We start from the raw sequence: 115343 nt of genomic DNA, 5'->3' as shown, positions 1-115343 counted from the left end.
AAAGGGAGAAAGTAGCATTGGTAAATCAGAAACAGCTTTAGAATTAGTTCAAAGAGGTCATAGATTAGTTGCCGATGATGCAGTAGAAATAAGAAGATTAGATGAAAGTGTACTTTTAGGGCAATCCCCAGAGTTACTTAGACATTTTTTAGAAATAAGAGGGATTGGTATAATAGATGTGAGAAGCTTGTATGGTGCTGGCGCTGTAAAAAATAGTAAGACTATTGATTTAGTAGTGCACTTAGAGGCTTGGAATGAAGATAAATATTATGATAGATTAGGATTAGACAAAGAATTTGAAGAAATTTTAGAAGTAAGTGTCGAGAAGTTAGTTGTACCAGTTAAACCTGGTAGAAATACAGCTATGATAATAGAAGTTGCAGCCATGAACTTTAGGCAAAAGGGAATGGGATATGATGCAGCACAAGAATTTACTAAAAAATTATCTCAACTTATAGATACTAAGAAGTGCTAAGTAAAAATATTTAAAAAGATGGTGTAGGTAGGAATAAATAATAAGCTTATCTACACTTTTTATTTGTAAAATATTATAGTATGTAAATAAAAAGTGAATTGACCAATATTATTTAATTAGCTCAATTCACTTATATTAAAATTTTACTAATTTAGGTTAAACTGTTGCATCAGACTCTTTTATACAAGTACATTCTCCATTATTTACATTGTAAACTAAGCTCTTATCAAAATAGTGAGTATGAAGGAATTTATGAGCAACTTTTCCATGAGGTTCTCCTAAGAATTCATCATATAATGCTACTATAGCAGGATTTTCATGAGATTTACGAAGTTTTTTATTTCTATCTATATTATATAACCCTAAAGCCCTTTTCTTAACAACATCATAATCACCATGATGATATGGTTGACCAGCACCAGCAATACATCCACCAGGACAAGCCATTACCTCTATTATATGGTACTTAGAGTTTCCGTTTTTAACTTCATCCATGACTTTTCTAGCATTTCCAAGGCTACTAGCTATACATACATTTACAATAGTACCATCTATATCTATACTAGCTTCCTTTATACCTTCCATCCCTCTAACTTGAGTGAAGTTTACATCAGCAAGTTCTTTATCAGTTACCCATTCATAAGCAGTACGAAGAGCAGCCTCTAAAACACCGCCAGTAGTACCGAATATATCAGCAGCCCCAGAAGATTTACCTAGTGGGTTATCAAAATCTTTTTCATCTAATGTTAAGAAATCTATACCTGCTTCTTTTATCATTTTAGCAAGTTCTCTTGTAGTTATAGAAACATCAACATCGAGAACCTCTTCTTGACCTAATTCAGTTCTAGAACATTCATATTTCTTAGCTACACAAGGCATCACTGAAACAATATACATATCTTTTGGTTTTATATTTATAACTTTAGGAGCAAAATAATTCTTAGCTATAGCTCCAAACATTTCTTGTGGTGATTTACAACTTGAAGGAAGATTTAGAAATTCTGGATAGTTTTTTTCAACAAAGTTTATCCAAGCAGGGCAACAACTTGTTAAGATAGGAAGATTTTTACCTTTTTTAAGTCTGTGTAAGAACTCAGAAGCTTCCTCTAATATAGTAAGGTCAGCAGAGAAGTTAGTATCAAATACATATTTAAAGCCAAGAGCTTTTAACGCAGATACCATTTTTCCTGTAGTTATAGTACCTGGCTCTAATCCAAATTCTTCTCCTAAAGCAACTCTTACAGCAGGAGCAACTTGAACGGCTACAGTCTTTTCTTTTTGATTTAAGGCATTCCATACAGTAGGTATATTATTTACCTCTGTTAAAGCTCCTGTTGGACATACTGCTATACATTGACCACAGAAAGTACATTCAGTTTCACATAAATCAGAATTGAAGAATGTGCTAACTTCTGTGCCAAATCCACGATTTATGCCAGATAAAACTCCTACACTTTGTATATCATTACACATTGTTTCACATCTTCTACATAAGATGCATTTGTCATGGTCTTTTACTATTGATTCTGTTGAAGTGTCTTTTGGAGAAGTTGATTGTTCGCCTTTATATCTGATTTTTCTTATACCTAAATCAGCGGCTATACTTTGTAATTCGCAGTTTCCATTTTTCTCACAAACTAAACAATCTTGAGGATGGTCTGATAATAATAATTCAACAACATTTTTACGAGCCTTTAAAGCTTCTTTAGTATTGGTTTGAACATCCATACCTTCTTTAACTAAAGTACCGCAAGCAGGAACTAAACCTCTTCCAGCACTAACCATACATACACGGCAAGATGCGCATTGGTTAATCATATTTATTTCTTTCATTTTTAGGTGACAAAGATTAGGTATTTGAACATTTACTTCTTTTGCAGCTTCTAAAATAGTACTGCCTTTAGGAACTGAAACAGACTTGCCATTTATAGTTAAGTTAACTAAACTCATTTTTATCCCCCCAATAAAGCTAAATTTATTGTTTTATGATAGCATTAAATTTACAATTATCCATACAAGCACCACACTTTAAGCACTTAGAAACATCTATTACGTGTTTTTCTTTAGGTTTACCAGATATACATCCAGCAGGGCATATTCTGCTACACTTAGTACATCCCTTACAGTCATCAGTTATGATGTAATCAAGAAGTGCTTGACACTTTCCAGATGGACATTTTTTATCTACAACGTGAGCAACATACTCATCATAGAAGTTATCAAGTGTACTTAAAACTGGGTTAGGAGCACATTTACCAAGGCCACATAAAGAAGTAGTCTTTATAGTTGTTGCCAACTCTTTTAAATCAGCTAAATCTTGTAAAGTACCTTTACCTTCTGTTATTTTTGTAAGCATTTCAAGTAATCTCTTATTACCTATACGGCAAGGAGTACATTTACCACAAGATTCTTCTACAGTAAATTCTAAGAAGAATTTACATATATCTACCATACAATCGGAATCATCAAGAACGAGCATACCACCTGAACCCATCATAGAACCTATAGAGCTTAATGATTTAAAATCTATAGGAGTATCAAGGTTGTTAGATGCAATACATCCACCAGATGGTCCTCCAGTTTGAACAGCTTTAAACTCTCTTTCATTAGGTATACCGCCACCTATTTCATATACTATTTCTCTTAAAGTAGTGCCCATAGGAACTTCAACAAGACCTACGTTATTTATTTTTCCACCAAGTGCGAAAACTTTAGTTCCTGGAGAATTTTCAGTACCGTACTTAGTAAACCATTCGGCCCCTTCATTTATTATTGCAGGGATATTAGCGAAAGTTTCAACGTTGTTTAAGCAAGTTGGTTTATCCCATAAACCACGCTTAGAAGAACTATAAGTCTTCATTCGAGGCTCTCCACGTTTACCTTCTATTGAATTAATGAGAGCAGTACCTTCACCGCAAACGAATGCTCCAGCACCATACTTTAAGTCTATATTAAAGTTAAAATCTGTACCTAATATATTGTCTCCAAGAAGACCAATTTCTTGGGCTTGAGATATAGCAACTTTTAACCTTTCTATTGCAAGAGGGTACTCAGCCCTTATGTATATGTGACCTGTATCAGCACCTACAGCATAGCCACATATAGCCATAGCTTCTAATACGCTGTGAGGGTCACCTTCAAGTATAGATCTATCCATGAATGCACCTGGATCACCTTCATCGGCATTACATACAACATATTTTTGACCTGGAGGAGTTTGAGCAGTAGATTCCCATTTAACTCCTGTAGGGAAACCGGCACCACCCCTACCTCTAAGGCCAGAAGCTTTTATTTCTTCAATAACTTGTTCTGGTGTTAATTCATTTATACATTTACCAAGTGCAATGTATCCTTGACATCCTAGATATTCGTTTATATTTTCAGGATTTATATGACCACAATTTCTAAGGGCAACACGAGATTGCTTTTTATAGAAGGACATATCGTCATGTTTTTCAACTTTTCTATGACCAAGGGCAGGTTCTTCAAATAATAATCTTTCAACAACTTCATGCTTAACTAGATGTGTATCAACTATCTCCTTAGCATCGTCTGGAGTTACTTGAACATAGAAAACATTATCAGGGAAGACCTTAACTATTGGACCCTTAGCACAGAATCCAAAACATCCTGTAAGATGAACTTCAGCTTGACTTTCAAGACCTGCATTTTTTATTTCATTTCTCAAATTTTCTATTATAAGATTACTATCTGCAGAAGTACATCCAGTACCTCCACAGACTAATAATTCTCTTTTTGTTAAGTTCCCTTTAGAATGATTTTCTCTCATATCAAGGGCTGGTTTATACTTTGCAACCAGGCTTTTTAATTCTTCAAAAGATTTTATCTTACTCATTTATTTCCCCCCTTAGCAATTTATTTCTGTTTCTCTATAATTGTCTAAGATACTAGTAACATCTTCAGGCTTAACTTGTCCATAAACTTTACCATTTACCACAACAACCGGAGCAAGGCCACATGCACCAACACATCTTAATCCCTCAAGAGAGAATTTAAGATCCTTTGTAGTTTCTCCAGATTTTATACCAAGTTCTTTTTCAAATTGTGCTAATATTTTATCTGCACCTTTAACGAAGCAAACAGTACCTAAACATACACTTATTTTATATTCACCTCTTGGCTCAGTGGTAAAGTAAGAATAGAAACTAACAACACCGTACACTTTAGATGGAGCAACATCTAAAGCTTTAGCTATATAAAGTTGTACTTCTTTAGGCAAGAAGCCAAATATACCTTGAGCATGGTGTAGTACTTGGATTAAAGCGCCCTTTCTAGTTTCAAGAGAACCAATGAAGTTGTCTAATTGGTCAAATAAATGCTTGTTACGTGAATAAAAGTCACACATACAAATCCCCCTTATCGTATAAAAAATTTAAACTAATAAAACTTTAAAGTATAATAAGAGTTTTATTAAAAATTAACTTTATAAAATAATACTTATCTTATAATAGTAGATTTTATATTATTTTATGCTAAAAAGTTAACTAAAATTAAGATATACCCATTGGAAATATGTTAAATCAGTAAATCTAAGATGAAAAATTAGATGAGTATTACGATGTTAGTAAAGATGTGATAGTTTAAATGATAATTATATTATAATATATAAAATAGTTAAAAAGTTAAAATTTAAAGAATTAGTGAAAGAATATTTTGAATTGTCTAAAAATATACGATAAATAAAAGTATGCATCAAGTTAAAACTCAATACATACTTTTATTTATTACAATACAGGAGATAAAAGTCTAGAAATAGACTGTTTTATTCTCACTATATTTGATCTTGAATTATATATATCTAAGGTAATTTCTTTAGATTTTAGAATGTCATTTTCAAATATTTTCTTTTGTTTCTTAGCAACTTCAGGAGAGTACATAAATGCATTAACCTCAAAGTTTAACTCGAAACTTCTTATATCCATATTAGCTGTACCAATAGAACAGATAGTATCATCAATAACTATGGTCTTAGCATGTAAAAATGCATTCTCGTCATAAGTATACAGTTTTGCACCGAATTTTAATAGCTCACCTGCATAAGAGTAAGATGCCCAATATACAAATGGGTGGTCAGGTTTAGATGGTATCATTATTCTAACATCAACACCAGATAGACATGCTACCCTTAGTATATCTACTAAAGTTTTATCTAAGATAAAATAAGGGCTTTGTATATAAAGATACTTCTTAGCTCCCTGAATCATTTTCATATACCCATATTTTATTTCATCTAATTCTGTTATATCAGGACCACTAGATACAATTTGAACACCAACATTGTCACAAGAAGTTTCAGTTGGAACCATAGTATTTTTTTGAATGAAATACTTATCCATATCTAAATTTTCCTGAGTTGTAAATCTCCAATCAAGCATAAATCTAATATTTAAATCTCTTACACATTCTCCTGTAAGTTTAAGGTGAGTATCTCTCCAGTAACCAAATTTAGGGTCTTTACCTAAATATTCATCACCAACATTATTCCCACCAACGAAACCAACATTACCATCTATAACAACGATTTTACGATGATTTCTATAGTTTAGGTTGAAGTTTACTATTTTCATAAAAGAAGGGAAGAAGCAACCAACTTTAACTCCTGCTTTTTTTAACTTAGCTATAGATTTATCTGAGAAGAGTCTACTTCCTACAGCATCATATAGAAGCCTTACTTCTACACCCTCATCTAATTTTTCTAATAGAATATCTATTACTTTATTTCCGATGTCATCATCTTTAAATATATAAAACTGTATATTTATATATTCCTTAGCCTTTTTTAATTCATCTAATAGAGAATCAAAAAATTCCTTAGGTTTTTCATATATATCAACAGAGTTATTAGTTGAATAATGTGCATAGTTAGAATTAGCTAGAGCATAAATAATATCCTTATTAGCTAATAAGCTAGGATCTAGACTGTTATCACATTCTAACTTAGCGTGAGTGTTAACTATATTATCTTTTAAAATTCTATCTTCTTCTTCTTTAATCTTAAACATATTATCTTTAGAGATTCCATGTCCAAAAGTAATATACAATACAAAGCCTACAGCAGGAATGGTTAAAAGTATAAGAATCCATGCCATTGTAGTTTGAGTATCTCTTTTTTCTCTAAATATAAGATGTATAACTGCAGAAAAGTTTAATATATAGATTAGTGTCACAAACATTTCATAGGCCGAATCTTTAATAAAAGATAAGTTCATCACAAAACCCCCTTCTAGAATAAGTACGAATAAATATATATTTTAATACTATTTATAGCACATAGTCAATAAATAAGGTATAAATTTAACGAAAACACAAAAGTATGTCGAGAAAATAAGGATTAGCTAACAGAATGTCTTAATAATAAAAAAAGAGATTATACTGTGATTATAGTATAATCTCTTGAATATTTATATTAATTAAGCTGCTTTCTTAGCTTCTGAAGATTCTTCTTTATTAGCATATAAGAAGAAGTATATACCAGCAACGAATATTGCCCCTCCTAATATGTTACCTATTGTAACTGGTATTAAGTTATTCATGAATATGCTTGGTACGTTTATAGCAGCTGCATCAGCGGCAGTTTTGTGAGCTGCTTCTAAGAATGCAGTATTTCCTTTAGCGAATAAACCTGCGAATAAGTATCCCATGTTAGCAACACTATGCTCAAATCCAGCACAAACAAATAAGAATATACCGATGAATCCAGTTAAAACTTTACCAGATATATCCTTAGCTCCGTAGCTCATCCATACAGTAACACAAACTATCCAGTTACATAATATACCTGATATCATAGCAGATATCCAAGGGAAACCTAATTTACCGATAGCATTTTTAACAACAACACCACCATATAGTCCGTTACTCCAATCGAATACACCAGACATACTAACCATCCATGCAACTAATACTGCACCTAATAAGTTACCTATCCAAACTAAAGCCCAGTTCTTGAAAGCTTGTCCCCAAGTAACTTTTTTCTTGAAAGCTGCTAAAGCTACAAGTATATTTCCTGTGAATAAGTCCGCACCAGCTATTAAAACAAATATAAGTCCAGCAGGGAACATAAGTCCAGCTACCATTTTACCTAATCCGTAAGTAGCAGGGTTTGCTAATAAGTTGTAAGCAGCTGCAACTGATCCTAAAGCACCGAATGCTATGTAAGCACCAGCTAAGAATGCAGAAGCTAAAACTTTTTTAGTTGGCGTAGTAGCCTTTTTTATACCAGTGTTGATAGTGTACTCTGCTATTTCAGCTGGCATAAGCATTTTCTTATCTGACATATAAAGTCCTCCTCTAAAATATATAAATATTATTAAATAATAAATTTCAAACTTGTTATGAAATTTTAATTTTTCTGTCGAAAAACACAACAGTAGTAATTATACAATAAAAATTTAACTTTGTATACATAAAACATTCAACTTAATAAAATGTGAAATTAATCTACAAAAACGTCTTTTATAATGTGAGTAACTATATTCAAAAATATATATTTAGTATACATGGTTTGTATTTGTAGATAAATTAACTACGATGGTGCTATAATCTTTTTAAGTGCTTATATAAAAATAGGGGGTGGATTTATGGACAAAAGATTCTTAACACCCAGGGAAGTAGCAAATGCTACTGTAAATGTAGGTATAAATAAAGCTAACTTATCTACTAGCTCATGTATTAGGTTAGGTATACTTGCAGGTATTTTTATAGGCTTTGGAGGATTAGGAAACATACTATTCGGTCAAACTATATCTAATATAGACCCAGGGCTAGGTAGATTTGTTGGAGCGATGGTGTTCCCTGTTGGACTTATGTTAGTTGTAATATGCGGAGCAGAACTTTTTACAGGAAACAATTTAATGACCTTAGCAGTTTTAGAAAAGAAAATAACTATAGGTCAAATGTTTAGGAATTGGAGCTTTGTATATTTGGCAAACTTTGTAGGATCTGTAGTTCTAGCTTTAATTGTATTTTATTCAGGTACATTATCTGGTGATGCAGCTACTAAAGCAATAGCTATAGCAGAATCTAAAGCAAATCTTGATATTTTGCAGATGTTCTTAAGAGCTATAATGTGTAATATTTTAGTTGTTTTAGCAGTATGGATGGCTACAGCTTCTCAAGATATAGCATCAAAAATATTTTCATGTTGGTTCCCAATAATGCTATTTGTATTATGTGGATTTGAACATAGTATTGCGAATATGTTCTTCATACCTATGGGAATGTTATTAGGTGCACAAGTTAGTATAGTAGGATTACTAATAAATCTAGTTTTTGTAACATTAGGAAATATTGTAGGAGGGGCTATAATTATTCCCTTTGCATATCATAGATGTTACCTTAAAAAAACAACATCAAAAAATACTAATTAGGAACATTGCGTTGATATAGCTATATCAACGCTTTTTTAATTTACTTTAGACCTTTATATATTGTTATTTTTTTTTTAATACATTATTATATATAAGATAGATGAAATTAATAAAATACAAGTAAATGAATATAAATAAGTATATAAATATGTATAATTAGTATAAACTAGGAGGAAATATAGATATATGAATAAGGCATTTATATATAACAGTTTATTAGATATATTAGGCGAAGAAAATAAAGGAAATATAATGGTAGATGAGCCGATGAAAAAACACATATCATTTAGAGTTGGTGGACCTGCCGATATATTAGTAAAGCCAAATACAGAAGAACAGATAAGAGATATTATAAAACTATTAAAGGAAGAAAACGTTCCATATATTGTAATAGGAAATGGTTCAAACTTATTAGTTAAAGATGGTGGAATAAGAGGAGTTGTTATTGAAATATCAAATAATTTCAATGACTTCGAAATAGAAGGAACTACTGTAAAAATTAAATCAGGAGCAATGCTTTCTGTAGTTGGGAAAGCTGTAATGAGGGAAGAGTTAAAAGGCTTTGAATTTGCGGCTGGAATACCAGGTACATTAGGTGGGGCATTAGCTATGAATGCAGGTGCTTATGGCGGAGAAATGAAGGATATAGTTAAATCTGTAAGACTTATGGATACAGATGGTAATATATTTGAGTTTACAAATGAACAAATGGAATTTGAATATAGAAAAAGTATTTTAACTAGAACAAACTATATAGTATTATCAGCAGCAATAGAATTAGAAAAAGGAAACTATGAAGAAATAAAAGAAACAATGAAAGACTTTACTCAAAGAAGAGTTACAAAGCAACCTTTAAGTTTACCAAGTGCGGGAAGTACTTTTAAAAGACCAGAAGGACACTTTGCAGGTAAATTAATAGAGGACTGTGGATTAAAAGGTCTTACATTAGGTGGAGCACAAGTTTCTGAAAAGCACAGTGGATTTGTTGTTAATATAGGCAATGCTAAAGCTAAAGATTTATTGGATTTAATGTATGTAGTAAAAAGTACTGTTAATGCTAAGTTCAATGTTTTACTTGAAGAAGAGGTTAAGATACTTGGAGAGGACTAAAATATGCAAATATTAGCAGATTATCATACACACACTATATATAGTCATGGAAAAGGTACAATAGAAGAGAATGTTAAAGTGGCTATGTCTAAGGGTATAAAAAAAATCGGAATATCAGACCATGGATATAGACATATGACATATGGTGTTAAACTAAAAGATATACAAAAAATGAGAGAAGAAATTGATAAATTGAACCAAAAATACCCTAATATAGATATCCTTTTAGGAATGGAATGTAATATACTAGATAAAAATGGTAACATAGACATAAATGAAAATATTATACATTTTTTCGATTACGTAATGGCAGGGTATCACTTTGGATCAGCTCCAACATCATTAAAAAGTATGATGAATCATTTTAATAATTACATTATAAAAAATGAAAAGGCAAAAGAGTATAATACTCAAGGCATAATAAATGCTATGAGAAACAATGATATTTTTATTATAACGCATCCTGGAGATAAAGGAGATGTGTATATAGAGGAAATAGCTAAGGTGGCAAAAGAGACTAATACAAGACTTGAAATTAATAGTAGTCATGGATATTTAAATGTAGAACAGCTAAAAAAAATAAAACATTTAGGAAATACATTTATAATAGGATCTGATGCACACATACCTAATAACGTAGGAAATTTTGACAAAGCTATGAAGACTATTAAAGAAGCTAAATTAGATTTATCATTTGTTGAAAATATAAGAGTATAAAAATTTAAGGGGGTAAGTTAGATGAAATTTGTAATAGTTACTGGACTTTCTGGGTCAGGAAAAAGTGAAACTATGAGAGCTTTAGAAGATATGGGATTTTATTGTGTAGATAACTTACCACCTGCTTTAATAACAAAATTTGCAGAGTTATGTTATCAACCAAATTCAAGTATTGATAAAGTTGCTTTAGGTATAGATATTAGAGGAAGAAGATTTTTCAAGGAACTTCATGAGAGTTTAGAGTATTTAAAAAAAGAAAACTATAAATATGAAATGTTATATTTAGATTGTTCAGATAGAGTATTATTAAATAGATATAAAATGACAAGAAGAAATCATCCTCTTTCTATGAACGTATCTTTAACAGAAGGTATAAAAATGGAAAGAGAGATAATGGAACCCTTAAAAGAAGTATCTGATTCTATTATAGATACGACTAATATGAAGCCTAAGGATTTAAAGGAAGAGATAAGCAAGATATACTCTCAAGGAGAAGAAAATAATAAATTAACTATATCTGTATTATCATTTGGATTTAAACATGGTATACCAGCAGATTGTGATTTAGTATTTGATGTAAGATTCTTGCCAAATCCATACTATCTAGAAGAATTAAGACCTAAAACAGGTGACGAACAAGATGTAAGAGATTATGTTATGAATTCTAAGATAAGTCAAGAATTTTTTTACAAATTAAATGATATGATACAATTTTTAGTACCACAGTATATAGAAGAAGGAAAGCAACATTTAGTTATTGGTATAGGTTGTACTGGAGGTAGACATAGATCTGTAACTATAGCGAATCTTATATATGATGAGCTGATGAAAAAAGGATATAGGGTCGTAAAGAAACACAGAGACTCTATGATTAGATAATCTGGAGGAAAAAATGAGTACTATATTTTTTATAGTAGGGGTAACAGGGTGGGTTTCTTTATTAATATCATTTTATTTATATAGAAGAATTGTAAATGAAAGAATCAAGCCAAGATATCTTAGAAGTAAGGAAAGTGTAGAACCAAAAGTTGTTGTTATAGGAGGAGGTACAGGTCAATCAATTTTCTTGAGGGGTCTAAAATACCATACTAAAAATATAACTGCAATAGTTACTGTTGCAGATGATGGTGGAGGATCTGGAGTATTAAGAGAAGACTTAGGGATGTTGCCTCCAGGGGATATAAGAAATTGTCTGTTAGCTCTTGCCAATATAGAGCCTACTATGGATGAAGTTATGAAGTATAGATTCACAGAAGGTGGCTTAAAAGGTCAAAGTTTTGGCAATCTGTTTTTGGCAGCAATGAATGGTTTATATGGAAATTTTGAAGTTGCTGTATATAAAATGAGTCAAATATTTGCAATAACTGGAAAGGTATTGCCAGTAACATTAGAAGATATAAATCTTGTAGCAAAGCTAAAAGATAAAAGCATAGTAAAAGGGGAATCGAATATTCCAAAGGAAGTAAAATCTAAAAATACATCTATAGAAAAAGTATTTTTAGAACCATCTAATGCAAAACCGTTGGACGAAGTTATTAACTCTATAGAAAATGCTGATATAATAGTTATAGGTCCAGGAAGTTTATATACAAGTATAATTCCAAATCTTTTAGTTGATGGAGTAGTCGATGCAATTAAAGCGTCAAAAGCCCCAAAGGTATATATATCTAACATAATGACCCAACCAGGGGAAACAGACGAATACAATGTTTTGCAACATGTAAATGCAATAATAAAACATTCAAGTGAAAATATTATTGATTATGTGATATCAAATAATGAAATATTACCAGAATATATATATGAAAGATACCAAAAAGATGGTGCTAGTCAAGTTTTACTAGACAAAGGGCAAAAAAATACCCTTAAAGGTATGGGGGTAAAATCGATAGAAGAAAACCTAATTGAGATAAAAAATAATTATATTAGACATGATGCAGATTGCATTTCTAGTATAATAGTTGATTTGGCACTAAGTCATAAAAATGACACTATGAAGTAAAAAAGGATTTTAAGTATTTATGTAGAAATCCTTATTATTATGTTAGTTTTAAGGAGTGAACATCTATGAGAGAAGAGGTTAGTGCCGGAGGTGTAGTACTATTTGGCAATGCCATACTTTTACTTAGAAAATTCAATGGAGATTGGGTTTTACCGAAAGGAAAGGTAGAAGAAGGCGAAAATAGGCAAGAGGCAGCGTTACGAGAAGTTTTAGAAGAAACTGGGGTAAAAGCTGAAATACTGAAATATTTAGGTGAAATTCATTATACATTCAAAGAAAACTGGGATGAAAACAAAGCGGTTCATAAAACTGTATTTTGGTATTTAATGCATGCAAGAAATATGGATACAATACCTCAAAAAGAAGAAGGGTTTATAGATGCTAAGTTTATACATTTAGATAGGGTAGTAGACTTGGCTAGATATGATGATGAAAAGGAAATCATCAAAGTTGCTTTACAAGAAATAAAAAAACGATTAAAAAAGAACAGTTAATAGGTGATAATTATGTCTTTTTCAGCTGAAACGAAAAATGAGTTAGCAAGAATTACGTCAGATAATGATAATTGCAACATAGCTGAATTAGCTGCTCTAGTAAGATTATCAGGAAGTATACAAATTGTAGGATATAAAAAATTAAATTTAAAGATAACTACGGAGCTAAACTCTATAGCTCGTAAGGTATTTAGACTACTAAAACAAAATTTTGGTATAAACACAACTATATCGGTAAATAAGAATCAAATGCTAAAGAGAAATAATAGCTATGTTCTTATGGTTACTAGTGAAATGGGAGCACAAAAACTTATAAAGGATTTAGGGATATTAGAGCCAGGAGATGGATTTTATCCTTTAAATAAAGTACCAAGTCATCTTTTAAAAGATGATGAATGTATAAGAGCTTTTATAAGAGGTGCATTTCTTGGAGGAGGATCTATAAGTGATCCGGGGAAAAATTATCATATGGAGTTTGTAACTAACAATGAGGAATTTGCAGAATCCCTACAGAACCTTATAAATTCATTAGGATTTAATTGTAAAATAGTTCTTAGAAAGAATAACTATGTAGTGTACTTAAAGGAAAGTGAACAAATATCGGATTTATTAAGTATAATAGGAGCTCACAATGCACTTTTAAGTCTTCAGAACACAAAAATTGTAAAAGCAATGAGAAATAATGTAAATCGTATAGTTAACTGCGAAACTGCGAATCTTTCAAAAACTGTTAATGCAGCAGTTAGACAGGTGGAAAATATTAAGTTTATACAAGAAACTATCGGAATAAATAGTTTACCTGAAAACTTGCAAGAAATAGCTAAAGTTAGGCTAGAATGTGAAGACTTAACATTAAAGGAATTAGGAGAAATACTAAATCCTCCAATAGGTAAGTCTGGTGTAAATCATAGATTAAGAAAAATAGAAGAGATAGCTAACAATCTTAGGAATAAGTAATATAGGGGTTATATTTATATAACCTCTTTTTGTATATAAAAATACGGTATATATTAACTAATAGTTCGTTATTTTAAGGATATATACTGATTAAAGGTATAAATATGATAGCTCAATAGATAAGTGTTAAAATTAAAGTTTTATCACCTTATTTTATGGTAATATAAGAAGATAAGACAGGAGGTGGTTTAGTGAGCAAAGATTTCGCACATCTTCATGTTCACACGGAGTATAGTTTACTTGATGGTTTTTCAAGAGTAAAGAAGCTTGTGAGTAAAGCAAAAGAATTGAATATGAGTTCTATTGCCATAACAGACCATGGTTGTATGTTTGGAGTAATAGATTTTTATAAAACAGCTAAAAAAGAAGGAATAAAACCTATAATAGGTTGTGAGGTATATACAGCACCTCGTAGATTAAGAGATAAAGACCCTAATTATGATAAAAATCAAGGACATTTAGTTTTATTAGCAAAGGATATGGAAGGATATCAAAATCTTATAAAACTAGTATCTACTTCTTATGTAGAAGGATTTTATTATAAACCAAGAATAGATATGGATGAACTTAGAAAATATAGTAAGGGAATTATAGCTTTATCAGCATGTTTAGCAGGAGATATAGCACAATCTCTTATGGATAGAAATTATGAAAAAGCAAAAAAATACGCTTTAGAATATGAAAGTATATTTGGAAAGGGTAATTATTATTTAGAAATACAAGACCAAAACATAGAAGAGCAAAGGTCTGTAAATGAAGAAATAATAAAACTTTCAAGAGAAACAGGTATACCATTAGTTGCTACAAATGATGTACATTATGTTAATAAAGAAGATGCAAAGATTCATGATGCACTTATGTGTATTCAGATGGGTAAAACTTTAAACGATCCAAATAGAATGAGGTTTGGTAGTGATGAATTTTATCTAAAATCAAGAGAAGAAATGGAAAGGGTATTTCCAGACGTCATAGAGGCATTAGATAATACTGTAAAGATAGCAGAACAATGTAATGTAGAATTTGACTTCAATACAATACATTTACCACAATATGAAGTTCCTAAAGGTTATACACCAGATAGCTATCTTAGAGAACTTTGCTTTAAGGGATTAGAAGAAAGATATGGTGCCCCAAGTCAAGAAGTTATAGATAGACTTAATTATGAATTAAGTGTCATTGAAAAAATGGGATACGTAGAGTATTTCTTAATCACATGGGATTTTATAAACTTCTCTAAAGAAAATAATATAATGGTAGGTCCAGGTAGAGGTAGTGCGGCAGGTTCTATTGTTGCATATACCCTTAAAATAACAGATATAGACCCTATAAAATACTCACTGTTATTTGAAAGATTTTTAAATCCAGAGCGTGTATCCATGCCCGATATAGATATTGACTTCTGTTATGAAAGAAGAGAAGAAGTTATAGATTATGTAAAAAGAAAATATGGTGAAGATCACGTTGCACAGATAATAACTTTTGGAACAATGGGAGCTAAAGCTGCTATAAGAGATGTTGGTAGAGTTTTAGATGTACCATATAACAAAGTAGACAAAATAGCAAAAGAAATTCCATTTGCTTTAGGGATGACAATAGATAAAGCTCTAGAAACCAATCCAAATCTAAGAGCATTATATGAACAAGATAAAGAAACAAAAGAAATCATAGATATATCAAAGCAAATAGAGGGAATGCTTAGACATGCATCTACCCATGCAGCAGGTGTAGTTATATCTAAAAATCCAGTAGATGAATATGTACCACTATATAAACACCAAGATGCTATAACAACTCAATTTACTATGACTACATTAGAAGAGCTTGGTCTTTTAAAGATGGATTTCTTAGGACTGAGAACTTTAACTGTAATAAGAGATGCACTTGAATTGATAGAAAAAAATCATGGTGTAAAAATAGACTTTTCTAAAATGGATTATGATGATAAAAAAGTATATGAACTTTTATCATCAGGTAATACGCTAGGTGTATTCCAATTAGAAAGTGCTGGGATGAGAAGTTTCATGAAACAATTAAGACCTGATAATTTCGAGGATATAGTGGCAGGAATATCTTTATACAGACCGGGTCCAATGGATTCTATACCTACTTATATAGAAAACAAGAATAATCCAGATAAAGTTAAATACCTACATGAGTCTTTAAGACCTATAATGGATGTTACCTATGGATGTTTAGTATATCAAGAGCAGGTTATGCAGGTTGTTAGAGATTTAGGTGGATATACTTATGGCCGTAGTGACTTAGTTAGAAGAGCTATGGGTAAAAAGAAGATGGATGTAATGGAAGAAGAAAGAAGATACTTTGTCCATGGTAAAGAAGATGAAGACGGAAATATAGAAATAGCTGGGTGTGTAAGGAATGGTGTTCCAGAAGAAATAGCTGAAAAAATATTTGATGATATGATAGACTTTGCAAAATATGCTTTTAATAAATCGCATGCTGCTGCATATGGTGTATTATCATATGAAACAGCCTACTTAAAAGCACACTATCCAGTAGAATTTATGGCAGCTTTAATAACAAGTGTAATGGGTAATACTGATAAAGTTGTTGAATATATAAGAGAATGTAACGCATTAGGAATTGAAATATTAAGGCCAGATATAAATAGTAGTTTTTCTAAATTCTCAGTTGAGGGAACTAACATAAGATTTGGACTAGCAGCTGTCAAAAATGTCAGTGTGAATATTATAAATAATATAATAAGAGAAAGAGAAGCTAATGGCAGATTTACAGATATATCAGATCTTCTAAAAAGATTAGATTCAAAAGATATAAACAAAAGGGTCATAGAGAGTTTAATAAAGTGTGGGGCTTTTGATGAAATATCTGAAAATAGAGCAAGTCTAATGGCAGGGTATGAAGGCTTAATCGATAGTGTCTCTATGGACAGAAAGAAAAATCTTCAAGGTCAAATATCTTTATTTGATGCATTTGGATCTCAAGGCGAGTCTACTCAATTACAAGAAGTTAGTAAGTTACCAAGTTTAAAAGAATATGAGGAAAGAGAAAAGCTAAACTTAGAAAAAGAAGTCCTAGGAATGTATGTAAGTGGACACCCTCTTTCACAATTTGAAGAAGAAATAAGTAGAAGAACTTCTATTGATAATGGAAAACTAAATGCTTTAAAAGACGATGTTGAAAATTATTTAGCACTAGATGAAAAAGAAGTTATAATGGGTGGTATGGTAGTTAATAAAATAATAAAAACTACAAAAAGAAATGATATTATGGCATTTATAGAACTTGAGGATTTGTATGGAACAATAGAAATAATAGTATTTCCTCAATTACTGCAAAAATACAATCATATACTAAATGAAGATAATATTATATATGTAAAAGGTACTCTAAGTATAAAAGAGGATGAAAATGCAAAACTTATAGCTAGAGAGATAAAAGATATAAGTGACACTTCTAAGTTTGAAGAGTCTAGATATAAAAATAGAGTAGATAATAATCAAACACAAAGATCACAGGTAGGCAACAATTCTAAACTTGGTTTATACCTAAAGGTAGATAGTCATAAAAATCAAGATATTATAAACCGTATAGGTGAGGTATTTAAAAATCACTTAGGAAAAGAAAATGTATTTTTATATGCAGAAGATACAAAACAATTATACAAGTGGAATGGTCTAAGTGTAGATATATGCGAAGAGTTGATGCATAGCTTAGAAAAAATACTACCTAAGAGTTGTATTAAGATAAAGAAATAAAGATAATAATGAAGTTTTATAATAAAACGTTAGATAAAATATTTTAAAAAAGTACATTTTAGGAGATTATATTTACTATAAAGTTAAAATAGGAATATAATTTCCTATGTACTATAAAGAATAAAAATAAAATAGAAGAATATTAATAATATTATTAAAAAAGTAATGTATATTATGGTATAATATCAGAAAAGAATATATTAGCATGTTTAATTTTTTTAACTTTGATGGGATAAAAAAAAGATGCAGGGACGATTAATGTCCCTGTATGTAATATATACTAGGAGGTATCATTATGAAAACTATAGGTATATTAACAAGTGGAGGAGATGCTCCAGGAATGAACGCAGCTATAAGAGCTGTTGTCAGATCTGCTATTTATTACGGATGCAAAGTATATGGAATTAACAGAGGATATAAAGGGTTAATAGAAGAAGACCTAGAAGAAATGAACTTATCTTCTGTAGGTGACATTATACATAGAGGTGGAACAATATTAAAGTCTTCTAGATGTGAAGAGTTTAAAACTGAAGAAGGAAGAAAAGTAGCAGTTAAAGTTTTAAAAAAATATGGTATAGATTGTTTAGTTGTTATAGGTGGAGATGGATCATTTAATGGTGCATTAAAATTAACAGAGTTAGGTTTCCCTGCAATAGGATTACCAGGAACTATAGACAATGACTTAGCGTATACAGACTATACTATAGGATTTGATACAACAATTAATACTATAATAGATGCCATAGGTAAAATAAGAGATACTTCTTCATCTCATGAAAGGGTTAACATAATTGAAGTTATGGGAAGACACTGTGGAGACTTAGCTTTATATGCTGGTCTTGCAGGAGGAGCGGAAACTATAATAGTTCCAGAAATTAACTATAATGTAGATGATGTATGTAATAAGTTAGATACAACAAAGAAAAGGGGTAAAAGACACAGTATAATAATTTTAGCAGAGGGTGTTGGAAATGCCCAAGACCTTGGAAAAGAAATAGTGGCTAGAACAAATGCAGATTTAAGAGTTACAATACTAGGACATGTCCAAAGAGGAGGAAGTCCAACGGCATTTGATAGAATATTAGCTAGTAAGATGGGTGTTAGAGCGGTAGAATTGCTTCTAGATGGTAAAGCTGGAAGAGTTGTAGGTACTAGAGCAAATGAAATAATTGACATGGATATAACTGAAGCTTTATCAATGACTAGGGATTTTGATAAGGAAACTTATGAGATGGCAAAAATACTATCTATATAATTTAGGAGGAGCATATATATGTTAAATAATATGAAGAGAACAAAAATAGTTTGTACATTAGGACCAGCATCAAGTACGGAAGAAGTATTAACACAACTTGTTGAGAGTGGGTTAAACGTTTGTAGATTTAACTTTTCTCATGGATCTCATGAAGAGCACAAAGAAAGATTTGATGTTGCTAAAGGGGTAAGAGAAAAATTAGGAAAGCCAGTAGCGCTTTTATTAGATACTAAGGGACCAGAAATAAGAACAGGAAACTTTGCTGACCCAGAAGTATTATTAGAAGAAGGGCAAACATTTACTATAACGATGAAAGATGTTATAGGAACAAAAGAAATTTGTACAGTAAGTTACAAAGATTTAGCTAAAGATGTTGTTTCAGGAGATACTATACTAATAGATGATGGATTAGTAGGACTTAGAGTTAAAGAAGTTAATGGAGATGATATCGTTTGTGTAGTTGAAAACTCTGGAGTAGTTAAAAATCACAAAGGTGTAAATGTTCCGGGTGTTAAGATAAACTTACCAGCTATAACTGAAAAAGATGCAAGTGATATAGAATTTGGTATATCTCAAGGTATAGATTACATAGCAGCTTCATTTGTAAGAAAAGCATCAGACGTATTAGCTATAAGAGAATTATTAGAAAAAAATAATGCTACAGATATACAAATAATATCTAAAATAGAAAATCAAGAAGGTGTAGATAATATAGATGAAATATTAAAAGTTTCTGATGGTATAATGGTTGCAAGAGGGGATCTTGGAGTTGAAATACCAACAGAAGATATACCTGTAGTTCAAAAGATGATAATAAGAAAATGTAACGAATTAGCTAAGCCAGTAATAACAGCTACTCAAATGCTTGATTCTATGATAAGAAATCCAAGACCAACAAGAGCAGAAGTTACAGATGTTGCAAATGCTATATACGATGGAACAGATGCTATAATGCTATCAGGAGAAACTGCTGCTGGTAAATATCCAGTTGAAGCTGTTAAGACTATGGCTACAATAGCTAAAAGAACTGAAGAAACATTAGATTACGATAACTTATTAAAGCAAAATACTAATAATAACTCAACAGTAACAGATGCAATAAGTCATGCTACTTGTACAACTGCAATAGATTTAAATGCATCAGCTATAATAACTTCTACATCTACAGGATACACTGCTAGAATGGTATCTAAATTTAGACCTAAGTGTCCAATAATAGCTACTACTGATGATGAAAAAGTTATGAGAAGATTAGCTCTTACTTGGGGAGTATATAGTGTTAAAGCATCTAATGCTCACAATACAGATGAAGTTATAGAAAACTCTATAGAAGCAGCTAAAAATGCTAAATACATAAACAATGGAGAATTAGTTGTTATAACAGCTGGAGTACCTGTTGGAGTAAGCGGAACTACTAACTTAATAAAAGTTCATGTTATAAGTGAAGAAATAGCAAATGGTATAGGTGTTGGAAGTAAGACTGCTGAAGGTAATGTACGTATAGTTAGAAATGTAGGGGAATGTGTAGAGTTTAACGAAGGAGATATATTAGTTACAACCATGACTGATATAGAAATGAATCCATATATAGAAAAAGCAGGAGCTATAGTAACAGAAGAAGGCGGAATGACTTCACATGCAGCAATAGTTGGACTAAACTTAGATAAACCAGTTATAGTTTCAGCTAGAGATATATTAAGTATAGTAAAAGATGGAGAGGTTATAACTGTTGATGCATCAAGAGGAGTAATATATAGAGGATCAAGTAGAGTTCTGTAGTAAAAAGAATTAAAAAATAATTTTAAATTTTCTAAAAACTTAAAAATAACAACTTTAAAATGCTTAAAGTCAGTTATACTATATTTTTGAGTTATATATTAGCCACTAAGTTTAATAATTAAACTTAGTGGCTATTTTTTGTATTCATATTCTGTAACAAATTGATATGTAACAGTAATATGCACCTCATTTAGAGCATAACTATAAAAAAAGGGGGGATACAAATGTCAGAGAGTAGAGAGAATTGGGGTTCTAAGGTTGGCCTTATATTGGCTATGGCGGGTAATGCTGTTGGGCTAGGGAACTTCTGGAGATTTCCATATGTAGCCGCTTCAAATGGTGGAGGAGCATTTATGATACCATACTTCTTCGCACTAATAGTTATAGGTATACCTATAATGTTAGTTGAATGGAGTATTGGACGCCATGGAGGTAAATATGGGCATGGGACAATAGGTCCTATGATGTATTTACAGGCTAAGCAAGCAATGGCTCCGAAAAAAGCAATTATAGTTGGAGCTTTATGTGGAATGATAGCTTTTGGAGTTACTATATTAGTTAACTCTTACTACAATCACATAATAGGATGGTCATTAGGGTTTGCATTCAACTCATTAACAGGAGGATACAATTCAGATCCAGGAGCGTTCTTTGGAAGTTATATACAAGATCCGAAGAATTTAATATTCTGGGTTATTTCATTACTCTGTCTAGCATTTGCTGTAATGAAAGGTATACAAAAAGGTATAGAATCATGGGCCAAAGTTATGATGCCTACGCTTTATGTATTTGGTATTATACTAGGTATAAGAGCGTTGACACTAGGGGCACCAGTCAATCCAGATTGGAGTTCATTAGCAGGTCTTAACTTTATATGGAATCCAGACTTTAGTCAATTATCATGGTCATCTGCAATAGCAGCAGCAGGTCAAATATTCTTCACATTATCTTTAGGTATGGGTATAATACACAATTATGCATCTTACTTAAAGCCAGATGAAGATATAGTAACAGCTTCTGTAGCTACAGTATCATTAAATGAATTTGCAGAAGTTATATTAGGTGGTACAGCTGTTATACCTATAGCTTATGCATTTTTAGGACCAGAAGGTATAAAAGGAAGTATAGGTCTTGCATTTATGGTATTACCAAATGTATTTAGCACTATGACTGGTGGAGGAATATTTGGAGCTCTGTGGTTCTTATTGTTATTCTTTGCTGGTATAACATCTGCAATAGCAATGTACAATTATTTAGTTGCATTACTAGAAGAAGATGCAGGTATAGATAGAAAGAAAGGTGCTTGGATAGTATTTGTTGGATATCTAATAGTTGGGGCACCAATAGCATTAGAGTCAATACTAACTCAAAGTGCTAACTTAGTTTACTTTACAGAAATTGACAACTGGATAGGTAACTACTTACTGATAGTTCTTGGGTTAATAGAGATAATAGTAATAGGTTGGTGTGTTAAAGATAAGGCTTTACAAGAAATGAATAGAGGCGGATTATGGAAAGTCCCTAAGTGGTTCTTTAGATTGTTCCATCAGTTCTTAACACCAATAACTATAATAACTTTCCTAGTATTCTTCACAAGAGATTACTGGATGGCTGGTAACTTTAAAATAACACCAAGCTATATAGAAGGTATACCAGAGTTTGCCGTTTGGGTAAATTTAGGTAGAGCAGTTGTTTTTGGAGTATTATTGATTGGCTTTATTCAATCATATAAATCTATCAAATCTAAATATAAAGAGGAAATAGAATCAAATAAAGTAACAACTTCATAAAATAAAGGAGGTTGAACTTATGACAGGCGCTGCATGGGTATTTATGGGGACAATATGGACTACAATATTTGTTTGTATAGGAGTATCTATGAAAACTATAATTAAAGATCAAAAGTAAGATAAAATATAAAGACCCTACTTAATTTTACTGTAGGGTTTTTTGAATAAAACACATATATAATAAGGTAAAAATAGATTAAGTATATTAATATATATTTAAGGGGGGATTTTAATGGGCGGAAAATTAGTTATGACAACTATAAATCAAATAAGAATAGAGGTTGAGAAATCTAAGAGGATAAAGGATAATAAAAAGGAAAAATACATAAAACAGCTCAAAACATTGTATACAAAGTATGAGGACATAGAAATAAATGAAAATTTTAAAAAGCAGTATCAGCAACTAAATTCAAAAGGAACAGAGCTTTTAAAAGAAATTAAAGGATCTAAAGATGAAAACAAAATAGAAGGAAGTATAGAAGTTTACATAAGGTATCTAAAAGCGTCTTTATGTGATTTTGAGGGAAAGACAAGTTACTTAAGAAAGTATATTACGAGTTTTTTATTTAGTTCTATATTGTTTTTAGCACTATCTCCACAGTTTTATGGATTTATATTGCCAGTGATATTCTTCTTACCTATATACATGGGTCTAAAAGGTGTTAAACAAAGAACCATGACGGGATTTTATATGACTATGAGTGTCGTACCTGTAGCTATAATGACTTCTTTTACATGGATAAGATATGGAATTAATGCCAAGGCAGACTACACAGGCGCAGTTAAGGCTATTGTGGATAGTGGGGTAGCAGAACGTTTAGCAGAAAAATTAGTATATATAGGCCCTATATTTGGTTTTATATTATTATTATTTGCTTGCTTACAAATGTATAGGGGCTATAAAAGTAGAGATTTATTTATATAAGGGCTTTATAAGGCTCTATTTTTTTGGTAAAATAAATTCTTGTAGCTTTAAAATATACGGACGGAGGATACTTTGATGTTGACAAAAAATAAAGAATATATTGTAGATATAGTTGATATAGGTCAAGGTGGAGTAGGAATAGGAAAACATGATGGATTTACAGTCTTCGTAGAGGGCGGATTAGTAGAAGACAAGGTAAAAGTTAAAATAAACAAATCTAAGAAAAACTATGCAGTTGGAGATATAGTTGAAATAATAGAAAAATCACCATTTAGAGTTGATAGAAAATGTAGTGATTCACTTAAAGATTGCGGTGGATGTCAGGTACAAGAATTAGAATATCAAAAGCAATTAGATATAAAAACAAATGAAGTAAAACAAGTTATAACGAGAATCGGAAAATTAGATAACGTAGAAATACACAATACTATAGGAATGGAAAATCCTTTTAGGTATAGAAACAAAGCACAATTTCCTATACAAAAGAGTGGAAATAATCCAGTAATAGGTTTTTATAAGAAAAAAAGCCATGATATAATTCCAATGGACAAGTGTATAATACAACATGACATAAATGATAAAATAGTGAAAATAATAAAGACTTATATAAATGCATATAATGTAAGTGTTTATGATGAAAAAACACACACTGGAGTATTAAGACATTTAGTAACTAAAATAGGATTTACGACTAATGAAGTAATGGTTGTATTAGTAGCTAATGGCAAAAAGTTGCCATATTTAAAGGAGTTAGCATCAGTACTAGAAGAAAATATACCAGGATTTAAAACTTTAGTAGTTAATGTAAATAGAGAAAAAACTAATGTTATATTAGGAAAAGAAAATAGAGTTATATATGGAAATGGAAAAATAAATGATTATATAGGAAATTTAGTATTTGAAATATCTCCATTATCATTCTTCCAAGTAAATCCAGTTCAAACAGAGGTTTTATACAATAAAGCTTTAGAATATGCTGATTTAAAAGAAAATGATACTGTATTTGATATATACTGTGGAATAGGGACTATATCATTATTCTTAGCTCAAAAGGCAAAAAAGGTTTATGGAATAGAAATAGTGGAAGATGCTATAAAAGATGCTAAAATAAATGCTCAGATAAATAAATTAGACAATGTTGAATTCTATGTAGGTAAGGCTGAAGAAGTTGTTCCTAAGATGTATAGCGAAGGAAAAACAGCTAATGTAGTTGTAGTAGACCCTCCTAGAAAAGGATGTGATGAGAAAGTATTAGATACAATAATATCAATGCAACCGGATAGAGTGGTATATGTATCTTGTAATCCATCTACATTAGCAAGAGACCTAAATTACCTAGATGAAAGAGGGTATAGATGTACTAAAATACAACCAGTAGATATGTTCCCTCATACTATGCACGTAGAATGTGTAGCAAAATTAGAAAAGAAATAAAAATGCAAATAAATATAGTGGAATTTGGTTAGAATAGTATTAAATAAATGTATATAGCACCTCAGAACTTATCATCGCAGTCGTATATACATTTATTTTTAAATAGATTGGTCCTTCAAGCAATTGAAGGACTTTTATTTTTTTATTATAGAGAAATTATAATATGAAATAATTAAACAAATGATAAGGTTATAGTGATATACTAAAATATATTAAAGTTATAAAATGGCAATAATAAAAAATAAGATTTTACATAAGAGGTGATAATAGTGAATGTAGAGAATAGAATAAGTGAATTAATAGATTTAATAAATTATCACAATGATAAATACTATAATGAAGATACTCCTGAAATATCTGATTATGAATATGATAATCTAATGAAGGAGCTAATAAAGTTAGAAGAAGAAAATCCTAAGTTAAAAAGAGTAGATTCTCCATCAAGTAGGGTTGGAGGAAAACCATTAGATAAGTTTGAACAAGTAGTTCATAAAATACCAATGTTAAGCTTAGCAAATGCATACTCTGCACAAGACTTAAGAGATTTTGACAAAAGAGTAAGAGACATGGTAGAGGATGAAGTAGAATATGTTGTAGAGTTTAAGATAGATGGTTTATCTGTAGGACTTACATACAATAATGGATTATTTGAAAAGGGAGCAACTAGGGGAGATGGTATTGTAGGAGAAGATATTTCTCAAAATCTTAAAACAGTAAAAAGTATACCTTTAAGAATAAAAGATCAAGAAGAAGTTGTTGTAAGAGGCGAAGTATTTATATCTAAAGATGATTTTAAAAAGGTTAATGAACAACAAGAAAAACAAGGATTACAATTATTTGCTAATCCTAGAAACTTAGCTGCAGGCTCATTAAGACAATTAGATCCTAAGCTAACAGCAAAAAGACCTTTAGATATATTTATATTTAATTTAGAGTATGTACAAAACACAGATTTTAAGAATCACAGCGAAGCCTTAGATTATCTTAAAGAGTTAGGATTTAAGGTAAGTCCAAATTATAAAGTATATAATAATATACAAGATGTAATTGATCATATAAAATATTGGACAGATAATAGGGGTGAGCTAGGATTTGAAATAGATGGTATGGTTATAAAAGTAAATAATTTAGCTCAAAGAGAAACTATGGGGTATACTGCTAAAAGCCCAAGATGGGCAATAGCATATAAATTCCCAGCAGAACAAAAGAAAACCAAAATATTAGATATAATAGTCGAAGTAGGTAGAACTGGAACAATAACCCCTACAGCAGTATTAGAACCTGTAAGACTAGCAGGAACTAGTGTAAGCAGAGCTACACTTCATAATGAAGATTATATAAGAGAAAAAGACATAAAAATAAATGATACAGTATTGGTTCAAAAGGCTGGTGATATAATTCCTCAAGTTGTAGAAGTTATAAAAGAAGAGCGTACTGGAGATGAAATAGATTTTGAAATGCCGAAAAAATGTCCTGTATGTTCTGAACCAACAGTAAGATTAGAAGGGGAGTCTGCTGTTAAGTGTATTAATATATCTTGTCCAGCTCAAATTAGAAGAGGGATAATTCACTTTGTATCTAGAGATGCTATGAATATTGATGGATTGGGAGAATCTATAATAACACTTTTACTAGATAAAGGGTTAATTAAAGATATAGCTGATTTATATACATTAAATAAAGATGAAGTTGTAAAACTAGATAGAATGGGAGAAAAATCAGCAAATAACTTATTAAACTCAATTGAAAAGTCTAAATCAAATGATTTATGGAGACTTATAAATGGATTGGGAATAAAATTTGTTGGTACTAAGGGAGCTAAAATACTAGCTAATAACTTTAAGGATTTAGATTTAATAATGTCTGCATCAAATGAAGAGTTAGTTAATTTAGAAGAGTTTGGGGGAATAATGGCAAATAGTGTTGTTAAATTCTTCCAAGAAGAAAAGAATATAAAATTAATAGAAAAATTAAAGAGCTGTGGTGTAAATACAAAGTCAATACAAGATGAAAGTTCTGATATTGCTAAAATATTTGAGGGGATGAAAATTGTACTTACAGGGACATTGCCAACTCTTAAAAGAAATGACGCAAAAGAGATGATAGAGTCTAGGGGAGGAAAGGTTACTTCAAGTGTAAGTAAGTCTACAACATTTGTATTAGCTGGAGAAGAAGCAGGTTCAAAATTAACTAAAGCCAATGATTTGGGTGTAAAAGTAATTGATGAAGATAAATTTATACAACTAACAGGCTTAAAGTCTAAAGAAGAAGTAAAAAATGAATTAAAGTAATAAATAAACTATTGTAGAAAGAATATTTCATCTACAATATTACGAACGTAGAAAGCTATTAACAATATATGCTAATATTATTAGTATATATAAAAGCTAAGCATACAAGGTTAAGAGAGGTATTTATATGGCGAGAATTAATAATAGAAAAAATGATGAAATAAGAGATATAAAAATAACTAGAAATTATACTAAATATGCAGAAGGTTCTGTGCTTATAGAAATGGGAGAAACAAAAGTAATATGTACAGCTTCAATAGAAGATAAAGTACCACCATTTTTAAGACACACTGGCACAGGATGGATAAATGCTGAGTATTCTATGTTACCAAGATCTACTCATCAAAGAAAAATAAGAGAAGCATCAAGAGGAAAGCTAGACGGGAGAACTCAAGAAATACAAAGACTAATAGGAAGAACTATAAGATCTGTTGTAGATTTATCTAAAATAGGCGAAAGAACTATATGGGTAGACTGTGATGTTATTCAAGCTGATGGTGGAACTAGAACAGCATCAATAACAGGGGCATTTGTAGCGGTTGTAGATGCTTTAAATAAATTACATAAATCAAAAGCAATAAAAGAAATGCCAATAACAAACTTTGTATCTGCAATAAGTGTTGGTATAGTTGGCCAAGAACATATGCTTGACTTATGTTATGAAGAGGACTCAAATGCACATGTAGATATGAATGTAATAATGACTGATAAAGGTGAATTTGTTGAAGTTCAGGGAACTGGAGAAGAAAGACCTTTCTCAAGAAATGATTTAAATAAATTATTAGAACTTGGTGAAAAAGGAAATAAAGAATTAATAAAAGCTCAAAGAGCTGCTTTAGGTGAAATAGCAGATGAAATATTAGGTATGGAGTATGGAAATGAAGTTGTTATAGCAACAAATAATGTTCATAAATTAGAAGAAATAGGTGCTATATTAGAAGACTTTGAATACAATGTATACTCATTAAAAGATGTAGATTTAGCTGGAATAGAAATAGTTGAAGATGGAAAGACATTTGAACATAATGCACTTATCAAGGCAAGAACTATAGCAAAGAAAACAAAAATGATAACAATAGCTGATGATTCAGGGTTAGAAGTAGATGCTATAGGTAAAAAGCCGGGAATTTATTCTGCTAGATTCGCAGGAGAAAACGCAACTGATGAAGAAAATAGACAAAAGTTAATGAAATCTTTAAATAATGTAGCTGCAAGTCAAAGAACTGCAAGATTCGTATCAGCTATAGCTGTAGTATTCCCAGATGGAAAAGAGTTTGTAGTTAGAGGAACTTGTGAAGGTGCCATAGGATTTGAAGAAAAAGGTAAAAATGGATTTGGATATGACCCATTATTTATAGTAAGTGGATATAATAAAACATTTGCAGAAATGCCAAGTTCTGTAAAAAATAGTATAAGCCATAGAGCTAATGCATTAAAATTAATGAAAAGTGAGTTTTCTAAAAGGGTAGTGAGATAATGAAAATAGGTATAGTAAGTGATACACATATGATAACTAAGTTTATAGATAAAGCTATACCCTACTTAAAAGATTGTGATTTACTAATTCATGCAGGAGATAATTTTTCTGATTCTAAGTATATACACAATATGACTAATGTTCCTATTATGGCTGTAAAAGGAAATTGTGATTTTGAAAATGTAGAAGATGAATTGGTATTTGATATAGAGGATAAAACTATATTCTTGTGTCATGGGGATAAGTATGGAGTAAAGTATGGATTAGATGAACTAGAAATAAAAGCAAAGTCTGTAAATGCAGATATAGTTGTATTTGGTCATACTCATACACCTTTATGTAAAGAAAAAGGTAAAATTTTATATATTAATCCTGGAAGTGTATCTTTTCCAAGGGGAGTCGCATATAAAAGTTTTGTAATATTAGATATAGATAATGGAAAAATAAATATGACAGAAATTAAGATATAAACAAGTATTCAAAAGTTTTATAAACTAAGTGAATACTTGTAAATAAAAAAACTTATGTGATATAATTAAAGAGTTAAACTATAATATTGTAAATTAAAATCAATATAAATTAATTACATAACAATAACTAGGAGGATTAAGTTAATGAAAGCAGAATTATTAAAAAAAGAAGGTACTAAAGTATCTTTAAAAATAACTGTAGAAAATGATAAATTTGAAGCAGCAGTAACAAAAGCATACAATAAAAATAAAGGAAAGTTCAATATACCAGGATTCAGAAAAGGTAAAGCTCCAAGAGTTGTAATAGAATCTCAATACGGTAAAGGTGTATTCTACAACGATGCTATAGAATTATTATTCCCTGAAGTTTATCCAGAAGCTATAAAAGAATTAGATATAGATCCAATAGATAGACCAGACTTAGATGTAGAAGAAATAAGCAAAGACAACGGATTAGTTATGGTTGTTACTGTTGAGGTTAAACCAGAGTTTGAATTAGGAGCTTACAAAGGTATAGAAATAGCTAAAGTTGATAATAATGTAACTGAAGCAGAAGTTGAAGTAAGCCTACAAGAAATGCAAAACAAGCACGCTAGATTAGTAAGTGCAGAAGATAAAGCATTAGAAAAAGGATTCACAGCTATAATAGACTTCGAAGGATTCGTTGATGGTGTAGCATTTGAAGGTGGAAAAGGTGAAAACTATAGCTTAGTTATAGGATCAAACACTTTCATACCAGGATTTGAAGATCAATTAGTAGGAAAGAAAGCTGGAGAAGAAGTAGAAGTAAACGTTGAGTTCCCAGCAGAATACCATGCTGAAAACTTAGCTGGAAAGCCTGCAGTATTCAAAGTTAAAGTAAATGATGTTAAGGTAAAAGAATTACCAGAATTAGATGATGAATTTGCTAAAGATTCAAGTGAGTTTGATACATTAGCTGAATTAAAATCTGACTTAAGAGCTAAGTTAGAAGAAAACGCAAAAGCTTCAGCTGAAGCTGAAATGAGAAATGCTATAGTTGAAAAAGTTTCTGCAAATACAGAAGTAGAAATACCAGAAGCTATGATACAACATCAAATAGACAATATGTTAATGGAACTTAACATGCAATTACAATACCAAGGATTAAACTTACAACAGTTATTACAAATGACTGGAAGAAGCATAGAAGAGTTAAGAGAAGAAAGAAGAGAAGATGCTGCTAGATTAGTAAAATCTTCATTAGTATTAGAAGCAATAGCTAAAGCTGAAGCTATAGAAGTTTCAGAAGAAGAAATGAATGAAGAATTAGAAAAAATGGCTAAAATGTACAACATGGAATCTGATAAAATAAAAGCATCTTTAAGAGAAACTGACATAGAAGATATAAAAGGTCAAATAAAGATAAGAAAAACTATAGATTTATTAGTTGATAATGCAGTAATAGCTTAATTTTTTACAGTAGCCTTTTAGGCTACTGTAAATTATATATAAACAAAATAAATATAAACATATAGAGGGGGTATGATCTATGGCATTAGTACCTGTAGTTGTTGAACAAACAGGAAGAGGAGAAAGATCTTACGATATATATTCTAGATTACTAAAAGATAGAATAATATTCTTAGGAGACGAAGTAAATGATGCTACAGCAGGTCTTGTAGTGGCACAATTACTTTTCCTAGAAGCAGATGACCCAGATAAAGATATACATTTATATATAAATTCACCAGGTGGAAGTATAACTGCTGGAATGGCAATATATGATACAATGCAATATATCAAACCAGATGTAAGCACTATCTGTATAGGTATGGCAGCGTCTATGGGAGCATTCTTATTAGCAGCAGGAGAAAAAGGAAAGAGATTTGCATTACCAAATAGTGAGATAATGATACATCAACCATTAGGTGGGACTAGAGGGCAAGCAACTGATATAGAAATACACGCAAAAAGAATATTAAAAATGAAAGACACTTTAAATAAAATATTATCTGAAAGAACAGGTCAGCCATTAGAAACTATTCAAATGGATACTGAACGTGATAACTTCATGAGCGCACAAGAAGCTAAGGAATATGGTTTAATAGATGAAGTAATCACACAAAAAGACCGTAGATAGGAAGAGGTGCTTAATATGTCAAAAAATGAAGACAAAAGACAGTTAAAATGTTCATTCTGCGGCAAAAACCAAGAGCAAGTAAGAAGGTTAATTGCAGGTCCAAGTGTTTATATATGTGATGAGTGTGTTGAACTTTGTGATGAAATAATCCAAGAAGAAATAGAAGACACTGTTGAAGAGGATACAACATCTCTACCTAAGCCAAAAGAGATGATGGACATCTTAAATGGTTATGTAATTGGTCAAGAAACAGCTAAAAAAGCTTTATCAGTAGCAGTTTATAATCATTATAAAAGAATATACAGTAAAAAGGCAAGCAATAAAGATGTAGAAATACAAAAGAGTAATATACTTTTACTTGGGCCTACGGGTTCAGGGAAGACATTATTAGCTCAAACACTAGCAAAAACTCTAAATGTTCCTTTTGCAATGGCTGATGCAACATCTTTAACAGAAGCTGGATACGTTGGAGAAGACGTAGAAAACATACTACTAAAGCTTATCCAAGCAGCTGACTTTGATGTAGAAAAGGCTGAGAGAGGAATAATATATATAGATGAGATAGATAAGATAGCTAGAAAATCAGAAAATCCATCTATAACTAGAGATGTTAGTGGAGAAGGTGTTCAACAAGCTCTTTTAAAAATATTAGAAGGAACAACAGCTAACGTTCCACCACAAGGTGGTAGAAAGCATCCACATCAAGAATTCTTAAAAATAGATACAACTAATATATTATTTATATTAGGTGGAGCTTTTGATGGTATTGAAAAAATAATACAAGGCCGTGGTAAAGAAAAAACTCTAGGATTTGGAGCTAAAATTGAAAGTAAAAAAGAAATGGATTTAGGAAAGGTATATGCCCAAGTACTTCCAGAAGATTTACTTAAATTTGGTTTAATACCAGAGTTTATAGGAAGGATTCCTGTTGTTGCAACTCTAGAATTATTAGATGAAAATGCTTTAGTTCAAATATTAAAAGAACCTAAAAATGCTTTAGTAAAACAATACAAAAAGCTTTTAGAAATAGATGACGTTGAACTAGAATTCGAAGATGACGCACTTCGTGCAATAGCTAATAAAGCTATAGAAAGAAACACAGGTGCAAGAGGTCTTAGAAGTATAGTTGAAGGAATCATGATGGAGAGCATGTTTGAAGTTCCATCAAGAGATGACGTTAAAAAAGTTGTAGTTACAAAGGAATGTGTAACTAAAGGAGAACAACCAGTATTTATATTAAAAGATCAAGAAGAAAGTGCATAATAAAAAAGAGGAGCCTTAAAAGCTCCTTTTTAAATGTAAGGATTTTATAACTATAATTAATGGGTATTAATAGATTAATAAACTTTAAAAAGTATAAAATATCATTAATTAGATAAAAGAGGATCATTACATATAATAGTCAAAACTTGTTTATTATTAAAATATCATATAAACTATTCATATAAAACCTATTTAAAGTTTATCATAAAAATTATATAAGAGTATATTTATAAATATATATTATCTTAAAATAGAAAATATAAAGTTTATTCATTAGTATATTACATTCAATATTACAACATAATAAAATAAGAGAAAAATGATAAAAGATTTTATCAAATCAATAAATTTGTTTATACATTCTTTAAGAAAAGTGAATTTTTCTATAAATGTTGAAAATTAGGGATTGTAAATATATAATATATAAAGCAATAAAATCTAGCACTTTAAGGAGTGATATTAGTGGAACAGAATTATACGAAGATAGAACATGAATTACCGCTAATTCCACTGAGGGGATTAGCGATATTCCCATATATGATACTAAACTTTGACATAGGAAGAGAAATATCTTTAAAAGCTTTAGACCAAGCTATGTTAGCTGATGAGTTAGTATTCTTAACTTCTCAGAAAGCAGCAGAAGTTGATGAGCCAACAGAAGATGATTTTTATCATGTAGGAACTATATGTAAAGTTAAACAAATGATAAAACTTCCTGGGGATACAGTACGTGTATTAGTAGAAGGAATTTCAAGAGGTAAAATAAAAGAAGTAAGCAATGAAGAAGGGTATTTTAAAGCAACAATAGAGGAAATAGCATACGATGATGAAAATGCAGAAGAAGATATTGAGGTAGAAGCACTTGTAAGAAATGTGTTTGATGCATTTGAAGAGTACATAAACATAGGAAATAGAGTATCACCAGAAATATTAATATCTCTAGGTGAAATAGAAAATGTAGATCGTTTTATAGACACTATAGCTGCTAATATCTATCTAAAACCAGAACAAAAGCAAGAAGTTTTAGAAGAATTTGATATTAAGAAAAGATTAGAATTAATATACAAAACTCTTTTAGAAGAGATAGATATACTTAAAATAGAAAAGAAAATAACTCTAAGAGTTAAAAAGCAAATGAATAAGGTTCAAAAGGAATATTACCTAAGAGAACAATTAAAAGCTATACAAAAAGAATTAGGAGAAGAAGAAGACATAAATTCTGAAGCTGACGAGTATAGAGCAAAGCTTAAGAAAATAAAAGCTCCTAAAGAAACAAAAGAAAAGATATCTAAAGAAATAGATAAGTTTTCTAGAATATCACCAATGTCTCCAGATGTATCAGTTTTAAGAGGGTATTTAGATAATATATTCTCATTACCTTGGAACAATGAAACTAGAGACAAGCTTGATATAGAAAAAGCTAAAGAAATATTAGATAATGAACATTATGGATTAGAAAAAGTAAAAGAAAGAATACTTGAGTATTTAGCTATAAGAACATTATCAAAATCACTAAAAGGACCTATCATATGTTTAGTAGGACCTCCAGGTGTTGGTAAAACATCTATAGCAAAATCGATAGCGAACTCATTAGGAAGAAAATTCGTTAGAATATCTTTAGGTGGAGTTAGAGATGAAGCTGAAATAAGAGGTCATAGAAGAACTTATGTAGGAGCTATACCAGGAAGAATAATAAATGGAATAAAAGAAGCCAAAACTAAAAATCCAGTATTCTTACTAGACGAGATAGATAAAATGTCAGCAGATTATAAGGGAGATCCATCTGCTGCAATGTTAGAAGTTTTAGATCCAGAGCAAAACAAAGATTTTGTGGATCACTACATGGAAGTTCCTTTTGATTTATCAAAAATATTATTTGTTACAACTGCAAATAGCTTAGGAACTATTCCAAGACCTTTATTAGATAGAATGGAAATAATAGAGGTATCTGGATATATAGAAGAGGAAAAGCTTAATATAGCTAATAAATATTTATTACCTAAACAAATAAAAGAACATGGTTTAGCACCTGGTTTTGTTAAAATAAATGAAGAAACTATGAGAGAGATAATAGGATCTTATACTAGAGAAGCAGGGGTAAGAAACCTTGAAAGAACTATAGGTAAAATATGCAGAAAAGCAGCTAAAAAGTATGTAGAAGATAAATCTTTAGAAGAAATAGTTATAAATAAATCTGACCTAGATGATTACTTAGGTAAGAATAAATATAGACATCAATTAGCAGGAACTAAACCAGAAGTAGGTGTTGTAACAGGTCTTGCATGGACGTCTGTTGGAGGAGAAACTCTAACTGTAGAAGTAAATGTTGTAAAAGGTAAAGGCCAAATAGTATTAACTGGTAAACTAGGTGATGTAATGAAAGAATCAGCTAGAACAGGTATATCTTATATAAGATCAATTGCTGACAAATTTGATATAGATCCTGATTTTTACCAAAATAAAGATATACACATACATTTACCAGAAGGTGCAGTACCTAAAGATGGTCCATCAGCAGGTATAACAATGGCTTTAGCTGTTTTATCAGCATTAACAAATATACCAGTAAGAAATGATGTTGCTATGACAGGAGAAATAACTCTTAGAGGAAGAGTTTTAGCTGTAGGTGGAGTTAGAGAAAAACTATTGGCTGCACATAGATCTGGAATAACAAAGGTATTACTTCCAAAAGAGTGTGAAGCTGATTTAGATGAAATACCTGAAAATGTAAAAGAAAAAATGGAATTTGTACTTGTAGACCATATGGACCAAGTATTAGAGCAGGCATTAGTAAGGAATGGTGAAAAGTAATGAAAATTAGAAGTGCAGAAATAACAATGAGTGCAGTAAACAGAGCTCAATACCCAGACGAAGGTATACCAGAAATAGCTTTAGTTGGTAGATCTAACGTTGGAAAATCATCAACAGTAAATACATTATTAAATAGAAGAAATTTTGCTAGAACAAGTCAGACGCCTGGTAAAACTAGAACAATAAACTTCTATCTTATAAACCAAGAATTTTTCTTTGTTGACCTTCCAGGTTACGGATATGCAAAGGTTGCAAAATCTGAAAAAGAAAAATGGGGAACTATAATGGAAAGATATCTAGCTGATAGAGAAGAATTATGTGCAATATTCTTATTAGTAGATATAAGACATGAACCTACAAGTGATGACGTTATGATGTATGAATGGATAAAGCACTTTGGATATAAATGCGTAGTAATAGCTACTAAAGCAGATAAAATAGCTAAAGGTAAATACCAAAAGCATTTTAGTATGATAAGAAAGAAATTACAATTAGATAAAGATGAAAAGATACTTCCTATATCTTCTCTTAAGAAAACTGGAGTAGAAGAAATATGGAAAGAAATAATAAGCCAATACAATGAAGCTGGTTATGAAATAACTGTTGACTAGTATGAAATAGACTATCTCAAAACTGAGATAGTCTATTTTTTTATATTATTTATAGAAAAATAATTTATAAATTTATATTAATTAAAGTAAATATTTTAAAATTAAAAAAATTTAAAAAATTAAAACTAAAATGTCAATTTATATTGATATTTATTAAATTAAATAGTAAAATATGTAAAATAACACGAAATAGAGCAACTTGGGGGTGAAACAATGAGTAACAATAATCAAAAAGGATTAAGAAAGACATTAGGCTTAAGTGCAGCACTTTCTACGGTAGTAGGAATGCTAATAGGTTCGGGAGTATTCTTTAAACCACAAGCCATATATGAATCTACAAATGGAGGAGCATGTCTAGGACTTTTAGCATGGTTAATAGGGGGACTTATAACTATAGCTGCTGGGCTTACAGCAGCTGAAATATCTTCTAGTATAGTAAAACCAGGTGGATTAATAGTTTATTTAGAAGAAATTTACGGTGAAAAAGTAGGATTTTTAACAGGATGGATGCAATCTATACTATTTATACCTGCAATAACAGCAGCGCTAGGAATTATATTTGCACAAGAAGCAGTGAGCTTATTGAGTTTACAAAGTGACATATATGTAATTTTAATTGCAATAGGAGTAATAGTGCTTATAGCTTTATTAAATTCTCTAGGAGCCAAATTTGGAGGAGGAATACAAACTGTATCTACAATATGTAAGTTAATACCTTTAGCACTTATAGTTATATTTGGATTTATAAAAGGAGAACCATCAACAGATATAATGACACCTCTGGTAGGTGAAAATACGAATATGGTTAGCGCCATATCTCAAGTACTTATAGCAACTTTATTTGCATACGATGGATGGATATATGTGGGAGCATTAGCAGGTGAGATGAAAGATCCAGCTAAGCATTTACCTAAAGCTATAGTAGGCGGAATTTCTTTAGTAATGGGAGTATACATAATTATAAATGTAGCATACTTATGTGTTGTTCCAGCATCAGAGATGGCAGCAGTAAGTGCACCAGCTACACTTGTAGCAAGTAAATTATTTGGAGAATCAGGAGCTAAGGTGATAAGTGTAGGTATATTAATATCGGTATTTGGAACATTAAATGGTTTCTTGATGACCGGAGGAAGAATACCTTATATAATGGGATGTGACGGGAGAATACCTTTTTCAAAAACTTTTGCTAAGTTAAATAATAATGGTGTTCCATTAAATGGAATGTGGTTAATAGCTGGGTTAGCAATAATATATTCTTTATCAGGTCAGTTCAATTTCCTATCTGATTTAGCAATATTTACAATATGGATATTCTACACAATGTTATTTGTAGGAGTTATAAAACTTAGAAAAGATAAGCCAAATATGAAGAGATCATATAAAGTACCGTTATATCCAGTAATACCTATAATAGCAATAATAGGAGGAGTATTTATTGTTGTTAGTACATTTATCACTCAAACACAAAATGCTATATTAGGACTTATAATAACATTAGCTGGCTTGCCAATTTATAATATAATTAAAAATAAGAAGATAAAACAAGAAATACAAAATAATGTAGCGTAGTATAAGGAGCCGTCTCAAAATTGAGACGGTTCTATTTTTATTTAAGATTATTTAGTTAAATATAGCTATATTACAAAATGATTAAATAAATATTATAAGTAAATAAGAATATAATTATAAAAGGTATTCATTGAATTTTAATATAAAAAAATGTATTAAAATAATTAGTTATAGACAAAATAATTTTTAAGATAGTAACAAAATAAAATGCAAATTAATATTTTATAAAGTAGAAGAAAAATATGAGGGGGCTAAATCATGGCAGGTAGAGTTAGGAAGTTATTCCCAGGTGGAAATACGGCAAATGGATCATTTAATTTTTTTGATAATATAATACCTCAAAATGTTAATAGAATCTTTTGCTTAAAAGGTGGACCAGGAGTTGGAAAATCATCATTTATGAAAAAAATAGCAAAAGAATTTATTGAAAAAGGGTATGATGTAGAGCTACACTACTGTCCATCAGATCCAAGCTCTTTAGATGGGGTTGTGATACTTAAATTAGGAGTAGTTCTGCTAGATGCAACTGCACCGCATATTGTAGACCCAAAAGACCCTGGTGCTATAGATGAAATATTAAATTTTGGTGAATATTGGGATGTAGAAAAATTAGAAAAAAATAAAGATACTATTGTAGAATGTGGAAAAGATATAAGTAACTCATTTAAAAGAGCATATAAGTATTTAAAAGCTGCTGAGCCAATTTATTATGATATAGAAGAAAAGTATAGAGATTGCATGGACTTTGGTCAAGTAAATCTAAAAATAGAGCATTTTATACACGATATATTTAAAGATTCTAGTAGTACTGGTATTTATAAATCACCAAGACATTTATTTGGAACAGCTATAACACCAGTCGGACATTTAGATTATGCAGATAGTATATTAAGTCAAGTTAATAAGGTATATCACTTGAAAGGTAATATAGGAACAGGTAAAACTACGTTTTTACGAAATATATGTGATAAAGCCATTCAAAAGGGAATGAATGTGGAAATTTTTCATTATCCACTTATTAAGGATAAGATTGAAACTGTAATAATAAAAGATTTAGATATAGGTATAACCGTAAGTAGTTTATTTGAAGGTAAGAATACTATAAATTTAAATGCTTACCTAGATGAAGAAAAATTAGAAAAATATATAGAAGAAATTAAGTTTGATAAAAAAGTATTTGATGAGCTATTAAATTATGCTATATCAAACTTAAAAAAGGCTAAGGCAAAGCATGATATTATAGAAGCATACTATGTGCCTAATATGAACTTTGATAAAATGGAAGAGTTAAAAGAAGAGATAATAAATAGAATTTTGAAGTATGAAGAATAATAAAAAAAGAGAAAGGCACAACGTGTCTTTCTCTTTTTTTATTAGAATTAAACTACATATTATTTAATATACTTAGAACTCTAAAGAGTTATTAAAAATATGGATGATATTATTAGAAATTAAATAACATAAAAATTAATTTATAGGGAGTATAGTTGTATGAAAGACAAATATATGTTGATAATATTAACTAGTATATATTAATAAGTAGCATGATGGCGATACTAATTAGAGAGTATCAAATTGGAAAAATTAATTATCAAGGTAAATTTGAGTATATAGGAGGTAAATAAAATAAACCTAAATAAAATTGAGAGTATATCTTTAAAAAATAAAATAATTAGAAACAAATACAAAGTGTTTAATATGAAACATAAACACATACAAAATGATGTAAAAGAAGAAGTTCTAAAAAGACCAGAAGAAGAATTGTACATAGGAAATAATATAAATTTAAATGAAACTTATGCAAGAGACATTTTTAAAAGTATATTAGACAAAGCTATAATAAAAAATGCTAGTGATATACACATAGAACCATTTAAAGAGCATATAATAGTTAGGTTAAGGATAGATGGATTCTTAGTAGAAGATATAAAAATAGAATATGAAGTATATCAACAACTATTAGTAGTAATAAAATTAGATACATTTATGAATATAACTGAAAAAAGATTACCTCAAGATGGTAGACTTGCCATTGAGGTAAAAGGTCAAGTGATTGATATTAGAGCATCAACTCTACCAACTGTTTATGGTGAAAAAATTGTTTTAAGAATATTAAATAGAAAGTCATTTCTAAAAAGAAAAGAAGAACTTGGATTTTCTAATAAAGCTATAGATAAGATAGAAAGTATTATAAATAAAAAGTCAGGGATATTATTAGTAACAGGATCAACAGGAAGTGGAAAAACTACAACAGTATACTCTATAATAAATGATTTAAAATGCACAAGTAAAAACATAGTGACTATAGAGGATCCTGTAGAGTACAAAATAGAAGGAGTAAACCAGATACAAGTAAATAATAAAGTAGGCTTGAGTTTTGAAAATGGATTAAGGTCTATATTAAGACAAGACCCAGATATAATTATAGTTGGAGAAATAAGAGATATAGAAACAGCAAAAATAGCAATAAAAGCAGCTACTACAGGCCATTTAGTGATAAGTACTATACATACTAAAGATGCAGTATCTGCCATATCTAGATTATTAGATATGGAAATACCACAATATTTGATAAGTGCATCTCTAATAGGAATTATATCTCAAAAGCTCATAAGAAAAGTATGTACCACTTGTATTATGCAGAAGGAAGTAAATGAATTAAACCAAACTAATGAGAAACATACAAATAGGGAGTGCGAAGAATGTAATGGATTGGGCTATAAAGGAAGAACTGCTATTTATGAAATACTAGAAATAGATAATGATATAAGAAAAGATATACAAAATATGCAAGATTATAACACCATAAAAGATACTGCAATAAAAAATGGCATGATAACATTTGAAGAAAGTGCAAAAGATTTAATCGATAATAATATAACTACTGAAGAAGAATACATAAGTTTAGAAATAGGTATTTAAAATTATAATTTATACAATAAACGAGGATAAAATGGATTCTAATATATATGAGGATTTTACTGAAAGTAAAGTAGTAAATAATAAAAATAAAAAGTTAAAAGAGAAATCATACAAATTAAAAGATAGAGAATTAAAAGATTTATGCAATGAAATGGGTATATTATTAGATTCAGGATGTCATATAATAAATGCATTTGAATTAATAAGAAATCAATCAAGCCCAAAGATAAGAAGAGTCATAAATAAAATAATACAAGATATACAAAAAGGTAATTCTATAAGTCAATCATTTCAAAATACAAATTCATTTTCAATGTTTTTTATAAGTACTATAAGAGCAGGTGAAGTTACTGGAAAGTTAGAATATGCTATGAATAATCTAGCTAAGTATTATGACAATCAATATAAGTCCAAGTCTAGGATAAAAAATATGTTGATATACCCAGCATTTGTTTGTATATCATTTTTAATCTCTGTAATAGTTGCAATAACTATGATAATACCAAATTTTGAATCTATTTTCATAGTAAATGATATAGATATTCCAGTATTAACAAAGGTACTTATAAATTTAGGAAAATTCTTCAGAAATAACTTTAGTACAATAATATTTGGTTTATTATCAATAGTATCTGGGATATTTTATTTATATAAATATACTTACACATTTAAAGCTATACTATATATAGTAGCATTAAGATTGCCAATAATAAGAGGTATAATAGAATTATTAGTGGCTAGTAGATTTTGTTCAACACTAAGGCTATTAATAGAAAGTGGTATACAGATAACTGAGGCAGTAGAAATATCTGCAAGAGTTATTGATAATAAATATATTTATAAAAAAATTTTAATTTCAATAGATCATATCAACAAAGGGAATAGTATTTCATATTCAATAAGCTTATCAAATATATTTCCAAAATCGCTCATAAGTATAATAAAAATAGGAGAAGAAAGTGGGCGATTAGATAGATGTTTAAAATCTAGCGAAGATCTATATACAAGCAAACTAAGTACAAAAATAGAGAAAGTAATCAAATCTATAGAACCTACAATAATAGTCATAATAGGTATTTTTGTGGGGGTATTTGCTATAGCAATGATAACTCCTATGTTTGATTTATCAAGTTCATTTTAAGAGGTGAAATTATGATTAATAAAAAAAGCAAAAAGAAGCAAGGATTCACACTAGTAGAAATGGTTATAGTTATAACTATTTTAGGAATATTATCTGGGATAGGATTTCTGAAGTTTGGAGAAGTTCAGCAGACGGCAAAAATTAATGCCGATAAGGTAGCAGCATCAGGTTTAGTTACGGCTACAAATTTAGCCATACAAAGTGGAGAAATTGAAATAAATAAAATAAATAATGATACAGACATTATCCAAGAGTTAGTAACAAAAGGATTTATTACAGTAGCTCCAAGACCACAGAGCAAAGATAAAGAATCTAGTTTTAAGGTTGAAATATCTGAGAAGGGAGACGTATCAGTTTTAATTGATAAAGAACCTTTTTATCCAGAAAAAGAATCTTAAAAAATAGAATACAAAATAAAAAATAAGAACTATCTATAAATTTAGATAGTTTTTTTGTATATTAGGATAGATTTTGAAAAGAAAAACATATTTTAAGAAAGGATAGTGTATATATACAAAGTCTTATAAGATATTTAATAGTATTAAGTATAAAAATGACAAAATAAATATGAAGGAATATTTAAAAAATCTGTAGAAACACTATATATATCCAAAGGTCAATTTTATATACCAAAACTTAACAGTATACATAAATTTAATAAAATAATATGATATTTATAGAATCATTTAATAAAAAATGGTATAATAATAAATTGTACTTTAATCTAATATAAAAATGAAGGAGTGACAGTCACATTGTTAGGGAGAAATGAGTTATGCCCTTGTGGAAGTGGCAAAAAATATAAAAAATGCTGTTTAAATAAAGATGTTGTTATGGAGAGAGCTGAGAGAAAAGTTAGTTCTACACAAAAACAATATTCACAATTATATACAAGAATACAGGAATTTGCTAAACAAGATAAATTTAAAGAAGAATGTGAAAAAGCTAAGGAAATGTTCTATATAGTTGAGGATGAAGCAACTAATGAAAAATTTGAAAGATTCTTCAACACTTATTTTATCCAAGACCACATAATGGAAAATAAGAAAGTAATGACAGTTGAATTTTATGAAGAAAATAGAGATAACTTAACAACTCAAGATGTTGAAGTGTTAAGAAGTTTATTTGAATCTTATGTAAGCGTATATGAAGTTACAGAAATATTAGAAGGTAAAATAGTATTAAAAGACTGTTTAACTGAGAGAGAAATTTCAACAGAAGACATCAACTTATTAAAAGACTTTAAAGTTGGAAGCTGTATGATAGCTAGAATAGTTGAAATAGAAGGAACTAGTATATTAATAGATGTAACTATAAGTATATCTAGTGCAGTTAAAGACGTAATATGTAATGATGTTAGATATCTATTCAATCAATATGAAGATTTATATAAAGATATGAAGACATTCTTAATCCATCATACACACATATTATATAAGTATATGCAACAATTACTTGATCCAAGTATAGCAGAATATTTAAAAGAACAAAAAGAATCAAAAATGAAAAAAGTACAAGAAGAAGTAGCTTTAACTTCTGAAGAAGGACAAGAAGATGATTGTAAAGTATGTTCTGTCCTTAGACAAAATGTTGAAGCTGAGCATATAGATGCTTGTGTATCATTCTGGAAAGAGTATACAAAAACAAACTCAGATGTTAAAGGATCTGAAAATGGATGGGCAGCTGCTGTTGAATACCACATAAAGAAAAATGCTGGAGAAAGTATAACACAAGCTCAAATATCTAAGAAGTATGAAATAAGCCCTAGTACATTAGGAAAAAGATATAAAGATCTTAAAGTATCTTAATAAAAAGCATAAACTAAAATTTTAGGAATTATATTTAAATATAATTCCTAAAATTTTATTCAAAAATATAAATATATCTGTATAAATTTTATATTTTTTATTAAAAAAGGTTTTAATATGTTCAAATAATGTATAAAATAAAGATATAAAATATACAGAAAGAGGTACATGTATGAGTCTTAAGTTAGGAAGCGCAATTGCCGTATCAACAAATTACATAAAATCTAATCCAGCAGTTCCTGTGTATAATGGAGAAGAAAATCCAAATAACCTTTATGCGGTTATTTATCATATAGAAATAGGATATAATGAATCTAGTGTTCAAAAAACTAAACAATATATAATAATAGATTATAAGGAATTTGACTTATCTCAAGATAAGAAAAATGAATTAATAGAAATAGGAAAAGAATACTGTAAAAATAAAGGGATATCTGAAAATGATGAATTACAAATAGCTCTTTTAGATGATAATGAAGAAGCTGAAATATTCTTAGAGAAAATATTCAACAATATGAAGGTTATAAGAGGACTTATAACTAAAAAGGACTAACAATATGAATTTAGCAGGTATAGAAGAAATAACACCTTTTGAAGGTGTAGCAGAATTTAAAATTTATAAATACGACGATAGAATAGACTTAAGTGATAAAGAACAATTTATATGTGATCTAAAATTAGTTAGTATTAAAGTTAATCCTATTTATGTAGAGAGAATAGGTAAATCAATGGATATGTTAGCTTTAGTAAAAAATTTAAACCCAAAATTAGAAAAATCAAGTATAAAAGAAGATATAAAAGAGTTTATATTAGATGAAATTTGGGAAGAAGGTCTAGAAAAAGAGAATATAGATGTAATATTTATAGAAAGCTAGGTATATACCCTAGCTTTTATAATGTTTTTAATGTATTTTTAGATATAAAGTAAAAATACAAACTATTAAGATGTAAATAGGAGGAAAACTATGTTAAGAATATCTAATTTAAAAATAAGCATAAATGAAGATATATCAGTATTAAAGAAACTTATATTAAAAAAATTGAAAATAAAAGAAAAAGACCTTATAAAGTATACTATATATAAAGAATCTATAGATGCAAGAAGAGGAAAGATTGATTTTGTATACACTGTAGATGTAGACGTTAAAAATGAAGAAAAATTAATAAAAGCTAATATAAAAGATGTAATAAAATTAAAAGAGACAAGATATATAGGTGTTCAAACAGGAGAAGCAAAATTAAAGAATAGACCTGTAATAATAGGTAGTGGTCCAGCTGGATTATTTGCAGCACTTTTATTAGCACAAAGAGGATATAATCCACTTCTTTTAGAAAGAGGGCTAGACGTAGACCAAAGAACTAAAGATATATATAATTTTTGGACTAACAGAAAGTTTAAAAATAATTCAAATGTACAATTTGGGGAAGGGGGAGCAGGAACTTTCTCAGATGGTAAGCTTACTACAAGGATAAAGGATATAAGATGTAGAAAAGTTCTAGAAGAGCTTGTTAATTTTGGTTCTCCAAATGAAATATTATACTCTCATAAGCCACATGTAGGAACAGATATATTAAAAGGCGTAGTTAAGAATATAAGAAATGAAATAATAAGACTTGGCGGGGAAGTTAAGTTTGATGCTAAGGTTACAGATATTGAAATTGAAAATGGAGAAATAAAATCAGTAGTAATAAATGATGTAGAAAAAATAGAGTCAGAAGTCATAATACTTGCAATAGGCCATAGTGCAAGGGATACTTATAAAATGTTAAATAAAAGAGGTGTAAAAATAATTCAAAAACCTTTTGCTATAGGGGCAAGAATTGAGCATCCTCAAGAATTAATAAACAAGTCTCAGTACAAAGAATATTATAATCATCCTAGATTAGGTGCAGCAGACTATAGACTGATAGATCACGCATCAAATGGTAGAACTGCATATACATTCTGTATGTGCCCAGGAGGGACTGTAATAGCCTCAGCATCTAATGAATTTGAAGTAGTGACAAATGGTATGAGTGAACATGCAAGAGACCAAGTAAATGCCAATAGTGCTTTCTTAGTAAATGTACTTCCAGAAGACTTTGGAAGTGATGATCCATTAGCAGGAGTATATTTCCAGGAGAAATATGAAAGACTAGCTTATGAATTAGGTGGAAAAAATTATAATGCTCCAGCTCAACTTGTAGGAGATTTTTTAAATGATAAAGTATCTACATCATTAGGTAGTATAGAACCATCATATAAACCAGGAATAGAGTTTGTCGACTTAAGAGAATGCCTTCCGGAGTTCGTAACTACAACTATGAAAGAATCATTAATTTCTTTAGATAAAAGATTAAATGGATTTGCTATGCATGATGCAGTTTTAACAGGTGTGGAAACTAGATCATCAGCTCCTATAAGAATAGTTAGAGATGAGGAAACTTTAGAGTCTGTAAATGTTAAAAATCTATATCCATGTGGAGAAGGCGCAGGATATGCAGGTGGTATAGTTACAGCTGCAGTAGATGGAATAAAGTGTGCAGAAAAAATTATAATGAAATATTCAAATATATAAGTAAAAATACTATGAACTAATTCAATTCTAGTTCATAGTATTTTTTTATAGATAAATAGAATTTATTATAAATTATGGTTAAAATTTTAACGATTGATAATTATTAAACTGTAAAATCATTAAAAAAATACATAAATATAATAGTATAAATAATGAATAAATAGAAATTATACTAAGATTGTAAAATATGATTATAATATGTATATGAATAAATAATTTACTTGTTATTTTTTTATTAATGTAATCTATATTTTATGTTATAATTTCATTATACTAAAAAAAGAAGAGAGGTACGTTTATGGGAACTATAAAGTTTGATTATAGTAAGGCATTAGGTTTTTTTAAACAACATGAAATCGATTGTATGCAAACGTATGTAGATGCAGCACACCGTATGATACATGAAAAAACTGGTTTAGGAAATGATTTTTTAGGATGGGTAGAACTTCCAAATAATTATGATAAAGAAGAGTTTTCTAGAATAAAAAAAGCAGCCGACAAGATAACGTCAGATTCAGATGTATTGCTAGTTATAGGTATAGGGGGTTCTTACCTTGGAGCTAGAGCAGCAATTGAAATGGTAAGTCATTCTTTTAGAAACAATTTAGAAAGAGAAGATAGAAAATCTCCTCAAATATATTATGTAGGGAATAATATAAGTTCAACATATATGATGGACTTATTAGATGTTATAAAAGATAAAGATGTATCTATAAATGTAATATCAAAATCAGGTACAACAACAGAGCCTGCTATTGCATTTAGAATATTTAAAGATTTCTTAGAAAAGAAATATGGAAAAGAAGAAGCAAGTAAAAGAATATATGCAACAACAGATGCTAAAAAAGGTGCTTTAAGACAATTAGCAAATGAAGAAGGATACGAAACATTTATAATACCTGATGATGTGGGTGGTCGTTTCTCTGTATTAACACCAGTAGGATTATTACCTATAGCTTGTGCAGGTCTTGATATAGATGCAATGATGAAGGGTGCTCAAGATGCATCACAAGAGTTTAAAGCATCAGATTTAAAAACTAACTACAGTTATCAGTATGCAGTTGTCAGAAATATTTTACATAGAAAAGGCAAAGATGTAGAAATGCTAGTTAACTATGAGCCACAATTACATTATGTAGCTGAGTGGTGGAAGCAATTATATGGAGAAAGTGAAGGAAAAGATAACAAAGGAATATTCCCAGCATCAGTAGACTTTTCAACAGATTTACACTCAATGGGTCAATATATTCAAGAAGGAAAAAGAATATTATTTGAAACTGTTCTTAATGTAGAAAAGTCAAAGAGAAATATAACTATAGAAGAAGCTGATGTAGATTTAGATGGATTAAATTATCTAGCAGGTAAAACAGTAGACTTTGTTAATAAAAAAGCGTTTGAAGGTACAATGCTTGCTCATACAGATGGACAAGTTCCTAACTTAATAATAAACATACCTCAATTAGATGAATATAACTTTGGATATCTTGTTTACTTCTTTGAAAAGGCATGTGCATTAAGTGGATACTTATTAGGGGTAAATCCATTTAATCAACCAGGAGTTGAAGCATATAAGAAAAATATGTTTGCTCTTTTAGGCAAGCCAGGATTTGAAAAAGAAAAAGAAGAATTAGAAAAAAGACTTTAATCAGTTAAGGTTAAGTTAAGAATATAGTAATATAATAAAATCATCAGTAAATAGTTATCTATCTGCTGATGATTTCTTTTTATCTATTGAATCGAAAGTATATAGGTATTAAGAATATTATAGAGTTAAAAGTATAAACAATATAAAGTAAGTAAAAACTAAATATTATGATTAATATATGGGAGGTATTTATATGTCAAATAAGAAAGGCATAGGATTGATAGTAATAGTTTGTATAATAACTGGGGTATTAAGTAGTTTATTCACAGTAGTATTGATGAAAAATAACTTAGTAAGTTCAACAAAAGAAAATTCTACACAAATAGTTGTGAATAATAAGGGAAAAAGTCAAAATGTGTATCATGCCGTAACTGATAAAGCAATGCCATCAGTAGTAGGAATTACAACAACAACGATAGATAATAATAATATTTTTGCTATACCTACACAAAGCCAAGGGGTTGGTACAGGTGTAATAGTTGATGCAAATGGATACATATTAACAAATTCGCATGTTGTTTCAGATGGTAAAGCATCAGATGTTAATGTACTTTTCAATGATGGATCTACATCACAAGGAAAAGTATTATGGAATGACTCTAATTTAGATTTAGCAATGGTTAAGGTAGATAAAAAAGGGTTAACTCCAGCAGAATTAGGAAATAGTGATGATGTTAGAACTGGAGATATATCAATAGCTATAGGTAATCCATTAGGTCTTGAGTTCCAAAAGAGTGTTACACAAGGTATAATAAGTGGATTAGATAGAACTATCAAAACAGAAAAATCTAACATGACAGGGCTTATGCAAACAGATGCTAGTATAAATCCAGGAAATAGTGGAGGACCATTATTAAATGAAAAAGGTCAAGTAATAGGTATAAACACAGCTAAGGCATCACAGGCAGAAGGTTTAGGATTTGCAATACCTATAAATACAGCAAAACCAATAGTAGAACAAATAATAAAAAATGGTAACTTTGAAAAAGTTACTTTAGGAATAAGTGGAGCAGACTTACAAATGTTTGAAGCATCAACAGGAACTGATTTAGCAGCAGAAGATGGCGTATATGTAGTAGAAGTTATGGACAACAGTGCAGCTAAAAAGGCAGGTATACAAGCAGGAGATGTTATTGTTAAAGTTGGAAATGATAAAGTAAGTACAATGTCAGATTTAAATAAAGCTTTATATCAATATTCTTTAGGGGATAAATCTGAAATTACAGTAAATAGAGGTGGAAAAGAAGTAAAATTACAAGTTAATTTTTAATAAATAAAGGGTGAATCTAAGATTCACCCTTTATATTTTTATACTAAATTATATTTAATTTCTATTTAGCTTTACTTTTAACTTGTGATGGACAAGATCCGCTACTAGCGCATCCAGAGCATCCACTACAACCAGAAGATACATTTTTAGAAGTAAACTTTCTAAATATGAATATAACTGATATAGCTATTATTAATCCACCAACTGCAAGTTCCGCAATTGAGCTACCAGATTCTACTGCAAATAAAGTTCCTCCGATTATTCTAACTATAAATGCACCAATCCATGCAATTACAAATTGATATATAAACGATATCCACATCATTTTGCTTCCGTACTCTTTTTTCATTGTAGCAAGAGCTGCAATACAAGGAGTATATAATGATGTAAACACTAAGAATCCATATGCACTAAGGGCAGTGAATACTGTTGGTAAAACAACCTTTAAATCACCATAAAGTACACCCATAGTATTAACAACTATTTCTTTAGCTCCAAGACCTGTAAGTATAGATACAGAAGCTTTCCAATCACCAAATCCTAATGGTGCAAATATAGGAGCTATTAAATGTCCTGCATAAGCTAAGAAACTGTTATTTAAATCTGGTGTATATCCACTGAAGTTAAATGATGATAAAACCCAAATTACAACTGACATTGCAAACATAACAGTAATTACTTTAGTTAAGAATCCTTTTGATTTACTCCAAGCATTTTTAAATAAAGAACCTATAGTAGGTAATTTATACTCAGGAAGTTCTAGTATAAAAGGTTCAACTTCTGCATTAAAAGCAGTTTTATTTAATATAAAAGCTATTATTATAGCTACTACAATTCCTAATAAATAAAGAGATAAAGTAACTAATGCAGCATTTTTAGGGAAGAATATACCAACAAATAATGCATATATAGGTAATCTAGCACTACAAGTCATAAGTGGAGCTATAAGCGCTGTTACTTTTCTATCTTTTTCGCTTTCTAATGTTCTAGTTGCCATTATAGCAGGAGAAGAACATCCAAATCCCATAACCATAGGTATAAATGCTTTACCAGATAGGCCAACTTTTCTCATTATGTTATCCATTAAGAAAGCTGTTCTTGACATATAACCACTATCTTCTAAGAATGACATACCAAAGAATAAAGCAAATACTAGAGGGAAGAAAGGTAAAGTACCTCCAACACCACCAATTATACCGTCTATAATTAATGATCTAAACCAAGGACTAGCATTAGCTAATAAAACATCAGCAGGGCCTGCTACATATGTTTCTATTAAACCACCTAATCCTTCTTGTAAAGGACCTCCAACCCAATCAAATGTAAATTTGAATAATAACATTAGTGCGGCTATAAATATAGGGTAAGCTAAAACAGGATTTAATACAAACTTATCTATTTTATCAGTGATAGTTTTTTTATTGTTATGAGGTAGATTACAACATCTACTTAATATATCTTCTATTTCTTTATAAGTTTCACTTTCAGATCCGAAATTAGTCTTAAAATTAGGTTTATTGTTAGCGACTTTTCTTATAGCAGGAGCTATTTTATCAGTTCCTTCTTTCTTTTTAGCTATTATAGGAATTACTGTCATATTAAGTTCTCTAGATAGTTTATCCACATCTATATGAATTCCTTTAGCCTCAGCTACATCCACCATATTAAGAAGAAGTATTATAGGCTTTTTAAATTCCATAAGTTGAGTTGTTAAGTAAAGGTTTCTAGATAAACTAGATGCATCAACTACATTTACTATAACATCTACATTTCCTTCTTCTAAAAATCTCTTTGATACTTTTTCTTCATTAGAGAAAGTATCCATAGCATAAATACCAGGTAAGTCTACTATATTAATATCTTTTTCTAAAATACCTTCTTTTTTATCTATAGTAACTCCAGGCCAGTTACCAACGTGTTGGTTAGCACCTGTAAGCAGATTGAAAACCGTAGTTTTACCAACGTTAGGGTTTCCAAGTAACGCAACGTTAATCATTTTATCACTTCCTTATTTTAATGTAATGTTTTTAGCGTCAGACTTTCTTATAGCAAGATCTAATCCTCTAAATCTAACTACTATAGGGTCTCCTAAAGGAGCAACTTTTTTTACTTCTATTTCCGTATTATTTATACATCCTAAAGCTAATAATCTCTTAGCTAATTTTTCGTTTCCATTTATATTATTAATAGTACCTCTTTGACCTACTTTTAAATCGTAAACAGTCATTTTTATACCTCCTAATGAAATTCATTATCACTTAAATTGTATCAATAATGATTTTGATTGTCAACTAATAACTAATATTTAAGAATAAATATTTTCGTACAGTAAGAAAACTGATGAAATAAAATTAAATTGGTTAAAAAATAACGTTTTACCGCTATAATATTGACAAATAATGGTTTTATTTGTTATTATATAATTGAAATTATATAAATTTGTAATAGTGGTGATGATATGGCTAATGGTGAGTTAGAAGCATTAAAAAAAGAAATAGAAGCACTAAGAGATGAGATTAATACTTATATAGAATATCCAGAGATATTTAAAGAAGAGATAGTCGATACGAGTAATAAGATAGATATATTAATAAATAAGTATATGAATTTGAGTAATAAGTAACCCACATTAAAGTGGGTTTTTTTATACTCAAAAATCATATGTTCATCCTTAATATTGTATATGTTTAGTACAAAGTGAGAATATTAAATAATTATATGATTTAATAACAAAATTAATTTGTAAGGATGATATTTATTATGATAGGTAGTTTTTTAAGATCAATAGCAATTATAGCAGTATCATATTCAATATTGAAACTTATACAATATAGTCTTAACAAGATATGTAAAATAACTAAATTTGATGTAAGATACGAAAATACCCTTTGTAGCGTATTATCATCAATTTCTTATTACATCATATTCTTGACAAGTACAGTTCTCATATTAAGGGAATTTCAAATAGTGGATATAACTAAATTTGGGACATTAGTTACTGGTGCTAGTATAGTAGGTATACTAGCAGGGGTTGCATCTCAAAGTATATTAAAAGATATATTTAATGGATTTTTTGTATTATTTGAAAAGCAAATGCAAGTAGGAGATTTTGTAATAATAAATGAAACTTTTAGAGGAACTATAGAAGAAATAGGAGTTAGAAGCACTAGTTTAAGGGATTGGGATTTAAAAAGAATTACTATTCCAAATGGTAGTATAAGTAGCATAAGAAATTTTAGCAAGGAGAGAATGAGGGTTGTAGTACATGTAAGGGTACCTTATGAAGAGGATCCAATGAAGGTGCTAGAATCTTTAGAAGAAGTATGCAATATAATGAATGAACAATATAAAAATTATCTATTTAAATTACCATCAGGTAAACCTAAAGGTCCTTTTAATGTATATGGAGTAACAGATATAGAAGATAGTCCAGTGGGAGCAAAATATACAATAACAGGTATAGTATATTCTTATAAGTATTTTAATGCACTTAGAGATACTAAATTACAGATACTTATTGTATTTAGAAATAACAAAGTACGAATAGCTTACCCGACACATATAAATATATTACACAACGATAATGAATATAGAGGAGATTTTTAGAGTATAAATATTTCTTATATATTGTTTATATGAAATAGGGGGGGATTTGAGTGGCAGACCATAAAGAAGTGATTCTGAGGTTACTTATAGCGTTAGTTATAGGGGGGTTAACAGGGCTTGAAAGAGAAAAGTCACATCAATTTGCAGGATTTAGAACACACATCTTAGTATCTGTTGGCTCATGTATAACAGCAATAACATCTTTGTATTTATTTTTTGATTATAGAGAATATGCTAATGTTGATCCTGCAAGATTAACTGCACAGGTATTATCAGGAATTGGTTTTTTAGGTGCAGGTGCTATACTAAAAACCTCAAATGGAATAAGAGGATTAACGACTGCCGCAGGTATATGGGCAACTGCATGTATTGGTATAACAATAGGGTATGGATATTATGTCTTAAGTATAAGTGCTTGGCTATTTGTTATGATAACACTATACATATTGAAGAATATAGACAAAATACTTTTTAGAAAAAAATATACTATTTTTAATGTTGTTATAGATAACATGGGAAGTATATCTATGCTATATTCAATCTTTAAAAAATCTCAAATAGAAGTTAAAAGTATTGATATAGAAGCTGAGGGAGAATCCCTTTGGAAATTGAGCTTTTTTCTAGTTCATGATAGAAGAATAATAGTAGATGAGTTAGTAAAAGAATTGAATATGTTAAAAAATATAATAAGTGTAGATTATTTACACTAAAATAATATAGAATAAGTATAATTAAAAATTTAGGTTGAGGTGTATAAATTGACAAAAAAAATAAGAATAATAACAGATGGATCATGCGATTTTCCACAGGAAGTATTAGATAGAGCAAGACCAGATGTAGTAGGAATAAATGTAGCTTTTGGAGAAGAGAGTTATATAGGGGGAATTGATATAGATTCTGAAACTTTCTATAAAAAAATGAAAGAAAGTAAAGAATTACCTAAAACTTCAAGTCCATCTCCAGATAGATTTTTAGAGCTTTATAAAGGTGATGATGAAGAGCTTTTAGTATTTACATTAACTTCTAAGCTATCTAGCACTTATAATAATGCTGTTTTAGCTAAAGAAATGTACTTAGAAGAAAATCCATATAAAAGAATTGAAGTTATAGATAGTGCAAGTGGGTCTATTGGGGTTGCATCAATGATATTAAAATGCAGCGAACTTATAGATGCTGGTAAAAATATGGATGAAATACTAGAGCACATAGAAAGATACAAAGAAGAAATTGTATTCTTTGGAGCTTTAGAAACATTAGAAAATGCAATAAAAGGTGGTAGAATAAACAAAGTTGCTGGAAAGATAATAAATGCATTAAACTTTAAAGTTATAATAAAAATAGAAGATGGTCTTGTTAAACCTATAGACAAAGCAAGAGGCGGAAGTAATAGTATAAAAAAAGCCTTAGAGTATGTAGAAAACAATGTAGGACACCAAGATGAAAAAACAGTTATAATAGGTCATGCTAATTGTATAGATAAAGCAGAAAAAATAAAGAGCATAGTAGAAGGAAATCTAAACTTCAAAGAAGTATTAATAGCAGAGATAGGTCCTATAATGGGAACGTTCACATCTGAAGGTGCTATATTAGTATCTGTTTTATAGTATATATTAGGTAATATTTACTCAAAATATTAGTATAAAAATTTTTACATTAATAGTGTAATAAGAATATTAGATTTAAGAACCATAAACTCTAGATAAAAATTAATATATTAAAGGAGAAAAGCTATGGGATTAGATAGAAGTAAAATAGAAGATAAATTCAAATGGAATTTAGAGCAGATGTATAAGAATAAAGATGAAGTAGAAAAAGACATAAGTAAGGTTAAAGAACTTATACAAAAGGCTAAAGAATACAAAGGAAAGCTAGCAGAGAGTTTTGAGAATTTATATAACGCACTAAATATATCAGAACAAGCATCAAGACTTTTACAAAACTTATATGTATATACTCATATGAAGCAACATGAGGATACAAGAATAAATGAAAATCAAGGTTTAGCTACAAAAACAGATATGTTAGCTACTGAATTATCTACAGCTACATCTTATATGGTACCTGAAATAATAGCCATAGAAGAGGAGAAGTTAAAAGAATTTATGAAGGATGAAAAATTATCTTTCTATGAAAAACATATAAAAGAAATTTTAAGAGAAAAGCCACATACATTAAGTGAATCAGAAGAAGAAATATTAGCTGCAGCATCTGACATAACTAAAGTATCAGAAGATGTATATGATATGTTTTCTTTTGCAGACTTAGAATTTCCAGAAATAGAAGATGAAGAAGGTAATAAGGTTAAACTTACACACTCTAATTACTCTGTATTTTTAAAGAGTAAGAATCCTAGAGTTAGAAAAGATGCTTTTGAAGCTATGTACTTAGTATATGGTAAATATAAAAATACATTTGCATCAACGTTATATGGAGGCATAAAGTCAGAAATATTCTACTCTAAAATAAGAAAATACAAATCAGCACTAGAGGCATCATTATTCCAGGATGATATAAGTGTGGATGTATATAATAATCTTATAAAAGCTGTAGATGAAAGTTTACCAACACTAAATAAATATGTAGATCTAAAGAAAATGTTTTTAGGATTAGAAGAAATACATATGTATGATTTATATGTTCCTTTAACTGACAAATTTGATATGAAGATAACTTATGAAGAGGCTAAGGAAATAATATTAAATGCTTTAAAACCATTAGGAGATGAATACTTAAAGCTAATACAAAGAGCCTTTGATGAAAGATGGATAGATGTATATGAGAATGAAGGTAAGCAAGGTGGAGCGTATTCTTGGGGTAGTTACGATTCTCATCCATACATATTAATGAGTTATAAAGATGATTTAAATTCTTTATTTACGTTAATACATGAATTAGGTCACTCTATGCATAGTTACTACTCAAGAACTACTCAGCCATATATATATTCAAGCTACAAAATATTCGTAGCAGAAGTTGCATCTACTCTAAATGAGCTATTATTAATAAACTATTTATTAGAAAATTCTAAGTCTAAGGAAGAAACATTATATCTTCTAAATTATTACTTAGAGCAATTTAGAACAACTGTATATAGACAGACTATGTTTGCTGAATTTGAAAAAATAACTCATGAAAGTGTTGAAAGTGGAGAGCCATTAACGGCAAAAGAGTTTACTGATATATATTATAAATTAAATGAGAAATACTACAAAGAATCTTGTGTGGTTGATGAGCAAATAGGATTAGAGTGGGCTAGAATACCTCATTTTTATTCAAACTTCTATGTATATAAATATGCAACAGGATTCTCAGCGGCAAGTGCTTTAAGTAAACAAATACTTGAAGAAGGTAAGCCAGCAGTAGAAAGATATATAGAATTTTTAAAGAGTGGAGGGTCTGAATATCCATTAGATCAACTAAGAAAAGCTGGAGTAGACATGGAGAAAAAAGAATCTGTTGAAGAAGCTCTACAAATATTCAAAGGGCTAGTTGATAAATTAGAAAAAGAATATAAAGGATAAAACAGAACATTAAAAAGGCTTAAGTTATTAATAACTTTAAGCCTTTTTATAGTTTGAGCAATATATATTTAAGTGTTTCGTGGAAGCATCGCTTAAGGCGAATTTAAAGTCATGTTGTTGGTGAAATGAACTATATTGAATTTTACTTTTTCTTAACATAATTTACATCCCTTTAACTTGTTCATAATATTTACTTAACAAAATAACTGTAATATTAAAGTATAAAGAAAAGCAAAATAAACAAAGAATTGTAGCATAAATATGAATAAAAATTAAAGTAAATTATCAAATACCTATGGAGGGAATATTATGTTCAAGAAAAAAATAGCAGTTTTATTATCAAGTACAATATTAGTAGGAAGTTTAGCAGTAGGATGTGGGTCAAGCTCGGAATCAAATGGAGATAAGATTACAATGTCAGGTTCAACTTCAGTAGGGCCAGTAGTAGAGATACTAGCACAAGATTTTCAAAGTAAGAATGAAGGTGTATCTATAGAAGTTCAGCAATTGGGATCTTCAGCAGGTATAAAAAATGCAATAGATGGAACATCTCAAATAGGTATGGCATCTAGAGATTTAAAGGATGAAGAAAAGCAAGCAGGATTAAAGGAAACTGAAATAGCATTAGATGCTATAGCAGTAATTACTAATAAATCAAATGAAGTAAAAGATTTAAGTATTGAGCAAATAAAGGATATATACACAGGGAAGATAAATAACTGGAAAGAAGTTGGAGGAAAAGATGCTCCAATAGTAGTAGTATCAAGAGAAGATGGATCAGGAACTAGAGGGGCTTTTGAGGAAATAGTTGGATTTGAAGCAGATGAGTTAACTCAAGATGCACAAATAAGTGATGGATCAGGAAATATAAAATCTACAGTAGAAGGTAATGAAAATGCAATAGGATATATATCATCTTCATATGTTGATGATAAAGTAAAACAATTGACAGTAGAAGGACAAGAATTAACAGTAGAAAATGTTAAGGATAAGAAATATCCTCTAGCTAGACCATTTTTACTAGTTAGTAAAGAAGAAAATATTACTGAAAAAGGAAATGAATTTGTAGAGTTCATATTAAGTGAAGAAGGTCAGAAAATAGTAGAAGGTGAAGGGCTTATAAGCATAAAATAAATATCCTCATTATTTTAAGAAAAAAGGCACATATAGTTATGTGTCTTTTTTCTATTTTAATATGCTAAGTGATTGGAAATTATCTGATCTATGAAAATTTCTAATTTTAAATTGCCAAATTGAGTAACAGACGTATTCATAGTAAGTGTACTAATATATCATTGGTGAAATTAAGCAAATTTTTACATAAATTTAACGAAAATATAAAAAGTAAAATCTATGTTAAAAAAATGCCTTTTATTTTACTTCAAGTTAACGGAAATCTAATATGGATTTAACCTAGAAATAATACTATATGTGTGTAAGGAATAATAAAAAATAATGAATAAGAAATATATTGAGGATTTTTGAGGAGGATTTTTATGTTAGTTAAGTCTCGTATAGTAAGCATAGAACAAAGAGACAATAAAAATAGCAACAACAAGAATAAATATATAGCAGAGAAAATATCTAAGAACGTATTTATGATAAGTGCATTAATAGCAGTTGCAAGTTTACTTTTAATAATAGGATTTGTATTCTATAAAGGTTTAACACCATTTTTATTTAAAGATTATTCATTTATAGAATTTATAACTGGAAGTAAATGGATACCAAGTGCAGATAAATTTGGAATTTCATCAATGGTAGTTGCATCATTAATTGCAACGACAGGAGCTTTAATAATAGGAGTACCAGTAGGTATACTTACGGCAGTATTTATAGCTGAACTAGCTCCAAAAAAATTAGCTAAAATAATATCTCCAGCAGTTGAGCTATTAGCAGGTATACCATCAGTTTTATATGGAATATTTGGTTTAGCAGTTATAGTACCAGCAATACAAAACATATTTAATTTACCAAAAGGTCAAAGTTTATTGGCGGTGATAATAGTTTTAGCAATTATGATGTTACCTACTATTATATCGGTATCTGAAACAGCAATAAGAGCAGTACCAAAAGCATATAAAGAAGGTTCATTAGCATTAGGTGCATCGAATATAGAGACAATATTTAAAGTTGTATTACCAGCTGCAAAGTCAGGAATATTAGCAGCAGTTATACTTGGAATAGGTAGAGCATTAGGTGAAACTATGGCAGTAATACTTGTTGCAGGTAACTCTCCAGTAATGCCATCATCTCTAATGGATAGTGTAAGACCACTTACTACAAACATAGCGTTAGAGATGGGATATGCATTTGGGACACATCAAGAAATGTTGTTTGCAACAGGAGTTGTATTATTCACGTTTATATTAATCTTAAATATAGTGTTAAATAAAGTTTCGAATAAGGCGGTAGATTAGCATGAGAAAATTTAAAGAAAATATATTAAAAACATCAGTTTATTTATCTGCGGCATTTACAGTAACAACATTAATTGTGATAGTCGGATATATATTTATGCAAGGTATAAAAGGAATAAATCCATCATTCTTATTTAGTGATTATTCGCCAATGGGTGGTGGAGGAATACTACCGATGATAGTATCCACAGTTTATATGGTACTTTTATCAATAATAGTGGCAACGCCAATAGGTATATTATCAGCAATATATCTACAAGAGTATGCTAAAAAAGGAAGATTAGTAACAATAATAAGATTTGCGACTGAGAGTTTAGCAGGTATACCATCAATAATATATGGATTATTCGGGGGAATATTTTTTGTAGTTACCTTAGGAATGAAGTACTCAATACTTTCAGGGGCATTGACAGTAGCAATAATTATATTGCCAGTAATAATAAGAACAACAGAGGAATCTTTAAAGACAGTACCACAAAGTTATAGAGAAGCATCATTAGCTTTAGGTTCAACTAAGTTCCAAACCTTATATAAAGTAGTACTTCCCAGTGCAATACCAGGGATACTATCAGGAGTTATATTATCAGTGGGTCGTGTTATCGGAGAATCAGCGGCTATATTATTAACAGCAGGAACAGTTGCACAAATGCCAGGAACTATATTTGATAGTGCTAGAACATTAACAGTTCATGCATATTTACTTACAAAAGAAAAAGGAGATATACAAGGAGCAGCAGCTATAGGAATTGTGTTAATAATAATGGTACTAATATTAAATACATTAGCTAAAGTAGTGGCTAAGAAATTAAATAAAGCAAATTACTAAGAAATTTTACGAGGTGTAAAAGATGAGTTTAAATAATACAAAGATAAGTATAAAAAATTTAGATTTATATTATGGAAATAATCAAGCATTAAAGAAAATAAATATGAATATAGAAGAAAGGAAGGTTACTGCATTAATAGGTCCTTCTGGATGTGGTAAGTCAACATTTTTAAGAACTTTAAATAGAATGAATGATTTAATAGACAATGTCAGAATAGAAGGACAAATAGAGGTAGATGGAGAAGATATATATAAAAGTGAAGATGTAATAAAATTACGTACTAAGGTAGGAATGGTATTTCAAAAGCCAAACTTATTCCCAATGAGTATATATGATAATGTAGCCTATGGACCTCGTACACATGGAATAAAAGATAGAAAAGTTTTAGACAAGATCGTTGAAGAAAGCTTAAGAGGGGCAGCTATTTGGGATGAAGTAAAAGATAGATTAAAATCATCTGCACTAGGGCTATCTGGAGGTCAACAGCAACGTATATGTATAGCAAGAACAATAGCTATGAAACCAGAAGTAATACTTATGGATGAGCCCACATCAGCGCTAGATCCTATATCTACAGCAAAGGTAGAAGAGTTAATAGAGTCTTTAAAAGATGAATATACTATAGTAATAGTTACACATAATATGCAGCAAGCGGCACGTGTATCTGACCAAACAGCATTCTTCTTAACTGGAGAAGTAGTAGAGTTTAGTGACACAAAAACTATGTTTACAACTCCAACGGATAAGCGTACAGAAGATTATATAACAGGAAGATTTGGATAAAACTTATAAGAAAAGGAGTAAATATATGGTTGATACAAGTTTAGAGTTAAGTATAAACACACTTAAAAACTACACATTAGCAATGATAAAAAGGTGTAGGGAAGCAGTAGATAATTCTATTAACTCTATGATCAATAAAGACTTAGAGGGAGCAAAAAAAGTAATAAAAGAAGATGATGAGATAGATACTCTAAGAGAATATATAAGAGATAGAAGTATTGAACTTATAGCATTAAAACAACCAATGGCAAAAGATTTAAGATATATATATGCTCTAGGAAATATAGCACTTGATTTAGAACGAATAGGAGATTATGCAGTTAATATAGCACAAGAAACTTTAAAAATAGGTGATGAAGCCTATATAAAGGAATTAATTGATATACCAAAATCAGCTAAAATATGTACTGATATGCTTAATGATATTTATAAAGCTTTGGAAAATGAAGATGAAGACCTTTGCTATGATATAGCAAAAAGGGACGACAAGATAGATAATTTATACGAACAAATACACGTAGATTGCTTAGAAGTTATGAATAAGAATTCAACTACTATAAATCAGGGAGTAAGGCTTTTATTTGTAGGAAGGTACTTAGAAAGAATAGGTGATCACAGCACTAATGTATGTGAAAAAATAATATATGCTATAAAAGGTGAAATGGTTGAGATAGGATAAAGTAAAAGCTTTATCCTATTTATAATTTGAGATAATTTATGATTTAATTTACAAATAAGCTATAAATTAAAAATTTTAGAGATTAGTCAAATTAAGAATCAAGATAGATAAAGGAAGCAAAAAAATATATATAATTTTTATATGGGAATTTAAATAGTCCTAATTAAGGAAGATTCAGAAAATTTCAATAAATTAGAAGGTGTTGATATTATAGATATAGTGGAGTACTATTTAATTGAAAATGTTTTCAATTTCAAAGGGGGCTAATAAAAATGGGGAACAATGTTAAAGAAGTAATAGAAAAAGTTATCGATGATGTAAAAGCTAGAAATAATGGAGAACCAGAATTCCATCAAACAATAGAAGAAGTTTTACATTCATTAGAAGGTGTTTTAGAAAAACATCCAGAATACATAGATGCAAGTATATTAGAAAGAATAGTTGAACCAGAAAGACAAATAATGTTTAGAGTGCCTTGGGTTGATGACAATGGAAAAGTACATGTAAATAGAGGATTTAGAGTACAATTTAACAGTGCAATAGGACCATACAAAGGTGGACTTAGATTCCATCCATCTGTTAACTTAAGTATAATAAAATTCTTAGGATTTGAACAAATATTCAAAAATTCTTTAACTGGATTACCAATAGGAGGAGGAAAAGGTGGATCTGACTTCAACCCTAAAGGAAAATCTGATAATGAGATAATGAGATTCTGTCAAAGTTTTATGACTGAATTATATAGACACATAGGTAAAGATATAGACGTACCAGCTGGAGATATAGGAGTTGGAGCTAGAGAAATAGGATTCCTATTTGGACAATATAAGAGAATAAGAAATGCTTATGATGCTGGAGTATTAACTGGTAAAGGATTAACTTATGGAGGTTCTTTAGCTAGAAAAGAAGCTACTGGATTTGGAGTTGTATACTTTGTAAACGAAATGTTAAACTATCACAAAGATACATTTGAAGGCAAGAGAGTTGTTATATCAGGTTCAGGAAATGTTGCAATATATGCAGCTCAAAAGGCTATGGAACATGGAGCTAAAGTAATAGCTATGTGTGACTCTTCTGGATATATAGTAGATGAAAATGGTATAGATTTAAGTATAGTTAAGCAAATAAAAGAAGTAGAAAGAAAGAGAATAAAAGAATATGTAGCTAGAAAAGAAGGTGCTACATACGTTGAAGGTCAAAAAGGAATATGGACTGTTAAGTGTGATATAGCTATGCCTTGTGCTACTCAAAATGATATAAACTTAGAATCAGCTAAGATATTAGTTGAAAATGGAACTAAAGTAATTGGAGAAGGAGCTAACATGCCTTGTACAAATGAAGCTGTTGACTATTTCTTAGAAAAAGGATTATTAGTTGCTCCTGCTAAAGCTGCAAATGCTGGTGGAGTTGCTACTTCTGCTTTAGAAATGTCTCAAAATAGTATGAGATTATCTTGGACATTTGAAGAAGTTGAAGAAAAATTACAAGTAATAATGAAGAACATATTTGAAGCATCTAAAAATGCTGCTGAACAATATGGTCATGCTGGAAACTATGTTGTAGGTGCTAACATAGCTGGATTCTTAAAAGTTGCAGATGCTATGATGAGTCAAGGTGTAATATAAGTTAAACTTATATCGTTATAAATAATATAGATTTTTCAAATTCATTGAATAAAAAAGAGAGGTATCCTTTTGGATATCTCTTTTTTATTTGTAATAAAAATAAATCAATATTTCTCATGTTATAATATAAATCTAAAAAATAAACAAATAATAAGGATTAATTATAAACATGATTAATAAGAAATATATTATAAAGATAGGAGTTTAAAAAATATGGACATTTTAAAGAAAATTGCAGAGATATTAAATAAATTAGATTGTACTTGGGCTATAGGTAGTTCTATGATGCTAAAATTTAATGGATTAGTAAAAAATCCAAGGGATATAGATATATTAATAGAGGCAAAAGATTCACAAAAAATAAAAAAGGCTATGGATAATATAGGTCAAAGTCTAGATTTGCCATCTAAATATCCATTTAGAACTAAAGAGTTTTTTGGGTATAATATAGATGGAGTAGAAGTAGAATTTATGGGTGACTTTAGTATAGAGTTAGAAAATAAATCTATATACAAGTTTATACTAGATGAAAAGTCTATAAAGTATTTAACAAATTTAGATAAAGTAGTTATACCTATAACCACTCTAGAAGATTGGTTTGTAGCATATTTAGTTATGGGAGATCCTAAAGGAAGAGTACCTATTATAAAAAAATACTTAGTTAAAAATGGTATAAAACATGAAGAATTATTAAAAAGAAATTTAGAGCAGGACTTACCAAATGATATAAAAAATGAAATAATAGAATTATTAAATATAAATAAATAACAAATTGGAGGGAAAATTTTGAAATTAGAAAAAGTCGGCATGAGGACCTTTAAAACAGGATTAAGTGTAGCTGTTTGTGTTGTATTAGGTTCAATGATTGTCCAAAATCCATTTTACTCAACCATAGCATGTGTAGTATCAGTGCAAGATACAGTTAAAGGTTCGCTAAAAGCTGGATTTAACAGAGTAAAAGGTACGATACTTGGAGGTATAATAGGCTTTCTAATTGTGCTAATTAAGCCAGGAGATGCATTACTTTGTGGTCTTGGAGTAATTATTACAATATATCTATGCAATATGTTTAAACTCAATAAAGCAGTAGTTGTTGCATGTGTAACTTTTTTATCTATACATCTTGGAGTTATAAATTCTAGCCCCGCAGAGTATTCATTCTTTAGAGTGTTAGATACTTCAATAGGAGTAGTTGTAGGGGTATTTATTAATTATATATTAGCAAGACCAGACTATTTAGATACTACAAAAAATGATTTTCAATCTATAGAAAAATTAACAAAAGAATTTCTAGAACTTAAGATATTAAAAAAAGGAAGTTTTAATATAAAAGAGCTAGAAAAAGAGATAAAGAAAGTAGAAGGCTCTTATTCTAAGTTGATAGATGAGCTAGATTATAGCAGAGATAATATAGATATAGAAAAAATAGAAGAAACAATAATTATATGTAGAGAGATATATTTCCATGTACAGTCAATAGAATTATTAGATAAAAAACTATACTTAAGCAAAGAAAATTATACAATTCTAAGAGATATCTATGAAATAGAAGAAATAGAATGGGATTTAGATGAAAGCAAAAGTCCTGTATTCAATTATCATCTAAGGAAGATAATAGAAGAAGCAGAAATACTTCATACTATTAATAGTAACAATCAATATAAATTATATTAAAACGATCTAGTGAATCTAGAGATTAATTTAATATATTCAAATTACAAATTTAATAAATAAAATTTAGTGCCTTCGTAAATATTACCTATATAGTATTTAAGGAGGCATTTTTCATGGAATCAATTAATTTAAATACGAAAATATTAGATACTTATAAAATGAAGCTTTTTAATGAGCTTATAAAAGCTATTTGGAGTGAGGAATTTGATGATATAGATAATATACCTAAAAAAGTGCTAGATAAAAGCGTATATAATGAATTTGGGGAAGAGGTCATATTAAATTTAATGAGAATAGTTATGGGGCTAGATCCAATAGATAAAATAGATGAAACAATAAAAGAAATGCTAAATAAAGCTATGTGCACAAAGGAAATAAGCACACCAATAATATCAGTAATCTCTCAAGTGTGCAATCATTGTGTTAACAAAGAAGATGGAAAGGAATGTTTAGTAAAAGAGAAGCATATTAATTGTAATAAGGACAATACATGTAATTCATGTGGAGGATGTATAAGAGAATGTAGCTTAGGGGCAATATCTGATAAGATTCAATTCATACCTATTTTAAAGTTACTAAAAGATAAAAAACATCCTGTGTACGCAACTGTAGCTCCATCATTTGTAGGACAACTTGGAAATGATGTAACTCCTGGTAAGCTAAGAAGTGCTCTTAAAAAAGTAGGTTTCAAAGACATGATAGAAGTAGCTTTAGCAGCAGATATACTTACTGTCAAAGAAAGTTATGATTATTGTAATCATATTAAAGAAAATAAAGAAGAATGTTTTATAACTAGTTGCTGTTGCCCGATTTGGATTAGTTTAATAAAGTCAAGTTACCCTGAAATTGTAGACAACATATCTAAGTCAGTATCTCCTATGATTGCCTGTGCAAGGATTATAAAGGTTTTAAACGAAGATGCTAAAGTAGTTTTTATTGGACCTTGCGTAGCCAAAAAGAAAGAAGCTATAGCAGAAGATATAAAAGGAGCAGTAGATTTTGTATTAACATTTAAAGAATTAGAGGAGATATTTAAGGCTTTGGATATAGAAGCGGATAAAGAAGTAGAAGAAAATAGAATAGAATCATCAGCTCTTGGAAGAATATATGCTCATGCAGGAGGGGTAAGTAAATCTATTGAAGAGTGTGTAAAAAAAATAAATCCGAAAGCTAATTTTAAAGCTATTACTTTTCAGGGAGCTAAAGACTGCAAAGCAGGGCTTGAAAAAGTTATAAATAAAGACATCGATGTAACTTTTGTTGAAGGTATGGGATGTATAGGTGGATGTGTAGGAGGGCCAAAGCGTATTTTAGAAACAGAAAAAGGTAAATCATTTGTACAAGAATATTCTAAAGAAACAAATATAAAAACTCCATTTGAAAATATAAATGTAATTCAATTTTTAGCAAAAATGGATATGAAAAAAATAGAAACACTAAGAAGTGAAGACAGGGAGAAATTGTTAGGATTATTTAACAGAGATATAAGATTATAAAGTAATAAACAAAGGGGATTAGGGGGATGAATATAAAAAAAAATTACAAAATTTTAGCTATAATTTTAGTAGCATTTATTGTATTAAGCATAGTTATTTTTAATATACCAAAGGAAGATGAGGATAGAAAATATACTTTATTAGAAAATTATATAGTAACGAGTACTTTAACTCAAACTATAAACGAAGCTACAACACAAAAAGAAAAAGGTCCTGTTTTATTACCACAGAAGATAGCATATATAACTATAGATGATGGTCCATCTAAATACACTAACTCGATATTAGACATATTAGAAAAAAATCAAGTTAAAGCAACTTTTTTTATGATAAATGATAATATGAAGAAACACCCAGATGAATTAAATAGAATGCAAAAAGAGGGGCATGGTATGGGATTTCATAGTGTAACTCATGATATACATAAGCTCTATGAAACACCACAAGCAACACTAAATGAATTTAAAACCTGCCAAGAAACTCTTTATAATATAACAGGAGATGTATCAAAATTAATAAGGCTGCCTTATGGAAGCAAGCCTTATATGCCTAAAGAATCTTATGATATATTAGTAGAAAATAATTATAAAATATGGGATTGGAATCTAGACACACTAGACTGGAAATCCACAACAGACAATATTTTAAGTAGTTTATTATATTATGGTAGAGATAAATCTAATTTAATAGTACTAATGCATGAAAAAGAACAAACTGTAGAAGCTTTAGATAACATTATAAGAGTATTAAAAGAAAGAGGTTATAAGATAGAACCAATAAGTGAAGATACACAAGATCGAAACTATTGGAAAGGAAATGTTCAAAGCTAATTAAAAAATCAAAGTAGTACATATATTATTATAAATAATTGACAATAATAATATTAATTGGATATAATTAAAGAATAAATAATAAGATAAAAACTATGATAAAGAGGAGTATGTAAATGCTACTAAAAGAGATGAAGACTCATAGGCTGAAAGGTCTTCTTAGTATAGGTTTGCAGAAGGTAGCTTTGGAGTTTCTAAGCTGAACTAGCAGTAGGTTTAGACGGTGGGAATCGTTAAAATCCATAAAGAGCCCAAATTATTAAGTATCTGTATTATAGATTAGTGAAGTTATGATTAAGAGATGTAGCTAAGTAAATACGGAATATAACTCTTGAGAGATGAATGAGTTCAATTTGGGAATTAAGGTGGTAACGCGAGCTTTTCGTCCTTATAAGGATGAATGGCTCTTTTTTAATTTATACTATAAAATATATAAGTTTAAGACTTTTAATCAAAATAAAGTTATTAAGTTACTTGTATTATTAATAATTTTAGTAAGACAAATTTTTAATAAAAATAAAATTTTAAATAAAATGAGGAGGAAATGAAATTGGAAAACACTAATTTACCAAAAACGTATAATCCAAAAGATTTTGAATCAAGATTATATTCAAAGTGGATTGAAGATGGATTATTTAAATCTAAGCCAAATCCAAACAAGAAGCCTTTCACTATAATGCTTCCACCACCAAATATAACAGGACAATTACACATGGGGCATGCTCTTGACCATACTTTACAAGATATACTTATAAGATGGAAGAGAATGGACGGTTATGAAGCTTTATGGCAACCAGGAACTGACCATGCTTCTATAGCAACTGAAGTTAAAGTTGTTGAAAGAATAAGAGAACAAGAAGGAAAGTCTAAGTACGATTTAGGAAGAGAAGAATTCTTAAAGAGAGCTATGGATTGGAGAAATGAATTTGGTAGAAAAATAGTAGACCAAATGAAACAATTAGGAGACTCTTGTGATTGGGATAGAGAAAGATTCACAATGGATGAAGGATGTAACGAAGCTGTTATTGAGTTCTTCATTAAGTTATATGAAAAAGGTCAAATATACAGAGGAAACAGAATAATAAACTGGTGTCCAGATTGTAAAACAACTTTATCAGATGCAGAAGTTGAACATGAAGAACATGATGGAAAGTTCTATCATATAAAATACCCAATAGTTGGTAGTGACGAATTCTTAGAAATAGCTACTACTAGACCAGAAACAATGCTTGGAGATAGTGGTATAGCTGTAAATCCAGAAGATGAGAGATACACTCACTTAGTTGGAAAGAAAGCAATACTTCCACTAGTAAACAGAGAAATAATAATAGTTGCTGATGATTATGTTGATTTAGAGTTCGGTACTGGTGCAGTTAAGATGACTCCAGCTCATGACCCTAATGATTTTGAAGTTGGTCAAAGACACAACCTTGAAAAGATAAATGTAATGAACGAAGATGGAACAATGAATAAATTAGCTGGTAAGTATGAAGGCATGGACAGATATGAGTGTAGAAAGCAACTTATAGCTGACTTAGATGAAGCTGGATACTTAATAGCTATAAAAGATCATAACCACAATGTAGGTTCTTGCTATAGATGTCATACAGTAGTTGAGCCAAGATTATCAGACCAATGGTTTGTTAAGATGGATGAATTAGCAAAACCTGCTATAGATATATTAAAGAAACAAGAATTAAAGTTTGTACCAGATAAGTTTGACAAAACTTACTTACAATGGTTAGAAAATATAAGAGATTGGTGTATATCAAGACAATTATGGTGGGGTCACCAAATCCCAGCTTACTACTGTCAAGAGTGTGGAGAAGTAGTTGTTGCTAAAGAAATGCCTACTACTTGTCCTAAGTGTGGACATCATGAATTTAAGCAAGATGAAGACGTATTAGATACATGGTTCTCTTCAGCACTTTGGCCTTTCTCAACATTAGGTTGGCCACACAATACAGAAGAATTAAACTACTACTATCCAACAAGTGTACTTGTAACTGGATACGATATAATATTCTTCTGGGTTGTAAGAATGGCATTTGCAGGAATGTTCTGTATGGGAGAAACTCCATTTGAACATGTATTAATCCACGGACTTGTTAGAGACTCTGAAGGTAGAAAGATGAGTAAGTCTTTAGGAAACGGAATAGACCCATTAGAAGTAATAGACCAATACGGAGCTGATGCTTTAAGATTCATGTTAGCTACTGGAAACTCTCCAGGAAATGATATGAGATTCTATATGGAAAGAGTAGAAGCATCTAGAAATTTCGCAAATAAATTATGGAATGCATCAAGATTTGTATTCATGAACATAGATGAAGAGATAATGAATGGTGTAACTAGAGAATCAGTTGAAAGCTCTATGACTTTAGCTGATAAGTGGATAATATCAAGAGCTAACAATGTGGTTAAAGAAGTTAACGACAACATGGACAAGTTTGACCTTGGTATAGCTGCTCAAAAAATATACGACTTTGCGTGGTCTGAGTACTGTGACTGGTATATAGAAATAGTTAAGCCAAGATTATACTCTGACGATAAAGCTGCTAAACAAACAGCATTATATACATTAACATATGTATTAGAGAAGATATTAAAACTTCTTCATCCATATATGCCATTTATAACAGAAGAAATATACACTCATCTTCCAACAGTAGAAGGAAGTATAGTAGTGGCTCAGTGGCCTCAATACACTGAAGAAGACAACATGGCTAAAGAAGAAGAAATGATGAACTTAACAATGGATGGAATAAGAAACATAAGAAATGTAAGAGCTGAAATGAATGTTCCACCATCAAAGAAAGCTAAAGTTATAATAGTTCCAACAGCTGAAAAGAAAGAAGCTATGGATGCTGGTAGAGATTACTTTGTAACATTAGCATCTGCATCAGTTGTTGAAATAGTAGACAATGAAGCTGGTATACCAGAAGATGCAGTAAGTGTTGTTATAGATGGAGTTAAAATATTTATACCACTTGATGAATTAGTAGACTTCACTAAAGAATTAGATAGATTAAATAAAGAAAAAGCTAAATTAGAAGGCGAAATAAAGAGAGTTAACGGAAAGCTTTCTAACCAAGGATTCTTAGCTAAAGCTCCAGAAAGCTTAGTTAATGAAGAAAAGGCTAAAAAAGAAAAATTCGAAGAAATGATGAAATCAGTTCTTGAAAGAATAGAAAATATAGAAGCTAAAATAAAATAGTTTATATAAAAAGAGCTACCTCTAAATAGAGATAGCTCTTTTATTATGTTATGAAAAATCTTTGAGATAAGTGGATAATTATAGTTTATAATATAAGTAAGAGAATTGAAATACTTATTTATATTAGGAGGTAGAAAAATGGCAAAAAATATATTAGGAAGAATGGCAGCCGATACATTAGGACTATCAGATATAGGAAAGATTATATCTCCTCAAGATTTTGATAAAGTTGATGGAGACGACTACATAATGCATGAAGATGGAGAAAAAATATACTTTGTTATAAAGTCAAAATCAGATGAATACGTATTTACTAATAGAGGCCTTTTACATGTAGATGGAGCAAATGCAGTTAGTAGGAAAAGGGTTGTAAAAAGACATGAATTTTACTATGAAAGAGTAGATGAAGTTACATTAGAAACTGCAGGTACAGTAGATTTAGATATAGAAATAAAGTTTAATTTCGGTAATGAAAGGTTTAGCATAGATGTAGATAAAAAACAACTAGAACAGTTAAAAGATTTATATAAAGCTCTAGTTGAAATAAGTATGATACAAGGCAGAAATTATATATCTGTAGAAGATGGTATAAATGGACTTAAGATGGCTAATGATGCAATATCAAGAAATCATCTAGAAGGAAATCCGGTAAATATAGTAGAAGACTTAGCTAAGTTTAACTTCAACTGGATGGAAAACTTAAGAAATACATATAACAATAAAGATTTTGGAGAAGTATTTGAAAAATATATAAATAACTAATAACTCATAGAATTTTATAAAAGTTATTGATGATTTATAGAGCATAGGTATACTACCTATGCTTTTATATTTATTAGATAAAGTACAATGTAAAATATTTTAAAGGATATTATTTCCGAAAAAAGGAATATATATAATCTATATATTTAAGATTGGAGAGAATGCTATGATATTGAAACTAGAAGATAAACATAGAAATATAGTCTTAGATTATGTAGTAAAGGAGCCTAGTAAAAATTTATTTATAATAGGAGATATTGAACAGCATGGGTTTAATAAAGATTTCCAAGAAGTATGGGGAAAGTTTGATGAAGATAACAATTTAAGAGGTATTTTATTAAGATACACAAATAATTTTATACCATATATTGAAAAACTAGATGAAGATGTATATGAATTTAAGGATATTATAAGAAAATATAAAGGCAAAAAAATAATATCAGGAAAAGATACTATAATAGAAAAATTTAAAGATGTATTGGAAGATTACGAAGAAAAAATTACATATTTTTGTGAATTAAAAGATGATAAAAAACTTTTAAAATGGGATGATACTATAAAACTAGGCATCGAAGAGGATGCACAAAGGATATATGATTTATTAAGTACAATAGAGGAATTTTCTGTAGAATATAGTGTTGATACAATAAGAAGTAGAATAAAAGATAATAGCACAGTATCTTATTATATAGAAAATGACAACAAAGAAATAATAACTATATCACAAATAACGGCAGAGAATAGTAAATCTGCTATGGTTGTAGGGGTAGCAACTAAAAAAGAATATAGAGAACAAGGATATATGGGTAAATGTTTATCTAAACTATGTAGTGATTTACTTAAACGCAATAAGACATTATGTCTATTTTATGATAATCCAAAAGCGGGAAGAGTATATCGTAGGATAGGATTTAAAGAGATTGGAATATGGACTATGTTAGTAGAAAAATAATTTATTATTATGATGTAATTAAATATCATATTATAAACTAAATTAGTAAAAAATATACTATAATAAAAAGTAGATAAATAATAACAAAAGAGAAATGACTAAGGGGGATAATAAATGAACTACCAAGAATCATTACATTACATAGAAGAAACTCACAAGTTTGGTGTAAGGTTAGGACTAGATAATATATCTAAACTATTAGAACTATTAGGAAATCCACAAGATAAGATAAATATAATACATGTGGCAGGAACTAATGGAAAGGGTTCAACTTGTTCTTTTATAACAAGTATATTAAAGGAAGCTGGATACAAAGTTGGATTATATACATCACCATTTTTAGAGACTTTCACAGAGAGAATAAGAGTAAATGGAGAAAATATACCAGAAGATGATGTAGCTAGAATAGTTACCTTAATAAAAGAAAAAATAGAATATATGGTGGCAAATGGATATTCATATCCTACAGAATTTGAAATAGTAACTGCCATGGCATTTTATTATTATTGTGAACAAAATGTAGATTTTGTAGCGCTAGAAGTTGGATTGGGTGGAAGATATGATGCTACTAATGTTATAAGCAAATCAGAAGTAAGTGTAATAACATCTATAAGCTTAGATCATGTAGGTATATTAGGAGATACAGTTGCTAAAATAGCCTATGAAAAAGGTGGAATAATAAAAGAAAATGGAGTAGCTATAGTATACGATCAAAGTGATGAAGTAAAAGATGTTATAAAAAATATATGTAAAGAGAAAAATGCTAAATATATAGAAGTTACATTTGATAGTATGAAAATTAAAAAATCAGATATAAATTCTCAAGTATATAGCTGTAAGGTTATGAATAAAACATATGAAGACTTAGAAATAAAGTTAATAGGAGAACATCAAGTTAATAATTCCATGTTAGCTTTAAGTGTGGTAGAGTACTTAAAAGAAGCTAAAAATTTAGATATAAATGAAGAAGATATTAGAATAGGTCTATTAAATACAAAGTGGCCAGGTAGAATAGAAAAGTTAATGGAAGATCCTATATTTATAATTGATGGAGCACACAATGAAGATGGAGCAAGTTCTTTGGCTAAATCTATAAGTGAAAATTTTGGAGACAAAAAAGGAACTCTTTTAATAGGAATGTTAGAGGATAAAGATATAGATAGTGTGTTAAAAATAATTATGCCTTATTTTGATAAGGTAATAACAACAACTCCAGATAATCCAAGAGCTATAAGCTGTGAAGCTTTAAAAGAAAAAATATCTAAATATGTGGACGATGTAATTTCAATAGAAAACATAGAAGAAGCTGTCAATTATACACTAAGAAACTCTAAAAAAGAAGATATAATAATAAGTGCAGGATCTTTATATATGATAGGAGCAGTTAGAACAATAGTAAATAATACATTAGAGTTAGCAGAGTAGTATAAAACAAAGTGCTTTAAAATAGTAACAATGGCTATTTTAAGGCACTTTTTAAATTTAAAAACAATTATAAAATAGTTTATCAATATATTATTTAAATGGACTAAAAATTTATAAAATATATTTTATATAAATAAAAAAGAGTATCAAATAAGGTAAAATACCTAACGATACTCATAAATAAATATTATAGAGATTGGCGTATAGCCTTAGATAATTGGTCTGGGCAAGAAGTAGTTTTTCCACCACAAGGTATATTAGCTAACTTATCAGCTACTTCAAATGCATTTTGCCCAATTACTAATTGCTTAAGTCCTATTAAATTACCTGGACATCCACCTACAAACTCAACATTAGTTATAACATTGTTATCATCTACTTCAAAATTCATTTCTCTACAACAAACGCCACTTGGCTTAAATGTTACTTTCATAATAAAACCCCTAACTTAATATATTATTTTCAATCCTATCATATCAAATATATATTTAATATTGCAATACTAAAAGATAGTAATAATATATAGATACAAAAGAATATACTATTATAGTATATGTATGAATAATAAAGGGGGCTAAAGTTTGAAGCTATACATTTCAAATTATCTATCGAATAGCATAAGTATATTAGATTATAAAGATTTTAAAACTGAAGAAATACTATTAGATGATGGGACTTATCCGCATCATTTTTGCATAAATAAAAAGCAGAAATTAATGTATTTACCCAGTTCAATTAATGGAATAATGTATATACTAGACCTGGAACTAAAGAAAATAATAGATAGTATGTCTATAGGTGGTAACTTAAGTCAGATAGGTATATCTAAAGGAGAGCTTTATATATCTAATGAAGATTCTAATAGTATTTACATAATAAATGAACATACGCTAGAGCCAGTAGGTATAATTAGTGTAGGAGAAACACCGCATGGATTTGATTTTAATGAAAAAGAAAATAAATTATATGTACCTTGTAAAAATTCTATATACTGTATAGATACCTTAAGCAAATGTATAGATAGGGAGATTAAGATAGACTTCAAAGCATGGCATATAAAGGTAGATACTAAAAAAAATGAAGTATATGTATCTACATTAGATGGAAGTGTAATAGTACTAGATGGATTTAATATGAAGATAAAGCATACAATAAATCAGTTTTTGATACCAGTAGAAATATGCTTTAACTATAGTAAAAGTGAGGTATATATAGCTGATTTAGGACATAAAAAAGTAGTAATATTAGATTATAATAACTTAGAAATTAAAGGTGAAATTAAGATAAATGGGAATCCACAAGGTTTAGCTATTTCTAGAAATGAAGAATTATTATTTGTATCTGATACTCAAAATAACTCTATAAAAGTATATAATGCAATAAATCACATGTTTATAAATGAAATTAAAACAGGAAAAGAGCCTACAACAATAATATGTTTATAGGCTTAGTGGTTATCACGTATAAGTAAATCTATAACTTCTGCATACATATATGATGCATTTTTCTTCCAATTGTTACAAATAAGCTTGGCTTGTTTCTCTGATGAAACATTTAAGTTTAAATCTATTAAGTTAGATTGATTTTCAATAACTCTCAAGTTAACAATAAATTCATGATCACTTTGTTTTACAAAGCTTGATTTTACTTGTGTATCAGATAACAGATTCTCTTTATTATTTATTATATACTCGTCTATTTTTTTAGCTGTATCTTCAGGTATTCTAGATAAGAAGTACTCTAATATTTCTAACCCTTTTTGAGTAAGAGAGTAATATTCTTTACCAGAATCCTCATAAGTAACTAAAAATTTAGATTCCATAAGTTGACTTAAAAACTGTTGAAGAGAAAAATAATTCATAGTCTCAGTTTCTAAGATAACTTGAGTAATTTGAGAATTAGTTAAATCCATATTAATTTTATTTAAAATATATAAAATTAAAAGCTTGTGAGAAGCTAATTCTTCAGATGAGTTTTCAAACATTGTACCATCCTCCGTAAACTATTTCTATATAATATATTAAACCAAAATATACAAAAATAAAAGTAGAATTTGAATATATTCAATAAATAAAATATCTTTTTTTATTCGTAAAAATATAAGAGACTACCATTTAGGTAGCCTCTTATCACTTAGATGTCAGAATTTACTATACTATTTACCAGCCATTTGGTTTTCAGCCATTTCAACTAATTTTTTAGTCATATAGCCACCAACATAACCGTTTTGTCTAGCTGTTAAGTTACCTTTGTCTATTGTGTCATAGTTAGCTAATCCTATTTCATTAGCTATCTCTAACTTCATTTGATTTAATGCAGCCTTAGCTTCTGGAACAGCTTTTCTGTTGTTGTTTGCCATAGTAAATTTCCTCCTTAGATGTTGTGTACAATACATATTGTATTGTTGATACTAATTTACCCTGGAATCAAATTTTATATACGTTTTTTTAAAAATTATTTGTGCTTTGTATCAATTTTTATTGTTTGAACTTTGTATCAATTTTTATTTTTTTATCTTTACGTACACCTTCTTCAATTCCATGTGCTTCTCTTAGATAGTGTCTACCTTCAAGTTTAAATGTCTTTCTAGCTGTTTCAACTTGATGACCTTTAATATTACCAAAAGAACTTTTTATAATTGACATAATAGCACCACCTTATATTAGTATTAACTTTAATTTGACCAAATAATAAATTTAGTTTAATAGTAATTTTTTGAAAAAAATAAAAATAAGTTTTAAATATAGGACAACAAAAAGGAGGTGTAAATATGAAGTATAAGTCTAAAAAAATAAAATATTTTAGATCTAGTACTTTCTTTTTAGGAGTAACAATAGTTTTTATAATAGCTTTAATAGGTGGAATTAGATATGTATGTTATGAAAAAGAAGTAGCTAGTATGCCAATACATAGTGTTGATACAAATGATAAAGAAATAGCTTTAACCTTTGATGTAGCATGGGGAAAAAATAATATAGATGAAATTTTACAAGTTTTAGAAAAACATAATGTAAAATCTACGTTTTTTTTGCTGGGCAGTTGGATAGAAGATAATAAGGAATTAGTTGAAAAAATACATAATGCAGGTCATGAAATAGGAAATCATTCTAATACACATGCAAGTTTTAAAAATTTATCAAAAGAATCAAAAGTTCAAGAAATTAAGTTAGTATCAGAAAAAATATATGATATAACAGGAGAAAAAACAAGTTTATTTAGACCTCCATTTGGTGATACAGATAAAGAAACTTTAGAGGTGAGCAATTCATTAGATCATCAAACCATTAAATGGAGCCTAGATTCTATGGATTGGAAGGGATTTGGTGCAAATCATGTTATTGATAGAGTAATGAAAAATTCTGAACCAGGATCTATAGTATTATTTCATTCAAATGTAAGTAATGTGGAAAATTACATAGACACTATAATACTTAATTTAAAGAAAGATGGATATAAAATAGTTCCTGTATCAGAAATAACATACAAAGAAAATTTCAAAGTGGATAGTAATGGAGTTCAAAAGCTACAGAATAAGTAGTAATAAAAGTAAGAATTTATAAATATATTTATTATATAAAAGATAAAATATACAATTAACAAATTGTGGGGGGATAAAGATGGTAACAGTTAAAGAAGAAACGAATGTAGTGAATTTAAGAGGGGAACTGAGTGAAAACTTAGAATTCAGTCATGAAATATTTGGAGAGAAGTTTTATAACACTACTATTAAAATAAATAGACTTAGTGATTCTTATGATATACTTCCTATTACAGTTTCAGAAAGACTTTTAGAAGATATAAAAATAGAGGAAGGGAATTTATGTAGTATATTGGGGCAGTTAAGGTCTTATAATAAAAATATTGATAATAGAAATAGACTAGTTTTAACTGTTTTTGTTAGAGAAATAAAGACGATAGAAGAGGAAAATAAAGATCCAAACAGTATATTTTTAGATGGTTACATATGTAAAGAGCCCGTTTATAGAAAGACTCCATTAGGGAGAGAGATAACAGATTTATTAGTAGCAATAAATAGACCATACAATAAATCAGACTATATACCATCAATAGTTTGGGGAAGAAATGCAAAATTTGCTAAAGGGTTAAAGGTTGGAGATAGAATACAAATGTGGGGAAGAGTTCAAAGTAGAGAGTATGAAAAAAAAGGTGAAGATGGAAATAGTATAAAGAAAGTTGCTTATGAAGTTTCTATATCGAAAATAAAAAAAATGAGTGAAAATAATAATGAATAGGGTTTCATAAAAAAACTAAAAATTTACTAGTTGAATAGTTGCTCCTTATTTATTATAATTTATTCTATGATGTTAGTTATAAATGCAGAAAGTAAAGAGGGGGAGCACTGTGAAAAGCGTATTATATCATGATTACGACCCTAGTATTAGTTTGACAGATAACTCTGATGATATAACTTGTTTTTTAGATACGATAAAGTATAATGTAGGCAATCATATACTACTTGTAGGAAAAATAGGTGACCTAGGGAAAAGATTAAGAAGGCTAGGAGTATATGTAACAATACTTGAGAATAGCCCTTATGAAGACGTATGTTATTCCTTAATACACAACGGAAACTGTAATGTTATAAAAGGAACACTTGAACTATTGCCTTTTGAAGATAGACATTTTGACAAAGTTATAATATTAGATCACTTTAATAACACTGGAAATTTCGAGCAAGCATCTAAAGAAATTAACAGAGTACTAAAGATCAATGGTGAGTTAATATTAGAAGATTTAAATTTAAAAAATATTAAAGTTAAGTTAAAAAATCTAAAGCATAAACTGTGCGGAGAAAATATCAAGTACCATTATCCAAATGATGTTGCAAAGTTATTTTCAACTTTAGATTTTGAAGGTAATGTTAAAGAAGTAGAAAATGAAAGATACATTTATATAGGAAAAAGAAAATAGAGATTTTACTAATATATATAAAGACTAGGTTAGCCTGGTCTTTTATATATTAAACTAAAAATAGGAGCCATATAGTTATGAGTATAAATTATCAATTAATAATAGTAGTAATGATGTTTGTTATATTAATATCTATACAATTTACGCTAAATAAAATATATTTAGTATTAAAGGATATAAAAGAAATACTTAATTTAAAAAGATTAAGAAAGGATTAATATGGCAAACTTAAAATACATAAGAGAAGATATTCAAAATATAGCAGAAGCAATAGTAGCTGTTTTAGGTATAGATGTAACCATAGTAGATGATGACTTAACTAGAGTTGCAGGTACAGGTATATATTTAGAAAAAATAGGAGAAAAAATAAGTGGATACTCTGCTTTTAATAAATGTCTAATAGAACAGATAGAAATAATAATAGATGATCCAAGTTGTAATGATATATGTAATGAATGCTCCAATAGTGGAGATTGTAAAGAGTTTGCAGAGGTTTGTTGCCCTATAATAAGCGAAGGAGTAACCTATGGGGTTATAGGCCTTATAGCTTTTACAGAGGAACAAGCTAAAGTTATAAAAAATAATAAAGATGTATTAATGAATTTTTTAGGTAAAATGGCTGATTTAATATCTAATAAAATTAAAGCTCAAGTAAAAGCTTATGAGTTAGAATTAGAAAAGAAAAAGCTAGAGACTTTAGTAAATGGTATAGATAAGGCTATAGTATCTATTGATGTAGATGGAAATATAGATAAATATAATTTAAAATTTAAGAAAGTATTCAATTTAGAAAATAATATAAATGGTAAAAATATATTTAAGCTTTTAGAGTTCATAAAAAAACCATCAAGAGATAATTTTAAAAAAGAAAAATCACATAGTTTTAACTATAAATTGGATGGATATGAATTAAAAGGAATATACAATATAAATGAAATTATTTTAAAGAAAGAATTAAAAGGATATGTTATAGACTTTATAGATAACAAAGATGCTATTAAAAACTACAATAAAATAAATAAAGATTATAGTATAACATTAGAAAATATAATAGGAAATAGTAGCATTATAAATAGTGTTAAAAAGGAAGCGCTAATAGCTTCTAAGTCCACTTCTACAGTACTAATTACAGGAGAAAGTGGTACTGGTAAAGAGTTATTTGCAAGAGCTATACATAACCATAGTAATAGATGTGAAAATCCATTTGTAGCTGTAAATTGTGCAGCCATACCAGATAATTTACTAGAAAGTGAATTATTTGGTTATGAAGAAGGAGCTTTTACAGGAGCAAAAAAGGGTGGTAAATTAGGTAAGTTTGAAATAGCTAATAAGGGTACTATATTCCTAGATGAAATAGGAGATATGAGCTTGCATCTACAAGCAAAATTACTTAGGGTATTACAAGAAAAAGAGCTAAATAAAATTGGAGCAAAATCAAATAAATTTATAGATGTAAGGATAATAGCAGCTACCAATAAAGATTTAGAAAAAATGGTATTAAAGGGAACTTTTAGAGAAGATTTATATTATAGGCTTAATGTAATACCTATATCACTTCCAAATTTAAGACAAAGAAAAGATGATATACCAGATTTAATAGATTTTATGATAAAAGAATATTCTAGAAAGTTAGAAAAGCATGTAACTGGTATTGACAAAAATGTGCTAGATGTAATGTTAGAATATAAATGGCCAGGAAATATAAGAGAGCTTCAAAATATAATAGAGTATGGCGTGAATATGTCTATAGGAGAAATTATAACATTAGATGTAATACCTAATAAATTAAAAAATGTAGAGTTAGAAGAAGTATTAGTTCAAAATGATAAGATAAGAACTTTAGAAGAATTAGAAAAAGCAGAAATCATTAAAGCATTACATAAATATAAAGATTATAAAAAAGACAAAGAGCTAGTAGCAAAATCATTAGGTATATCTAGAGCTACTCTATATAGAAAACTAGAGAAATATAAAATTATCTCAAAATGAGAAAAAATCTCATTTTGAGATTTTTTTTACTCAAATTGAGATAAAAATATAAATTTATACACAAAATTAATATTTAAATGCAGATTTAGAAAAAAACTAAAAAAATAATAATCTTAATTATAATGTAGAAAAATGATGACAAATGCGTACATATAAGCATTTTACGGAAACGTTTTAACTAGATAAATTAAATAATAGAAAAATAATAATTAATTTAAAAAGTTGGCACATATATTGCTATATATAAAAGTATAAACTTAATTTATGTGGGAGGAAATGTTATGAAGGATGTAAGAAATCAAATAGTTAATATATTAAAGGCAGAAGTAAAGCCAGCTCTAGGATGTACAGAGCCAGTTGCAGTTGCATTAGCTTGTGCTAAAGCAAAAGAATTATTAGGGGAAGAAATAGTTAAGCATAACGTATTAGTTAGCCCAAACGTATATAAGAACGGAATGTGTGTAGGAATACCAGGAACAGAAAGATTAGGATTAAAAATATCAGTAGCTTTAGGATTTATAGGTGGACACTCTGAAAATGGATTAAGAGTATTAGAAACTTTAACTGAGGAAGAAGTTAAAAAGGCAGAAGAGTATATGGATACTCATCCAATATCAATATCACCAGCGGATACAAAGGAAAAGGTATATATAGAAGTAAACTTAGAAGGAAAAACTAGAACTTCAAGGGTTATTATAAGAACTAAGCATGATAACTTTGTTTACTTAGAAGAAAATGGAAATGTTTTATTAAATGAAGAAGGGTTAGAAGAAATAGCAGTTACAACAGAAAAAGAAGAAAACATAATGGACACTATAACTATAGAAGAATTAGTTAAAAATGTAGAAGCATTAGATCTTAAAGACATAGAATTCTTATTAGAAGGAATAGCTATGAATGAAGAAATAGCTAACTATGGATTAAATCAAAAAGTAGGTATAGGTGTTGGATACGGAATAAAGAAATCTATGGAAGATGGATTACTTGGAGACGACTTAATGAACCAAGCTATGATGATAACAGCAGCTGCATCAGATGCTAGAATGGCAGGAGTTAAAATGCCAGTTATGAGTTCAAATGGTAGTGGAAATCACGGTTTAACTGCTATACTTCCAATAGTAGCATACAACAAGAAATTCCCTCAATCAGATGAAAGATTAGCAAAAGCTTTAGCTATATCTCACTTAGTTACAGCATACATTAAAAATTACACAGGAAGATTATCAGCAGTATGTGGATGTGGAGTTGCTGCATCAACAGGAGCTACAGCAGGTTTATCTTGGTTAATGAGCGGAGATGAAAGACAAATAGAAGGTGCTATAGAAAATATGGTAGCTAACTTAAGTGGTATGATATGTGATGGTGCAAAAGCAGGTTGTGCATTAAAATTAGCATCAGCAGCATCAGCAGCAGTACAAAGTGCTATAATAGCTAAACAACAATGTTTCGTACCACCAATGAATGGTATAGTTGGAGCTAAAGTAGAACAAAGTATACAAAACCTAGGAAGAGTAAGTGATAAAGGTATGTCTGTTACAGATAAGGTTATAATAAATGTAATGGATGATATGAACAAGGTTAAGTAATTCTCCTTGCAAAAACATCTAATCTCCTATAAAATTGAAAGTATCATTTATACATAATGGAGGATTTATTATGAATATCGAAACTAAAAAGTGGGAAGTTTTATGTTCTGAAGAACAAATTGCTACTAGACTTAAGGAATTAGGTGCACAAATATCTAAAGAGTATGAAGGAAAGAATCTTTTAGTAGTATCTTTATTAAAAGGAAGCTTTATCTTCTGTGCTGACTTAGTAAGAAACATAACTGTTCCAGTTAAAATAGAGTTTATGACAACTTCAAGCTATGGTCACGGAGAACAAAGTAGTGGGAACGTAAAGGTTGTATCAGATGTAAATTCTAGTTTAGAAGGATATGATGTATTAATAGTAGATGATATAACAGATACAGCATTAACTATGCATCATGTTATGAATCATTTAAAAACTAAAAATCCAGCAAGCGTAAAATGCTGTGTATTACTTGATAAGCCAAGTAGAAGAAAAGTTGAATTAGTTCCAGATTACTGTGGATTTGAAATAGAAGACAAGTTTGTTGTTGGGTATGGATTAAACTATGGTGATTATTACAGAAACGTACCATACGTATTCAATGTTACAAATGAAGATAGATAAATAAAAAGTTGCTCTTAGGAGCAACTTTTTATTTACAAAGATTTTGTAATTTATATAAACTATATAAGTAAACTAAGCTAATATATATTTATACACATATCAACTGTAAAAATGGTTGAAAAGTGGATAACTTCAAAATGAAAATGGTTGCAGGAGGATTAAGTATGGGGATAAAAATGATACATCATATATGCATTCAAACAGAAAAATATAAGGAATCATTAGATTTTTACACAAGAATACTGGGATTTGAAGTAGTTCAAGAGAGTAAAAATTTCCACAACAGAGAATATAATACGTGGATAAAACAAGGTACCTTTATGATAGAACTTCAGACGCCTAAAGCTGGGGATAAGTTTAAAAAGTGGACATCTTTAAATGAAGGCCCAGTGCATATGGGATTTATTGTGGATAATGTGGAAGAAGAGTATAAAAGGATAAAATCGCTAGGATATACTAATTTTAAAGTTAAAAATGGAGAAATTGTATATAAAGTAGAAGGTGAAAGTTTATTTAAAATAAAAGCACCAGAAGGAACAGAAATAGAAATTAGAGATACTGATATAGCTTAGTATCAAAAACACCCTTCTATTAATATGATATTAGTATGAAAGTATTATAATTAATGGGGGGATTTTTTTGAGAAATTTCAATGAGAAATATTCATTGGTTAGAGTATTACATGCTTTGGTAAGCGGAGAAGAATTAGATGTATATATAGATGGATTTCCTTTTTATATGGATGTAAGATTTGCTCAATTTACACCATATATATATGTACCAGAAGGAGAGCATATATTTAGCGTTTATTTAAAAGATGAAAGGGATAGTCCTTTGAGTGAGGTTAGTATCGATGTAAAAAATGATGAGCTTATAACAGCAGCTATTATAGAAAAAAATGATAAAGTAGATATACTTCCTATACCAGAGAAAATGGGAGTTCCAGAAGATAATACATCGAAGATTAAGTTTGTACACTTAGTTCCAGAAGCACCAAATGTTAATATACTAATGGGTGGAGAAGAAATATTTAATAATGTAGGTTATACAGATTATACAGAGTATGAAAATGTGCCAATAGGAGAGTATAAGATGGATATAGAATTGACGGAAAATAAAAAAACAGTTTTAAGCAACTTAGTAAATATAAATCCAAATAGAATATATACATTTTATGTTATTGGGATATCGCCTAATATAGATATGATTCAGACATTAGATGGAGCAACTTTCTTACAGTGATAGATATAAACTATAAAAATTTGTTATTATTAAAAGTATAGATAAATTTATCTATACTTTTTTACGCTTAAGGAAATTATCATACTTCAAAAACTATAGATAACTATTGTAGCTAAGCAATACCAATTAGTTTAGTAAGCGCAAAAAAGACAATTTGAAGCGCTTCGCGATACGTCGCTCAAGCAACGGATGAAGTGTAGCGCCCACGTAGTGGCTTAAGCGAAGCGAATTTTTTATGTTCAAAGTTATATTTATGTGGTATATAATATAATTAGTTTAATTAGGAGTATAAATACTATGAAGAAAGCAAGGATTTTAATAAATATAGTCTTAATAATAGCATTATTATTTGGAAGTTATAATATTATATCTAAAGTTTTAGACTATAAAAAAGCAGATAGAGTATATGATAATATAAAGAAAATAAAAGAAGAAAGAGAAAAACAATTTGTATCAAGTGCACAAAGTAATAATAATTATAAAGTAGGCAATAGTGAGGTAGATGATAATAAAGAGGTTAAACAAAATAGTCCTTATAATAAGACTACTTTAGATTTATCTGATATAAATAAAGATTATAGAGGTTGGATAGACATTGATGGAACTAATATAGATTACCCAGTTCTTCAAGCTAAAGATAATAGCTATTATCTTAAAAAGGATATAAATAAAAATTATTTACCATCAGGTTCTATATTTTTAGACTATAGAAATAACAGATTTGAGGATAGTAATACAGTTATTTATGGTCACTATATGAGAAATAATACAATGTTTGGTGAGTTGAAGAAATTTAAAGATAAAAAATTCTTTGATAAAAATAATAAAATATACATAGAAACGCCAGATGGACAAAAATTAGAATATAAAATTTTCTCAGTTTATACAACTGATGCAAATTATAATTACATACAGACTTCTTTTAATTCTAAAAGTGATTATAAACAATTTCTTAATAAAATAAAAAACAAGTCTTTATATAACACTAATGTAGAAGTAAGTGAAAATGATAAAATACTAACTTTATCTACTTGTAGCTATGAATTTGAAAATGCGAGAACTGTAATTCATGCCAAATTAGTAAATTAAAAGGCTCAAATTAATATTTATTAATTTGAGCCTTTTATATTTAGTCCAAATCTCTAAGACCGTCCATTAACTTAGTTTTATCAGTTGTTTTTTCGTCTTTTATTTTTATGACTTTTGCAGGAGAGCCAGCAACTACCTCTCCTTCTAACACGTCATGGGTAACAACTGAACCTGCTGCCACAATAGCGCCCTTTTTTACTGTTACACCTTCAAGTATTACAGAATTTGCTCCTATTAAAACATCATCCTCAATTATAACAGGAGAAGCAGAAGGTGGCTCTAAAACGCCAGCAATAACCGCTCCGGCACCTACATGAACATTTTTTCCGATTATACCTCTTGCTCCAATAACTGCGTTCATGTCAATCATGGAATTATCACCAATAACAGCTCCAATATTTATAACAGCTCCCATCATGATAACCGCATTTTTTCCTATAGTAGCCATATCTCTTATTATAGCTCCAGGCTCTATACGAGCATGTTCATGAAGGTAGTTGTATATAGGTATAGCAGAGTTCCTTCTATCATACTCAATATATATATCGTTTATAAGATTTTCCTTACCTTTTAGAAAATCATTTATTGTATCATAGTCACCAATAAGTATATAAGAACCATTAGAACCAAATACCTTAAATTCCTTAGCTTCTTTGAAGCTGATAAGATTAGTATTTATATAAACCTTAACAGGTGTTATTTTTTTTGATTCTTTTATATATTTGGCTATTTCATAAGCATCGTTTAAATTTATCATTAGTTACCTCCATAGATTAACTTAGTAAATTATCCATATTATAATACCCAGGACTTTGGTTAACTAAAAATTTAGCAGCAGTTATAGAGCCTTTAGCAAAGATATCCTTAGATTGAGCTATATGTTTTAACTCTACAACTTCATCATGACCTGCATATATGACATTATGCTCACCAACAATAGTCCCACCTCTAATAGCGTGTATTCCTATTTCATTTTCACTTCTTTTCGCCTCGCGGCCATATCTTCCATAATTATATTCAATACTAGGTAGTACATCTTTTATTGCATTAGCAATCATAATAGCAGTACCACTTGGTGCATCAACTTTTTTATTATGATGTTTTTCTATTACTTCAATATCAAAACCATTTAACACTTTAGTAGCTTCTCTTACTAATTTTAATAAAACATTAACTCCTAAGGACATATTAGAAGAGTGGAAAATAGGAATTATATTAGAGGCATCTTTTATTTTATTTAACTCTTCTTCATTATATCCAGTAGTAGCAATAACCAAAGGGGTTTTAGTATTTAAAGCATAAGATAAAACATTATCTAAAGCTAAGTGATGAGAAAAATCTATTATTACATCACCTTTTTTAGAAATATCAGACATAGTAGAGAAAACGTTAAAAGATGTTTTTTCTTTTTGGCTAGGAGATACTCCACAAACTAATTCTAAATCAGGATCTTGTTCTATACATTTAGTTAAAACTCTACCCATTTTTCCAAAGCATCCATTAACTATAACTTTTAGCATGATTTTTCTCCTAATGATAATCCTTGATTTTTTAATTCTTGTTTTAAAACTTCTAAGTTTTTATCTTCCATTTCAGCTAGAGGTAGTCTTAAATTTCCAACATTAAATCCAAGTAAATTCATAGCAGTTTTAACAGGTATAGGATTAACTTCTATAAATAAAGCATCTATTAAAGGCTTTAATTTAAGTTGTAATTCTCTAGATCCTTTTATATCTCCTTCTAAGAATTTATAAACTAAATCATGAGTTTCTTTAGGACAAACATTAGCAAGAACAGATATTACTCCATGACCTCCAACTGATAATAATTGAATTATACTATCATCATTTCCTGAATAAATAGCAAAGTCATCTGGAACTAATCTAGCTATTTCTCCAACTTGAGATAAATCTCCACTAGCTTCTTTTATAGCAACTATATTATCTATTTTAGCAAGTTCTGCTACTAAGCTAGGTTTCATATTCATAGATGTTCTTCCCGGAACATTGTACATAATTATAGGAAGATTTACGCTTTTAGCTATAGTTTCAAAATGAAGCTTAAGACCGTTTTGGTTAGCTTTATTGTAGTAAGGTGTTATAACTAATAATCCATCAGCTCCAAGTCTTTCAGCTTCTTGACTTAAATAAATAGAATGTGCAGTGTTATTTGAGCCAGTTCCAGCTATAACAGGTATTCTTTTATTAACTTTATCAACAGTATATTTTATAACAGCAAGCTGTTCTTCATCGCTCATAGTAGTGGATTCCCCTGTAGTTCCACAAACAAGTATTGCATCAGTATTATTCTCTATGTGATATTCAATTAATTTTCCAAGAGTCTCAAAATCTACACCATTTTCATCAAAAGGTGTAACTAAAGCAACTGCAGAACCTTTAAATAACATATACAAAACCCCTTTATATAAGAATTTACCTAATTAGGTATTAAAGTATTAAACTAAATCACAAGCAACTAATAATTCTGCTATTTGAACAGTATTAGTAGCAGCACCTTTTCTGATATTATCGGCAACTACCCATATATTTACTCCATTATCTACACTAAAATCTCTTCTTATTCTTCCAACGAAAACTTCATCACGACCAGTAGAATCTACTGTAGTAGGATATTTATTTTCTTTAGGATTATCCATGACAATTACACCATTCATGTTTTCTAAAGTATTAACTAAATCAGAAAGCTCAAATGGGTTTTCAAATTCAATATTTATAGATTCACTATGGCTATTTTTTACAGGAACTCTAACTGTAGTAGCTGTAACCTTCATATCGAAATCATTAAATATTTTTTTTGTTTCATTTATCATTTTTAATTCTTCTTTTGTATAACCATTGTCTTCAAAAACATCTATATGAGGAAGACAGTTGTAAGCTATTGGATGAGGATAGAAACTATTAGGTTTTCCATCAACACCATCTTCTAAATCTTTAATACCTCTTACACCTGAACCAGATACAGCTTGATAAGTAGAATAAACTATTCTTTTTATTTTATATTTTTCATGAAGTGCCTTAAGAGGAACTACAGCTTGTATAGTAGAGCAATTTGGATTAGCAATTATTCCTTTATGTTTTTTTATATCTTGTGGATTAACCTCAGGAACTACTAAAGGTACATTTTCATCCATTCTCCAATAACTAGAATTATCAATAACCACAATACCCTTTGAAGCTGCTATAGGAGCATATATAGAACTTATTTCACCACCAGCAGAGAATAAGGCTATTTGTATATCTCTATCAAAAACATCTTTATTTAATTCTTCAACTACATATTCTTTTCCATTAAATACTACAGTAGACCCAGCAGACTTAGCAGAAGAGAATAAATATAGTTGATTTATAGGGAACTTTCTTTCTTCTAAAACTTTTAAGAAAGTTCTTCCAACCATACCAGTAGCACCAACAATAGCTACATTAACTTTTTTCATAAAATCACCCCAAATAAATTGATTAAGTATCTATATAAAATTATTCAAGGAGATTAAAATATATTCTATTTGTTGATAATAAATCCCTTTAAAAATATTTTCTATAAAAGAGGTAGAAAATATAGCTTTTTTGTTAAGATTTTCAGAGAATAGAAAAATAATAAAAAAGGACTATAACTAAATAGTCATAGTCCTAAGTAAACTTTAATTTATATTATCTAACTCAATCTTAAGAATACACAGTTATATTTTAAGACTCAAATTATATTATAAATTTATCTACATCCCTTATTAAAAAGAGGATCAAATTACTTACACATTAAGTGCATTTTCACTATCTATATTAAGTGCAACTTCAATACCTTCAAGAGTAGAATTTAAAGCTACACGTGGACTTTTTGCATCACCAATCACATGGAAAGGAATTTCTAAATCTCTACATTTTAATTGAACATCTTCTAAAGCTACTGAAGTTGCACCAAGAGCAACGACTACAGCATCACAATTAATACTTGTTTCAGTTTCATCTTTAACATATACAACTTCATTTTCTTTTATTTCCACAACCTTGGCACCAGGAATTTGATTAACACCTATTACATACATATTTTCAAGCATATTCATACTTCTAATCCAGCCTAAATCTCCACCGAATCTGTCAGATTCATCAATAACTGTACATTTTATACCTTTGTCAGTTAAGTATTGAGCAGTTTCTAAACCTACCATTTTTCCGCCAAGTATAACTACATTACCAGAAAGTTCTATATTACCAGATAAAACTTCTTCATAAGTAAATACATTTTTACTTTCTATACCTTTTATTTCAGGTTTTGAAGCAACAGCACCAGTTGCAATTATTACTTCATCAGGATTAATTTGAGATACCAACTCAGGAGTTACAACTGTATTTAACCTAACATCAACACATAAACGAGTAGCTTCTTTAGCTTCCCAGTTAACAGCATCAAGCATCTCACCTTTATATGGAGCAGCGCCAGCTAAGTTAAATTGCCCACCTAATTTATTGCTAGCTTCACATAAAATTGGGTTATGCCCTCTAACTTTTAGCATGTTAGCAGTCATCATACCACCCATACCACCACCAGCTATTAAAACTGTTTTAGGGTTAGTTGTTTTAGTAATAGGTTGACCTTCTTTACCAACCATAGGATTTCTCATACAAGTAATTGTAGGAATATTTGGATTCATTATAGAGTCAAAGCAGCCCTTCAAGCAACCAACACATAAACGTATACTATCAGTTTTACCATCTTTTGCTTTATTACAGAACTCATGATCTGTAATTTGAGCACGACCTATAGCAACCAAATCACACTTTTCTTCTTCTATAAATTTATTTGCAATTTCTGGATGATTGATTCTACCAACTCCAACTACAGGCATTTCAATAGCATCACGTATCTTTTTTACATTTTCAATGTTATATCCGCGAGGAGTATCAATTGAAGGAACTTCATATTTTAGAGCTGCAGACTTATTATTACCTCTTGAAATATCAATTATATCAACGCCTTCAGCTTTAGCCATCTTTAAAAACTCAATTACATCTTCTATAGTAAGTCCATTTTGAACATAATCATCTAATGCATCTACACGCATAAATAAAGGCATAGTTTCTGGCATATTAGCACGCATAGTACGAATAACTTCAAGTGAAAATCTTGCTCTATTTTCTAAAGAACCATTATATTCATCATCACGTTTATTAAAAGCAGCACTTAAGAATGTATGAGGAAGATAAGTATGAGCAGCATGGAATTCTATAGCATCACAGCCAGCTTTTACTGCCATTTTAGTGGATTTTCCATAACAATCAACAATTTCTTTTATATTTTCATGAGTCATGCCTTCTGTAACCATAGGAGTTCTATCTTTTGGAAGTAGAGCTATTGCAACTTGACCACCATGCCAAATTTGAACACCTATTTTACCACCAACGCTATGTACGCTATCTATAAGTTTTTTCATACCTTCAAAATGTTCATCTTTATAAAGGGCTACATAACCATTACCATGAGTACTTGGGTGTATAGCACAAACCTCAGTAAAATTAAGTCCACAGCCGCCTTTTGCAATTGCTACATGATAATCAATTAAATTTTGTGTAACAAGTCCAGTAGGAGAAGCCATTTTTGTCATCATTGCTGGAAGTATTACACGGTTTTTTATTTCTAAATCTTTTATTTTAAATGGAGAAAACAAAGAATTATAGTTCATAATCATATCACCTTTCACTATTAAAATTTATTATTTAGCTATACGTTATATTTATAAAATTACATTACAATTCCACCATCAATATTTAATATTGCACCAGTTGTATATGAAGAATCCTCTGAAGCAAGGTATACAAAAGCACCAGCCATTTCATAAGGCTCAGCCATTTTTCCAAGTGGAGTTACTTGTCTCATATGTTCAACCATTTGATCTGTAACAAACTTTTTTACCATTTCAGTAGCCACAGAACCAGGAGCAACAGCATTAACTCTTATATTGTATTTACCAAGTTCTCTAGCAAATGATCTTGTAAGGCCATTTACAGCAAACTTAGAAGCAGTATAAGCACATTGTCTGCCAGCACCATTTACACTTACTAAAGAGCTTGTGTTAATTATATTACCACCGCGGGCTTTCATAATTTTAACCGCAGCTCTTGTGCAACGGAACATTCCTGTAACATTTACGTCCATAACTTCTTCAAATTCTTCATCTGTCATTAAATCGATATCTTTTGTAGCTGTAATACCAGCATTATTAACTAATATGTCAACATAGCCCCATTTATCAACTACTTGTTTAAACATTTCATTGATTTCATCAGTACTTGACATGTTTGCGTGAACTGCTATAACATCAGCATTAGGATATTTTTTTTGGATAAGATTTAGTGCGTTATTTGCAGTTTCAGCTCTACTTCCACATATTGCAACTTTAGCACCTTCTTTGACATATCTATCAACTATAGCAAAACCAATGCCACGTGATCCGCCAGTAACGATTGCAACTTTATTTTTTAGTTTCATAAAATTAATTCCTTTCAAAGTTAGTTTATATGTTAATTACAAAACAATTACAATGGAGTTATAAATTAGATAAGATAAAACAAAACTAAAAAATTTAATTTAATGTGATAAATAAATTTTTATTCAATTAATAGAATTGAGTATTCGAAATAATTACATTATTAGAAATGATTAAATTTTCCAAAACAACTATTGAGATAATCGTAGGACACAAAATTTAATTTGTCAATAAAATTTTAAATTTGAAATTGTAAAGTTTTATAAAAAATAAAAAAGCTGCAAAATTTAATATTTACAACTTTTTTAACTATTAGAAAGTAAATCAGATATTGTTTTTGAAATATCTAATAAATCTTTAATAATATCTTGTTTATGAAACTTATTTAAGTAAGATTTGTGACCGTATATACTAAGTGTTGCTATAGCTTTCTTATTATTTAAAATAGGTACACAGTAGCAAAGTTCATCAAAGTGATACTCACCAGATTCATAAGCATAGCCATCATTTTTTACCTTTTTTAAGTAAGCAACTAAATCATCAATGCTTGTGAAGAAGTTACCTTTAAATCTGCTATTAGATACTTTTGAAAGGTAAATTTGTATTGCTTCATTAGAAGATTCCAACTGGCAGTTATAAGCTAACATACAATGAGCTACGGCAGGACGATAAGCCTCACAATTTAGAGGATCCTCATGTAGTGAATAAAAAGTTGTAGTGTAGTAACCAGAGTAGTTTCCTATCACAAAAACATTTGAACCTTCAATTACGGATAGAGAAACTGAGTTGCTATATTTTTCTGCTAAAAATGCCATATATGGTCTTGCAGTAGTAGCTATTGGTAAATTATTAGCAGCTGAAAATCCAAGAATGAGCGCTTTACTACCTATTGTATACAGACCTGTTTTAGGATCTTTTGATAGAAAATCTTTTTGATACATTGTGGTTAAAGTTCTATGAACAGTACTTCTGTGTAAGTTCATAACTTCAGCAATAGAAGAAACGGACATTTTACCACCATTTGAATGAATAAGACTTAATATATCTAAAGCCCTATCTAAACTTTGTAAAGAAGACAAACTTATATAAACCCCTTTCGAAATATATAATTTTTTTCTTATAGTATAGCATAATTTAAATAAAAAAATAAAAAATAATTGTTCCATATAGTGCGACATTCATATGGAGATAATATAAAAAAATTATAAAAAATAAGTTGAAATGTATGTAAATATCGAACTTATAGTACGTTTATAGTTTATTTTTAATAAAATAACTTTAAAATAGTGTTGCGGTATATGAAAAGGGTTGCTACAATGAAATTGAAATATACTTTTAATACTTAAAAACATATTATTTTCAATAAAATTCAAAACAGTTACATTTTATACTATTCAAATATTCAGATTAAACTTAATTAATTCAAAATAATAGAATTTAAAACAATTAAATTCCAAATAATTACACCTAATAAAATTCAAAACAACTATTAAAATTTATTTAAGGGAGAAGTAATTATGGATAATTTTAAACTATATACACCAATTAACATAGGCAATGTTGAAATAAAAAATAGAGTTTTAATGGCGCCTATGAGCCTTGGCTATGAAGAAAAAGATGGAAATGTAAGTTCAAGACTTCAAGACTTCTGGATTGAAAGAGCCAAGGGTGGAGTAGGTCTTATTGTTGTAGACGCAGTTACAGTGGATAGCTCAGTTCCATATTTAGGATTTACAATTAGTTTAGGAGAAGATAAATTTATCCCTAAATTCAAATCGTTTGTAGATGAAATTCATGCAAATGGTTCAAAATTATTTCCTCAAATTACACATCCAGGACCTGAATCTATTTCATGGATGTTTGGTAAAACACCAGTAGCTTCTTCAAACTATATAAATAGTTTAGGAAAATCAGTTAGAGAACTTAAAGTAGAAGAAATTGAAGCTATAGTTGAGCAATATGGTGATGCTGCAAGAAGAGCTAAAGAAGCAGGTTGCGACGGGGTAGAGTTTCACTGTGCCCATGCATATATGTTAGCAGGTTCTTTCTTATCTCCACTTAGAAATAAAAGAACAGATTGCTATGGAGGTAATTTAGACGGTAGAGCTAAATTTGCTTTTGATGTAATTAAAAATATAAAGAAAAAAGCTGGAGATGATTTCCCTATACTTATGAGAATTTCAGGCGATGAAAGAGTATTAGGCGGAAATACATTAAATGATATGTTGTATTTAGTACCTAAATTTGTAGAAGCTGGGGTAGATGCTTTTGAAATTTCTGGTGGTACTCAATATGAATTATGTTGGAAAATAATCCCTTGCCATTATGAGTCACCAGGAGTAAATATAAAAGAAGCTGAAGCTATTAAAAAAGTTTCTAAAGTACCTGTATTTGTAGTTGGTAAGATTAATGATATAAAACTTGGCGAAAGTTTAGTTGAAAGAGACGTTGTAGATGGAGTAGTATTTGGTAGACCTTTACTTGCTGATCCTGAACTTGTAAATAAAGGGTTTGAAGGAAGATATGAAGATATAAGACCATGTGCAAGTTGCGGTGGACCTTGTATAACAAGAGAAAGATCTAACCCAGTTGCAAAATGTGCAATAAACCCTGAACTTGGGCGTGAAAAAGAAATGGCTATTACAGAAGCAAAAATAAAGAAAAATGTAGTAATAGTAGGTGGTGGACCAGCTGGTTTAGAAACTGCAAGAGTTGCAGCTAAAAGAGGTCATAAAGTTACTTTAATTGAAAAGTCAGATAGACTTGGAGGTCAAATAAATCTTGCAGCTATTCCTCCTCACAAACAAGATTTAACAAGATGGGTTAAATATTTAAAAGTTCAAGTTGAAAAATCTAATGTAGATATAAAATTAAATACAGAAGCAACAGCTGAGTATATAAAAGAATTAAATGCAAATGTATGTATTATCTCAACTGGTTCAACTCCGTTTATACCAAAAGTAAAAGGCATAGAAAATATTGATGTTATAACAGGTAGTGATGTGCTATCTGCAAAGGTTAAAGATGCAATACATGGAAAGGTTCTTGTAGTTGGAGGTAGTCTTGTAGGATGTGAAGTTACTGAAACCATATTGCACAATGCAGTAGGACCTGTACAAATTCATATGATTGAAATGTTAGGTGAAATTGCACCAAATCTATGCCCAAATAATAAAGTACCTCTTATGAAAATGCTTAATGAAAAAGGCGTTGTAATGAGCACTAATACAAAACTTTTAGAAATTACAGAAGATGGTACAGGAGTTATAGTTGAAAAAGATGGAAAAGAAGAAGTGCTAAGTGGATTTAGTAAAATAATTTTCTGTTGTGGTGCAAAACCGGTAAATAATTTAGCAGATGAACTAAAAGATATTGAAGTACACATTATAGGAGATGCCAACAAGCCAGGACAAGTCCATCATGCTATTGAAGCAGGAGCAATACTTGCAAGAAAAATAGGAGATGTAGAAAATTTAGATAGCGAAAAAGCGATTGCAAATTAAAAATTAAAGAGGGGGATCCGGTATGAGTACTATTGAAAAGTTAGAACAAAGATTAATACAAATGGAAAAGGAAATTACAAGACTTAAAGATATAGAATCTATAAAAAGTTTGAAGGGAAAATATCTACGTTGCTTAGACTCTAAGCTATGGGGTACAATAGGAGAATGTTTTTGTGAGGATGTAACGACAAGTTACTCAGATGGAAAACTTTCTTTTACAGGTAAAGAAGAAGTTGTAAATTTCTTTAGAACTTGTATGCCACCAGAACATATAACTATGCATCAATGTCATACTCCTGAAATCGAGTTTGAAAGTGATACTGTAGCTTTTGCATATTGGTATTTAGGAGATAACCTAATATTATTAGATAGAAATATGGGAATTAGAGGTGGAGCATTTTATCGTGAAAGCTATGAAAAAGTTAATGGAGAATGGAAAATAAAGACAATTGGATATAAGCGTACATTTGAAGAAAGATGGGATAGAAATGATCCAAAAAGTGCAAAGATTACTTATAATATGCATAGTAAAGAATAAAATAGTCAAGTGATTAACTCTTATGTAGGATATAAAGCTTTTGTATTAAATATAAAACTATCCTTATTTTTAATAATATATATTGTTTTTAAAGATCCTTACGAGGGTCTTTTTTTACGCTTAAGGAAATTATGATACTTCATAAACTGTAGATAATTATTGAAATTAAGCAATACCAATTAGTTTTATGAGCGTAAAAAAGACATTTTGAGCAACGGACGAAGTCGTTGGCGACATGAAGTGTTTCGCCGACACGTCGCTCAAGCGCAGCGAATTTTTTATATCTTTAAAAATATAATACAAGTATAATCAAATTCATTGAATTTTATTTTTGTATATAAAATATGAAGGAAAATGTAGAGTCTGTACGGAATTGGAGAATATATTATTTATAGTGAAACCATTATAAAAGCTATCGGGGTCGAGATTCAAATATAAATAAGTTAACAAAACGATATATTAAGGGGGGAAGTATATGATAAAAAATATACCTTTAGAGAATAAGATTAACAAACATAGAAAGATATTAAATTCCATTGCAGAGCTAGGAAGAAAAGAGTTTAAGACGTCACAATACATAAAGGATTATTTAGATGGAATTAATATATCATATAAAGAATATCTAGATACATCTATCGTAGGAATTATAAAAGGAAATAATGGTGATAAAACTATAGCATTTAGAGCAGATATGGATGGATTGTTAACAGATGAAGGTCCGAAACACTTATGTGGACATGATGGACATATGAGTATATTACTAGGTCTTATAGAATTTATCAGTATGAATAAAGAAAAATTAAAGGATGATATAGTATTTATATTTCAACAAGCAGAAGAAGGTCCAGGTGGAGCTAATGAGTTGATTGAAGCAGGAATAATACAAGAATATAATATAGATGAAATTTATGGTCTTCATATATATCCAGATATAGAAACAGGATATATAGGAGTAAGAAGTGGATATTTTATGGCACAGGCAGGAGATATAGATATAAATATATATGCTAAAAGTGGGCATGGAGCAATGCCTCAAAATGGAATAGATGGAGTTGTAGTTGCCTCGAATTTAGTCACTAATCTTCAAACGATAATATCCAGAAATGTAAGTCCTATTGATACAGCTGTACTTAGCATAGGAATTATAAATGGAGGAACAAGAAGAAATATTATAGCTGAAAATGTTAATTTACAAGGCACAATAAGAACATTTAAGCCAGAAGTATATAGTAAGATTAAAAAAAGAATACTAGAAGTGTGTAAAGGAATGGAAGTTTTATATAATTGCAAAGTAGATTTAAAAATAAGAGATGATTACCCAGCTGTTAATAATGATAAAAAGTTATATGAAGAATTTATACAAATCATAAATAAAGATAGGCTAATACAACTTGAGCCACTTATGATATCAGAGGACTTTTCATATTATCAAAAAGAAGTACCAGGATTATTTTTCATGCTAGGAGCAAGAAATATAGAAAAAGGGTTTGTTAATGGACTTCATAACATTAATTTTGATTTTGATGAAGAAGTTTTAAGAAATGGTCTAGAAATATTTATTAAATTGTTAAAACATAAGAGATCAATATGTTAAAATACATTTAAAAATTTATACTATGAGTATAAAATAAGAATTATTTAATATATAGTTAAAGAAATGAGTTTTTATAATTAAAGGATACCCCTATAAATGTTTGTATAAATTTCGTCTAAATGACAAGAATACAAATATGTAAAGGGGTGTTTTTTATGGATTTAAATAAGCCAGGCAAAAAAAGTACAAGTAAATCTAAAAAGAAAAAAATATTGACAGACAATGATATAATGAAATATGAGATAGCATCAGAACTAGGTCTAATAGACAAGGTAAATGAATTAGGCTGGGCAGGTCTTACAGCTAAAGAAGCTGGAAGAATTGGTGGAATACTCACATCTAGAAAAAAACAAAAGAAAAAGATGGAGGAGTCAAATAAAGAGGATGGATCAGTATAAAGATTTTGCATTCATCTATGATGAACTTATGAATGAAGTTGATTATAATGGATGGGTTGAGTATATAGAAAAAATAATAGAAAAAGAAGGTACTAAAGTACAGAATATATTAGAATTAGCTTGTGGTACAGGAAATTTAACTATACCATTAACTAAGAAAAACTACGATATTGCAGGAATAGATATATCAGAAGAAATGCTTGGAGTAGCTAGAGAAAAAGCAGAAAAAGAAGGTGTAGAGTTAGTATTACTACAACAAGATATAGCTGAATTAGACTTTGATATAACAAATTTAGACTGCGTATTATGTGCTTGTGATGGATTCAATTATATAACATATGATGAAGATTTAGAAAATGTATTTAAAAAGACATATGAACTTTTAAAGGAAAATGGATTATTTATATTTGATATAAGTTCATTCTATAAATTGTCATCTGTACTTGGAAACAACATGTATGGAGAAAATAGGGAAGACATAGCTTATATGTGGCAAAACTACTTTGATGATGAAGAAAATCTAGTAGAAATGGAATTAGCCTTCTTTGTAAAAGATGAAGACGGTAGATTTGAAAGATTTGAAGAAGTTCATCAACAAAGAGCATATACAGAAGAAGAAATATTAGACATGTTACAATCAGTAGGATTTAAAGATATAAAAGTTTATTCAGATTTTACATTTGAAGCACCAAAAGAAGATAGTGAAAGGATATTCTTTGTAGGTAGAAAATAAAGGCATATATGGAGGAATTGTTATGAAGGATTATGTAATAAGAGCAACTGCAGGAGAAGGTCAAGTTAGAGCTTTCGTAGCAACTACTACTAACCTTGTAGAAAAAGCAAGAGAAGTACATGGTACAACAAAGGTTGCAACAGCGGCTTTAGGGAGAACATTAACAGCAACATCAATAATGGGGTTAATGATGAAAAATAAAGGTGACAAGCTTACTGTTATAATAAAAGGTGGAGGTCCAATAGGAACTATACTTACAACATCTGATTCTACAGGAATGGTAAAAGGATATGTTCAAAATCCACAAGTAGAAGTACCAGATTATGAAAATGGAAAGCTTAACGTGGCTGCAGCAGTAGGAACTGATGGAGTAGTTAAGGTTATAAAGGACTTAGGTCTTAGAGAGCCTTACAATGGAGCATACCCACTTGTAAGCGGTGAAATAGCAGAAGACTTCACACATTATTTTGCATTATCAGAGCAAACACCATCTGTAGTATCATTAGGTGTTCTTACAACAGAGTATGAAGTAGAACATGCAGGAGGATTTGTTGTTCAGCTTATGCCAGATGCAACAGAAGAGACAATATCTCAACTAGAGCAAAATATATCTAAGTTAGACTCAATAACAAATATGATGTTAGAAGGAAAAACTCCAGAAGATATATTAAGTATAGTATTAGAAGGACTAAACCCAAGAATATTAGATAAAATAGAAGTTGGATTTGAATGTGAATGTTCAAAAGAAAAAGTTGGAGAAGCGCTAGTTTCTATAGGAAAGAGACAACTTCAAGAAATAATAGAAGAAGATAAAAAAGCTGAAATAGGATGTCAATTCTGTAACTCAAAATATAATTTTAATGAAGAAGAATTAATAGAACTATTAAATAGCTTAGAAAACTAAAAAATAAGCTCTTTTGCTAAGTACCTTATTAAATGGTAAAATATACTTATGCAAAAGAGCTTTTTTACTTACTAAGGGAATTTATCGCCTTGGAAATCGTGGATAATCTATAAATTAAAGTTATATTAATATATTTGAAAAAAGTAAAAAAGAATTTTTGAGCAGCGGACGAAGTCGTTGGCAATATGAAATAGTTCGCCCATACATGGCTCAAGCAAAGCGAATTTTTATTATAAAAAATTACATATAACAATGGGGTGAAATAGGTAATGAACTTTAACCAAGGACTGGAACTAACTCAATCTCAAAGCCTAGTAATGACGACTCAGTTAAAGCAATCATTAGCTATACTAAATATGAGTAAGTTAGAGCTAGACGAAGAAATAAAAAGAGAATGTGAAGAAAATCCTTTAATAGATGCAGAAAAAACTACAGAAATAGATTGGGAAGCATATATTAAAAATATTGAAAAGTCCAACTTATATGATAAAAATGAGGTTAGCTACAACAGGGATAATGAAGTTAGCTTTGAAAATATGGTAAAGTATTCATCAAGCTTATATGAAGACTTACATTTTCATATAAGTTTATATAAGCTAAGTAAAAAAGAAATGGAAGTTTGTGACTATATTATCGACAGTCTAGATGAAGATGGATATTTAAGAGTAAATGAAGAAGAAATAATAAGTGAATTAAATATAGATAAAGAGTTATTTGAAAGCTGCTTATTAAATATACAACAATTAGAACCAAATGGTGTAGGAGCAAGAAACATATCAGAATGCTTAATTATACAAATAAGAAATTTAGGTATAGACAATGAAATATTAGAAAAAATTATATTAAATGACTTAGAATTGATAGGAAATAATAAATATAGGGATATTAGTAAAAAATACAAAATATCTCTGCAACAGTGTGTAGATATGATGGAAATAGTTAAAAGTCTAAATCCAAAGCCAGGTATATCTGTTAGTAAAGAAAGTAGTATGTATATACATCCAGATGTAATAGTCGAAAAATTAGATGGGGAGTTTATAGTATATAGAAATACTAACGATAACTATCAATTAAACATAAATAATTTTTATAAAGAAATACTAAAAAATGCAAGCTCAGATAATAGTGCAAAGTCGTTTATAAAGGAAAAATTAAATTCAGCGACAATGCTAATTAAGAGCATAGAAAGTAGAAATAGTACAATTATGAAAATAGCAAAAGAAATTGTAAAGTCTCAACAAGAATTTTTTGAAAATGGAGTCAGGTATATAAAGCCTATGAGGATGAAAGATATTGCTGATAGATTAGGTTTTCATGAATCTACAATAAGTAGAGGTGTAAATGGAAAGTATATGCTAACAACTTTTGGAATATTTGAATTTAGATATTTTTTTAGTAGTGCTATAGAATCTAATAAAGATGAGGGTACATCTAGCTTAAGCATAAAAAAAATGATACAGGATAAAATAAAAGCGGAAAATAAGAAAAAGCCATTAAGTGACGACAAGATAGCAAGTATGTTAAAAGAAGAAGGGATTAATATAGCTAGGAGAACGATTGCTAAATATAGAGAAGAGCTTAAAATACCATCTTCAAGTAAGAGAAAACAATACTAGTATTAGAAAATAAAAATAAAAATATCTCAAAAACTATTGAAATATATTTACATTTCATTTACAATAAAATTATCTTGTGGGACTAAAAAAATACACGGGGACATAAAAAGTCCCTCAGTGGACGTTGATGAAGGAGACAATATGAGTAACTTAATAAAAATTCAACAAAAACTAATTCCACAAGTTATAGAGCTAATGGAGAAAAGATACTCTATTTTAAGACAGATATCCTTGAGTGAACCAATAGGTAGGAGAACCTTATCAAATGTTTTAGGAATTAGTGAAAGGGTCGTAAGATCAGAAACTGAGTTTCTAAAAGAACAAGGTCTTATAGAGGTAGCAGTATCTGGAATGACCATGACTCAAGAAGGTATGGATCTTTTAGAAGAGCTTAAAGATATCATGAACGATATCATGGGATTATCAACGCTACAAGAAAAGGTAAAAGAAAAGCTTGGAATAAAGAAAGTTTTACTAGTGCCTGGTAGCTATGATCAAAATCTTAGCTTAATAAAAGATATAGCAAAACTAGGATCAGAGTATTTCTTAAGTATCTTAAAAGATGGAGATGTAGTTTCTATAACAGGTGGAAGTACTATGTTAGAGTTTTCAAATGCTATAAAGACTGACAAAAAATACGAAAATACAACTGTAGTACCTGCAAGAGGTAGTATGGGAAAAGATGTAGTGAGTCAATCTAACAACATAGTAGCGACAACAAGTAAGAAATTAGGAGCAAACTACAAATTATTACATATACCTGATGAACTAGGTACGGAGGCTATGAAAACACTTACACAAGAGCCTCAAATAAAAAAGACTTTAGATATGATTGAAAAAACTGATGTATTAGTGTTTGGAATCGGAATTGCACTGGAGATGGCCAAAAAAAGAAGGCTTCCAGAAGAAAGAATACAAGAACTTATTGATAAAGATGCAATAGGGGAAGCATTTGGACACTATTTCAATAAAGATGGTGAAATAGTATGCAAGCTAAATACTGTAGGGATACATCTAGATACTTTCAAAAAAACTAAAGAGAACATAGCTATATTTGCTGGAACTCAAAAAGCAGAGTCTTTTATAGCTATGACAAATATCAATAAAAACATATCACTAGTAACAGATGAAGAAAGTGCAAATAGAATATTAGAGTTATTACAATAGTTTATAACTAGCATTGCTAGTAAAAATATATTTTATACACAATTTAGGAGGTAGCATTATGGTTAAAGTTGCTATAAACGGATTTGGTAGAATAGGAAGATTAGCTTTAAGAAAATTAATGGAGCAAACAGATAAGTTTGAAGTTGTTGCTATAAACGACTTAACAGATGCTAAAACATTAGCTCACTTATTCAAGTATGACTCTGCACAAGGAAGATTCAATGGTGAAATAGAAGTTAAAGAAGGTGCTTTCGTAGTTAATGGACATGAAATAAAAGTTACTGCTGAAAGAAACCCAGCTGATTTACCATGGGCTGAGCTTGGAGTTGATATAGTATTAGAATGTACTGGATTCTTTACTTCTCAAGAGAAGGCTGGACTTCATTTAGAAGCTGGAGCTAAAAAAGTTGTTATATCTGCACCAGCTACAGGAGACTTAAAAACTGTAGTATTCAATGTTAACCATGATGTATTAGATGGAACAGAGACTGTTATATCAGGGGCATCTTGTACAACTAACTGCTTAGCACCAATGGCTAAAGCATTAAATGATGCATTTGGATTACAAAAAGGATTCATGACTACAATACATGCATACACTAATGACCAAAATACATTAGATGGTCCTCATGCTAAGGGAGACTTAAGAAGAGCTAGAGCTGCTGCTGCAAGTATAGTTCCTAACACTACAGGTGCTGCAAAAGCTATAGGTTTAGTTATACCAGAATTAAAAGGTAAATTAGACGGAGGAGCTCAAAGAGTTCCAGTTATAACTGGTTCTTTAACTGAATTAGTTTGTACATTAGACAAAAAAGTTACAGTAGAAGAAATAAACGCTACTATGAAAGCTGCTTCAAATGAATCATTTGGATATACTGAAGAGCCATTAGTATCTTCAGATATAATAGGAATAGACTTTGGTTCATTATTTGATGCAACTCAAACAAGAGTTATGGAAGTAGACGGACAACAATTAGTTAAAGTTACTTCTTGGTATGACAATGAAATGTCTTACACTGCTCAATTAATAAGAACATTAGGATACTTTGCTGGTTTAGCTAAGTAATTTAATATAGAGTCCAGGCTTGTAGTTTAAACTACAGGCTTAGGACTTTTTTAAAAGAGACTTACAACAAATAACAACTAAAAATAAGGTATGCTAAATTCGGTGTTATAGAAAGATTATTCATTTTAACAATGGGTTAGCTTGATTTAAAGGAGAGAGATAAATATGTCAATGCTTAATAAAAAGACTATAGAAGATATAAATGTATGTGGAAAAAAAGTTTTAGTAAGATGTGATTTCAATGTGCCTCTAAAAGATGGCGTTATAACAGATGAAAACAGATTAAACGGAGCTTTACCAACAATAAAGTACTTAATAGAAAATGGAGCAAAAGTTATATTATGTTCTCACTTAGGAAAACCAAAAGGAGAAGCTAAGCCAGAATTATCTTTAGCACCAGTAGCTACTAGATTATCAGAAATGTTAGGTAAAGAAGTTGTATTTGCAGCTGATGACAACGTTGTAGGAGAAAATGCAAAGGCAGCTGTAGAAAAGATGGAAAATGGTGATGTAGTATTACTACAAAACACTAGATATAGAAAAGAAGAAACTAAAAACGAAGAAAACTTCTCAAAAGAATTAGCATCACTTGCTGAAATATTTGTAAACGATGCATTCGGAACTGCTCATAGAGCACACTGTTCAACAGTAGGAGCTGGCGAGTTCTTACAAGAAAGAGCTTGCGGATACTTAATTCAAAAGGAATTAAAGTTCTTAGGAGAAGCTGTTGAAACACCAGTAAGACCTTTTACTGCTATACTTGGAGGAGCTAAAGTATCTGATAAGATAGCTGTTATAGAACAATTATTAGAAAAAGTAGACAATCTAATAATAGGTGGAGGAATGGCTTATACATTCTTAAAAGCACAAGGATATGAAATAGGAACTTCTCTAGTAGAAGAAGAAAAAGTAGATTACGCTAGAGAAATGATGAAAAAAGCAGAAGAAAAAGGCGTTAAGTTATTATTACCAATAGACAACGCTGTTGCTGATAAATTTGCTGATGTTGAACCAGTTATAACTGAAGATGCAAATATACCAGCAGGATTCATGGGACTAGATATAGGACCTAAAACAATAGAGTTATATGTAAATACAGTTAAAAACTCTAAAACAATAGTATGGAATGGACCAATGGGAGTATTTGAATTTGAAAACTTCAACAAAGGTACATTAGCTGTTGCTAAAGCTATGGCAGATTTAACTGATGCTACTACTGTAATAGGTGGTGGAGATAGTGCTGCTGCAGTTAACCAATTAGGATTTGGAGATAAGATGACTCACGTATCAACAGGTGGAGGAGCTTCTTTAGAATTCTTAGAAGGTAAAGAATTACCAGGTATAGTAGCTTTAGATAACAAATAAATTTGAAAATTATCGTAAGGCATTTATTTGTCAAACATTTATATATATGACCACAGTTTAGTTTTACCTTAATAGGTAGAACTACCTTAATAAATATTTATTAAATCTAGAGAAATCTTAAATAAGGTTTCTCTTGGATTTAATCAAAGGTGGAGGAGTAAAAAATGAGAAAGCCTATAATAGCAGGAAACTGGAAAATGCACAAAACTATAGCAGAAGGTATAGCTTTTGTGAATGAAGTTAAAGATAAAGTAAATAATGATAAGGTAGAAGCTGTAATATGTGCACCTTTCACTTTATTAAAAGACTTAAAAGAAGCAACTAAAGGAACTAACATAAAGATAGGTGCTCAAAACATGCATTTTGAAGAAAAAGGGGCATTCACTGGAGAAGTATCACCACTTATGTTAAAAGAATTAGATATAGACTATGTTGTAATAGGACACTCAGAAAGAAGACAATACTTCAACGAAACTAATGAAACAGTAAATAAAAAAGTTTTAAAAGCTCTAGAAGTTGCTATAGACCCAATATTATGTGTTGGTGAAACTTTAGAAGAAAGAGAAGCTGGAGAAACTAAAGCAGTTTGTAAAGTTCAAGTTGAAAAAGCTTTAGAAAATGTAGCTAAAGAAGATTTAGCTAAGGTTGTTATAGCATATGAGCCAATATGGGCTATAGGAACTGGAAAGACTGCAACTAGTGAAGATGCTAATGATGTAATAAAATATATAAGAGAAGTTGTAAAAGATATATACGGAGACCTAGCTAACGAAGTTAGAATTCAATACGGTGGAAGTGTTAAGCCTGCTAACGTAGCTGAAATAATGGGTCAAAGTGATATAGATGGAGCATTAGTTGGTGGAGCTAGCTTAGAAGCAAGTGACTACACTCAACTTGTTAACTACTAAGGAGAGGAAACTATGAAAAAGCCTATAGCATTAATAATAATGGATGGTTTTGGAGAAAGCAAAATAGTAGACGGAAACGCTGTACTAAATGCAAATACTCCTAATCTAGACAACTTAATAAAAGAATATCCGCACACTTTAATAAGTGCTAGTGGACTTGATGTAGGTCTTCCAAATGGACAAATGGGTAACTCAGAAGTAGGACACACTAACATTGGAGCAGGAAGAATAGTATATCAAGACTTAACTAGAGTTAGTAAGGCAATAGAAGATGGAGATTTATTCAAAAACGAAGTCTTACTAGAAACTATGAAAAATGCTAAGACTAGCGCACTTCATTTAATGGGATTAGTATCTGATGGTGGAGTACATTCACATATAGACCACTTAAAAGGCATCTTAAAGATGGCCAAAGAAAATGGTGTTGAAAATGTATATGTACATGCATTCACAGATGGTAGAGACACAGATCCTAAAAGCGCATTAAAATATATACAAGATATAGAAGACTATATGAAAGAACTTGGAGTAGGTAAATTTGCTTCAGTTTCTGGAAGATACTATGCTATGGACAGAGATAAGAGATGGGACAGAATTAAGCTTGCATATGATGCAATGGTTAATGGAAAAGGATTAACTGCATCTAGTGCAAAAGAAGCTATAGAAAACTCTTATGCAGAAGATAAGAATGATGAATTCGTTCTTCCAACAGTTATAGTAGAAAATGGACACCCAGTAGGTCTTATAAAAGAAGGGGATTCAATAGTATTTGGTAACTTTAGACCAGATAGAGCTAGGGAGATAACTAGAGCAATAGTAGATACAGATTTTACAGGGTTTGAGAGACCAAACATGAAAACATACTTTACATGTTTAACTACATATGACATAACTATAAAAAATGTACATGTAGCATTTAAACCTCAAAGCCTTGAAAATACATTAGGGGAATATTTAGCGAAAAACGGTAAAAAGCAATTAAGAACAGCAGAAACTGAAAAATACGCTCACGTTACATTCTTCTTCAATGGTGGAGTTGAAGAACCTAATGAAGGTGAAGATAGAGAACTAGTACCATCGCCAAAGGTTGCAACTTATGATTTACAACCAGAGATGAGTGCTTATGAAGTAACAAATAAGTTACTTGCTAAAATAGATGAAGATAAATACGACTTTATAGTTGTAAATTTCGCAAATCCTGATATGGTAGGACATACAGGTGTAATAAAAGCAGCAATAAAAGCTGTTGAAACTGTAGATGAATGTGTAGGAAAGGTAGTAGAAAAGATACTTTCTAAAGGTGGAGAGGCTATAATAACTGCTGACCATGGTAATGTAGAACTTATGCAAGACCCAGAAACTAAATCTACTATAACAGCACACTCTACAAATCCAGTACCATTTATATTAGTAGGAGAAAAAGATAAATCATTAAGCCTAAGAGAAGGCGGAAGATTATGTGATATAGCACCTACAATATTAGAAATGATGAATTTAGATAAACCAGAACAAATGACTGGTGAATCTTTAATAATAAAATAAATTTTAAAATTAAAACTATAAAATAAGAAAATATAAAACCCCATCAAAGAATTTTTTTATTAAACATAAGATATTATATTCTTAAAAATAGGTATAATATTAAGTAGTTTACTTAATTTTAAAAATTTAGACATTAAAAGTAGCAAATAAACCATTTAAAATCGAAGGGAGATACAAACATGTCAGTTATAGAATTAGTATATGCTAGAGAAGTATTAGACTCAAGAGGAAATCCAACTGTAGAGGTTGAAGTAGCTTTAGAAAGTGGAGCTCAAGGTAGAGCAATAGTTCCATCAGGAGCATCAACAGGAGCTTTTGAAGCTGTTGAGTTAAGAGATGGCGACAAGTCAAGATACTTAGGAAAAGGTACTGAAAAAGCTGTTGCTAATGTAAATGAAATAATAGCTCCTGAATTAGAAGGAATGGATGCATTTGACCAACCAGGAATAGATGCATTAATGATAGAATTAGATGGAACTCCAAACAAAGGTAAGTTAGGAGCTAACGCAATATTAGGTGTTTCTATGGCTGTAGCTAGAGCTGCTGCTGATGAAGTAGGATTACCATTATTCCAATACATAGGTGGAGTAAATGCTAAGCAATTACCAGTACCAATGATGAACATATTAAATGGTGGAGAGCATGCTGATAATAACGTTGACGTACAAGAGTTCATGATATTACCAGTTGGAGCTAAAACATTCAAAGAAGGATTAAGAATGGGTGCAGAAGTATTCCATTCATTAAAGAAAGTTTTAGGAGAAAGAGGATTAGCTTGTGGTGTAGGTGACGAAGGTGGATTCGCTCCAAACTTAGGATCAAACAGAGAAGCTTTAGAATTAATAGTTGAAGCTATAGAAAAAGCTGGATACAAGCCAGGAGATGACGTAAGATTAGGTCTTGACGTTGCTGCTACAGAAATGTACAACAAAGAAACTAAAAAATATGTTTTAGCTGGAGAAGGTAGAGAATTAACTGCTGAAGAAATGGTTAATTTATATGAAGATTGGGCTAACAACTTCCCAATAATAACTATAGAAGATGGATTAGATGAAGAAGATTGGGATGGATGGAAGTTATTAACTGATAGATTAGGAAACAAATTACAATTAGTTGGAGACGATTTATTCGTAACTAATACTGAAAGATTAGAAAGAGGAATAGAAGCTGGTGTAGCTAACTCTATATTAGTTAAAGTTAACCAAATAGGAACAATAACTGAAACTTTAGATGCTATAGAAATGGCTAAGAGAGCTGGATACACTGCAGTTATATCTCATAGATCAGGAGAAACTGAAGATACTACTATAGCTGACTTAGCAGTAGCAGTAAATGCTGGGCAAATAAAAACTGGTGCTCCATCAAGAACTGATAGAGTAGCTAAATACAACCAATTATTAAGAATAGAAGAAACAGTTGGTGAGCAAGCTAGATACTGTGGATTAAAATCTTTCTACAACTTAAAAAAATAATCAAATAAAAGTAATATAAAAGGGGTTTAGATTATCTAAGCCCCTTTTTTACATATAATAAAATTTATTAATATTTTATGGATTTCAACATAGTGTTACAAAAGAAAAGATACAATATAAAACAATTACAGAAAACATCAAACTATACTGTATACCTTGAATACACTAGGGTTATATGATATATTAAAGTGTAAGACAAACCTACAATTAATGAAGGAAAGGAGGGAATATAGATGGATTTAGGTATGATATTAATGGGAGTACAAGTAGTACTATCTATAATTCTTGTAGTAAGCATAATGCCACAAGATACAAAAAGTGCAGTTCCTTCACAATTTGGTGGAGAAGGTAACCAAAGTTACTTTAAGCCGAAAGGAAAAGAAGCATTCTTAGCAAGAACAACTAAGGTAGCAGGGGTACTATTCTTTATAAATGCAATAGCAATGCTTTTAGTAAAATAATATTAAATAATTGGCCATTATTTAATAAAAATTAAGATTTAAAAATTAAATTTAATTTTTAAAGAGGCAGCTACAACTAGTAGTTGTCTTTAATTTTTTTCATCAATTTCTTCTATATAAATATCAGCCCAAGTAACACGATTACAAAAAGGACACTTTAATCTAGATTGAAGACCAGAATTTATAGCAAACATCTGATGAAACTTAATATAAAACTTATGACCACAATTTTTACATACATAAGGAATATGCTTAATTTTATTATAAACAGATACAAAAAGCAGAGTAATTGAAACTATAGTAATAACTAAAAACCAAAAATTTTGATTAGGAAACTCATAAAACTCAAAAATTAATCCAATTATAAAAAAAAGGACAGACCAAATAATGATAGGTTTGAAAGTAAGACGATTATAAAAATAAAATTTATCCCAAAACTTACTCATAAAAACACTCCCTATAAACTAATTAACTAAATAGTAGCACTTGCAAATCAAGAAATCTACCTAATAACCCATAGTTATTTAAAAAAAACAAAGTAAAATAAAACAATTTATGATATCAAAACAAAAAGTATAACCTTAAAGGACTAAAATCTAAGAATATATTGAAATTTACTAGTTGAAAGTGTTGAAAAATACAAGAATTTTATACACTCTTATCTTGATTTTAACAAGGATTTTTTAGGTTACATAAAGAAATAAATGATTAAAGATGTTACAAAACAATGGAAACAAGGAGGATAACTATGGCTGTGTTTAAGATGAAGCAAGATGATGAATGGAAAAGAAACTACATATTAGAATTCAATGACATGAGAGATAATTATGAGTACAAACTACAATTAAAAGACGTAGAAATAGAAAAATTAAAATCAGAAATCTTAAGATTAAGAGACAGTAAAAATACTCTAAAACCAAGAGATAAACAAATTTCAGATAGAGATATACAACTTATAAAAGACTTAAGAGTTTGTAAGCTAAGCTATAGTGAAATATCAAAGAGAACAAAATGGAGCAAAGCAACAGTAAGTAGGGTATTAAATGGACTTTATGATTAAAAAAAAATATAAATATATATAATATAAAGCTCATGAGTTATAAAAATATATAAACATGAGCTTTTTAATATGAAAATATCTATAATTATATGAATAAATATATAAACTCATATAAAAATAAAATATAAATTACAAAATATGGCTATTGTATTGGAATAAATTGCTTTTTTATATACAATAGACTAATAAGAATAATTTTCTTTAGAATAAAATTTTTTATAAGTATTATATTTATTAAAAAAGTATATATTTTAAGTATAAGTAGTAAAAAATAAATAAAATTATAATACTAATAAAGTATGTAAATACACAAACTAAGTAATAACAAATTTAAAAATAAATTTAGGAGGAAGCACAAATGTTACCAGGACTTAAAGAACGTTTATTAGGCTTAATAAATGACAAAGCATACAATCCTCTAAAAAAAGAAGAATTAGCATTAATATTTGAAATACACCCAACTGAAATGCCAATGTTTTATAATTTTTTAGAAGAACTAGAAGAAGATGGATATATATGTAAAACAAAAAAAGGAAAAATAACATCTCCAAAATCAATGGGATACTTTGTAGGAAAATTCGTAGCTCATAGAAAAGGATTTGGATTTGTAGAATCTGATGAAGAATACACTCAAGACTTATTCATACCAGCAAGCGAAACAAATAGTGCTATGCATAATGATAGAGTAGTAGCAGAAATAATAAAACCAGCAACAGACGAAAGAAGAGCAGAAGGTGCTGTAATAAAAATACTTGAAAGAGAAATAACAAAAGTAGTAGGATTATTCCAGCCAAGCAAAAGCTTTGGATTTGTAATACCAGATGAAAAGAAATTTAACCAAGATATATATATACCTAAAAAATACTTTAGTGGTGCAAAAGCTGGAGACAAAGTAGTTTGTCAAATAACTATATGGCCACAAGCAGGAAGAAAGCCAGAAGGTAAAATAGTAGAAGTATTAGGGCCAAAAGGAAGTAAAGAAGTAGAAATACTATCAATAATAAGAGCACATGGATTACCAGAGGAATTCCCTAAAAAAGTATTACAAGAAGCTGAAAGTGTAGCACAGCCAATACCACAAGAAGAAATAAGAAGAAGATTAGATATAAGAGATATGAACATATTCACAATAGATGGTGAAGATGCAAAAGACTTAGATGACGCTATATCTATAGAAGTACTTCCAAATGGAAACTTTAGCTTAGGAGTACATATAGCAGACGTTACTCACTATGTACATGAAAAAAGTAAATTAGACAAAGAAGCTTTAAAAAGAGCAACTTCAGTATACTTAGTGGATACAGTAATACCAATGTTACCTAAGACTCTTTCAAATGGAGTATGTAGTTTAAATCCAAATGAAGATAAACTTACATTATCAGTATTTATGGAAATAGATAGAAAAGGTAATGTTAAAAAGTACGATATAAAAGAAACAATAATAAACTCAAAAGCTAGAATGACTTATACAGAAGTATCAGACATACTAGAAAAAGATGATGAAGAATTAAAAGAAAAATTCGCTCACGTAGTAGAAGAATTTAAAAATGCTGAAATATTAGCTAAAATATTAATGAATAGAAGAAAGCAAAGAGGAGCAATAGACTTTGACTTCCCAGAGGCTAAAATAATATTAACACCAGAAGGAAAAGTAGCTGATATAAAACACTACGAAAGAAGAATATCAAACAAAATAATAGAAGAATTCATGCTTATAACAAATGAAACAGTAGCAGAGCACTACTTCTGGTTAAACATGCCATTTGTTTATAGAATACATGAAACTCCATCAGCAGATAAAATGCAAGACTTAAGTAGATTTATATCTACATTTGGGTATACTATAAAAGGAGACTTAGAAGAAGTACATCCAAAAGCATTACAATCAATAATAGAAAAAATAAAAGGAACAAGAGAAGAAGAAGCAATAAGTACAATAATGCTACGTTCACTAAAACAAGCTAGATATTCACCAGAATGTAGTGGACATTTTGGTCTAGCAGCACAGTACTACAGTCACTTCACTTCTCCAATAAGAAGATATCCAGACCTTCAAATACACAGAATAATGAAGGAACATATAAATAATAAAATAAACAACAAAAGACAAGAGCAACTAGCTCATACTGTAGAATATGCATCAACTCAATCATCAGAAAGAGAAAGAGCAGCAGAACTTGCTGAAAGAGATGTAAAAGACTACTACAAAGCTGTATATATGGAAGACAAAGTAGGAGAAGAATATAATGGTATCGTATCAAGTGTAACATCATTTGGTATGTTTATAGAACTTCCAAATACAGTAGAAGGATTAAGTAGATTAGCAAATATGGGAGATGACTATTATATTTATGACGATATGACATATACTATAATAGGAGAAAGAACTAAAAAGACTTACAAAATAGGTGACCCAGTTAGAATAAAGGTTGCTAATGTAAATGTAGATTTAAGAGAAATAGACTTTGAAATTCTATACAAATTAGACGATGAAAATGAAATAGCATCTGAAGAATCTATTGAAGAATAGATAATATAATAGTCGAAATACTACCCTCCGTCGGAGATACCGACAGAGGGGGTGGTATTGACTATTTAATGCACTTATGGTATATTTTTACTAATAAATGTTAGTGAAGAATTTTTTAGTAAGAGGTGAGAGTATGGCAGGAACAAAAACACTTGCAACAAACAGAAAAGCAAGACATGAATATTTCATAGAAGAAACATATGAATGTGGAATAGAATTAAAAGGTACAGAAGTAAAATCTATAAGAGCAGGTAAGGTAAACTTAACTGATGGATTTGCATCTGTAGATAACAGTGAAGTATTTTTAAAACAAGTTCATATAAGCCCATACGAACAAGGAAATAGATTCAATGTAGATCCTCTTAGAGTTAGAAAGTTATTACTTCACAAGCATGAAATAAGAAAGCTTATAGGAGCAACTACTGTTAAGGGGTATTCATTAATACCTTTAAGTATGTACCTTAAACATGGTAAGGTTAAGATAGAATTAGCCCTAGCAAAAGGTAAAAAGCTATATGACAAGCGTCAAGACTTAGCTAAAAAAGATGCTCAAAGAAATATAGAAAGAGAATTAAGAGGAAAATATTAATAGTAGTTACAAATACTATTTTAAATTCCATTAGATAACATTGCTTTTTATTTTAAAAAGTATTATATTATATATATCAACAACACAACTTAATATAAATGGTGAAAACAAGGTTTGCGAAAGTAAAGTCCAAGGACTATAAAATACCACGGGGGCGTAAAGGTTTCGACGTGGGTTTGGAACTTGGGGTTGCGTGTCGTGTTACTCTGGGTCACGTAAAAACTGGGGAATTTAAAATAAACGCAAACGATAATTACGCTTTAGCAGCATAGTGCTGCTAGTCCCGCCTCGCCCTCCTGCCGGCTAGGCCTGGACTTCATTTATGCAGGGAACTACTCTCGGGGTGTCTCGACCGAAAGTGGACTAATTGGGACTGGTCAAGCATATAGCCTGCCACTGGGCGATATGTGAGACGAGATTCTAGTACAGTTGGCTACACACGTAGAAGCAACGAGGAAAGGACTTGCGGACAGGGGTTCGACTCCCCTCGTCTCCACCATTGAAATCCACGAAAAACGTATTGAGTATTTAATCAATACGTTTTTCGTGGTTTAATTAAATTTATAAGGGGAAAAATATGAATAATATAAAAGATTATAGAGAGAAGGAATTAAAATTATATATAATAGCTAATATATTACTTATTTTAGTTATGTCGAAGATTATATTTTATAATGAAACTACAGGTAATATAGATTATGTGAAGAGCGTAATAGACTTCTTAAATATATCACTAATTTCAGGGTTTATGTCTATAATTACTTTCTTACTGGATTCTATGTATAGCAGTGGCATTAAATCTAAGTTTCTGAATCTATGTGGATTAATTTCACAACCAGGGGAGAGTGTTTTTTCTAATATATTTAATGACACTCATAAAGATAATAGAATAAACAGAATTGATGCAAGTACAGAATATATCGAGATAAAAAATAGAATAGCAAACTTAGATGAAAAAAGTAGAAAAAAATATGAAAATAGCCAATGGTATAAAATCTACCATAAATATAGAAATGAAGATATGATATTTATATCAAATAGAGATTATTTATTATGTAGAGACTTGTATATATCTAGCATTAATATTATAGTTATGTACTTGATATTTTCACAAATTTTCAGAATGATTGATTTTTCTATTATGTATTTTATATCCATACTAATTATAGCAATAATAAGTAATATTTCTGCGCAGAGCAAATCTAAAAGAATGGTTTATAATGTAATAGCTTATGATTTAAGTGAAAAATCAAAATCTAAAGTGAATAACTAACAATGATATTGTCATATAAAGTAAGTTATTATAGCAAATATATTTATATGCTATGTATTGTTTATTAAGGTATAAAATAATAACATCAAGTTAGGGAGGAATATAATTGGGATACGAGTTAGAATTTATAGGGGTTAATGAAGAAACTAAAGATGCAACATCCATTTGTGTAAGGTGGAAAAAAGATGATAATTATTATGTGAAAGGAGTTTTTGATGGAGGTTTTAAGAAACATGGGGAACAAGTAGTAAGTCATTTGAATCAATATTATTTAAGCGATGAAAATGATAGTATTGATTTTGTTATTTGTTCACATCCTCATAAAGATCATAGTTCAGGGCTTAAAGAAATTTTAGAAAATGTAAAAGTTAAAACTCTATATATGAATAGGCCTTGGGTTCATATTGAGAGTTTATATGATAAAGTTAACGATGGAAGAATAACAAAAGAAAGCCTTAAAAAAAGACTAAAGGAGAGTTATACATATATATCCGAATTAGAAAGTATTGCAGAAGAGAAAAACATTCCCATATTTGATATCTTTCAGGGAGATGTTATAGAAAATAAATTAACTGTTTTATCGCCAAGTAAAGAGTTTTACTTAGATTTACTAGTAGAGTCAAATAAAACACCTCTTGAAGAAGATAGGTCATTAATAGAATTTTTAGAATCACAATTTACTAAAATTATTAGTAAAATTAAAGAAAGCTGGTCAGATGAGAAGTTAAGGGAGGATGTAGAGACAGAACCTGATAATGAAACAAGTACAGTTATTTTAGGCGATATGGATAAAGAAAGGTTTTTATTAACAGGGGATGCTGGAATTAGAGCTCTTAGGGAGGCAATTGATTATTCAGAGTCTATTTCAAAGTCCATAAAGGAAAATGTACAAATATATGAAATGCCTCATCATGGAGGTAGACATAACGTTAGCCCATCAATACTTAATGATTTATTAGGTGATATAGTTACAGAGGGAGAGTTAGTGAATAAAAAAGCTTTTGTATGTTCAGGTAAAAATTCAGATCATCCTTTACAAATGGTTGTAAATGCATTTATAAGAAGAGGTGTAAAAGTATATAATGCATCAGGAAATACTATAAGGCATAGTAGAGATATGGATGATAGAAGTGGATGGACTACAGCAAAAAATTTAGCTTTTAATTCAGATGTAGAAGAGTGGCATTAAAACATATATTAGCAGTTATTAGAAATATAGTCGTGGATATGATTTTTGTGAATCGTCTCCACCATTGAAATCCACGAAAAACATATTGATATAATAGTCAATATGTTTTTTTATACTTCAAAAAAGTATTTATGATGAATCTAAAATACGTCAAATTCTTTATAAAAAATGATAAAGTACTAAAATAGTTCAAAGATTCATGAGAGAGATTAGTTTAAAATCAGTTATTGTAAGTGAATTTAAGTATCATACTAAAATAGTAGGTTATTCATTTTAGAAATCAATGGCTACAGATTTAAGTATAAAAATTTTAGATAAGCCTGTCGGTACAATTGACAGGCGAGGTATTGATATTTCAATTAGACTTAATTATGCATTTTAGTAAAGAGGCACTAATGTAAATTAAAATGGTTTACTAAGAGAATTTTATTATAAAAAAGTTAACTTTGCCATAATAACTCAATATGATATTTATGTAATTGTAAGTATAATAAATAATAGATATTGCAGTGTCTTGGATATAAAACATTGCGGAGGTATTTGATACAACATAAATATAAACTATTGTACTTGTATTGAAAATTATAATTTAAAAGTTTATGATATTTTTTTAGTTTCAATTACATTATTATCTTTATTCATTTTTACTATCGAACTAGTAGAATA

102 protein-coding genes, 1 other RNA gene and 1 other annotated feature (2 of these 104 running past the window's edge) are annotated in these 115343 nt (G+C 29.6%); of the genes, 83 read left to right on the top strand and 20 right to left on the bottom strand.

Annotated features, from left to right (window positions below; genetic code table 11):
• On the top strand, positions 1–475 hold the 3' portion of the coding sequence (gene hprK / locus I1959_RS09505; RefSeq protein WP_092922302.1) for an HPr(Ser) kinase/phosphatase. Its footprint begins 461 nt before the window's first position; the window shows 475 of its 936 coding nt (coding positions 462–936); its start codon lies off the left edge, out of view; it ends in the stop codon at positions 473–475.
• 156 nt (positions 476–631) lie between these two features.
• Here hprK and I1959_RS09500 read toward each other — a convergent pair whose 3' ends face one another.
• From I1959_RS09500 to I1959_RS09480, 5 genes are all read right to left on the bottom strand, one after another.
• Entirely contained in the window at positions 632–2425 is a 1794-nt protein-coding gene (locus I1959_RS09500) for an NADH-dependent [FeFe] hydrogenase, group A6 (protein ID WP_195238094.1), read from the bottom strand.
• Between the two features lie 25 nt (positions 2426–2450).
• Complete coding sequence (locus I1959_RS09495; protein WP_195238091.1) at positions 2451–4331, bottom strand: NADH-quinone oxidoreductase subunit NuoF; 1881 nt, start codon at positions 4329–4331, stop codon at positions 2451–2453.
• Between the two features lie 12 nt (positions 4332–4343).
• A complete protein-coding gene (locus I1959_RS09490) occupies positions 4344–4841 on the bottom strand; it encodes an NADH-quinone oxidoreductase subunit NuoE family protein (protein ID WP_195238089.1) in 498 nt (165 codons plus the stop codon).
• A 379-nt stretch (positions 4842–5220) separates the two neighbouring features.
• Positions 5221–6705 (bottom strand): cardiolipin synthase, encoded by a 1485-nt coding sequence (cls, locus tag I1959_RS09485; RefSeq protein WP_207733567.1) that lies wholly within the window; start codon positions 6703–6705, stop codon positions 5221–5223.
• Positions 6706–6906: 201 nt separating this feature from the next.
• Positions 6907–7773 (bottom strand): formate/nitrite transporter family protein, encoded by an 867-nt coding sequence (locus tag I1959_RS09480; RefSeq protein ID WP_092922317.1) that lies wholly within the window; start codon positions 7771–7773, stop codon positions 6907–6909.
• Between the two features lie 303 nt (positions 7774–8076).
• Here I1959_RS09480 and I1959_RS09475 point away from each other — a divergent pair, with 303 nt between their 5' ends.
• From I1959_RS09475 to htrA, 32 genes are all read left to right on the top strand, one after another.
• Positions 8077–8865: a formate/nitrite transporter family protein gene (locus I1959_RS09475; RefSeq protein ID WP_195238087.1), complete on the top strand. Its 789-nt coding sequence runs from the start codon at positions 8077–8079 to the stop codon at positions 8863–8865.
• A 186-nt stretch (positions 8866–9051) separates the two neighbouring features.
• Positions 9052–9975, top strand: coding sequence for a UDP-N-acetylmuramate dehydrogenase (murB, locus tag I1959_RS09470; protein WP_195238085.1), 924 nt, complete (start codon positions 9052–9054; stop codon positions 9973–9975).
• Between the two features lie 3 nt (positions 9976–9978).
• The gene (locus I1959_RS09465; RefSeq protein ID WP_092922324.1) at positions 9979–10692 is read left to right on the top strand and encodes a PHP domain-containing protein; all 714 of its coding nucleotides are present in this window, start codon (positions 9979–9981) and stop codon (positions 10690–10692) included.
• Positions 10693–10713: 21 nt separating this feature from the next.
• Positions 10714–11571 (top strand): RNase adapter RapZ, encoded by an 858-nt coding sequence (rapZ, locus tag I1959_RS09460; protein ID WP_092922327.1) that lies wholly within the window; start codon positions 10714–10716, stop codon positions 11569–11571.
• A 13-nt stretch (positions 11572–11584) separates the two neighbouring features.
• The gene (locus tag I1959_RS09455) at positions 11585–12694 is read left to right on the top strand and encodes a gluconeogenesis factor YvcK family protein (protein WP_166504690.1); all 1110 of its coding nucleotides are present in this window, start codon (positions 11585–11587) and stop codon (positions 12692–12694) included.
• A 65-nt stretch (positions 12695–12759) separates the two neighbouring features.
• On the top strand, positions 12760–13188 hold the full coding sequence (locus I1959_RS09450) for an NUDIX hydrolase (RefSeq protein ID WP_092922332.1): 429 nt from the start codon (positions 12760–12762) through the stop codon (positions 13186–13188).
• A gap of 12 nt (positions 13189–13200) precedes the next feature.
• Entirely contained in the window at positions 13201–14145 is a 945-nt protein-coding gene (gene whiA / locus I1959_RS09445) for a DNA-binding protein WhiA (protein WP_166504691.1), read from the top strand.
• Between the two features lie 191 nt (positions 14146–14336).
• Positions 14337–17885: a DNA polymerase III subunit alpha gene (locus I1959_RS09440; protein WP_195238083.1), complete on the top strand. Its 3549-nt coding sequence runs from the start codon at positions 14337–14339 to the stop codon at positions 17883–17885.
• 295 nt (positions 17886–18180) lie between these two features.
• Entirely contained in the window at positions 18181–19140 is a 960-nt protein-coding gene (gene pfkA, locus I1959_RS09435) for a 6-phosphofructokinase (protein WP_092922341.1), read from the top strand.
• A gap of 18 nt (positions 19141–19158) precedes the next feature.
• A complete protein-coding gene (gene pyk, locus I1959_RS09430; RefSeq protein ID WP_092922344.1) occupies positions 19159–20919 on the top strand; it encodes a pyruvate kinase in 1761 nt (586 codons plus the stop codon).
• Positions 20920–21143: 224 nt separating this feature from the next.
• Positions 21144–22709 (top strand): sodium-dependent transporter, encoded by a 1566-nt coding sequence (locus I1959_RS09425; protein ID WP_092922347.1) that lies wholly within the window; start codon positions 21144–21146, stop codon positions 22707–22709.
• A 232-nt stretch (positions 22710–22941) separates the two neighbouring features.
• Positions 22942–23634: a hypothetical protein gene (locus I1959_RS09420; RefSeq protein WP_092922350.1), complete on the top strand. Its 693-nt coding sequence runs from the start codon at positions 22942–22944 to the stop codon at positions 23632–23634.
• 75 nt (positions 23635–23709) lie between these two features.
• Entirely contained in the window at positions 23710–25068 is a 1359-nt protein-coding gene (rlmD, locus tag I1959_RS09415; RefSeq protein WP_195238082.1) for a 23S rRNA (uracil(1939)-C(5))-methyltransferase RlmD, read from the top strand.
• Positions 25069–25337: 269 nt separating this feature from the next.
• Positions 25338–27359: an NAD-dependent DNA ligase LigA gene (gene ligA / locus I1959_RS09410; RefSeq protein WP_166504692.1), complete on the top strand. Its 2022-nt coding sequence runs from the start codon at positions 25338–25340 to the stop codon at positions 27357–27359.
• 127 nt (positions 27360–27486) lie between these two features.
• Positions 27487–28836 carry a ribonuclease PH gene (rph, locus tag I1959_RS09405; RefSeq protein ID WP_195238081.1) on the top strand — a complete coding sequence of 450 codons (1350 nt, stop codon included), beginning with the start codon at positions 27487–27489 and terminating at the stop codon, positions 28834–28836.
• Entirely contained in the window at positions 28836–29306 is a 471-nt protein-coding gene (locus tag I1959_RS09400) for a metallophosphoesterase family protein (protein ID WP_166504694.1), read from the top strand. Before rph ends, I1959_RS09400 begins: the two co-directional genes overlap by 1 nt.
• 144 nt (positions 29307–29450) lie before the next feature.
• Positions 29451–30737, top strand: a complete 1287-nt coding sequence (gene tig / locus I1959_RS09395) for a trigger factor (RefSeq protein WP_166504695.1) — start codon at positions 29451–29453, stop codon at positions 30735–30737.
• Between the two features lie 79 nt (positions 30738–30816).
• Entirely contained in the window at positions 30817–31407 is a 591-nt protein-coding gene (clpP, locus tag I1959_RS09390; protein ID WP_092922368.1) for an ATP-dependent Clp endopeptidase proteolytic subunit ClpP, read from the top strand.
• Positions 31408–31422: 15 nt separating this feature from the next.
• The gene (gene clpX, locus I1959_RS09385) at positions 31423–32670 is read left to right on the top strand and encodes an ATP-dependent Clp protease ATP-binding subunit ClpX (RefSeq protein WP_092922371.1); all 1248 of its coding nucleotides are present in this window, start codon (positions 31423–31425) and stop codon (positions 32668–32670) included.
• A 462-nt stretch (positions 32671–33132) separates the two neighbouring features.
• Positions 33133–35481 carry an endopeptidase La gene (lon, locus tag I1959_RS09380; RefSeq protein WP_166504696.1) on the top strand — a complete coding sequence of 783 codons (2349 nt, stop codon included), beginning with the start codon at positions 33133–33135 and terminating at the stop codon, positions 35479–35481.
• On the top strand, positions 35481–36092 hold the full coding sequence (gene yihA / locus I1959_RS09375) for a ribosome biogenesis GTP-binding protein YihA/YsxC (protein WP_166504697.1): 612 nt from the start codon (positions 35481–35483) through the stop codon (positions 36090–36092). Before lon ends, yihA begins: the two co-directional genes overlap by 1 nt.
• A gap of 213 nt (positions 36093–36305) precedes the next feature.
• Positions 36306–37661, top strand: a complete 1356-nt coding sequence (locus tag I1959_RS09370; RefSeq protein WP_195238080.1) for an APC family permease — start codon at positions 36306–36308, stop codon at positions 37659–37661.
• 258 nt (positions 37662–37919) lie between these two features.
• On the top strand, positions 37920–38993 hold the full coding sequence (locus I1959_RS09365) for a PRK06851 family protein (RefSeq protein ID WP_092922380.1): 1074 nt from the start codon (positions 37920–37922) through the stop codon (positions 38991–38993).
• A gap of 366 nt (positions 38994–39359) precedes the next feature.
• The gene (locus I1959_RS09360; protein ID WP_092922383.1) at positions 39360–40583 is read left to right on the top strand and encodes a GspE/PulE family protein; all 1224 of its coding nucleotides are present in this window, start codon (positions 39360–39362) and stop codon (positions 40581–40583) included.
• Between the two features lie 31 nt (positions 40584–40614).
• On the top strand, positions 40615–41724 hold the full coding sequence (locus I1959_RS09355; RefSeq protein WP_092922386.1) for a type II secretion system F family protein: 1110 nt from the start codon (positions 40615–40617) through the stop codon (positions 41722–41724).
• A gap of 11 nt (positions 41725–41735) precedes the next feature.
• The gene (locus I1959_RS09350; protein ID WP_195238079.1) at positions 41736–42122 is read left to right on the top strand and encodes a prepilin-type N-terminal cleavage/methylation domain-containing protein; all 387 of its coding nucleotides are present in this window, start codon (positions 41736–41738) and stop codon (positions 42120–42122) included.
• Between the two features lie 357 nt (positions 42123–42479).
• The gene (locus I1959_RS09345; RefSeq protein ID WP_195238078.1) at positions 42480–43532 is read left to right on the top strand and encodes a YecA family protein; all 1053 of its coding nucleotides are present in this window, start codon (positions 42480–42482) and stop codon (positions 43530–43532) included.
• A gap of 172 nt (positions 43533–43704) precedes the next feature.
• Positions 43705–44085: a hypothetical protein gene (locus I1959_RS09340; RefSeq protein WP_092922396.1), complete on the top strand. Its 381-nt coding sequence runs from the start codon at positions 43705–43707 to the stop codon at positions 44083–44085.
• A gap of 4 nt (positions 44086–44089) precedes the next feature.
• The gene (locus I1959_RS09335) at positions 44090–44407 is read left to right on the top strand and encodes a hypothetical protein (RefSeq protein WP_195238076.1); all 318 of its coding nucleotides are present in this window, start codon (positions 44090–44092) and stop codon (positions 44405–44407) included.
• A gap of 90 nt (positions 44408–44497) precedes the next feature.
• On the top strand, positions 44498–46090 hold the full coding sequence (locus I1959_RS09330) for an NAD(P)/FAD-dependent oxidoreductase (protein ID WP_195238067.1): 1593 nt from the start codon (positions 44498–44500) through the stop codon (positions 46088–46090).
• A 298-nt stretch (positions 46091–46388) separates the two neighbouring features.
• On the top strand, positions 46389–47735 hold the full coding sequence (locus I1959_RS09325; RefSeq protein ID WP_092922405.1) for a glucose-6-phosphate isomerase: 1347 nt from the start codon (positions 46389–46391) through the stop codon (positions 47733–47735).
• 193 nt (positions 47736–47928) lie between these two features.
• On the top strand, positions 47929–49005 hold the full coding sequence (gene htrA / locus I1959_RS09320) for a serine protease HtrA (protein ID WP_092922408.1): 1077 nt from the start codon (positions 47929–47931) through the stop codon (positions 49003–49005).
• Positions 49006–49066: 61 nt separating this feature from the next.
• Here htrA and feoB read toward each other — a convergent pair whose 3' ends face one another.
• Both feoB and I1959_RS09310 read right to left on the bottom strand, forming a co-directional pair.
• On the bottom strand, positions 49067–51001 hold the full coding sequence (gene feoB, locus I1959_RS09315; RefSeq protein ID WP_195238065.1) for a ferrous iron transport protein B: 1935 nt from the start codon (positions 50999–51001) through the stop codon (positions 49067–49069).
• Between the two features lie 12 nt (positions 51002–51013).
• A complete protein-coding gene (locus I1959_RS09310) occupies positions 51014–51232 on the bottom strand; it encodes a FeoA family protein (protein ID WP_166504700.1) in 219 nt (72 codons plus the stop codon).
• A gap of 231 nt (positions 51233–51463) precedes the next feature.
• Between I1959_RS09310 and I1959_RS09305 the strand changes: the two genes are divergently transcribed.
• The 19 genes from I1959_RS09305 to I1959_RS09215 all read left to right on the top strand — a co-directional run bounded on the left by I1959_RS09305 (position 51464) and on the right by I1959_RS09215 (position 72822).
• Positions 51464–51628 (top strand): aspartyl-phosphate phosphatase Spo0E family protein, encoded by a 165-nt coding sequence (locus tag I1959_RS09305; protein WP_092922417.1) that lies wholly within the window; start codon positions 51464–51466, stop codon positions 51626–51628.
• Between the two features lie 137 nt (positions 51629–51765).
• Positions 51766–52611 (top strand): mechanosensitive ion channel family protein, encoded by an 846-nt coding sequence (locus tag I1959_RS09300; protein ID WP_195238064.1) that lies wholly within the window; start codon positions 51766–51768, stop codon positions 52609–52611.
• 50 nt (positions 52612–52661) lie between these two features.
• Positions 52662–53321 carry an MgtC/SapB family protein gene (locus I1959_RS09295; RefSeq protein ID WP_092922423.1) on the top strand — a complete coding sequence of 220 codons (660 nt, stop codon included), beginning with the start codon at positions 52662–52664 and terminating at the stop codon, positions 53319–53321.
• A 48-nt stretch (positions 53322–53369) separates the two neighbouring features.
• Entirely contained in the window at positions 53370–54215 is an 846-nt protein-coding gene (locus I1959_RS09290; RefSeq protein ID WP_195238062.1) for a DegV family protein, read from the top strand.
• A 126-nt stretch (positions 54216–54341) separates the two neighbouring features.
• On the top strand, positions 54342–56132 hold the full coding sequence (pepF, locus tag I1959_RS09285; protein WP_092922429.1) for an oligoendopeptidase F: 1791 nt from the start codon (positions 54342–54344) through the stop codon (positions 56130–56132).
• 309 nt (positions 56133–56441) lie between these two features.
• Positions 56442–57266, top strand: coding sequence for a phosphate ABC transporter substrate-binding protein (locus I1959_RS09280; protein WP_195238060.1), 825 nt, complete (start codon positions 56442–56444; stop codon positions 57264–57266).
• A gap of 362 nt (positions 57267–57628) precedes the next feature.
• Positions 57629–58552 carry a phosphate ABC transporter permease subunit PstC gene (pstC, locus tag I1959_RS09275; protein WP_166504705.1) on the top strand — a complete coding sequence of 308 codons (924 nt, stop codon included), beginning with the start codon at positions 57629–57631 and terminating at the stop codon, positions 58550–58552.
• Between the two features lies 1 nt (position 58553).
• Positions 58554–59378, top strand: a complete 825-nt coding sequence (gene pstA, locus I1959_RS09270) for a phosphate ABC transporter permease PstA (protein ID WP_092922438.1) — start codon at positions 58554–58556, stop codon at positions 59376–59378.
• 22 nt (positions 59379–59400) lie between these two features.
• Entirely contained in the window at positions 59401–60162 is a 762-nt protein-coding gene (pstB, locus tag I1959_RS09265) for a phosphate ABC transporter ATP-binding protein PstB (RefSeq protein ID WP_166504706.1), read from the top strand.
• 25 nt (positions 60163–60187) lie between these two features.
• Positions 60188–60841: a phosphate signaling complex protein PhoU gene (gene phoU, locus I1959_RS09260; RefSeq protein WP_092922444.1), complete on the top strand. Its 654-nt coding sequence runs from the start codon at positions 60188–60190 to the stop codon at positions 60839–60841.
• A 272-nt stretch (positions 60842–61113) separates the two neighbouring features.
• Positions 61114–62466 (top strand): NADP-specific glutamate dehydrogenase, encoded by a 1353-nt coding sequence (gene gdhA, locus I1959_RS09255; protein WP_092922447.1) that lies wholly within the window; start codon positions 61114–61116, stop codon positions 62464–62466.
• A 213-nt stretch (positions 62467–62679) separates the two neighbouring features.
• The gene (locus I1959_RS09250; RefSeq protein WP_195238058.1) at positions 62680–63234 is read left to right on the top strand and encodes a nucleotidyltransferase domain-containing protein; all 555 of its coding nucleotides are present in this window, start codon (positions 62680–62682) and stop codon (positions 63232–63234) included.
• 18 nt (positions 63235–63252) lie between these two features.
• The gene (locus I1959_RS09245; protein ID WP_195238056.1) at positions 63253–64140 is read left to right on the top strand and encodes an FUSC family protein; all 888 of its coding nucleotides are present in this window, start codon (positions 63253–63255) and stop codon (positions 64138–64140) included.
• 113 nt (positions 64141–64253) lie between these two features.
• A complete protein-coding gene (locus I1959_RS09240) occupies positions 64254–65636 on the top strand; it encodes a [Fe-Fe] hydrogenase large subunit C-terminal domain-containing protein (RefSeq protein WP_166504711.1) in 1383 nt (460 codons plus the stop codon).
• Positions 65637–65662: 26 nt separating this feature from the next.
• Positions 65663–66466 carry a polysaccharide deacetylase family protein gene (locus I1959_RS09235; protein WP_166504712.1) on the top strand — a complete coding sequence of 268 codons (804 nt, stop codon included), beginning with the start codon at positions 65663–65665 and terminating at the stop codon, positions 66464–66466.
• A gap of 86 nt (positions 66467–66552) precedes the next feature.
• Positions 66553–66859: a binding site (T-box leader), on the top strand.
• 157 nt (positions 66860–67016) lie between these two features.
• A complete protein-coding gene (locus I1959_RS09230; protein ID WP_279309988.1) occupies positions 67017–69683 on the top strand; it encodes a valine--tRNA ligase in 2667 nt (888 codons plus the stop codon).
• Positions 69684–69821: 138 nt separating this feature from the next.
• On the top strand, positions 69822–70445 hold the full coding sequence (locus I1959_RS09225) for a PH domain-containing protein (protein ID WP_207733566.1): 624 nt from the start codon (positions 69822–69824) through the stop codon (positions 70443–70445).
• 166 nt (positions 70446–70611) lie between these two features.
• Positions 70612–71397 carry a GNAT family N-acetyltransferase gene (locus I1959_RS09220; RefSeq protein ID WP_092922467.1) on the top strand — a complete coding sequence of 262 codons (786 nt, stop codon included), beginning with the start codon at positions 70612–70614 and terminating at the stop codon, positions 71395–71397.
• 114 nt (positions 71398–71511) lie between these two features.
• On the top strand, positions 71512–72822 hold the full coding sequence (locus tag I1959_RS09215; RefSeq protein WP_195238044.1) for a bifunctional folylpolyglutamate synthase/dihydrofolate synthase: 1311 nt from the start codon (positions 71512–71514) through the stop codon (positions 72820–72822).
• Positions 72823–73009: 187 nt separating this feature from the next.
• Here the strand turns inward: I1959_RS09215 and I1959_RS09210 are convergent, their stop codons facing one another.
• Positions 73010–73255 (bottom strand): TIGR03905 family TSCPD domain-containing protein, encoded by a 246-nt coding sequence (locus tag I1959_RS09210; protein ID WP_166504715.1) that lies wholly within the window; start codon positions 73253–73255, stop codon positions 73010–73012.
• Between the two features lie 148 nt (positions 73256–73403).
• Here I1959_RS09210 and I1959_RS09205 point away from each other — a divergent pair, with 148 nt between their 5' ends.
• Positions 73404–74267 carry a YncE family protein gene (locus I1959_RS09205; protein ID WP_166504716.1) on the top strand — a complete coding sequence of 288 codons (864 nt, stop codon included), beginning with the start codon at positions 73404–73406 and terminating at the stop codon, positions 74265–74267.
• A gap of 2 nt (positions 74268–74269) precedes the next feature.
• Here the strand turns inward: I1959_RS09205 and I1959_RS09200 are convergent, their stop codons facing one another.
• The 3 genes from I1959_RS09200 to I1959_RS09190 all read right to left on the bottom strand — a co-directional run bounded on the left by I1959_RS09200 (position 74270) and on the right by I1959_RS09190 (position 75467).
• Positions 74270–74806, bottom strand: coding sequence for a DUF4364 family protein (locus I1959_RS09200; RefSeq protein WP_092922479.1), 537 nt, complete (start codon positions 74804–74806; stop codon positions 74270–74272).
• A gap of 171 nt (positions 74807–74977) precedes the next feature.
• The gene (locus tag I1959_RS09195) at positions 74978–75181 is read right to left on the bottom strand and encodes an alpha/beta-type small acid-soluble spore protein (RefSeq protein WP_092922482.1); all 204 of its coding nucleotides are present in this window, start codon (positions 75179–75181) and stop codon (positions 74978–74980) included.
• A 118-nt stretch (positions 75182–75299) separates the two neighbouring features.
• Entirely contained in the window at positions 75300–75467 is a 168-nt protein-coding gene (locus I1959_RS09190) for a hypothetical protein (protein WP_166504717.1), read from the bottom strand.
• Positions 75468–75592: 125 nt separating this feature from the next.
• Here I1959_RS09190 and I1959_RS09185 point away from each other — a divergent pair, with 125 nt between their 5' ends.
• From I1959_RS09185 to srtB, 10 genes are all read left to right on the top strand, one after another.
• Positions 75593–76360 carry a polysaccharide deacetylase family protein gene (locus tag I1959_RS09185; protein WP_092922485.1) on the top strand — a complete coding sequence of 256 codons (768 nt, stop codon included), beginning with the start codon at positions 75593–75595 and terminating at the stop codon, positions 76358–76360.
• 79 nt (positions 76361–76439) lie between these two features.
• A complete protein-coding gene (locus I1959_RS09180; protein WP_092922488.1) occupies positions 76440–77075 on the top strand; it encodes a single-stranded DNA-binding protein in 636 nt (211 codons plus the stop codon).
• A 109-nt stretch (positions 77076–77184) separates the two neighbouring features.
• Positions 77185–77754, top strand: a complete 570-nt coding sequence (locus tag I1959_RS09175; protein ID WP_240276208.1) for a class I SAM-dependent methyltransferase — start codon at positions 77185–77187, stop codon at positions 77752–77754.
• A 77-nt stretch (positions 77755–77831) separates the two neighbouring features.
• A complete protein-coding gene (locus tag I1959_RS09170; protein ID WP_166504718.1) occupies positions 77832–77972 on the top strand; it encodes a hypothetical protein in 141 nt (46 codons plus the stop codon).
• Position 77973: 1 nt separating this feature from the next.
• Positions 77974–79743, top strand: coding sequence for a sigma-54 interaction domain-containing protein (locus I1959_RS09165; protein ID WP_195238043.1), 1770 nt, complete (start codon positions 77974–77976; stop codon positions 79741–79743).
• A gap of 281 nt (positions 79744–80024) precedes the next feature.
• Positions 80025–81329, top strand: coding sequence for an L-cysteine desulfidase family protein (locus tag I1959_RS09160; RefSeq protein ID WP_195238041.1), 1305 nt, complete (start codon positions 80025–80027; stop codon positions 81327–81329).
• Between the two features lie 70 nt (positions 81330–81399).
• A complete protein-coding gene (gene hpt / locus I1959_RS09155; RefSeq protein WP_092922501.1) occupies positions 81400–81939 on the top strand; it encodes a hypoxanthine phosphoribosyltransferase in 540 nt (179 codons plus the stop codon).
• Between the two features lie 164 nt (positions 81940–82103).
• Positions 82104–82511 carry a VOC family protein gene (locus I1959_RS09150; protein WP_092922504.1) on the top strand — a complete coding sequence of 136 codons (408 nt, stop codon included), beginning with the start codon at positions 82104–82106 and terminating at the stop codon, positions 82509–82511.
• Between the two features lie 67 nt (positions 82512–82578).
• Positions 82579–83181 (top strand): DUF4397 domain-containing protein, encoded by a 603-nt coding sequence (locus I1959_RS09145; RefSeq protein ID WP_176698632.1) that lies wholly within the window; start codon positions 82579–82581, stop codon positions 83179–83181.
• Between the two features lie 297 nt (positions 83182–83478).
• Positions 83479–84270 carry a class B sortase gene (gene srtB, locus I1959_RS09140; protein ID WP_166504721.1) on the top strand — a complete coding sequence of 264 codons (792 nt, stop codon included), beginning with the start codon at positions 83479–83481 and terminating at the stop codon, positions 84268–84270.
• Between the two features lie 40 nt (positions 84271–84310).
• Here srtB and dapD read toward each other — a convergent pair whose 3' ends face one another.
• From dapD to I1959_RS09105, 7 genes are all read right to left on the bottom strand, one after another.
• Positions 84311–85027 (bottom strand): 2,3,4,5-tetrahydropyridine-2,6-dicarboxylate N-acetyltransferase, encoded by a 717-nt coding sequence (gene dapD, locus I1959_RS09135; RefSeq protein ID WP_195238039.1) that lies wholly within the window; start codon positions 85025–85027, stop codon positions 84311–84313.
• A gap of 16 nt (positions 85028–85043) precedes the next feature.
• Positions 85044–85790 carry a 4-hydroxy-tetrahydrodipicolinate reductase gene (dapB, locus tag I1959_RS09130; RefSeq protein WP_166504723.1) on the bottom strand — a complete coding sequence of 249 codons (747 nt, stop codon included), beginning with the start codon at positions 85788–85790 and terminating at the stop codon, positions 85044–85046.
• Positions 85784–86677 (bottom strand): 4-hydroxy-tetrahydrodipicolinate synthase, encoded by an 894-nt coding sequence (gene dapA / locus I1959_RS09125; RefSeq protein WP_166504724.1) that lies wholly within the window; start codon positions 86675–86677, stop codon positions 85784–85786. Before dapA ends, dapB begins: the two co-directional genes overlap by 7 nt.
• A gap of 48 nt (positions 86678–86725) precedes the next feature.
• Positions 86726–87724: an aspartate-semialdehyde dehydrogenase gene (locus I1959_RS09120; RefSeq protein ID WP_092922522.1), complete on the bottom strand. Its 999-nt coding sequence runs from the start codon at positions 87722–87724 to the stop codon at positions 86726–86728.
• Positions 87725–88036: 312 nt separating this feature from the next.
• Entirely contained in the window at positions 88037–89965 is a 1929-nt protein-coding gene (baiCD, locus tag I1959_RS09115; RefSeq protein WP_092922525.1) for a bile acid Fe-S flavoenzyme BaiCD, read from the bottom strand.
• 59 nt (positions 89966–90024) lie between these two features.
• Entirely contained in the window at positions 90025–90771 is a 747-nt protein-coding gene (locus I1959_RS09110; RefSeq protein WP_166504726.1) for an SDR family NAD(P)-dependent oxidoreductase, read from the bottom strand.
• 303 nt (positions 90772–91074) lie between these two features.
• Positions 91075–91848: an IclR family transcriptional regulator gene (locus tag I1959_RS09105; protein ID WP_166504727.1), complete on the bottom strand. Its 774-nt coding sequence runs from the start codon at positions 91846–91848 to the stop codon at positions 91075–91077.
• 438 nt (positions 91849–92286) lie between these two features.
• Between I1959_RS09105 and I1959_RS09100 the strand changes: the two genes are divergently transcribed.
• From I1959_RS09100 to secG, 14 genes are all read left to right on the top strand, one after another.
• Positions 92287–94272, top strand: coding sequence for an FAD-dependent oxidoreductase (locus I1959_RS09100; protein WP_195238037.1), 1986 nt, complete (start codon positions 92287–92289; stop codon positions 94270–94272).
• A gap of 22 nt (positions 94273–94294) precedes the next feature.
• Positions 94295–94810 (top strand): nuclear transport factor 2 family protein, encoded by a 516-nt coding sequence (locus tag I1959_RS09095; RefSeq protein ID WP_195238035.1) that lies wholly within the window; start codon positions 94295–94297, stop codon positions 94808–94810.
• Between the two features lie 475 nt (positions 94811–95285).
• Positions 95286–96404 carry an amidohydrolase gene (locus I1959_RS09090; RefSeq protein WP_195238034.1) on the top strand — a complete coding sequence of 373 codons (1119 nt, stop codon included), beginning with the start codon at positions 95286–95288 and terminating at the stop codon, positions 96402–96404.
• Between the two features lie 155 nt (positions 96405–96559).
• Complete coding sequence (locus I1959_RS09085) at positions 96560–96802, top strand: small, acid-soluble spore protein, alpha/beta type (protein ID WP_166504731.1); 243 nt, start codon at positions 96560–96562, stop codon at positions 96800–96802.
• Entirely contained in the window at positions 96789–97535 is a 747-nt protein-coding gene (locus tag I1959_RS09080; protein ID WP_166504732.1) for a class I SAM-dependent methyltransferase, read from the top strand. Before I1959_RS09085 ends, I1959_RS09080 begins: the two co-directional genes overlap by 14 nt.
• Before the next feature lie 22 nt (positions 97536–97557).
• Positions 97558–98439 carry an Hsp33 family molecular chaperone HslO gene (gene hslO, locus I1959_RS09075; protein ID WP_195238033.1) on the top strand — a complete coding sequence of 294 codons (882 nt, stop codon included), beginning with the start codon at positions 97558–97560 and terminating at the stop codon, positions 98437–98439.
• A gap of 269 nt (positions 98440–98708) precedes the next feature.
• Complete coding sequence (rpoN, locus tag I1959_RS09070) at positions 98709–100055, top strand: RNA polymerase factor sigma-54 (protein ID WP_195238032.1); 1347 nt, start codon at positions 98709–98711, stop codon at positions 100053–100055.
• Between the two features lie 141 nt (positions 100056–100196).
• Positions 100197–101222 carry a sugar-binding transcriptional regulator gene (locus I1959_RS09065; protein WP_195238025.1) on the top strand — a complete coding sequence of 342 codons (1026 nt, stop codon included), beginning with the start codon at positions 100197–100199 and terminating at the stop codon, positions 101220–101222.
• 58 nt (positions 101223–101280) lie between these two features.
• Entirely contained in the window at positions 101281–102288 is a 1008-nt protein-coding gene (gap, locus tag I1959_RS09060; protein ID WP_092922559.1) for a type I glyceraldehyde-3-phosphate dehydrogenase, read from the top strand.
• A gap of 165 nt (positions 102289–102453) precedes the next feature.
• The gene (locus I1959_RS09055) at positions 102454–103653 is read left to right on the top strand and encodes a phosphoglycerate kinase (RefSeq protein ID WP_195238023.1); all 1200 of its coding nucleotides are present in this window, start codon (positions 102454–102456) and stop codon (positions 103651–103653) included.
• Positions 103654–103817: 164 nt separating this feature from the next.
• A complete protein-coding gene (gene tpiA, locus I1959_RS09050; protein WP_195238021.1) occupies positions 103818–104561 on the top strand; it encodes a triose-phosphate isomerase in 744 nt (247 codons plus the stop codon).
• Between the two features lie 12 nt (positions 104562–104573).
• Positions 104574–106103 (top strand): 2,3-bisphosphoglycerate-independent phosphoglycerate mutase, encoded by a 1530-nt coding sequence (gene gpmI, locus I1959_RS09045; RefSeq protein ID WP_195238019.1) that lies wholly within the window; start codon positions 104574–104576, stop codon positions 106101–106103.
• A gap of 179 nt (positions 106104–106282) precedes the next feature.
• Complete coding sequence (eno, locus tag I1959_RS09040; RefSeq protein WP_166504738.1) at positions 106283–107575, top strand: phosphopyruvate hydratase; 1293 nt, start codon at positions 106283–106285, stop codon at positions 107573–107575.
• Positions 107576–107808: 233 nt separating this feature from the next.
• Positions 107809–108036, top strand: a complete 228-nt coding sequence (gene secG, locus I1959_RS09035; protein ID WP_166504739.1) for a preprotein translocase subunit SecG — start codon at positions 107809–107811, stop codon at positions 108034–108036.
• 89 nt (positions 108037–108125) lie between these two features.
• Here secG and I1959_RS09030 read toward each other — a convergent pair whose 3' ends face one another.
• Positions 108126–108482: a hypothetical protein gene (locus I1959_RS09030; protein ID WP_195238017.1), complete on the bottom strand. Its 357-nt coding sequence runs from the start codon at positions 108480–108482 to the stop codon at positions 108126–108128.
• 302 nt (positions 108483–108784) lie between these two features.
• Here I1959_RS09030 and I1959_RS09025 point away from each other — a divergent pair, with 302 nt between their 5' ends.
• From I1959_RS09025 to I1959_RS09000, 6 genes are all read left to right on the top strand, one after another.
• Positions 108785–109096, top strand: coding sequence for a DNA-binding protein (locus I1959_RS09025; protein WP_195238015.1), 312 nt, complete (start codon positions 108785–108787; stop codon positions 109094–109096).
• 358 nt (positions 109097–109454) lie between these two features.
• A complete protein-coding gene (gene rnr / locus I1959_RS09020) occupies positions 109455–111626 on the top strand; it encodes a ribonuclease R (protein WP_195238013.1) in 2172 nt (723 codons plus the stop codon).
• Positions 111627–111759: 133 nt separating this feature from the next.
• Positions 111760–112215 (top strand): SsrA-binding protein SmpB, encoded by a 456-nt coding sequence (gene smpB / locus I1959_RS09015; RefSeq protein WP_092922583.1) that lies wholly within the window; start codon positions 111760–111762, stop codon positions 112213–112215.
• Between the two features lie 150 nt (positions 112216–112365).
• Positions 112366–112714, top strand: a transfer-messenger RNA (tmRNA) gene (ssrA, locus tag I1959_RS09010).
• A 78-nt stretch (positions 112715–112792) separates the two neighbouring features.
• Complete coding sequence (locus I1959_RS09005; RefSeq protein WP_092922586.1) at positions 112793–113488, top strand: hypothetical protein; 696 nt, start codon at positions 112793–112795, stop codon at positions 113486–113488.
• A gap of 106 nt (positions 113489–113594) precedes the next feature.
• Positions 113595–114677, top strand: coding sequence for a ComEC/Rec2 family competence protein (locus I1959_RS09000; RefSeq protein WP_092922589.1), 1083 nt, complete (start codon positions 113595–113597; stop codon positions 114675–114677).
• Positions 114678–115274: 597 nt separating this feature from the next.
• Here the strand turns inward: I1959_RS09000 and I1959_RS08995 are convergent.
• A protein-coding gene (locus I1959_RS08995) for a conjugated bile salt MFS transporter (protein WP_092922592.1) crosses the window boundary here: on the bottom strand, positions 115275–115343 show its final stretch. It continues 1233 nt past the right edge of the window; 69 of the gene's 1302 nt are visible here — the last part of the coding sequence; the start codon falls outside the window, past its right edge; the stop codon is at positions 115275–115277.

The organism is Romboutsia sp. 1001285H_161024_C4, from assembly GCF_015550185.1.
Taxonomy (GTDB): Bacteria; Bacillota; Clostridia; order Peptostreptococcales; family Peptostreptococcaceae; genus Romboutsia_C; species Romboutsia_C hominis.
Note: the sequence above shows the minus strand (reverse complement) of the source record. Positions and strands in the feature narration are given on the sequence as shown.

Coding starts and splice junctions, on each gene's coding strand:
- I1959_RS09420 (WP_092922350.1), top strand. CDS start 22,942: ATGGGCGGAAAATTAGTTATGACAACTATAAATCAAATAAGAATAGAG.
- clpX (WP_092922371.1), top strand. CDS start 31,423: ATGTCAAAAAATGAAGACAAAAGACAGTTAAAATGTTCATTCTGCGGC.
- rapZ (WP_092922327.1), top strand. CDS start 10,714: ATGAAATTTGTAATAGTTACTGGACTTTCTGGGTCAGGAAAAAGTGAA.
- I1959_RS09325 (WP_092922405.1), top strand. CDS start 46,389: ATGGGAACTATAAAGTTTGATTATAGTAAGGCATTAGGTTTTTTTAAA.
- feoB (WP_195238065.1), bottom strand. CDS start 51,001: ATGATTAACGTTGCGTTACTTGGAAACCCTAACGTTGGTAAAACTACG.
- pstC (WP_166504705.1), top strand. CDS start 57,629: ATGTTAGTTAAGTCTCGTATAGTAAGCATAGAACAAAGAGACAATAAA.
- I1959_RS09355 (WP_092922386.1), top strand. CDS start 40,615: ATGGATTCTAATATATATGAGGATTTTACTGAAAGTAAAGTAGTAAAT.
- I1959_RS09480 (WP_092922317.1), bottom strand. CDS start 7,773: ATGTCAGATAAGAAAATGCTTATGCCAGCTGAAATAGCAGAGTACACT.
- gpmI (WP_195238019.1), top strand. CDS start 104,574: ATGAAAAAGCCTATAGCATTAATAATAATGGATGGTTTTGGAGAAAGC.
- I1959_RS09220 (WP_092922467.1), top strand. CDS start 70,612: ATGATATTGAAACTAGAAGATAAACATAGAAATATAGTCTTAGATTAT.
- I1959_RS09100 (WP_195238037.1), top strand. CDS start 92,287: ATGGATAATTTTAAACTATATACACCAATTAACATAGGCAATGTTGAA.
- gap (WP_092922559.1), top strand. CDS start 101,281: ATGGTTAAAGTTGCTATAAACGGATTTGGTAGAATAGGAAGATTAGCT.
- I1959_RS09310 (WP_166504700.1), bottom strand. CDS start 51,232: ATGACTGTTTACGATTTAAAAGTAGGTCAAAGAGGTACTATTAATAAT.
- I1959_RS09120 (WP_092922522.1), bottom strand. CDS start 87,724: ATGAAAAAAGTTAATGTAGCTATTGTTGGTGCTACTGGTATGGTTGGA.
- murB (WP_195238085.1), top strand. CDS start 9,052: ATGAATAAGGCATTTATATATAACAGTTTATTAGATATATTAGGCGAA.
- tpiA (WP_195238021.1), top strand. CDS start 103,818: ATGAGAAAGCCTATAATAGCAGGAAACTGGAAAATGCACAAAACTATA.
- I1959_RS09500 (WP_195238094.1), bottom strand. CDS start 2,425: ATGAGTTTAGTTAACTTAACTATAAATGGCAAGTCTGTTTCAGTTCCT.
- I1959_RS09370 (WP_195238080.1), top strand. CDS start 36,306: ATGAGTAACAATAATCAAAAAGGATTAAGAAAGACATTAGGCTTAAGT.
- I1959_RS09225 (WP_207733566.1), top strand. CDS start 69,822: ATGGCAAAAAATATATTAGGAAGAATGGCAGCCGATACATTAGGACTA.
- smpB (WP_092922583.1), top strand. CDS start 111,760: ATGGCAGGAACAAAAACACTTGCAACAAACAGAAAAGCAAGACATGAA.
- I1959_RS09025 (WP_195238015.1), top strand. CDS start 108,785: ATGGCTGTGTTTAAGATGAAGCAAGATGATGAATGGAAAAGAAACTAC.
- secG (WP_166504739.1), top strand. CDS start 107,809: ATGGATTTAGGTATGATATTAATGGGAGTACAAGTAGTACTATCTATA.
- I1959_RS09495 (WP_195238091.1), bottom strand. CDS start 4,331: ATGAGTAAGATAAAATCTTTTGAAGAATTAAAAAGCCTGGTTGCAAAG.
- pstA (WP_092922438.1), top strand. CDS start 58,554: ATGAGAAAATTTAAAGAAAATATATTAAAAACATCAGTTTATTTATCT.
- I1959_RS09195 (WP_092922482.1), bottom strand. CDS start 75,181: ATGGCAAACAACAACAGAAAAGCTGTTCCAGAAGCTAAGGCTGCATTA.
- srtB (WP_166504721.1), top strand. CDS start 83,479: ATGAAGAAAGCAAGGATTTTAATAAATATAGTCTTAATAATAGCATTA.
- tig (WP_166504695.1), top strand. CDS start 29,451: ATGAAAGCAGAATTATTAAAAAAAGAAGGTACTAAAGTATCTTTAAAA.
- I1959_RS09110 (WP_166504726.1), bottom strand. CDS start 90,771: ATGAAACTAAAAAATAAAGTTGCAATCGTTACTGGCGGATCACGTGGC.
- rnr (WP_195238013.1), top strand. CDS start 109,455: ATGTTACCAGGACTTAAAGAACGTTTATTAGGCTTAATAAATGACAAA.
- whiA (WP_166504691.1), top strand. CDS start 13,201: ATGTCTTTTTCAGCTGAAACGAAAAATGAGTTAGCAAGAATTACGTCA.
- I1959_RS09215 (WP_195238044.1), top strand. CDS start 71,512: ATGAACTACCAAGAATCATTACATTACATAGAAGAAACTCACAAGTTT.
- I1959_RS09450 (WP_092922332.1), top strand. CDS start 12,760: ATGAGAGAAGAGGTTAGTGCCGGAGGTGTAGTACTATTTGGCAATGCC.
- clpP (WP_092922368.1), top strand. CDS start 30,817: ATGGCATTAGTACCTGTAGTTGTTGAACAAACAGGAAGAGGAGAAAGA.
- baiCD (WP_092922525.1), bottom strand. CDS start 89,965: ATGAACTATAATTCTTTGTTTTCTCCATTTAAAATAAAAGATTTAGAA.
- hslO (WP_195238033.1), top strand. CDS start 97,558: ATGAAGGATTATGTAATAAGAGCAACTGCAGGAGAAGGTCAAGTTAGA.
- I1959_RS09065 (WP_195238025.1), top strand. CDS start 100,197: ATGAGTAACTTAATAAAAATTCAACAAAAACTAATTCCACAAGTTATA.
- dapB (WP_166504723.1), bottom strand. CDS start 85,790: ATGCTAAAAGTTATAGTTAATGGATGCTTTGGAAAAATGGGTAGAGTT.
- I1959_RS09085 (WP_166504731.1), top strand. CDS start 96,560: ATGGATTTAAATAAGCCAGGCAAAAAAAGTACAAGTAAATCTAAAAAG.
- I1959_RS09090 (WP_195238034.1), top strand. CDS start 95,286: ATGATAAAAAATATACCTTTAGAGAATAAGATTAACAAACATAGAAAG.
- I1959_RS09190 (WP_166504717.1), bottom strand. CDS start 75,467: ATGTCAATTATAAAAAGTTCTTTTGGTAATATTAAAGGTCATCAAGTT.
- I1959_RS09235 (WP_166504712.1), top strand. CDS start 65,663: ATGAATATAAAAAAAAATTACAAAATTTTAGCTATAATTTTAGTAGCA.
- I1959_RS09005 (WP_092922586.1), top strand. CDS start 112,793: ATGAATAATATAAAAGATTATAGAGAGAAGGAATTAAAATTATATATA.
- I1959_RS09465 (WP_092922324.1), top strand. CDS start 9,979: ATGCAAATATTAGCAGATTATCATACACACACTATATATAGTCATGGA.
- I1959_RS09170 (WP_166504718.1), top strand. CDS start 77,832: ATGAGTATAAATTATCAATTAATAATAGTAGTAATGATGTTTGTTATA.
- I1959_RS09490 (WP_195238089.1), bottom strand. CDS start 4,841: ATGTGTGACTTTTATTCACGTAACAAGCATTTATTTGACCAATTAGAC.
- I1959_RS09210 (WP_166504715.1), bottom strand. CDS start 73,255: ATGAAAGTAACATTTAAGCCAAGTGGCGTTTGTTGTAGAGAAATGAAT.
- I1959_RS09200 (WP_092922479.1), bottom strand. CDS start 74,806: ATGTTTGAAAACTCATCTGAAGAATTAGCTTCTCACAAGCTTTTAATT.
- cls (WP_207733567.1), bottom strand. CDS start 6,705: ATGAACTTATCTTTTATTAAAGATTCGGCCTATGAAATGTTTGTGACA.
- I1959_RS09095 (WP_195238035.1), top strand. CDS start 94,295: ATGAGTACTATTGAAAAGTTAGAACAAAGATTAATACAAATGGAAAAG.
- I1959_RS09455 (WP_166504690.1), top strand. CDS start 11,585: ATGAGTACTATATTTTTTATAGTAGGGGTAACAGGGTGGGTTTCTTTA.
- I1959_RS09250 (WP_195238058.1), top strand. CDS start 62,680: ATGGACATTTTAAAGAAAATTGCAGAGATATTAAATAAATTAGATTGT.
- I1959_RS09305 (WP_092922417.1), top strand. CDS start 51,464: ATGGCTAATGGTGAGTTAGAAGCATTAAAAAAAGAAATAGAAGCACTA.
- I1959_RS09240 (WP_166504711.1), top strand. CDS start 64,254: ATGGAATCAATTAATTTAAATACGAAAATATTAGATACTTATAAAATG.
- pstB (WP_166504706.1), top strand. CDS start 59,401: ATGAGTTTAAATAATACAAAGATAAGTATAAAAAATTTAGATTTATAT.
- I1959_RS09165 (WP_195238043.1), top strand. CDS start 77,974: ATGGCAAACTTAAAATACATAAGAGAAGATATTCAAAATATAGCAGAA.
- I1959_RS09400 (WP_166504694.1), top strand. CDS start 28,836: ATGAAAATAGGTATAGTAAGTGATACACATATGATAACTAAGTTTATA.
- I1959_RS09160 (WP_195238041.1), top strand. CDS start 80,025: ATGAAGGATGTAAGAAATCAAATAGTTAATATATTAAAGGCAGAAGTA.
- I1959_RS09300 (WP_195238064.1), top strand. CDS start 51,766: ATGATAGGTAGTTTTTTAAGATCAATAGCAATTATAGCAGTATCATAT.
- pfkA (WP_092922341.1), top strand. CDS start 18,181: ATGAAAACTATAGGTATATTAACAAGTGGAGGAGATGCTCCAGGAATG.
- I1959_RS09150 (WP_092922504.1), top strand. CDS start 82,104: ATGGGGATAAAAATGATACATCATATATGCATTCAAACAGAAAAATAT.
- gdhA (WP_092922447.1), top strand. CDS start 61,114: ATGGGGAACAATGTTAAAGAAGTAATAGAAAAAGTTATCGATGATGTA.
- phoU (WP_092922444.1), top strand. CDS start 60,188: ATGGTTGATACAAGTTTAGAGTTAAGTATAAACACACTTAAAAACTAC.
- dapD (WP_195238039.1), bottom strand. CDS start 85,027: ATGATAAATTTAAACGATGCTTATGAAATAGCCAAATATATAAAAGAA.
- I1959_RS09030 (WP_195238017.1), bottom strand. CDS start 108,482: ATGAGTAAGTTTTGGGATAAATTTTATTTTTATAATCGTCTTACTTTC.
- eno (WP_166504738.1), top strand. CDS start 106,283: ATGTCAGTTATAGAATTAGTATATGCTAGAGAAGTATTAGACTCAAGA.
- pyk (WP_092922344.1), top strand. CDS start 19,159: ATGTTAAATAATATGAAGAGAACAAAAATAGTTTGTACATTAGGACCA.
- hpt (WP_092922501.1), top strand. CDS start 81,400: ATGAATATCGAAACTAAAAAGTGGGAAGTTTTATGTTCTGAAGAACAA.
- I1959_RS09335 (WP_195238076.1), top strand. CDS start 44,090: ATGAATTTAGCAGGTATAGAAGAAATAACACCTTTTGAAGGTGTAGCA.
- I1959_RS09180 (WP_092922488.1), top strand. CDS start 76,440: ATGGTAACAGTTAAAGAAGAAACGAATGTAGTGAATTTAAGAGGGGAA.
- pepF (WP_092922429.1), top strand. CDS start 54,342: ATGGGATTAGATAGAAGTAAAATAGAAGATAAATTCAAATGGAATTTA.
- I1959_RS09350 (WP_195238079.1), top strand. CDS start 41,736: ATGATTAATAAAAAAAGCAAAAAGAAGCAAGGATTCACACTAGTAGAA.
- I1959_RS09330 (WP_195238067.1), top strand. CDS start 44,498: ATGTTAAGAATATCTAATTTAAAAATAAGCATAAATGAAGATATATCA.
- I1959_RS09340 (WP_092922396.1), top strand. CDS start 43,705: ATGAGTCTTAAGTTAGGAAGCGCAATTGCCGTATCAACAAATTACATA.
- I1959_RS09185 (WP_092922485.1), top strand. CDS start 75,593: ATGAAGTATAAGTCTAAAAAAATAAAATATTTTAGATCTAGTACTTTC.
- I1959_RS09475 (WP_195238087.1), top strand. CDS start 8,077: ATGGACAAAAGATTCTTAACACCCAGGGAAGTAGCAAATGCTACTGTA.
- I1959_RS09365 (WP_092922380.1), top strand. CDS start 37,920: ATGGCAGGTAGAGTTAGGAAGTTATTCCCAGGTGGAAATACGGCAAAT.
- I1959_RS09080 (WP_166504732.1), top strand. CDS start 96,789: ATGGATCAGTATAAAGATTTTGCATTCATCTATGATGAACTTATGAAT.
- htrA (WP_092922408.1), top strand. CDS start 47,929: ATGTCAAATAAGAAAGGCATAGGATTGATAGTAATAGTTTGTATAATA.
- yihA (WP_166504697.1), top strand. CDS start 35,481: ATGAAAATTAGAAGTGCAGAAATAACAATGAGTGCAGTAAACAGAGCT.
- I1959_RS09280 (WP_195238060.1), top strand. CDS start 56,442: ATGTTCAAGAAAAAAATAGCAGTTTTATTATCAAGTACAATATTAGTA.
- I1959_RS09055 (WP_195238023.1), top strand. CDS start 102,454: ATGTCAATGCTTAATAAAAAGACTATAGAAGATATAAATGTATGTGGA.
- I1959_RS09360 (WP_092922383.1), top strand. CDS start 39,360: ATGAAACATAAACACATACAAAATGATGTAAAAGAAGAAGTTCTAAAA.
- rlmD (WP_195238082.1), top strand. CDS start 23,710: ATGTTGACAAAAAATAAAGAATATATTGTAGATATAGTTGATATAGGT.
- I1959_RS09425 (WP_092922347.1), top strand. CDS start 21,144: ATGTCAGAGAGTAGAGAGAATTGGGGTTCTAAGGTTGGCCTTATATTG.
- rph (WP_195238081.1), top strand. CDS start 27,487: ATGGCGAGAATTAATAATAGAAAAAATGATGAAATAAGAGATATAAAA.
- dapA (WP_166504724.1), bottom strand. CDS start 86,677: ATGTTATTTAAAGGTTCTGCAGTTGCTTTAGTTACACCTTTTGATGAA.
- rpoN (WP_195238032.1), top strand. CDS start 98,709: ATGAACTTTAACCAAGGACTGGAACTAACTCAATCTCAAAGCCTAGTA.